The sequence below is a fragment of the Actinoplanes sp. GCM10030250 genome, from assembly GCF_042666575.1.
Classification (GTDB): Bacteria; Actinomycetota; Actinomycetes; order Mycobacteriales; family Micromonosporaceae; genus Actinoplanes.
In genome coordinates, this window is the sequence record NZ_JBHTDO010000004.1 from 108,889 (window position 1) to 224,231 (window position 115,343).

At 70.4% G+C, this 115,343-nt stretch carries 98 protein-coding genes (2 of these 98 only partly in view); 45 read left to right on the top strand and 53 right to left on the bottom strand.

Features of this window, described 5'->3' with window-relative positions; all coding sequences use genetic code 11:
* Both ACFQV6_RS08420 and ACFQV6_RS08425 read right to left on the bottom strand, forming a co-directional pair.
* A protein-coding gene (locus tag ACFQV6_RS08420) for a cation-translocating P-type ATPase (RefSeq protein WP_378026787.1) crosses the window boundary here: on the bottom strand, window positions 1–44 show its 5' end (the start). 2,638 nt of this gene lie to the left of the window's left edge; only the first 44 of its 2,682 coding nucleotides appear in the window; its start codon is at window positions 42–44; its stop codon lies beyond the left edge, outside the window.
* Window positions 45–56: 12 nt separating this feature from the next.
* Window positions 57–542: a DUF6069 family protein gene (locus ACFQV6_RS08425; protein WP_378026788.1), complete on the bottom strand. Its 486-nt coding sequence runs from the start codon at window positions 540–542 to the stop codon at window positions 57–59.
* 157 nt (window positions 543–699) lie between these two features.
* On the opposite strand from ACFQV6_RS08425, the gene ACFQV6_RS08430 reads away from it, so the two are divergent.
* The 6 genes from ACFQV6_RS08430 to ACFQV6_RS08455 all read left to right on the top strand — a co-directional run bounded on the left by ACFQV6_RS08430 (window position 700) and on the right by ACFQV6_RS08455 (window position 7,182).
* A complete protein-coding gene (locus tag ACFQV6_RS08430; protein WP_378026789.1) occupies window positions 700–1,965 on the top strand; it encodes a pyridoxal phosphate-dependent aminotransferase in 1,266 nt (421 codons plus the stop codon).
* Between the two features lie 82 nt (window positions 1,966–2,047).
* Complete coding sequence (locus tag ACFQV6_RS08435) at window positions 2,048–3,361, top strand: ATP-binding protein (RefSeq protein WP_378026790.1); 1,314 nt, start codon at window positions 2,048–2,050, stop codon at window positions 3,359–3,361.
* Between the two features lie 30 nt (window positions 3,362–3,391).
* Entirely contained in the window at window positions 3,392–3,976 is a 585-nt protein-coding gene (locus tag ACFQV6_RS08440) for a hypothetical protein (protein WP_378026791.1), read from the top strand.
* Between the two features lie 554 nt (window positions 3,977–4,530).
* Window positions 4,531–5,697, top strand: coding sequence for a S8 family peptidase (locus ACFQV6_RS08445; RefSeq protein WP_378026792.1), 1,167 nt, complete (start codon window positions 4,531–4,533; stop codon window positions 5,695–5,697).
* Window positions 5,698–5,809: 112 nt separating this feature from the next.
* On the top strand, window positions 5,810–6,247 hold the full coding sequence (locus ACFQV6_RS08450; protein ID WP_378026793.1) for a response regulator transcription factor: 438 nt from the start codon (window positions 5,810–5,812) through the stop codon (window positions 6,245–6,247).
* Window positions 6,247–7,182 carry a 1-phosphofructokinase family hexose kinase gene (locus ACFQV6_RS08455; RefSeq protein WP_378026794.1) on the top strand — a complete coding sequence of 312 codons (936 nt, stop codon included), beginning with the start codon at window positions 6,247–6,249 and terminating at the stop codon, window positions 7,180–7,182. The genes ACFQV6_RS08450 and ACFQV6_RS08455 overlap by 1 nt, the downstream gene beginning before the upstream one ends.
* Here ACFQV6_RS08455 and ACFQV6_RS08460 read toward each other — a convergent pair.
* The 4 genes from ACFQV6_RS08460 to ACFQV6_RS08475 are packed head-to-tail and all read right to left on the bottom strand — an operon-like array spanning window position 7,172 to window position 10,247.
* Window positions 7,172–7,897 carry an ABC transporter ATP-binding protein gene (locus ACFQV6_RS08460; protein ID WP_378026795.1) on the bottom strand — a complete coding sequence of 242 codons (726 nt, stop codon included), beginning with the start codon at window positions 7,895–7,897 and terminating at the stop codon, window positions 7,172–7,174. The two genes, ACFQV6_RS08455 and ACFQV6_RS08460, sit on opposite strands and share 11 nt — an antisense overlap.
* Window positions 7,870–8,691 carry an ABC transporter permease gene (locus ACFQV6_RS08465; protein WP_378026796.1) on the bottom strand — a complete coding sequence of 274 codons (822 nt, stop codon included), beginning with the start codon at window positions 8,689–8,691 and terminating at the stop codon, window positions 7,870–7,872. Before ACFQV6_RS08465 ends, ACFQV6_RS08460 begins: the two co-directional genes overlap by 28 nt.
* Window positions 8,688–9,635, bottom strand: a complete 948-nt coding sequence (locus tag ACFQV6_RS08470) for an aliphatic sulfonate ABC transporter substrate-binding protein (protein WP_378026797.1) — start codon at window positions 9,633–9,635, stop codon at window positions 8,688–8,690. Before ACFQV6_RS08470 ends, ACFQV6_RS08465 begins: the two co-directional genes overlap by 4 nt.
* Before the next feature lie 45 nt (window positions 9,636–9,680).
* Complete coding sequence (locus tag ACFQV6_RS08475; protein WP_378026798.1) at window positions 9,681–10,247, bottom strand: dephospho-CoA kinase; 567 nt, start codon at window positions 10,245–10,247, stop codon at window positions 9,681–9,683.
* Between the two features lie 469 nt (window positions 10,248–10,716).
* Here ACFQV6_RS08475 and ACFQV6_RS08480 point away from each other — a divergent pair, with 469 nt between their 5' ends.
* The 3 genes from ACFQV6_RS08480 to ACFQV6_RS08490 are packed head-to-tail and all read left to right on the top strand — an operon-like array spanning window position 10,717 to window position 16,072.
* Window positions 10,717–13,521, top strand: a complete 2,805-nt coding sequence (locus tag ACFQV6_RS08480; RefSeq protein WP_378026799.1) for a putative bifunctional diguanylate cyclase/phosphodiesterase — start codon at window positions 10,717–10,719, stop codon at window positions 13,519–13,521.
* A gap of 57 nt (window positions 13,522–13,578) precedes the next feature.
* The gene (locus tag ACFQV6_RS08485; RefSeq protein ID WP_378026800.1) at window positions 13,579–14,775 is read left to right on the top strand and encodes a type III PLP-dependent enzyme; all 1,197 of its coding nucleotides are present in this window, start codon (window positions 13,579–13,581) and stop codon (window positions 14,773–14,775) included.
* On the top strand, window positions 14,762–16,072 hold the full coding sequence (locus ACFQV6_RS08490) for a hypothetical protein (RefSeq protein WP_378026801.1): 1,311 nt from the start codon (window positions 14,762–14,764) through the stop codon (window positions 16,070–16,072). The genes ACFQV6_RS08485 and ACFQV6_RS08490 overlap by 14 nt, the downstream gene beginning before the upstream one ends.
* 44 nt (window positions 16,073–16,116) lie before the next feature.
* Here the strand turns inward: ACFQV6_RS08490 and ACFQV6_RS08495 are convergent, their stop codons facing one another.
* Window positions 16,117–17,325: a hypothetical protein gene (locus ACFQV6_RS08495; RefSeq protein ID WP_378026802.1), complete on the bottom strand. Its 1,209-nt coding sequence runs from the start codon at window positions 17,323–17,325 to the stop codon at window positions 16,117–16,119.
* A 224-nt stretch (window positions 17,326–17,549) separates the two neighbouring features.
* Between ACFQV6_RS08495 and ACFQV6_RS08500 the strand changes: the two genes are divergently transcribed.
* Window positions 17,550–18,536, top strand: a complete 987-nt coding sequence (locus ACFQV6_RS08500; protein ID WP_378026803.1) for an SDR family NAD(P)-dependent oxidoreductase — start codon at window positions 17,550–17,552, stop codon at window positions 18,534–18,536.
* 86 nt (window positions 18,537–18,622) lie between these two features.
* Here the strand turns inward: ACFQV6_RS08500 and ACFQV6_RS08505 are convergent, their stop codons facing one another.
* Window positions 18,623–19,165, bottom strand: a complete 543-nt coding sequence (locus tag ACFQV6_RS08505; RefSeq protein WP_378026804.1) for a TetR family transcriptional regulator — start codon at window positions 19,163–19,165, stop codon at window positions 18,623–18,625.
* Window positions 19,166–19,598: 433 nt separating this feature from the next.
* Between ACFQV6_RS08505 and ACFQV6_RS08510 the strand changes: the two genes are divergently transcribed.
* Window positions 19,599–20,651: a hypothetical protein gene (locus ACFQV6_RS08510; protein ID WP_378026805.1), complete on the top strand. Its 1,053-nt coding sequence runs from the start codon at window positions 19,599–19,601 to the stop codon at window positions 20,649–20,651.
* Window positions 20,652–20,727: 76 nt separating this feature from the next.
* On the opposite strand, the gene ACFQV6_RS08515 is transcribed toward ACFQV6_RS08510, so the two are convergent.
* The 6 genes from ACFQV6_RS08515 to ACFQV6_RS08540 all read right to left on the bottom strand — a co-directional run bounded on the left by ACFQV6_RS08515 (window position 20,728) and on the right by ACFQV6_RS08540 (window position 28,425).
* Window positions 20,728–21,024, bottom strand: a complete 297-nt coding sequence (locus ACFQV6_RS08515) for a MoaD/ThiS family protein (protein ID WP_378026806.1) — start codon at window positions 21,022–21,024, stop codon at window positions 20,728–20,730.
* Window positions 21,021–22,136: a WD40/YVTN/BNR-like repeat-containing protein gene (locus ACFQV6_RS08520; protein WP_378026807.1), complete on the bottom strand. Its 1,116-nt coding sequence runs from the start codon at window positions 22,134–22,136 to the stop codon at window positions 21,021–21,023. The genes ACFQV6_RS08515 and ACFQV6_RS08520 overlap by 4 nt, the downstream gene beginning before the upstream one ends.
* A gap of 114 nt (window positions 22,137–22,250) precedes the next feature.
* Entirely contained in the window at window positions 22,251–23,792 is a 1,542-nt protein-coding gene (locus ACFQV6_RS08525) for a methyl-accepting chemotaxis protein (protein WP_378026808.1), read from the bottom strand.
* A gap of 109 nt (window positions 23,793–23,901) precedes the next feature.
* Window positions 23,902–25,134, bottom strand: coding sequence for an SLC13 family permease (locus ACFQV6_RS08530; RefSeq protein WP_378026809.1), 1,233 nt, complete (start codon window positions 25,132–25,134; stop codon window positions 23,902–23,904).
* A 220-nt stretch (window positions 25,135–25,354) separates the two neighbouring features.
* Window positions 25,355–26,647, bottom strand: coding sequence for a hemolysin family protein (locus tag ACFQV6_RS08535; protein WP_378026810.1), 1,293 nt, complete (start codon window positions 26,645–26,647; stop codon window positions 25,355–25,357).
* Between the two features lie 128 nt (window positions 26,648–26,775).
* Window positions 26,776–28,425, bottom strand: coding sequence for an FAD-dependent oxidoreductase (locus ACFQV6_RS08540; RefSeq protein ID WP_378026811.1), 1,650 nt, complete (start codon window positions 28,423–28,425; stop codon window positions 26,776–26,778).
* A gap of 80 nt (window positions 28,426–28,505) precedes the next feature.
* Between ACFQV6_RS08540 and ACFQV6_RS08545 the strand changes: the two genes are divergently transcribed.
* Window positions 28,506–29,057 carry a TetR/AcrR family transcriptional regulator gene (locus ACFQV6_RS08545; RefSeq protein WP_378026812.1) on the top strand — a complete coding sequence of 184 codons (552 nt, stop codon included), beginning with the start codon at window positions 28,506–28,508 and terminating at the stop codon, window positions 29,055–29,057.
* A gap of 36 nt (window positions 29,058–29,093) precedes the next feature.
* Window positions 29,094–30,116 (top strand): DUF2278 family protein, encoded by a 1,023-nt coding sequence (locus tag ACFQV6_RS08550; RefSeq protein ID WP_378026813.1) that lies wholly within the window; start codon window positions 29,094–29,096, stop codon window positions 30,114–30,116.
* 328 nt (window positions 30,117–30,444) lie between these two features.
* Here the strand turns inward: ACFQV6_RS08550 and ACFQV6_RS08555 are convergent, their stop codons facing one another.
* The 5 genes from ACFQV6_RS08555 to ACFQV6_RS08575 form a co-directional block, all read right to left on the bottom strand.
* Complete coding sequence (locus ACFQV6_RS08555; RefSeq protein ID WP_378026814.1) at window positions 30,445–32,967, bottom strand: PAS domain S-box protein; 2,523 nt, start codon at window positions 32,965–32,967, stop codon at window positions 30,445–30,447.
* Between the two features lie 155 nt (window positions 32,968–33,122).
* Window positions 33,123–33,698, bottom strand: a complete 576-nt coding sequence (locus tag ACFQV6_RS08560) for a TetR family transcriptional regulator (protein ID WP_378026815.1) — start codon at window positions 33,696–33,698, stop codon at window positions 33,123–33,125.
* A 127-nt stretch (window positions 33,699–33,825) separates the two neighbouring features.
* A complete protein-coding gene (locus ACFQV6_RS08565; RefSeq protein WP_378026816.1) occupies window positions 33,826–34,860 on the bottom strand; it encodes a VWA domain-containing protein in 1,035 nt (344 codons plus the stop codon).
* A 22-nt stretch (window positions 34,861–34,882) separates the two neighbouring features.
* On the bottom strand, window positions 34,883–35,476 hold the full coding sequence (locus ACFQV6_RS08570; RefSeq protein WP_378026817.1) for a class F sortase: 594 nt from the start codon (window positions 35,474–35,476) through the stop codon (window positions 34,883–34,885).
* A 10-nt stretch (window positions 35,477–35,486) separates the two neighbouring features.
* Complete coding sequence (locus tag ACFQV6_RS08575) at window positions 35,487–36,743, bottom strand: hypothetical protein (RefSeq protein ID WP_378026818.1); 1,257 nt, start codon at window positions 36,741–36,743, stop codon at window positions 35,487–35,489.
* 203 nt (window positions 36,744–36,946) lie between these two features.
* Between ACFQV6_RS08575 and ACFQV6_RS08580 the strand changes: the two genes are divergently transcribed.
* From ACFQV6_RS08580 to ACFQV6_RS08600, 5 genes are all read left to right on the top strand, one after another.
* Entirely contained in the window at window positions 36,947–38,377 is a 1,431-nt protein-coding gene (locus tag ACFQV6_RS08580) for a serine/threonine-protein kinase (protein WP_378026819.1), read from the top strand.
* Between the two features lie 287 nt (window positions 38,378–38,664).
* On the top strand, window positions 38,665–38,952 hold the full coding sequence (locus ACFQV6_RS08585; protein ID WP_378026820.1) for a hypothetical protein: 288 nt from the start codon (window positions 38,665–38,667) through the stop codon (window positions 38,950–38,952).
* Window positions 38,953–39,012: 60 nt separating this feature from the next.
* Window positions 39,013–39,636, top strand: coding sequence for an RNA polymerase sigma factor (locus tag ACFQV6_RS08590; protein WP_378026821.1), 624 nt, complete (start codon window positions 39,013–39,015; stop codon window positions 39,634–39,636).
* A gap of 96 nt (window positions 39,637–39,732) precedes the next feature.
* Entirely contained in the window at window positions 39,733–40,335 is a 603-nt protein-coding gene (locus ACFQV6_RS08595) for a hypothetical protein (protein ID WP_378026822.1), read from the top strand.
* Window positions 40,332–41,042: a hypothetical protein gene (locus tag ACFQV6_RS08600; RefSeq protein WP_378026823.1), complete on the top strand. Its 711-nt coding sequence runs from the start codon at window positions 40,332–40,334 to the stop codon at window positions 41,040–41,042. The genes ACFQV6_RS08595 and ACFQV6_RS08600 overlap by 4 nt, the downstream gene beginning before the upstream one ends.
* On the opposite strand, the gene ACFQV6_RS08605 is transcribed toward ACFQV6_RS08600, so the two are convergent.
* Window positions 41,039–42,976, bottom strand: coding sequence for a PAS domain S-box protein (locus ACFQV6_RS08605; RefSeq protein WP_378026824.1), 1,938 nt, complete (start codon window positions 42,974–42,976; stop codon window positions 41,039–41,041). The two genes, ACFQV6_RS08600 and ACFQV6_RS08605, sit on opposite strands and share 4 nt — an antisense overlap.
* A gap of 135 nt (window positions 42,977–43,111) precedes the next feature.
* Here ACFQV6_RS08605 and ACFQV6_RS08610 point away from each other — a divergent pair, with 135 nt between their 5' ends.
* From ACFQV6_RS08610 to ACFQV6_RS08635, 6 genes are read left to right on the top strand one after another with little or no spacing between them, the layout of a single operon-like run.
* Window positions 43,112–44,107, top strand: coding sequence for a 3-oxoacyl-ACP synthase III family protein (locus ACFQV6_RS08610; RefSeq protein ID WP_378026825.1), 996 nt, complete (start codon window positions 43,112–43,114; stop codon window positions 44,105–44,107).
* Window positions 44,104–44,844, top strand: a complete 741-nt coding sequence (locus ACFQV6_RS08615) for a glycosyltransferase family 2 protein (RefSeq protein ID WP_378026826.1) — start codon at window positions 44,104–44,106, stop codon at window positions 44,842–44,844. The genes ACFQV6_RS08610 and ACFQV6_RS08615 overlap by 4 nt, the downstream gene beginning before the upstream one ends.
* Window positions 44,845–44,846: 2 nt before the next feature.
* Window positions 44,847–46,352: a class I adenylate-forming enzyme family protein gene (locus tag ACFQV6_RS08620; protein WP_378026827.1), complete on the top strand. Its 1,506-nt coding sequence runs from the start codon at window positions 44,847–44,849 to the stop codon at window positions 46,350–46,352.
* Window positions 46,349–47,110 (top strand): glycosyltransferase, encoded by a 762-nt coding sequence (locus ACFQV6_RS08625; protein WP_378026828.1) that lies wholly within the window; start codon window positions 46,349–46,351, stop codon window positions 47,108–47,110. Before ACFQV6_RS08620 ends, ACFQV6_RS08625 begins: the two co-directional genes overlap by 4 nt.
* Window positions 47,107–48,225: a cytochrome P450 gene (locus ACFQV6_RS08630; protein WP_378026829.1), complete on the top strand. Its 1,119-nt coding sequence runs from the start codon at window positions 47,107–47,109 to the stop codon at window positions 48,223–48,225. The genes ACFQV6_RS08625 and ACFQV6_RS08630 overlap by 4 nt, the downstream gene beginning before the upstream one ends.
* Before the next feature lie 12 nt (window positions 48,226–48,237).
* Window positions 48,238–49,212: an NAD-dependent epimerase/dehydratase family protein gene (locus tag ACFQV6_RS08635; protein WP_378026830.1), complete on the top strand. Its 975-nt coding sequence runs from the start codon at window positions 48,238–48,240 to the stop codon at window positions 49,210–49,212.
* A gap of 13 nt (window positions 49,213–49,225) precedes the next feature.
* Here ACFQV6_RS08635 and ACFQV6_RS08640 read toward each other — a convergent pair whose 3' ends face one another.
* A complete protein-coding gene (locus ACFQV6_RS08640; protein ID WP_378026831.1) occupies window positions 49,226–50,398 on the bottom strand; it encodes an amidohydrolase in 1,173 nt (390 codons plus the stop codon).
* Between the two features lie 300 nt (window positions 50,399–50,698).
* Here ACFQV6_RS08640 and ACFQV6_RS08645 point away from each other — a divergent pair, with 300 nt between their 5' ends.
* Window positions 50,699–51,436 (top strand): GtrA family protein, encoded by a 738-nt coding sequence (locus tag ACFQV6_RS08645; RefSeq protein ID WP_378026832.1) that lies wholly within the window; start codon window positions 50,699–50,701, stop codon window positions 51,434–51,436.
* Here the strand turns inward: ACFQV6_RS08645 and ACFQV6_RS08650 are convergent.
* The 3 genes from ACFQV6_RS08650 to ACFQV6_RS08660 form a co-directional block, all read right to left on the bottom strand.
* The gene (locus ACFQV6_RS08650; protein WP_378026833.1) at window positions 51,324–51,878 is read right to left on the bottom strand and encodes a TetR family transcriptional regulator; all 555 of its coding nucleotides are present in this window, start codon (window positions 51,876–51,878) and stop codon (window positions 51,324–51,326) included. The two genes, ACFQV6_RS08645 and ACFQV6_RS08650, sit on opposite strands and share 113 nt — an antisense overlap.
* A gap of 128 nt (window positions 51,879–52,006) precedes the next feature.
* Window positions 52,007–53,752 (bottom strand): cytochrome c oxidase subunit I, encoded by a 1,746-nt coding sequence (gene ctaD / locus ACFQV6_RS08655; protein ID WP_378026834.1) that lies wholly within the window; start codon window positions 53,750–53,752, stop codon window positions 52,007–52,009.
* Window positions 53,753–54,041: 289 nt separating this feature from the next.
* Entirely contained in the window at window positions 54,042–55,595 is a 1,554-nt protein-coding gene (locus tag ACFQV6_RS08660) for a DNA polymerase IV (RefSeq protein ID WP_378026835.1), read from the bottom strand.
* A 447-nt stretch (window positions 55,596–56,042) separates the two neighbouring features.
* Between ACFQV6_RS08660 and ACFQV6_RS08665 the strand changes: the two genes are divergently transcribed.
* The 3 genes from ACFQV6_RS08665 (at window position 56,043) to ACFQV6_RS08675 (ending at window position 59,877) form a co-directional block, all read left to right on the top strand.
* Window positions 56,043–58,178, top strand: coding sequence for a sigma-70 family RNA polymerase sigma factor (locus ACFQV6_RS08665; RefSeq protein WP_378026836.1), 2,136 nt, complete (start codon window positions 56,043–56,045; stop codon window positions 58,176–58,178).
* 147 nt (window positions 58,179–58,325) lie between these two features.
* On the top strand, window positions 58,326–58,592 hold the full coding sequence (locus tag ACFQV6_RS08670) for a GlsB/YeaQ/YmgE family stress response membrane protein (RefSeq protein WP_378026837.1): 267 nt from the start codon (window positions 58,326–58,328) through the stop codon (window positions 58,590–58,592).
* 52 nt (window positions 58,593–58,644) lie between these two features.
* Window positions 58,645–59,877, top strand: coding sequence for an NYN domain-containing protein (locus tag ACFQV6_RS08675; protein ID WP_378026838.1), 1,233 nt, complete (start codon window positions 58,645–58,647; stop codon window positions 59,875–59,877).
* Window positions 59,878–60,147: 270 nt separating this feature from the next.
* Here the strand turns inward: ACFQV6_RS08675 and ACFQV6_RS08680 are convergent, their stop codons facing one another.
* Complete coding sequence (locus tag ACFQV6_RS08680; protein ID WP_378026839.1) at window positions 60,148–63,033, bottom strand: fibronectin type III domain-containing protein; 2,886 nt, start codon at window positions 63,031–63,033, stop codon at window positions 60,148–60,150.
* Window positions 63,034–63,205: 172 nt separating this feature from the next.
* The gene (locus tag ACFQV6_RS08685) at window positions 63,206–63,820 is read right to left on the bottom strand and encodes a TetR/AcrR family transcriptional regulator (RefSeq protein WP_378026840.1); all 615 of its coding nucleotides are present in this window, start codon (window positions 63,818–63,820) and stop codon (window positions 63,206–63,208) included.
* Between the two features lie 100 nt (window positions 63,821–63,920).
* Between ACFQV6_RS08685 and ACFQV6_RS08690 the strand changes: the two genes are divergently transcribed.
* Window positions 63,921–66,137: a glycoside hydrolase family 3 C-terminal domain-containing protein gene (locus ACFQV6_RS08690; RefSeq protein WP_378026841.1), complete on the top strand. Its 2,217-nt coding sequence runs from the start codon at window positions 63,921–63,923 to the stop codon at window positions 66,135–66,137.
* A 3-nt stretch (window positions 66,138–66,140) separates the two neighbouring features.
* Here ACFQV6_RS08690 and ACFQV6_RS08695 read toward each other — a convergent pair whose 3' ends face one another.
* Complete coding sequence (locus tag ACFQV6_RS08695; protein ID WP_378026842.1) at window positions 66,141–66,515, bottom strand: response regulator transcription factor; 375 nt, start codon at window positions 66,513–66,515, stop codon at window positions 66,141–66,143.
* 182 nt (window positions 66,516–66,697) lie between these two features.
* On the opposite strand from ACFQV6_RS08695, the gene ACFQV6_RS08700 reads away from it, so the two are divergent.
* From ACFQV6_RS08700 to ACFQV6_RS08715, 4 genes are all read left to right on the top strand, one after another.
* Window positions 66,698–66,931, top strand: a complete 234-nt coding sequence (locus tag ACFQV6_RS08700; protein WP_378026843.1) for a hypothetical protein — start codon at window positions 66,698–66,700, stop codon at window positions 66,929–66,931.
* Window positions 66,932–67,110: 179 nt separating this feature from the next.
* On the top strand, window positions 67,111–69,054 hold the full coding sequence (locus tag ACFQV6_RS08705) for an anthranilate synthase family protein (protein ID WP_378026844.1): 1,944 nt from the start codon (window positions 67,111–67,113) through the stop codon (window positions 69,052–69,054).
* A gap of 442 nt (window positions 69,055–69,496) precedes the next feature.
* Window positions 69,497–70,471 (top strand): hypothetical protein, encoded by a 975-nt coding sequence (locus ACFQV6_RS08710; RefSeq protein WP_378026845.1) that lies wholly within the window; start codon window positions 69,497–69,499, stop codon window positions 70,469–70,471.
* Window positions 70,472–70,574: 103 nt separating this feature from the next.
* Window positions 70,575–71,153, top strand: coding sequence for a DsbA family protein (locus ACFQV6_RS08715; protein WP_378026846.1), 579 nt, complete (start codon window positions 70,575–70,577; stop codon window positions 71,151–71,153).
* A 258-nt stretch (window positions 71,154–71,411) separates the two neighbouring features.
* On the opposite strand, the gene trpA is transcribed toward ACFQV6_RS08715, so the two are convergent.
* Entirely contained in the window at window positions 71,412–72,209 is a 798-nt protein-coding gene (gene trpA / locus ACFQV6_RS08720) for a tryptophan synthase subunit alpha (RefSeq protein ID WP_378026847.1), read from the bottom strand.
* Complete coding sequence (gene trpB / locus ACFQV6_RS08725) at window positions 72,206–73,387, bottom strand: tryptophan synthase subunit beta (RefSeq protein WP_378026848.1); 1,182 nt, start codon at window positions 73,385–73,387, stop codon at window positions 72,206–72,208. Before trpB ends, trpA begins: the two co-directional genes overlap by 4 nt.
* Before the next feature lie 142 nt (window positions 73,388–73,529).
* Here trpB and ACFQV6_RS08730 point away from each other — a divergent pair, with 142 nt between their 5' ends.
* Entirely contained in the window at window positions 73,530–73,802 is a 273-nt protein-coding gene (locus tag ACFQV6_RS08730; protein WP_378026849.1) for a hypothetical protein, read from the top strand.
* 3 nt (window positions 73,803–73,805) lie between these two features.
* Here ACFQV6_RS08730 and ACFQV6_RS08735 read toward each other — a convergent pair whose 3' ends face one another.
* From ACFQV6_RS08735 to ACFQV6_RS08750, 4 genes are all read right to left on the bottom strand, one after another.
* Window positions 73,806–74,210 (bottom strand): VOC family protein, encoded by a 405-nt coding sequence (locus ACFQV6_RS08735; protein ID WP_378026850.1) that lies wholly within the window; start codon window positions 74,208–74,210, stop codon window positions 73,806–73,808.
* Between the two features lie 28 nt (window positions 74,211–74,238).
* Window positions 74,239–74,805 (bottom strand): hypothetical protein, encoded by a 567-nt coding sequence (locus tag ACFQV6_RS08740; RefSeq protein ID WP_378026851.1) that lies wholly within the window; start codon window positions 74,803–74,805, stop codon window positions 74,239–74,241.
* Complete coding sequence (locus tag ACFQV6_RS08745) at window positions 74,802–75,470, bottom strand: CDP-alcohol phosphatidyltransferase family protein (RefSeq protein WP_378026852.1); 669 nt, start codon at window positions 75,468–75,470, stop codon at window positions 74,802–74,804. The genes ACFQV6_RS08740 and ACFQV6_RS08745 overlap by 4 nt, the downstream gene beginning before the upstream one ends.
* Before the next feature lie 80 nt (window positions 75,471–75,550).
* Complete coding sequence (locus tag ACFQV6_RS08750; RefSeq protein ID WP_378026853.1) at window positions 75,551–78,175, bottom strand: glucosidase; 2,625 nt, start codon at window positions 78,173–78,175, stop codon at window positions 75,551–75,553.
* A gap of 117 nt (window positions 78,176–78,292) precedes the next feature.
* Between ACFQV6_RS08750 and ACFQV6_RS08755 the strand changes: the two genes are divergently transcribed.
* Together ACFQV6_RS08755 and ACFQV6_RS08760 are read left to right on the top strand one after the other, a co-directional pair.
* Window positions 78,293–80,206 (top strand): amylo-alpha-1,6-glucosidase, encoded by a 1,914-nt coding sequence (locus ACFQV6_RS08755; RefSeq protein ID WP_378026854.1) that lies wholly within the window; start codon window positions 78,293–78,295, stop codon window positions 80,204–80,206.
* Window positions 80,207–80,229: 23 nt separating this feature from the next.
* The gene (locus ACFQV6_RS08760) at window positions 80,230–80,724 is read left to right on the top strand and encodes an NUDIX domain-containing protein (protein WP_378026855.1); all 495 of its coding nucleotides are present in this window, start codon (window positions 80,230–80,232) and stop codon (window positions 80,722–80,724) included.
* Between the two features lie 7 nt (window positions 80,725–80,731).
* Here the strand turns inward: ACFQV6_RS08760 and ACFQV6_RS08765 are convergent, their stop codons facing one another.
* Window positions 80,732–81,406, bottom strand: coding sequence for a response regulator (locus ACFQV6_RS08765; protein ID WP_378026856.1), 675 nt, complete (start codon window positions 81,404–81,406; stop codon window positions 80,732–80,734).
* A complete protein-coding gene (locus ACFQV6_RS08770; RefSeq protein WP_378026857.1) occupies window positions 81,403–82,638 on the bottom strand; it encodes a sensor histidine kinase in 1,236 nt (411 codons plus the stop codon). The genes ACFQV6_RS08765 and ACFQV6_RS08770 overlap by 4 nt, the downstream gene beginning before the upstream one ends.
* Before the next feature lie 195 nt (window positions 82,639–82,833).
* Here ACFQV6_RS08770 and ACFQV6_RS08775 point away from each other — a divergent pair, with 195 nt between their 5' ends.
* Window positions 82,834–83,268, top strand: coding sequence for a DUF1707 domain-containing protein (locus ACFQV6_RS08775; protein ID WP_378026858.1), 435 nt, complete (start codon window positions 82,834–82,836; stop codon window positions 83,266–83,268).
* Between the two features lie 101 nt (window positions 83,269–83,369).
* The gene (locus ACFQV6_RS08780; protein ID WP_378026859.1) at window positions 83,370–84,191 is read left to right on the top strand and encodes a metal-dependent hydrolase; all 822 of its coding nucleotides are present in this window, start codon (window positions 83,370–83,372) and stop codon (window positions 84,189–84,191) included.
* Window positions 84,192–84,870: 679 nt separating this feature from the next.
* Here the strand turns inward: ACFQV6_RS08780 and metH are convergent.
* The 12 genes from metH to murD form a co-directional block, all read right to left on the bottom strand.
* Complete coding sequence (gene metH / locus ACFQV6_RS08785; protein WP_378026860.1) at window positions 84,871–88,467, bottom strand: methionine synthase; 3,597 nt, start codon at window positions 88,465–88,467, stop codon at window positions 84,871–84,873.
* A gap of 116 nt (window positions 88,468–88,583) precedes the next feature.
* Window positions 88,584–90,221, bottom strand: a complete 1,638-nt coding sequence (locus tag ACFQV6_RS08790; protein ID WP_378026861.1) for a bifunctional 3'-5' exonuclease/DNA polymerase — start codon at window positions 90,219–90,221, stop codon at window positions 88,584–88,586.
* Between the two features lie 30 nt (window positions 90,222–90,251).
* A complete protein-coding gene (mgrA, locus tag ACFQV6_RS08795; protein WP_378026968.1) occupies window positions 90,252–91,241 on the bottom strand; it encodes an L-glyceraldehyde 3-phosphate reductase in 990 nt (329 codons plus the stop codon).
* A gap of 8 nt (window positions 91,242–91,249) precedes the next feature.
* Window positions 91,250–92,104 (bottom strand): aldo/keto reductase, encoded by an 855-nt coding sequence (locus tag ACFQV6_RS08800; protein ID WP_378026862.1) that lies wholly within the window; start codon window positions 92,102–92,104, stop codon window positions 91,250–91,252.
* Window positions 92,105–92,152: 48 nt separating this feature from the next.
* Window positions 92,153–93,058 carry a carbohydrate ABC transporter permease gene (locus tag ACFQV6_RS08805; protein ID WP_378026863.1) on the bottom strand — a complete coding sequence of 302 codons (906 nt, stop codon included), beginning with the start codon at window positions 93,056–93,058 and terminating at the stop codon, window positions 92,153–92,155.
* Window positions 93,059–93,076: 18 nt separating this feature from the next.
* Window positions 93,077–93,982, bottom strand: a complete 906-nt coding sequence (locus ACFQV6_RS08810; protein ID WP_378026864.1) for a carbohydrate ABC transporter permease — start codon at window positions 93,980–93,982, stop codon at window positions 93,077–93,079.
* Between the two features lie 29 nt (window positions 93,983–94,011).
* Window positions 94,012–95,457 (bottom strand): N-acetylglucosamine/diacetylchitobiose ABC transporter substrate-binding protein, encoded by a 1,446-nt coding sequence (gene ngcE, locus ACFQV6_RS08815; RefSeq protein ID WP_378026865.1) that lies wholly within the window; start codon window positions 95,455–95,457, stop codon window positions 94,012–94,014.
* A gap of 31 nt (window positions 95,458–95,488) precedes the next feature.
* On the bottom strand, window positions 95,489–96,346 hold the full coding sequence (locus ACFQV6_RS08820; RefSeq protein WP_378026866.1) for a carbohydrate ABC transporter permease: 858 nt from the start codon (window positions 96,344–96,346) through the stop codon (window positions 95,489–95,491).
* A complete protein-coding gene (locus tag ACFQV6_RS08825) occupies window positions 96,346–97,323 on the bottom strand; it encodes a carbohydrate ABC transporter permease (protein ID WP_378026867.1) in 978 nt (325 codons plus the stop codon). Before ACFQV6_RS08825 ends, ACFQV6_RS08820 begins: the two co-directional genes overlap by 1 nt.
* Before the next feature lie 61 nt (window positions 97,324–97,384).
* Window positions 97,385–98,698 carry an extracellular solute-binding protein gene (locus ACFQV6_RS08830; RefSeq protein WP_378026868.1) on the bottom strand — a complete coding sequence of 438 codons (1,314 nt, stop codon included), beginning with the start codon at window positions 98,696–98,698 and terminating at the stop codon, window positions 97,385–97,387.
* A 34-nt stretch (window positions 98,699–98,732) separates the two neighbouring features.
* Complete coding sequence (locus ACFQV6_RS08835) at window positions 98,733–99,650, bottom strand: MurR/RpiR family transcriptional regulator (RefSeq protein WP_378026969.1); 918 nt, start codon at window positions 99,648–99,650, stop codon at window positions 98,733–98,735.
* An 887-nt stretch (window positions 99,651–100,537) separates the two neighbouring features.
* Complete coding sequence (murD, locus tag ACFQV6_RS08840) at window positions 100,538–101,890, bottom strand: UDP-N-acetylmuramoyl-L-alanine--D-glutamate ligase (protein WP_378026869.1); 1,353 nt, start codon at window positions 101,888–101,890, stop codon at window positions 100,538–100,540.
* An 86-nt stretch (window positions 101,891–101,976) separates the two neighbouring features.
* Here murD and ACFQV6_RS08845 point away from each other — a divergent pair, with 86 nt between their 5' ends.
* Window positions 101,977–103,335: a hypothetical protein gene (locus ACFQV6_RS08845; RefSeq protein ID WP_378026970.1), complete on the top strand. Its 1,359-nt coding sequence runs from the start codon at window positions 101,977–101,979 to the stop codon at window positions 103,333–103,335.
* Window positions 103,336–103,552: 217 nt separating this feature from the next.
* Window positions 103,553–103,915, top strand: a complete 363-nt coding sequence (locus ACFQV6_RS08850; protein WP_378026870.1) for a signal peptidase I — start codon at window positions 103,553–103,555, stop codon at window positions 103,913–103,915.
* 28 nt (window positions 103,916–103,943) lie between these two features.
* On the opposite strand, the gene ACFQV6_RS08855 is transcribed toward ACFQV6_RS08850, so the two are convergent.
* Complete coding sequence (locus ACFQV6_RS08855) at window positions 103,944–105,701, bottom strand: flavohemoprotein (protein ID WP_378026871.1); 1,758 nt, start codon at window positions 105,699–105,701, stop codon at window positions 103,944–103,946.
* A gap of 96 nt (window positions 105,702–105,797) precedes the next feature.
* Between ACFQV6_RS08855 and ACFQV6_RS08860 the strand changes: the two genes are divergently transcribed.
* Window positions 105,798–106,601: a TrmH family RNA methyltransferase gene (locus ACFQV6_RS08860; RefSeq protein ID WP_378026872.1), complete on the top strand. Its 804-nt coding sequence runs from the start codon at window positions 105,798–105,800 to the stop codon at window positions 106,599–106,601.
* A 43-nt stretch (window positions 106,602–106,644) separates the two neighbouring features.
* Here the strand turns inward: ACFQV6_RS08860 and ACFQV6_RS08865 are convergent, their stop codons facing one another.
* From ACFQV6_RS08865 to ACFQV6_RS08875, 3 genes are all read right to left on the bottom strand, one after another.
* A complete protein-coding gene (locus ACFQV6_RS08865) occupies window positions 106,645–107,316 on the bottom strand; it encodes a hypothetical protein (protein ID WP_378026873.1) in 672 nt (223 codons plus the stop codon).
* Between the two features lie 222 nt (window positions 107,317–107,538).
* Window positions 107,539–108,660 carry an SPFH domain-containing protein gene (locus ACFQV6_RS08870; protein WP_378026874.1) on the bottom strand — a complete coding sequence of 374 codons (1,122 nt, stop codon included), beginning with the start codon at window positions 108,658–108,660 and terminating at the stop codon, window positions 107,539–107,541.
* A 60-nt stretch (window positions 108,661–108,720) separates the two neighbouring features.
* Window positions 108,721–109,170, bottom strand: a complete 450-nt coding sequence (locus ACFQV6_RS08875; RefSeq protein ID WP_378026875.1) for an NfeD family protein — start codon at window positions 109,168–109,170, stop codon at window positions 108,721–108,723.
* 111 nt (window positions 109,171–109,281) lie between these two features.
* Between ACFQV6_RS08875 and ACFQV6_RS08880 the strand changes: the two genes are divergently transcribed.
* The gene (locus ACFQV6_RS08880) at window positions 109,282–110,586 is read left to right on the top strand and encodes a serine hydrolase domain-containing protein (protein WP_378026876.1); all 1,305 of its coding nucleotides are present in this window, start codon (window positions 109,282–109,284) and stop codon (window positions 110,584–110,586) included.
* Between the two features lie 281 nt (window positions 110,587–110,867).
* Here the strand turns inward: ACFQV6_RS08880 and ACFQV6_RS08885 are convergent, their stop codons facing one another.
* Window positions 110,868–111,767, bottom strand: coding sequence for a DMT family transporter (locus tag ACFQV6_RS08885; protein ID WP_378026877.1), 900 nt, complete (start codon window positions 111,765–111,767; stop codon window positions 110,868–110,870).
* 120 nt (window positions 111,768–111,887) lie between these two features.
* On the opposite strand from ACFQV6_RS08885, the gene ACFQV6_RS08890 reads away from it, so the two are divergent.
* The gene (locus ACFQV6_RS08890) at window positions 111,888–113,249 is read left to right on the top strand and encodes a PLP-dependent aminotransferase family protein (RefSeq protein WP_378026971.1); all 1,362 of its coding nucleotides are present in this window, start codon (window positions 111,888–111,890) and stop codon (window positions 113,247–113,249) included.
* Here ACFQV6_RS08890 and ACFQV6_RS08895 read toward each other — a convergent pair.
* Window positions 113,236–114,042, bottom strand: a complete 807-nt coding sequence (locus ACFQV6_RS08895; protein ID WP_378026878.1) for a DUF3097 domain-containing protein — start codon at window positions 114,040–114,042, stop codon at window positions 113,236–113,238. The two genes, ACFQV6_RS08890 and ACFQV6_RS08895, sit on opposite strands and share 14 nt — an antisense overlap.
* A 90-nt stretch (window positions 114,043–114,132) precedes the next feature.
* Between ACFQV6_RS08895 and ACFQV6_RS08900 the strand changes: the two genes are divergently transcribed.
* Window positions 114,133–114,915: a hypothetical protein gene (locus ACFQV6_RS08900; RefSeq protein WP_378026879.1), complete on the top strand. Its 783-nt coding sequence runs from the start codon at window positions 114,133–114,135 to the stop codon at window positions 114,913–114,915.
* 124 nt (window positions 114,916–115,039) lie between these two features.
* Window positions 115,040–115,343: the 5' portion of an NUDIX domain-containing protein gene (locus ACFQV6_RS08905; RefSeq protein WP_378026880.1), read on the top strand. The gene runs 200 nt beyond the window's last position; 304 of the gene's 504 nt are visible here — the first part of the coding sequence; the start codon lies at window positions 115,040–115,042; the stop codon falls past the right edge of the window.

Consider the following 115,343-nt stretch of genomic DNA (forward strand, 5'->3'; position numbering starts at 1 on the left):
GCTTCGAGAGCCTCCGGGACGGAAAGCACGTGAAAGGTGGTCACCCAGGCTCCCTGTTAGTACGGACGGGGAGTGGCTCGCCGCAGCGGCACCACGATTGTCGAGGTTCGGGCCACACCGGCGACCAGCGAGCCGATCGCGATGCCGAGCACGAGGTTGAGCCCGGCCGTGTAGAGCCGGGCGCCCAGGCTGGCATCGGTGACGAACGGTGCGAGCATCGCCACGACCGTGCTCAGCCCGACCACCCAGCCGAAGAAGCGCATCGGCCGCGGCGTGGTCAGGATCAGGACGTGCGCCAGCCCGGTGGCGACCAGGGCGGCTCCGGCCGCGCCGAGGGCGTACCAGCCGGTGGAGGCGTCACCCCACGTGCCCTGGCCCTTCGGCGCGAGCACGTCGATGTCGAACAGGCCGCGGCCGAGCAGGATGCCGGCGATCGCGATCAGGGCCGCGACGGCAGCCGTGGCGGCGCCGCCGGCCCAGAGCTTGCCGGCGTTGACGACCGGTCGCGGTGTGGGGTCCAGAGGTGCGTTCATACCGGTCATGCCGTCCTCCGAGCGTCTCGGACAGATACCGGCCGTAGCCTCCCGGGACGGCGTACCGGCTCACCTCATCCGGAGTGGATGAAAGTGTTCGCTGAACGATTTCAGGTCCCGGTCCGTACTCGGGGGCGGCAACGTCACCGAGGTTCGGGAGGACACCGTGGCACGGACCGGAATCGACACGTCGATCCTGCACAAGGGGTCGCACAGCGCGTCCTACTTCGACCTGGCGCGCGCCGCCGGCGAAGGAGCGGAGATCGTCGACTTCTGCATCCCGTGCAACCCGTACTTCCCCACGCCCGAGATGTTCGACGAGCTCACCCGGGACTTGAAGAGCATCCTCAAGTACTACCCGAGCGACTCGGCCACCATCACGAAGAAGCTGGCCAGCGTGCTCGGCCTGCACCCGCAGACGGTGGCGATGGCGAACGGCTCCACCGAGCTGATCACCTGGATCGACCACCTGATGGTCAAGGAGAGCCTGGCCATCCCGATCCCGACCTTCGGCAGGTGGACCGACCAGCCGCTGGAGACCGGCAAGCGGGTCGACATGTTCCCGCTCCAGGAGCGCGACGGCTTCCGGCTCGACCTCGAGGAGTACGTCGAGTTCATCCGGGAGCGCAAGTCGCGGGTCGCGGTGGTCTGCAACGTGAACAACCCGGACGGCAACTACCTGCCGCGGCGCGACGTCATCCGGTTCATGGATGCCCTCAGCGACCTGGACCTCGTGGTCATCGACGAGTCCTTCATCGACTTCTCGGACGCCGAGCGTTACCCCTCGGTCGGCCCGGACGCGGTGATCCGCCCCAACGCGGTCGTGCTCAAGAGCCTCGGCAAGAACTTCGGCCTGCACGGCATCCGGTTCGGCTACATGCTGGCCAACCCGGCGATCGCCGGCAAGATCGCGAAGATGCTGCCCAAGTGGAACCTGAACTCCCTCGCGGAGAAGGTCGTCCACATGATTCAAGAGCACGAGATGGAGTACGAGGAGAGCCTCCGCCTGCTCAGCCGCGACCGCCGCTCGATGGCCCGCGAACTGAGCCGCATCCCCGGGCTGACCGTCTTCCCCTCACAGGGCAACTTCTTCCTCGTGAAGCTCCCCAACGAGTGGTCCGGTGTGGCGCTGCGCGACTACCTCGTCGCCAACCACGGGATCATGACCCGGGAGTGCGGCAACAAGCTCGGCATGACCAGCCAGTTCATGCGCCTCGTGGTCCGGCCGAACACCGACGTGGACCGGCTCGTCGACGGGATGATGGACTACGCGCAGCGCTTCCACAGCCGCTCGGTCTACGACAACGACCCGCTGGAGCAGGCCGGTCGCCGCTGGGCCGAGTCGTACGACGAGCAGCAGGACAACCTCCCTCCGTACCCCGGCCAGCGTGGTGGTGGCGAGTACACGGCGCGGCGCGCCGCGGTCAGCTGATTCCCTTTCCCCCGGCGGTTCCGCTCGGCTTCTGCTCGGGCGGTTCCGCTCAGCTTCGATGAACGGGCGCCGAAGGACAGGCGTGAGGGAAGAGGAAGCCGAGGAGGCCAGGCTCGCGGCGCTCCGGTCGTACCGGGTGCTCGACCGGCCGCGTACGCCCGTGCTCGACGACCTCACCCGGCTCGCGGCGAACATGTTCGACACACCGATGGCCGCCATCTCGCTGATCGACCGGGACCGGCAGTGGTTCGCCGGCAGCCTCGGGCTCGCCGACGAGCAGACCCCGCTCGACGTGTCCTTCTGCGCACACGTCATCCCGGACCGCAAGCCGCTGATCGTCCCGGACGCCGCTCGGGACTCACGGTTCGCCGGCTATCCGAACGTGCTCGGCGCCCCGCACATCCGGTTCTACGCCGGGGCGCCGATCATCGACGAGCAGGGCTACGCGCTCGGCGCCCTGTGCGTCGTCGACGACCAGCCGCACCGGATCAGCGACCAGCAGGTGGCGAACCTGGTCACCTTCGCCGGGCAGGCGGCCACCCACCTGGCCGCCATCCGCAACCGGCTGCGGATCGCCGACCTCGGCGACGAGCTGGCCAGGACCGCCCAGCGCGAGGACGACCTGGTCGCCAACATCACCCACGAGCTGCGTACGCCGGTCGCCAGCATCCAGGGTTACCTGGAGCTGCTCGGCGACCAGGAGGACCTCGCGGCGTACCACCGGCTGATCGAGCCGATCCACCGCAACGGCCGGCGCCTGATCGAGATGGTCGACCACCTCCTGGCCGGCACCCGGCCGCCCGAGGCGCCGCCACCGGCCGAGATCGGCGTCGTCGACCTGAACACCGTCACCGCCGCCGCGATCACCACGTGCCGCCCGCTGATCGCCCTGCGCTCCGAGTCGATCACCGTGCACACCGGCGAACCGGTGCCGGTCCACGCCGACCTGACCCGGCTGGCCCACGCGATCGAACAGCTGCTCCGCAACGCGCTGCTGTTCACCCCCGCGGACCAGCCGATCACCGTACGGGTCACCGGCACCCACCCCACCGGCACTCACCCCACCGTCGTCCACCCCACCGGCACTCACCCCACCGGCGCCCGCCCCACCGTCGAGATCTCCGACACCGGCCTCGGCATCCCCGCCGACGAGCTGCCGTACGTCTTCGACCGCTTCTTCCGCGGCCGGCACGCCCGCGACCAGGCGGTGCCCGGCGTCGGCCTGGGTCTCACCATCGCCCGCAACATCGTCGACGCCCATTCCGGCACCCTGACCCTGACAAGCACCCCAGCCGCCCCGGACCCGGCGGGCAGCGGGGACGGCACGGCCTCGACCGGCGGCACGGGCTCGACGGGCGGCACCATTGCGCGGATCAGCCTGCCGGGCACCGGCTGAGGACCGGGCGTGCACCGATACGGTGAGAAGATGGACCGCCCCGGCGCGATGCGAGTCGACGATGTCGTCTCCGTGATCGTCGGGCGGCTCAGCGAGCAGCGCCGCGTCGTCCCGGAATACATCGTCCGCGACGCCGTGGAGGCCGCGCTGCGCCGCCGCTTCCCTGGTCTCCCGCTGGTCAACCTCGTGGTGCCCGGTGATGTCGCCGACGAGCTGATCACCGGTTTCTGCGCCGGCGCCACCGAGACCGAGGACGACTCCGCCACCATGCCGGCGATCCTCAGCGGCGACGAGACCGGCCGCCTGATCACCGCCCTGGGCCTGGCCGTCCACGTCGCCGCATTCAACCTCGACCACGACCGCCTGCACGTGGCCCAGGTCCTCAACGGCGCCGCCGCCGCCCTGGTCGCCCTCGGTTCCGCCTCCCGCGCCGCCCACGACGACGGCACCTCAGCGGTCCTGCTCTCCCCCGCCACCCTGCGCACCGTCCGCACCGTCATGATCGGCGCCCTCCAGGGCCTCGAAACCCGCAACTGGCACGCCGAACACCTCGACCAAACCTCCACCACCCACCTCTTCACCGCCGTCCTGACCCTCCTCGGCGCAGTCCCCTAACCCCAGCTGGCCCTCAGCGGGCACAAACCGGGCGCGACACCCCCCTCAGCCCCAGCCGACCCACCCAGCTGGCCCTCAGCGGGCACAAACCGGGCACGACACCCCCCTCAGCCCCAGCCGACCCACCCAGCTGGCCCTCAGCGGGCACAAACCGGGCACGACACCCCCCTCAGCCCCAGCCGACCCACCCGGCTGGCTCTCAGCGGGCACAAACCGGGCGCGACACCCCCCTCAGCCCCAGCTGGCTCTCAGCGGGCACAAATCGGGCACGAGACACCACTCAGAGCCAGCCGAGGCCGGCACTGTGCACCGCGGACAGCGCCGCGAAACCCACGGTGCGGGGGGATGGACAGCCGAAAACTCATCAGCCCTCGCATCGGTCGGTCGCGCTCTACCACCCCCTTCGGCACGACGGACGATTCGCCGAACTTCGATACCTCCCGGGACGCGGTATATCTATTTCGGTATATACGTACGAGGCCGGTTCGCCCCTACTCTTCTCCCTAAGACTGAGCGACGAGTATCGATCAGTTGTAGGCGCAGAGAGGGAGAACATGGCGATTCGACGACACGGCCGCATCCTGGCCGCCGGTCTGTTCGCACTGGCCACCGCGGTGGTCGCGACGGGGACCCCGGCCGCGGCCGCACCCGCGACGGGTGAGATCCGGCTCGCCGGCTCCGCCGACGCGATCCCGGGCAGCTACATCGTGGTCCTCAAGTCCGGAGCGCAGCAGGCGAAACTGAGCAAGACCTACGGCGCGTCGGTCAAGCGCAGCTTCGGCAAGGCGCTGAACGGCTTCGAGGCCACCATGACCGAGACCCAGGCCAAGCGGCTCGCGGCGAACTCCGGCGTCGCGTACGTCGAGGCGAACCAGGAGATCTCGCTGAGCGCCACCCAGAGCAACGCGACCTGGGGCATCGACCGGATCGACCAGCGCAACCGGCCGCTGAGCACGACCTACACCTACCCGGTCACCGCCTCCAACGTCACCGCCTACATCATTGACACCGGCATCCTCTACTCGCACAGCCAGTTCGGCGGCCGGGCCAAGGCGGGCTACGACGCCGTCGGCAGTGGCGCGGTCGACTGCAACGGCCACGGCACGCACGTCGCCGGTACGGTCGGCGGCTCCACCTACGGCGTGGCGAAGGCCGTCAAGCTCGTCGGTGTCCGCGTCCTCAGCTGCACCGGCAGCGGCACCACGGCCGGCGTCATCGCGGGCGTCAACTGGGTGACCCAGAACGCGGTCAAGCCGGCGGTCGCCAACATGAGCCTCGGCGGCGGCGTCAGCACCGCCCTGGACAACGCGGTGTCCAGCTCGATCGCCTCCGGCGTGACCTACGCGCTCGCCGCCGGCAACTCGAACGCCAACGCCTGCAACTCGTCGCCGTCGCGTGTCGCCTCCGCCATCACGGTGGGCTCCACGACGAACACCGACGCCCGGTCCAGCTTCTCCAACTACGGAACCTGCGTGGACATCTTCGCGCCGGGCTCGTCGATCACCTCGGCCTGGTACACCAGCACCTCGGCCACCAACACGATCAGCGGCACCTCGATGGCGTCGCCGCACGTGGCCGGCGCCGCGGCTCTGGTCCTCTCCCGCAACACCGGTTTCACCCCCGCTCAGGTCCGCGACAGCCTGGTCAACAACGCCACCACCGGCGTGGTGACCAGCCCCGGCACCGGATCACCGAACCGCCTGCTCTTCGTGGTTCAGTAATCCGCTTCCTGATGAGGGGGTCCGCGGCGGCGGGCCCCCTCATCGCTGTCCCGGCCACGTTGCCACCGGGATTTAGCTGGCGACGGCGGGGCGACGGCCGATAGCTCGGGGCATGACGGTGGATGCGCCTCTCGTGCTGGTGGTCGACGACGACGAGAGCATCCGTGACCTGGTCAGCGTCAAACTCGAGATAGCCGGCTACCGGACCGTCACCGCACCCGACGGCCGCACCGCACTCTCCCTGGTCCACCGGGTCCGCCCCGACCTGGTGATCCTCGACATCGCGATGCCCGGCCTGGACGGGCTGAGCGTCTGCTACCGGATGCACGACGACCCGGCCACCGCCGGCATCCCGGTGATCATGCTGAGCGGCTGTGCCACCGAGACCGACGTCGACCTGGCCTTCGTCTCCGGTGCCGTGGAGTACTTCGCCAAGCCGGTGAGACCGGCCGACCTGGTCCGCCGGGTGCGGTGGCTGCTGCGGGCCCGCCCGGAGCGGATCAACGCCATCCCGGACATCACGGCCGGGGTTCGCGGTACCGTCCGATGATGACCGCCGACGACCCCGGCACCGTCATGGTCTTCGCACCGGTGCCCCAGCTGACAGTGACCATCGAGCAGGGGCCGGGCGACGCCGAACTGCACGTCCATCCCGGCGGGCAGGGCGTCTGGCAGGCCAGGATGTGCGCCGGGCTGGGCGCCTCGGTCACCCTCTGTGCCGCTGTGGGCGGCGAGATCGGCGAGGTCATCTCACGCTCGCTGCATGATGAGGACATCGAGGTACGCAGAATCCAGCGCTCCGGCGCGAGCGGCTGGTACGTGCACGACCGCCGGGACGGATCCCGGACAGCTGTCGCCGAGCACGCCGGTACCCCGCTCGGCAGGCACGACCTCGACGAGCTCTACAGCAACGCCCTCGCCACCGGAGTACGCGCCGACGTAAGCATCCTCAGCGGCCCGGCGTCGCCGGAGGTGGTGCCCGCCGAGGTGTACCGCCGGCTCGCCGGCGACCTGGGCGCCCTCGGCAGTACCGTGGTCGCCGACCTCTCCGGCGACCACCTGACCGCCGTGCTCGAGGGCGGCGTCGAGTTCCTCAAGGTCAGCCACGAGGAGCTGATCGACGCCGGCCGGGCACCCGGCGACAGCGTCGAGGCGCTGACCGAGGCCGCGCGGGAGCTGCACAAGCAGGGCGCCGGCTCGGTGCTGATCAGCCGGGCGGACCAGCCCGGCGTCGCCCTGCTCGACGAGGACGAACCGCTGCTCGTCGAACTGCCCTCACTGCAGGTCGTCGACCACCGCGGTGCCGGCGACTCGATGACCGCCGGAGTGGCCACCGTGCTCGCCCGCGGCGGCAACCTGCGCGAGGCCGTCCGGACGGGCGCCGCCGCCGGCGCCCTCAACGTCACCCGGCACGGCCTGGGCACCGGCCGCGCCGAGGCGATCCAGCAGCTGACCGGCCGGGTCAGGCTGACACCTATCGGCTGACCAGGGGTACGCCCAGCAGGTCCAGCAGCCTGCGGCGCAACTCACCGAACCCCGGGTCGTCCGGCGCCCGCGGGTGGTTCAGCGGCACGGTGAGGTCCGCCGCGATCCGGCCGCCGTCCAGCACGAGGGCCCGGTCCGCCAGCAGCAACGCCTCCTCGACGTCGTGCGTGACGAGCAGCGCCGCGAAGCCGTGCCGGGCCCGCAACCGCCCGAACAGCTCCTGCATCCGCAGGCGGGTCAGGGCGTCCAGCGCGCCGAACGGCTCGTCCAGCAGCAGCACGTCCGGTTCCCGTGCCAGTGCCCGGGCGAAGGCGACCCGCTGCGCCTGGCCACCGGAGAGTTCGGCCGGCCAGGCCCGCTCCCGGTCGGCGAGGCCCACCTCGGCCAGGGCCGCGCGGCACCGGGCCCGCTCACCCGGTACGCCCAGGCCGACGTTGTCGAGGACCCGTTTCCACGGCAGCAGCCGGTGTTCCTGGAAGACCACCCCGTACCGGCTGGGCACGGTGCGGTCCCCGGTGGCGTCGGAGTCGAGGCCGGCCAGGATGCGCAGCAGCGTGCTCTTGCCCGATCCGCTGCCGCCGAGCAGGGCCACCACCTCACCCTTCGCGATAGTGAGATCAACTCCGTCGAGCACCACGGCAGCGCCGAAGGAACGCCGCACACCCGTTGCCGTGACCACCGATGAACTCATGACGCCCGCAATCCGCGGCGCCATCCGAGCGCCCGCCGTTCGGCCACACGCAGCAACACGTCCGAGAGCAGACCCAGTCCCGCGTACACAAAAAGCCCCAGGACCACGACGTCGGTCTGGCTGAACTCGCGGGCCTCCATCATCAGGAACCCGATGCCGTTCTGGGTGTTGGTCTGCTCGCCGACCACCAGGCTCAGCCACGCCGCACCGATGGCCAGCCGCAGGCCGAGGAAGAGCGACGGCAGGGCGCCGGGGACGACCACGTGCCTGATCCGCGCCCAGGTTCCCAGCCCGCACGTGCGCGCCGCCTCGACCAGCCGTTCGTCGATGTCGCGGATCCCGGCGTAGGTGTTGAAGTAGAGCGGGAAGAAGGCACCGAGCGCGACCAGCGTGATCTTCATCGACTCACCGATGCCGACCCAGATGATCAGCAGCGGTACGAGCGCGAGGTGCGGCAGCATCCGGGCCATCTGCACCGGCGGGTCCACCACGTCGTCGCCCAGCCGCAGCAGCCCGGCGATCGAGCCGAGTACGAGCGCGAGGACGCCGCCGATCAGCAGCCCCACGGCCGCCCGGCTCAGTGAGCTCAGCAGGTGCTCGCCGAGGGTGCCGTCGGAGGCGAGCCGCCATCCGGTCCGCAGGACCGTGCTGGGTGCGGGCAGTTTCTCCGCGGAGATCAGGTCCGCTCGTGCGGCCGCTTCCCAGACGAGCAGGATCGTCAGCGGGCTGATCGCCCGCTGCCAGCGAACACGACGCCGGCGGACGGCCGGTGGGTGCGCGACGGCGACCTCGGTGTCCGGTGCCGCTGTCAGCGTCATCGAGCAGCCGCCCCGGTGAAGCGGCTGTCGATCAGGGACGCCGCGTCGATCTTGCCGGGGATCAGCTCGAGCGTGCTGAAGCCGTCGGCGATGGCCTGCAACTCGACACCGATCTCCGCGGTCAGCGGTGCGACCGGCTGCGCCGCGCGGGCCAGCGCCCGCTTGGTGGTCGCCTCGTCGATCTTCAACTCCGGCGCGAGGACCGCGGCGCGCTCGTCGGGATGCTCCAGCCCCCAGGCCGTGGTCTTCTCGTACGTGGCGAGGAAGGTCTTGATCTGCTCGGTCTTCCGATCGGCCGCGTCCTTGCCGGCCAGGATGTACTCCCGGTTGTTCGCCACACCCGTCGCGTCCGCGAGGATCTGCACGCCGGGCTGCTCGGCCAGAGCGAAATAGGGATCCCAGATGATCCACGCGTCGACCTGGTCGTTGTCGAAGGCCGGGCGTCCCTCGGCGGGCTTGAGGTACTTGACGTTGATGTCGGCGAGCGTCATCTTGTTCGCCTCGAGCAGCTTGACGAGCAGCCAGTGCACGTTCGACCCCTTGTTGAGGGCGATCGTCTTCCCCCGCAGGTCGGCGAAGCTCCGGTAGCCGCGCGCCGCCTTCACCAGCACGGCCTCGCTCTTCGGTGAGGGCGTGCTGGTCGCGGCGATCACGAACGGCGTCTTCGCGGCGGCCGCGAAGATCGGCGGCGCCTCACCGGTCTGACCGATGTCGATCGCGCCGGCCTTGATCGCCTCGGTGAGGGCCGGGCCGCTCTCGAAGAGCGACCACTCCACGCCCGGCGCGTCGTTGCGCGCCTTCACCAGGCTCAGGCCGCCGAACCGCTGGTAGCCGATGCGGAGCGGGCCCTCGGCGGAGGCGGTGCTGTCGTCGTTGCCGCAGCCGGCGAGGATGCCGGTCGCGGCCAGGGTGAGCGCTGCGAGAAATGCCAGTGAGCGACGCATGCCCATTAGTCTATATAATCGATAGGACTTATCGACAGGGTGGAGTTACTCGGCATTCTCGATGACCAGATCGGCCCGCTCACGGACGCGTTCCTCCGCATAGAACGCGTCCTCCTGCCGCGCCCACCTCACCCAGTGCGGCGCATAGATCTCCCCATCCCGGGCCAGGGCACGCCGCTTGCGCACCGCCTGCGGGCTTTCCAACCAGACCACACCGCAGATGTACGACCGGAGCACTCCCCCGCCCGAACCCACCCCTTCGACGACCAGCCAGTCACCGTCCGGCACCCGGTGCTCCTCGGCGTACGCCCCGGCCGCCCAGTCCCAGCGCCGCCACACCGCCGGCCGGCCCTCGGCCAGCGGCGCGAGAATCCGGTCACGCAGCGCGGCCACCCCCTCGGCGAGGCCGTCCCATCCGGCATAGAGATCGTCCATGTGGATCAGCGACGCACCCAGCCGCAGCGCCACCGCCCGCGCGAGGCTCGTCTTGCCGGAGCCGGAGCGCCCCTCGATCGCGAGCACCCGCCGCTTGCCGGGCGGTGCGACACGTCCGGACGCCCAGCCGGCGACCCGGACAGCGGCCTCGTCCGGCCATTCGGCGATCTCACCCACCCGCGCAACCTACCCCCGCCGTCACCCCGTCGCCCCCGCGCCCGATTCGTCCCCGCTCAGCCCCAGCCCCCCAGCCCAGCTGGCGCTCAGCGGGGCCTCGCGCCCAATTCGTCCCCGCTCAGCCCCAGCCCGCCAGCCCAGCTGGCGCTCAGGGGTGCCCCGCGCCCGATTCGTCCCCGCTCACGGCCAGCCGGTCAGCCCGCGAGCCCGGCTGGCGCTCAGCGGGGCCTCGCGCCCGATATATCCCCGCTCACGGCCAGCCGGTCAGCCCGCGAGCCCGGCTGGCGCTCAGAGGGGCCTCGCGCCCGATTCGCCCCCGCTCAGGGCCAGCCGGGTGGGGTTGGCGGTGGAGGGCTGCACCCGGATTGCAACCGGGGGCGGCGGCTTCGGGGCGGTAGAAGTCTCAGGCGCGGGCCGGCGTGCCCGATTGCGGCGGTACGAGCACCGCCGACCTTCGGAGACATCCTCGATGGCAGACAGCACCGAACCGCGGGCAACAACCCCGCCGGTCAAGCGCCCCGGGCAGCATGAGCTGCGCGGCTGGACGCGACTGTGCCTGTTCGTCGGCGCAATCGTGGCCGGTTTCGGCCTTGTCCTGGGCACCGGCGTGGCCGGCCCCGAGGTCTCACAGATCGTCTCCAACTTCGGCCTGTGCCTGGGCGCGATCGCCGCGGCGGTGGCCTGCCTGATCCGGGCACGATCGTTCACCGGGCGGGCGCGCTGGGGCTGGGCGCTGGTCGGGCTGGGCGTGCTCAGCTGGGGTCTGGGGCAGAGCGCCTGGATCTACCTGGAGTCGTTCCAGGGCGAGGAGGCACCGTTCCCGTCGATCGCCGACATCGGCTACGTCGGCATGGTCCTGCTCACCCCGATCGGCCTGCTGGTGCTGCCCAGCCGCGCCCAGAACCTGGCGAACCGGGCACGCAGCGTCCTCGACGGCCTGATGGTCGCCGCCTCGCTCATCCTGATCGCCTGGATCTTCGTGATCGCCCCGCTGCTCGACGCGGGCCAGGACAGCGCGCTCGCGCTCACGGTGAGCCTCACCTACCCGCTCGGCGACGTGGTCATCGTGACCATGGTCCTGTACATGCTGGCCCAGCAGCGCCGGAACGGCCGGACGTTCACCCAGCTCGCCCTGGTCGGCGTCGGCATCACCGCCTTCGCGATCTCCGACATCGGGTACGCCTACCTCAGCCTGATCGGCGGCTACAGCTCCGGCGGTGTCACCGACATCGGCTGGTTCGCCGGCTTCTCCCTGATCCTGCTGGCCGCCCTCAAGCCGATCCCGGCGTACCGCGAGGACGAGGACGGCGAGCAGCACGACGACAACGCCCAGCCGGTCGGCATCCTGCTGCCGTACGTAGCGGTCCTCGCCGCCCTGCTGACGTCGGTGGTCTGGTACTCCCGGACCGGGTACAGCAACGTCCTGTTCGTCTCCTGCATCCGCTCCGCCCTGATCCTGCTGATCATCGTCCGGCAGCTGCTCACCCTCCGGGAGAACCGCGAACTGACCCGCACCCTGGAGGCCCGGGTCGCGGCGCGCACCGCCGAGCTGCTCGCCAGTGAGCAGCGCTTCCACGCGCTGGTCCAGCACAGCTCGGACGTGGTCACCGTGGTCAGCCCGGAGGCCGACGTGCTCTACCAGAGCGAGTCCGCGCAGCGGGTCTTCGGCTATCCGGCCCGCTTCCTGACCGGCCGCCGGCTGACCAAGCTGATCGACCCGGAGTCGGGCCTGCGCATGGCTCAGGCGCTGCGGCAGGTGGCCGGCCGGCCGTACGCGACGACCGTGCTGGAGCTCCCGGTGCGGCACCGCGACGGACGGGTGCGGCAGGCCGAGATGACCATCACCAACCTGCTCTCCGACCCGAACGTGGCCGGCCTGGTGCTGAACACCCGGGACATCTCCGAGCGCAAGGAGCTTCAGGACCAGCTGGTGCACGAGGCGTACCACGACGCGCTCACCCAGCTCGCCAACCGCGCGCTGTTCCGCGAGCGGCTCGCCGGCGCGCTGCAGAAGCGCGAGGACGGCGGCGAGGTCACCGTGCTCTTCCTCGACCTCGACGGGTTCAAGGAGGTCAACGACAGCCTCGGCCACCTGGCCGGTGACCAGCTGCTGGTGCAGGTCGCCGACCGGCTGCGCGCCTCGGTGCGCGACGGTGACCTGGTGGCCCGGTTCGGCGGCGACGAGTTCGCGGTGCTGATCGAGTCGGCGCCGGGCACCGGTGACGACGAGGCGGCCCTCGTCGCCCAGCGGATCATCGAGGTGCTCGAGGAGCCGTTCGCCAGCGAGGCCCGCAGCATCCACGTGCAGGCGAGCATCGGCCTGGCCGCGGCCGGCCTGCTGGCCACCGCCGGCCTGCTCGCGGACGCCGAGGCGGACATCGCCGACCAGCTCATGCGCAACGCCGACCTGGCCATGTACAAGGCGAAGTCGGCGGGCGGCAGCGGCTACGCCAGCTACGACCCGGAGATGCTCTCCGGGCTGGTCGCCCGGCTGGAGCTCGAGGCCGACCTGCGGGTGGCGCTCGAACGCGGTCAGCTGCGCCTGCACTACCAGCCCACCATCGACCTGGCCACCAGCGAGGTGATCGGCTTCGAGGCGCTGGCCCGCTGGCACCATCCGGAGCGCGGCCTGATCCCGCCGGGCGAGTTCATCCCGATCGCCGAGGCCACCGGCCTGATCGTGCCGCTGGGCCGCTGGGTGCTGGGCGAGGCGTGCCGCCAGGCCGTCGAGTGGAGCAACGCCGGCGAGGGCCGCCCGGTCAAGATGGCGGTCAACGTCTCGGTACGCCAGTTCGACCGCACCGATCTCGTCGGGGTGGTCGCCGGAATCCTCGCCGAGACCGGTATGCCGGCCAACCAGCTCTGCCTCGAGATGACCGAGAGCGTGCTGATGACCGACACCGACGACAACCTCGAGCAGCTCGTACGGCTCAAGGCGCTCGGCGTGACGCTGGCGATCGACGACTTCGGCACCGGTTACTCCTCGCTGGCCTACCTGCGGCGGTTCCCGGTCGACACGCTCAAGATCGACCGCTCGTTCGTGGAGCGGCTGGGCGCCCTGACCGACGACACCGCGCTGGCCGACACCATCGTCCAGCTCGGCAAGAGCCTCGGCATGGAGACCGTCGCCGAAGGCATCGAGGAGCTCGGCCAGCTCGACGCGCTGCGCGAGATGGGCTGCCACTTCGCCCAGGGCTACTACTTCTCGCGCCCGGTGCCCGCCGAGGAGGCCGGCCGGCTGTTCCTCGTCGGCTCCAAAGTCACCGCCGCCTGACCCCGCACCGCCAGATCCGCCTTCCCCCCGCCCCCCGCTTTCCCCCAGGAGATCCGCATGTCCCTCGGCACCGTCATGTCCGGAATCCCGGGCCAGTGGCCGACCAGCCTCGCGCCCGCCATGCTCGAGGCGATCGGTATGGCGACGCCGTACCTGGTGACCGACCTGGACGTGGTGGCCGGACGGCACGCCGCTTTCACGGCCGCGATGCCCGGGGTGCAGACCTTCTACGCGATGAAGTGCAACCCGGCGCCGGAGATCCTGCGCACGCTGGCGGACCGCGGCTCGAGCTTCGAGATCGCCTCGCTGGGTGAGCTGCGGATGCTCCAGGCGCTCGGCGTCGACCCGGCCGGCGTGCTCTACAGCAACCCGGTCAAGCCGCCCGCGCACATCGCCGCCGCACACCGGGCCGGCCTGTGGCGGTTCAGCTTCGACTCGCCGAACGAGCTCGCCAAGATCGCCGAGCAGGCTCCGGGCGCCGCGGTCTACGTACGCCTGCGCGTCGACGACAGCACCAGCGTGTTCCCGCTGTCCCGCAAGTTCGGCACCGACGCCGACGACGCGTACGAGCTGATGCTGCTCGCGCGGCAGCTCGGGCTCCGGCCGTACGGCGTCACCTTCCACGTCGGATCGCAGTGCGGCAACGCCGGCGCCTACCGGAACGCGATCGCCGCCGCCGGCGCGCTGATGAGCCGCCTGCGCGCCGACGGCATCACACTCGAGATGATCGACCTGGGCGGCGGCTTCCCGGCCCGGTACGTCGCCGGCGTACCCACCATCTCCGAGATCGGCGACGTCGTCGCGGCGGCCCTGGCCGAGCTGCCGTACCGGCCCGCCCTGGTCGCCGCCGAGCCCGGCCGGCACCTGGTCGCCGAGTCCGGCGTGATCGCCGCGACGATCATCGGGCGCGAGCGGCGCGGCACCGAGAACTGGCTGTTCACCGAGGTCGGCGCCTACCACGGTCTGATGGAGACGCTGCAGACGCCGGGCGGCTGGGACTTCCCGCTGTGGACGTCGCTGCCCGATCACGCCGGCGCACCGCAGCTTCCCTTCACGGTCACCGGGCCGAGCTGCGACAGTTCAGACACCATCGGGTACGGCATCCTGCTGCCCGCCACCCTCACCGTGGGCGACGTCCTCTACCTGGGCAGCGCAGGTGCCTACACGCTCGCGTACGCCTCGGCCTTCAACGGTTTTCAGCCGCCCACGCCGATCTTCGTCGGCACCGGTGTGCCACCACGTGACGACCGCTGACCTCGCCACCGGGCCCGGCCGCCGCAGGGCCGGGCCCGGTGGCATGCGCCGGGCCGGCCGGCTGCGTGAGCTGCTGGTCGCCGGCATCGTCGACTCCTTCGGCATGGCCCTGGGCTGGACCGTTGTCGTCCTGATCGCGATGGCGCGCGGCGGGCTCGCCGAGGCCGCCCTCTACAACGCCGCCATGCTCGTCGGCGCGGTGCTCTCCGCGCCGGTCACCGGCTGGCTGGCCCGCCGCTTCAACGGCCGTACGCTGATCCGCGGCGCCGCCGGGGTGGAGGTGGTGCTGCGCCTCGGTGTCCTCGCCGGCCTGGTGGCCGGCGCACCGTCCTGGGCGATCGCGGTGGCGATCGTGGTGATGCACACGGCGGCCTGGGCCGGCTTCGCGGGCATGCGCGCCGAGGTCAGCGCGGTGGACGCCTCACCTCGGTCGATGACCCGCTACGTCATGTCCATCATGGGCGTGGAGGCGGCCGGCACCGCGCTCGCGGCGCTGCTCCCGACCGGCCCGTCCGGCTACCCGACCGGGTGGCTGCTCGGCACCATCTACGTCGTCTATCTGGGCTCGTTGCTGCCCACCGTGCTCTGCGCCCGGCGGGCCCGGATCTCGCCGACGCCCACCTCGGCCGCCGTACCGGTCGGGCACTTCGGCAGCAACCCGCACGCGTTCGTACCGGCACCCCGGCCGGCCGGCCGCGGCCGGCACGCGCGGACGGCGGCCACACCTGCCTGGCGCCTGCCCACCCCCCGGCTGCTGCTGGCCGGTGGCGCGGTCATGCTGCTCGCCGCCGGCCCGACGCTGCTCGCCGTGCCGGTCATCGACGAGCTGTACGGCGGCGCCTGGGTGGCCGGTTCGGCAGTGGCGTTCTGCCTCGGCACACTGTTCGCCGCGATGGCCGTCGCCGCGATCGGCCGGCTCAACGTGCCCGCCCTGCTGCGCTGGCCACTCTGGGGCCTCGGCATGCTCGCCGGCTGGGTCCTGGCGCCGCTGTCCGCACCGATGGTGCTCCTGGCCCAGTTCGGTGCGGGCCTGGCGCAGACCGCCTTCGAGGGTGACATGGACGCCCGGGTGGCCGCCGAGGCGGAACCCGAGTCGGTCACCCGGGACCTGGCGTACGCGGCCTCGGTCCGGGCCCTGGGCGGCGCGGTCTCCGTACGGATGCTGCCGATGATGATCGCCGCGCCGTCCATCGGCCTGGTGGCGAGCGTCTCCGGCCTCATCCTCGGCATCGTCTCGGTGGTCGTCTGGGCCGGCCTCCTGGTCGCACCCCACCTGTTCCGCCGCCTCGCCCACTGACCGCACGCCCACCGCCGGACCGCCCGGTCCCGGCAGAACAGCTATCAGTCGATGCCGTGGATGCGTAACTCGGCGAGGACCTCCGGGGCCGGCCAAGCGTCCACCCGGTACCGCGCCGGCGCCAGGATCGGCTCCGGTTGCAGGCCCGCCTGCTCCTCGACGTGGCGCCACGGCACCCGGAACTCGATGCCCGTACCGGGGCGGGCGAAGGCCACCGTGTCGGCGCGGGGCAGCAGCGTGCTCGAGCCCTCGACCCAGGTGGCGATCGTTTCGGCGGGTCCGCCGTCCGGTGGCTCGACGGCGATCAGCCGGCCGATGTGCACGTCGACGCCCGCCTTCGCATACTGCTCGGTGAGCCAGTCGGTCTGATTGGAGTACTCGGTGAGCGCGAGCACGGCGTCGGCGCGGCGGGCCAGCAGGTGGTGCGGGTGGCCGGACGGCGGCGCGTAGGGCACGACCGCGCCCGTGGAGCCCGCGACGTAGCCGACCGGCGACAGGTACCGCACGGCGTCCTGGAAGTTCTTCTCGACCAGGGCGTAGAGCGGGTCGGCCCCCTCGTCCGGCAGCGGGGCGAGCAGCAGCGTGTTGTTGTCCGGGGCGAAGGCGAGCACCGGTGAGCCCATCTTCTCGCCGACCTCGGCGAGCCAGCCCGGGGTGAGCAGCAGCGAGGTGAAGTAGCCGTCGCCGTCGTCGATCATCCGGATCACGCTGGCGCCGCGCGGCCACTCCTGCTCCAGCGAGCGGCGGGCGATGTCGGCGAGGTTGGACCGGGCGGCGGTGAAGACCTCGTCGGCGGGGACTCCCCACTCATCGAGGCGATCCGGGATGACGTAGGCCATCGCCTCCGGAGTGTCGATCACGACGAGCTCCCGCAGGAACGGCATCGCGGGCCGGGACAGCGGCGGGCGCAACCCGACCGGACCGGCGACACCGAACGTCACCGGCCGGATGACCGGGCGCAGCTTCGGCCGTACCGTTGCCCAGGTGTCCTCAGGGGGTGGGGCCGCCATCAGGCGGACCAGTTTCGCCAGGCGTTCCCGGCGCTCCGCCTGGGTCGCGTCGGCGGTCTCGCGATAGACGTTGGACAGGTAGAGACGGGCCGGACCGGCCGCACCGATGCGATGGATCGCGATGGCGAAATCGTCCGGCTGGTAGACAGCGTGCTCCACCCCCGGGGTGCTGCGGGCCACCCGGAGGGCGAGCTGGGCGAACCGGCGCTGCGGCGAGCCGAGGAATCTGTCCAGCAATCCCATTGCAGGGACAGTAGCCGACCGGCACCCGGTTCAAGAGAGCCGTCGCCCGGGAGGCGATGCCTCGCGGCGCCCGAGCCTGCCCGAATGCATCGCCCGCTGTCGCTGATCTGCCTCTGGAACCGGCCGGGCCCTGCCGCCGGAACCGGCCGCGGCCGGGCCTGGAGCTGACGGTGCCCGGCAAAGTAAACTAAGTTGACTTCGCCCCTTCCGGAAGGGATCACCACATGCCTCTGACCGCAGCGAACACCGTCGGCGACTGGCTGGACCACCCCGTCGGCGGGCCGGCCCTCCGCGACCTCCTCGGGCAGGGAGGCTTCGACGAGTCGGCCCTCGCACCGGTGCGGCAGCTGCCCCTCCAGCAGATGGTCGCCCTCAGCCAGGGCCGGATCCCGCAGGCCGTCGTCGACGGCCTGGTGCTGCGGGTCAACGACGGTGTCATGCCCGAGGAGGACACCACCGGAACCGAACGGATCGTCGAGGGCCGCTTCCGGGGACAGACCGTGATCGTCACCGGCGCGGCCTCCGGCATCGGCCGCGCCACCGCGTCCCGGATCGCGCGCGAGGGCGGCCGGGTGGTCGCCGTCGACATCAGCGGTGAGAAACTGAAGGAGCTGGCAGCCGAGGTCGACGTCGTCGCGGTCATCGCCGACATCACCGAGGACGAGGACGTGGCCCGCATCGTCGAGGCGGCCGGCGAGCGGATCGACGGCCTGGCCAACGTCGCCGGCGTGGTCGACGACTTCAGCCCGATCCACGAGACCTCCGACGAGATCTGGCGGCACGTCTTCACGGTCAACGTCGACGGCGTCTTCAAGCTCACCCGCGCCGTGGTTCCGGCGATGCTGACGGCCCGGCGCGGCGCGATCGTCAACGTGGCCTCCGAGGCCGCCCTGCGGGGCAACGCTGCCGGGGTCGCCTACACAGCGTCGAAGCACGCCGTCCTGGGCATCACCAAGAACACCGCTTTCATGTACGGCCCACAGGGCATTCGCACCAACGCCGTCGCCCCCGGCGGTGTCGCCACCGGCATGGCCAAACCCGCTTCCTCGTCGGAGTTCGGCCAGACGCGCACCGGCCCGTTCCTGCGGCTGATCCCCCCGGTCGCGCTCGCCGAGCACCTGGCAGCCTCGATCACGTTCCTGCTCAGCGACGACGGCGTCAATCTCAACGGCGTGGTGCTGCCCTCGGACGGCGGCTGGTCGGTGCAGTGAGCAGCTCTTCCGCGGCGCATCCGTGGCGCTTCCGCGGCGCTTCCGCGGCGCTTCCGCGGCGCTTCCGCGGCGCTTCCGCGGCGCTTCTATGGCGTGAGGACTTGCTGGAGTAGCGCGCCGTAACGAACCACCAGCTCGCGGGGATCGGTGGCGACCAGGCGCTCGTCACCGACCACCCACAGCGCGTAGAGCAGGCCACCCACCACCGCCGCCGCGAGCCGCGCCCGCAGGTCCGCGTCCGCACCGGACAGCCGAGCGCGTACCGGCGCCACGAACGTACCCTCGTGGATCTTCTGCAACCGGACCCTGATCTGCTCCTCGTTGCTGCCGCGCACCAGCGCCAGATAGACACCACGGATGTCGTCGTCGGCGAGCAGCCGCTCGACGAAGCGCTCCCCGAGCTGCTCCAGCGGCACATCGAGCAGCGGCTCGTCGTCGAGACTGAGGTCGACGGTCTCCAGGAACAGCAGTTCCTTCGTACCGAAATGGCGAATCACCAGCGCCGGGTTGCTCCTGGCCAGTGCGGCGATGTCCCGCACCGAGGTGCGCGCGAACCCACGCTCCCGGAACAGCCGCGAGGCCGCGGACCGGATCTCCTCCCGCGTCGCCTCACCACTGCGCCTGGCCATACCCTTTCCAGCGTACGCGGGACACCCCCCGCCCCCGCACCAGCCCCGCCCCCGCCGGCACCGCCCCCGCCGGCACCGCCCTCAGCAGCCCCGCCCTTGCCGGCACCGCCCTCAGCAGCCCCGCCCTTGCCGGCACCGCCCTCAGCAGCCCCGCCCTTGCCGGCACCGCCCCCGCCGGCACCGTCCGATCGGCCGCTCGGTCACCGCCGCGGGCGTCGGGCATGGTGGCGGGTTGGCCCCGGAGGGTCACGGTACGGGCGGAAGGCCGCACTCAGGCCGCCCGACGGCCAAGGCATCCCATAGCTGACACGCCTCTAGCCCTTGGGGGCCAAACCCCGGGCCGATCGGGCCCCGATTCCCCCGAACGAGGAAGGTCGTCCGTCGACTCGTGATCGGCTAACCGGGTCAGAACAACCACCCAGAAAGGTATGACATGCGCAAGGCGACACGGGGCCTGACCATTGCCGGTATCGGGCTGCTGGCAGGAGCGGCACTCGCGGGCCCGGCCCAGGCAGCACCGGACAACCCACCGCCGGAAGGACAGAACAGCGTCGTCGGCTACTACGACACCCGCCAGGCCTGCGAGGCGATCAGCGGCCTCGGCTCGAGCCTCGGGGTCTGGGATCCGAACGGCTGCCAGAGCGCACTGCACGGCCTGCGGCGCGTCTTCATCCTCTACGCCGAGTTCGACGGCGCGGCACCGGCCGCCTGGCCGATGTGGCCCGCCGACGGCCAGGGCGGCCCCGGTGGTCCCGACGGCCAGGGTGGCCCTGGGACGCCTGGCGGACCGGGAGCGCCTGGCGGACCGGGAGCGCCTGGCGGACCGGGAGCGCCTGGCGGACCGGCGACCGGACCGACCACTCCGGAGGCCCCGGGCACACCGGCTCCGGCTGACACCACGGCGCCGGCACCCACCAACACCACGGCGCCGGCACCTACCGACACCACCGCTCCGACCACCCCGGCACCAGCCGACACCACCGCACCCGCTCCGGACGACACCGCTGCACCCGCGCCGGACGACACCGCTGCCCCGGCCGAGCCGGCACCCGCCGACACGACCGCTCCGGTGACGGAGACCCCCGCCACCGAGCCCGCGGCCGACACGACTCCGGCCGATGTCGCCCCGGGCGATGTGGCCCCGGCTGACACAACCCCGGCCGATGTGGCACCCGCCGATGAGGCTCCGGCCAGCGAAACTCCGGCCGGCGAGGCCCCCGCTGGCGAAGCCCCGGCCGACGAGGCCACAGCTGCCGACACCACAGCCAGCAACACCACGGCCAGCGACACCACGGCCAGCGACACCACGGCCAGCGACACCACGGCCGCCGACATTGCGGCCAGTGAGGCCGAAGCTGCCGACGCCGCAGCCGCCGACGCCGCAGCAGGTGAGGCCGCAGCCGCCGAGGCCGCGGCCGCCGACGCCGCTGCCACGGGTATGACGGTCACCGACGTCAGCACCGGTCCCGCCGCCATGATCCCCTGACGGGTGTCACCACACCCTGACGGGTGCTGAAAGCGATCCGCGGCGGCCGGGACATCCCCGGCCGCCGCGCACCGGATCAGCCGCCGGCCATCGCACCGACGATGAGGTACGGCTCCTCGCCCTTCACCACCCGGTCGGGCAGCGGGGTGTCCGGCGACTCGTTGGAGAGGTCCTCCTCGCACGCGAAGAACCGCACCAGCGGCCGACGCTTACCGGTCTGCCGGTCCCGCATCGTTCCGACGAGCATCGGGAAGCGCTCCTCGATCGCGTCGATCACGCGCCGCTGGGTCACCTCGCCGCCGACCTCGACCTGGACCTCGCCGCTCACGTGCGCCAGGGTCCTCAGGTGCGGTGGGAGCACCACCCGGATCACGGCAGCACCTGGACTTCCACCGAGAGCACCGGCGGCAGGTCGCGGACGATCGCCGTCCAGCTGTCACCGCTGTCCGCGGACGCGTAGACCTGGCCGCCGCTGGTTCCGAAGTAGATCCCGCACTCGTCGAGGGTGTCCACCGCCATCGCGTCCCGGAGCACGTTCACGTAGCAGTGCTCCTGCGGCAGGCCCACAGTCAGCGGCTCCCACTGTTCGCCGCCGGTCCGGCTGCGGTAGACCCGCAGCTTGCCGTCCATCACGTAGTGCAGCGAGTCGCTGGTGATCGGTACGACGTAGAGCGTCTCCGGCTCGTGCGCGTGCACCGCGATCGGGAACCCGAAGTCGGTCGGCAGGTCACCGCTGATCTCCCGCCAGGTGTCACCCGCGTCGTCCGTACGCATGACGTCCCAGTGCTTCTGCATGAACAGCGTCTCGGGGCGGGACGGGTGCATGGCGAGCCGGTGCACGCAGTGCCCGACCTCGGCGCTCTGCTCCGGGATCCCCTGGGACTGCAGTCCCCGGTTGATCGGCTGCCAGGTGACGCCGCCGTCGTCGGTACGGAACGCCCCGGCCGCCGAGATCGCGACGAAGATGCGGTCCGGGTTCACCGGGTCGAGCAGGATGGTGTGCAGGCACATGCCACCGGCGCCGGGCTGCCATTTCGGGGCAGACGCGTGCGTACGCAAGCCGGTCAGTTCCTCCCACTTCTGGCCGCCGTCGCTCGACCGGTAGAGCGCCGCGTCCTCGACCCCCGCGTAGACGATGTCCGGGTCGGTGCGGGACGGCTCGAGGTGCCAGACCCGCTTGAACTCCCACGGGCGCGGTGTCCCGTCGTACCAGAGGTGGTCGCCGATCTCGCCCTGGTAGGCGAAGTCGTTGCCGACGGGCTCCCAGTTCTTCCCGCCGTCGTCCGAGCGCTGGATCAGCTGGCCGAACCAGCCGCCGGACTGCGACGCGTAGATCCGGTTCGGGTCGGCCGGCGAACCGTTGACGTGGTACATCTCCCAGCCGGCGAAGTGCGGGCCGTCGACGGTCCACTCCTGTCGTCTGCCGTCCGAGGTGAGGATGAAGGCGCCCTTGCGGGTGCCGACGAGCAGTCGAACTCCACTCACTTCCGCTCCCTCCGTTGCAAGTTTCCCGTTACAGGTGATACAGCCGTGTCAACGGCATCATCACCCATCCGGGCCTTCGCGTGGGGGATTAGGACTGATGTTCGACCGGACGGGTCAACCCTGCAACGCCCGGGCCATCTCGGCCTGCTCGGCGAGGACCTCGTTCATGCGGGACTGCACACTGTCCATCTTGCCGATCGTCTCGCTGGTGGTGTGGATGCCCGCGGCCACCGTCTCGGCGCTCGCCTGGATGCCGGCGATCTGGTCGGCGACCTTCTTGGTGGCCTCGGCGGTCTCCCGGGCCAGTTCCTTCACCTCGCCGGCGACCACCGCGAAGCCCTTGCCACTCTCCCCGGCCCGGGCGGCCTCGATGGTGGCGTTGAGGGCGAGCAGGTTCGTCTGCTCGGCGATCGACTCGATGATCTTGATGACGTCGCCGATGGCGGCCGACGCCTGACCCAGCGCGGCCACCTCCGCGGTCATCGCCGAGGCCCGGTCCACCGCCTGCTCCGCGACCGAGGTGGCGTCGCCGCTGGCATTGCGCAGCCGTTCGACGGTGTCCAGCAGGGCGCGGGCGTTGTCCGCCGCGCGCTCGGAGCCTCGCATCACGTCCAGCCGCTGCGAGACCAGCTGCTGCACGTTGCGCAGCGCGGCCGCCCGCGACTCGGAGAGGTCGATGTACTCGGTGGTGAAGAAGTCCATCGTGCCGACGATCCGGTCACCGCTCATGATCGGGAAGCAGACGCCGGAGCGCACCCCGGCCCGCTGTGCGGCGGGTGCGCGGACGCAGTCGGTCAGTTCGGCGAGGTCACGGACGAAGACCAGGTCCCTGGCCCGCCAGGCGCGACCGGAGAGGCCGGTTCCCTCGGCGAACGTGGCGGCCAGCGTGACCCGGCGGAACTCGTCACCCGCCGAGCCCGACTCGACCTGGAACTTCAGCACGTTCTCGTCCGGGTCGACCTCCCAGTACGAGCCGTACGCCCACCCGAACGCGGTGCGCACGCTGTCCAGGGCCATCCGGATCGCGACCTTGCTGTCCGACGCCGCGCCGAGCCGGGTGACCACGTCGGTGACCGCCGACCGGTCGTCGGCCACCTGGCGCAGCTCGGCCGCGGCGACGGCGCTCTCCCGGGAGCGCTCGGCGATCCGGCCGATGGCGGTGAACTTCTCCCGGCGAGGGGCGTCCAGGTAGAGCGGCTGCGCCGAGTAGTACTCGAGCACCGCGTGCACCTCGTTGCCCTTGACCACCGGCAGGACCACCGCACCGACCATGCCGGCCTTGAAAGCCGCCTGGCAGCGCCGGCAGTCACCGCACTCCTCGACCGACTCGACGTAGACCGGCTGACGGGAACGGAAGGCCTTGCCGATCACGCCGGTGTCGATCGGCAGCACACTGCCGCCGGTGACGGCTTTCAGGTGGGTGCTGATCGCACCGGCCTCGTGCACCAGGCGCAGCTGGCCGGCGCCCTCCGGGATCCAAACCGCGCCGTAGCCGAACGAATACGACTCGACGGTGCTGGCCACGGTGATCCGCCACGCGCTGGACTCGTCGACTGCCGACTCGAGCGCCAGCACCAGATCCTCCAGCGCCTCGATCTCGCGGGGCGTGGGACGGGAGGGTTCCGGGCTCGCCGGACGGGAACCGAACAACCGCACGCTGTCACTCCTCAACTCGCCGTATACCAGACACATCGGCCCGCGGGCGACGAGATTAAGCGTCCCGGCAATCAGGGGCGCAAGCGCCGATCGGCGGGCTGGGCGGGGGTCAGGCTCCGGTGAGCCGGAGGGCGGCCCAGAGGGCTGTCACCGCTGCGAGCAGACCCAGGGGTACGGTCAAAGCGCCCAGCCGCACGAAGTCCGAGGTTCGCGGCGCTTCGTCCCGGGCGTGCAGGATCCGCCGCCAGAGCAGGGTGGCGAGCGACCCGGCGTAGGTCAGGTTCGGCCCGATGTTGACGCCGATCAGCACCGCCAGCAGCAGGCCGGGTGACGACGACACCGCCGGGAGCAGCACCAGCGTGGCCGGCAGGTTGTTGAGCAGGTTGGCGAGGACCGCCGCGAGCACCGCCGCACCCAGCAGCCCGAGCAGGTCGGCGTGCCGCGGTACCAGGCCGTCCACCCACTCGCCCAGCCCGTTGGTCCGGACCGCGAGGACCACCACGCTGAGCGCGACCACGAACGCACAGAACGCCGGGTTCGCCTCGGTGAGCAGTTCGATCGGCCGGAGCGTACGGCGGCGCAGCAGCGGGACGGCGAGAGCGACGGCACCGAGGGCCGCGGTCCAGGCGGGTTCGACGCCGAGCGGGTGGAGGAGGGCGAACCCGGCCAGGGTGAGCGCCAGGACGGTCAGGGCGTAGCGGGGTGCCGGGCCGGGTTCGGCGGGGGCCGGCGCGGCGGGTTCGGCCAGGTCGGTGGCGAAGAAGAGCCGGAAGACCAGATATTCGACGGCGATCACGGCGAGCCAGGGTGCGGCCATCAGCGCGGCGAAACCGGCGAAGGTGAGGCCGCTGGCGGCGAACGCGAGCAGGTTCGTCAGGTTGGAGATCGGCAGCAGCAGGGACGCCGAGTTGGCGAGGTGGGTGCAGGCGTAGGCGTACGGACGGGGGCGGACACCGGCGCGCGCGGCGACGGCGAAGACGACCGGGGTGAGCAGGACGACAGTGGCGTCGAGGCTGAGTGCGGCGGTGGTCAGCGCGGCGGCACCGAAGACGGCGCCGAGCAGGCGTCGCGGGCTGCCCCGTCCGGTGCGGGCGACGACGGCACCCGCGTACTCGAAGACACCGTGCCGTTCCGATGCGAACGCCAGCACCAGGATCGCCGCCAGGAAGGCGACCGTGGGCGCGATTGCCCGTACCTCAGAAAGAGCCGCAGCCGGTGTGACCAGCCCCAGCAACACGGCAAGCAACGCCGCGGGCACCGCGGCGGCGGCCTCGGGAAGTCCCCGGGGCCGCGTCACCGCGAAGCTGAGCACGCCGCCCAGCAGACCCAGCGCCGTGATCATCGGCGCTTCCGGCACTGTCGACGCATGGCTCGCACGGCCGGGTCATGTGCCCGGAGGCGACGCCGCCCAACCCGCCCGGTGCCGGAGAACACCCTCCGCCGACTGCCGCAAACGCCCTCGCCGACCGCCGGAGAACAGCTCGTCCCGGCCGGGAACGCAAGCCCGGCCGGGACGAATCAGGTCATGTCAGGCGGAGATCCTCCGCCAGGGTCGGCTCAGGTCAGGCGGGGACGTCCTCGGTCGGGAGTTCGGCCAGTGGCCGCAGTCGCAACTTGGTGATGGCCCGGCCGGTGATCTCCACGACCTCGGCGGTGTGCCCGTCGATCGCCACGGTCTCCCCCGGCGCCGTCGGGATGTGACCCAGCCGGGCGAGGACCAGGCCCGCCACGGTCGTGTAGTCGCCCGCGTCGAGCTCCTCGACGTCGACACCGATGTCCGGCAGGTCGTGGATCGGGAAGGTGCCGGGCAGCAGCATCGCGCCGTCCTCCTCCCGGATCACCGACTGGACGTCGCGGTCGGTCTCGTCGTAGATCTCGCCCACGATCTCCTCGACCAGGTCCTCCATCGTGACGATGCCGTCGATCGCACCGCGCTCGTCCACCACCATCGCGAACTGCTGACGTTGGACGCGCAGCTGGCGCATGGCGTCGGACACCTTCAGCGTCTCCGGCAGGAAGAGCGGCGTGAACATGTGGTCCCGGACCGGGCCGGCGGCGCCGATCAGGTCCCGCAGGTGCACCACGCCGAGCACGTCGTCGAGGCCCATCGGACCGGTGACGGGCGCTCGCGAGTGGCCCTCGGCGACCAGCCGGTCCAAGGCCTCGGGCGCGGGTGTGTCGGCCGGCAGGACCAGCACGTCGCGGCGCGGCACCAGGATCTCCCGCAGGATCCGGTCGGCGATCTCGAACGCACCGCTGATGATGGTCCGCTGCTCGGCAGTGATGTCCTGCTGCTGCGCGACCATGTCGCGGATCTCCTCGGTGCTGACCTCCTCGCGACCCGCGTCGGGGTCACCGCCGGTGATCCGGACCACCAGGTCGGTGGACTTGCCGAGCAGCCAGTTCACCGGGCGCGAAAGGGTCGCCAGCACGTCGAGCGGGCGGGCGACGAGCATCGCCCAGCCCTCGGCGCGCTGCATGGCGATCCGTTTCGGCGCCAGCTCACCGATGACCAGGGTGAAGAACGTCAGGACCATGGTGACCAGCACGATCGAGGCCGGTTCCGCGGCGGTGCCGAGGAAGCCGAGCGGCTTGATGAGCGGCTGGGCGAGAGAGACCGCCGCGGCGGCCGAGGCGAGGAAACCCGCCAGTGTGATGCCGATCTGAATGGTGGCCAGGAACCTGTTCGGGTCCCGGGCCAGCTTGGCGAGTGTCCGGCCGGTGCGGGACTGCCGCTCCAGCCTCTGCAGCTGGCTCTCCCGGAGCGAGATGAGAGCCATCTCGCTTCCGGAGAAAGCCGCGTTGAGCAGCACAAGCACTACGACGAGGACAACTTGCCACCCGTATCCGCCCACGGCGGAAATCAACCCCTTCGCTGTTGGAGATGCGAAGTTCCGAGACTACCCAGGAAACCTGGGAGCCATTCTCAGGGAGGCCCGTGCTCTCATCACGATGTGTCCGGGTCAGTCGCGACGTGCCTGAGTCAGTCGCGAGGTGCCTTCGCCTGTGCGGCGGCGTCCCGGCCGGCGCGGTAGCCGAACACCACGGCGGGCGCGATCGTCGAGCCCGGACCGGGATAGGTGCGGCCCATCACCGAGGCGGTGGTGTTGCCCGCGGCGTAGAGCCCGGCGACCCCCACCACCCGGCCCTCGGCGTCGGTGAGCAGGCCACCCTTGGTGCCGAGGTCACCGGGGACCAGCTGCACGGCGGTGAACGGGCCCTTCTCGAGCGGGCCCAGGTTCGGGTTCGGCTTGACCGTGGGGTCGCCGTAGTAGTTGTCGTAGACCGTACGGCCGCGGCCGAAGTCCTCGTCGACACCGCTGCGGGCGAAGCCGTTGAACCGGTCGACGGTGGCGCGCAGCCGGGCGGGGTCCATCTCGCACGCGGTGGCGAGCTCCTCGACGGTCGCGGCGGAGCGGACGATGCCCGCCTCGCGCAGCTTCTTGGTGCCCTGCAGGAAGGCGTTGAACAGGTACCGCCGGCGGTGCCGCACGTCGAGGACGAGCCACGACGGGATGGCCGGAACGGTCCGGTTCCGCTCCAGGATGGCGTGCCCGAAGTCGATGTAGCTGGCCGACTCGTTGGTGAACCGGTCACCCGCCGAGTCCACCACGATGGAGTACGGCATCGACCGCTCGGAGAGCACGAACTGGTGGTGGTCCCCGCCCGGCAGCGGCACCGAGGCACCCCACCAGGCGTCGTCCATCAGCTCCAGGCGCGCGCCGGCCTCCGCCGCGATCCGGATCGGCTCACCGAGGTCACCCTCGGCCGCCGAGCTGAAGCCCGGTACGCCGTGATGCTCCTTGCGCCAGGCGGTGTTGTGCGCGAACCCGCCACCGCCCAGGATCACGCCTCCGACGGCACGGATGCGGGTCGTCGTACCCCCGGCGGTGGTGACCTCGGCACCGATGACCGCGCCCGTCTCGTCCTTGACCAGGCCCGTCAGTGGTGTGTTGAGCGAAAGCTCGACGCCTTGGCGGAGAAGGATCGTGAGCATGCTCGCGGTGAGCGCCGAGCCCAGACCGAAGAGCCGCTTGCCGCGGACAAGACCGAATATCGTACGGAAAACGAAGCGCGCGCCACGAACGAAGCCGTCCGGAGTGGACCAGGCACGGGAGAGCAGCCAGACGTCGTCGGTCTTCAGCGGAGCGGGCAGGCTGTCCCGGCCGCGGAACGTCGCGTACCAGTCGCCGAGCCTCTTCGTGTCGAACGGTTCGACCTCGATGCCGCGCCCGACCATGCCACCGGGGCGGTCGGGGTAGTAGTCCGGGTAGTCCTTGGAGGCGACCCACCGCACGCCGAGGCGCTCCAGCAGCGCGTACACCTCGGGAATCGTCTCGACGAAGGCCCGGCGCCGCTCCGGTGAGCTGGCCGGCCCCGCCTCGCCGATCGCGGCTTCCAGGTAGGTGAGCGCCTTCTCCACCGAGTCGTCACCGCCGTGCTTGCGGATCAGCGGGTTGGTCGGCATCCACAGACCGCCGCCGCTGAGCGCCGTGGTGCCGCCCCACTTCCCGGTGCTCTCCACGATCAGCACGCTCGCACCGGAATCCGCGGCGGCGATCGCGGCGCTCATGCCGGCCGCTCCACTGCCCACCACCAGCACGTCAACTTCGCGATCCCAAGTCTGGGTCATGACACCTCTCCTAGCCGCTCGGCTATGCGGCAAGGTAGCCGATCGGCTAGGGAGCGACAAGGTCTCGCTAGGATCTGCCGGTGATTGGTAGCGCGAGGGACCGGGTTCTGCGAGCCGCTCTGGATCTCTTCGGCGAACACGGCGTCAGCGGCACGTCGCTGCAGATGATCGCGGACGAGCTCGGTGTCACGAAGGCGGCCGTCTACCACCAGTTCCCCACCAAGGACGAGATCGTCCTCGCCGTGATCGACCCCGCCCTGGCCCGGCTCGAACCGATCGCCGAGGCCGCCGAGCGCCGCCGCACCCCCGCCGCCCGCCGCCGCGTCGTGCTCGCCGGCGTCGTAGACATGGTCGTCGAGTACCGGCGGCTCTCCCGGGTGCTCAGCTTCGACCCGGTGGTGAGCCGCCTCGTCCGGCAACACCCCGCCATGACCACCGTCAACCGTCTGGTCACGCTGCTCACCGGCACCGACCCGGACGGCGCCACCCGCGTCGACGTGGCGATGGTCGCCGGCGGCCTCGTGCTGGCCGGCACCGAGAACGCCCTCACCGACCTCGACGACGAGACGCTGCGCCGCCACCTGCTCACGACCGCCGCGCGAACCTTACGGGTGAGGTTGTCGGACGGCTGACGGACAGCCCGCACAAAGAGGCGTTGACTGCGGAACATGCCGCTGAAGAGATACGGCGTGCTACGCGCCGCCGTCATAGACCGCCGGATCGAGACCACCGACACGCCGCACTACCAGATCCATCTGCGCGCCGCCGGTGTCGATTACCGGGCGGCCGTAAACGTACGGTCACAGCAGTCCCCACCGGACCTGCTGTACCTGGGACTGGACCGGTTCCAGCATCCGGTCACCGACAAACTCCGCGACCTGCCCGACGGCTTCAACGAGCTGGAGAGCCGGTCCGGCGGAACCGCCCTCGACTACATCCGCGGAAACCTGTTCCAGCGCGAGCAGATGCGCCCGGTACCCACCGCCGCACCCGGCCCGGAGAACGACCTCGGCGACTTCCTCGACCACTACGTCCAGCGCGCCCTCGGCGATCCGGGTGCCCGCGCCTACGTGTTCGGCGAGGCCTGGGGCCCCGAACAGAACAAACCCGACAAGATTTTCGGCTTCGCCCCCGGCAACGGCGTCCACGACGTCCACATGAACCAGGGCAACGCGGGCCAGTTCGCCGGCGACAACGGCGTACACCAGGACGGCGCCCTGCTCCTGCACTTCCCCGCCGCCGACGACTGGGTGGCCGTCTTCCTGGCCTTCCAGTCCCAGGTCTTCCACACCGACGACATCACCGGTCACCCACTGTCGACAGTGCCCCACCCCGGCCCCGGCCCTGGCCCTTCTGAGCCCGACCATCTGATCCGGATCGTCGCCGCCCTGGTCAACCCGGTCGGCCCGGCACCGGAACCGGAGACGGTCACGCTGCTCAACGCGTCACCCGCGGAGATCGATCTGACCGGGTGGTCACTGGTGTCGCCGACTACGCAGCCGGTGTCCCGCCAGCCGCTGGAGGGACGCCTCGGTGCGGGCGCGATCGTGCAGGTCCATCTCACGCCGCCGGCCGCTCTGGGGAACCGCGGCGGAACGCTCACGCTGCTGGACGCCGACGGCCTCAAGGTGGACGGCGTCGCCTGGACCGCCGACCAGGGCCGCCGAGAAGGCTGGACCGTCGTCTTCTGATTCATGGCTAACGGGTGCGCCCACCAACGCTCGGCGGCATCTATTCACCGCAGTGACTGGATGATAACGGGACAAAGCGGGAAGCGCGGAAGCGCAACCACCCACTTCAGCCCGGCGCCGGCGCTACGACCGGAAGTGGTCACCTGATCGCTGCGAAAAGGCGGGACTGAACACGACCGTACAAAATGATTGAAATGATTGAAAGCGGTCACCCATGCGAATAGCGCCGCCACCACCGCAAAGCGCCGCCACCACCGAACCGCGCCACCACCGAACCGCGCCACCACCGAACCCGACACCGCCGAGCCCGACACCGCCGAGCCCGCTACTAAATCGGCTCCGCTTCGAGGAGGAAACGGGAACCGCCCGCCGGATCAGGCTCGTAATGGACGTCGCCGTGATTGGCGCGGGCCAGACTACGGACGATGTAGAGCCCCAGCCCAGTCCCCCGCACCGTCCCCGCATCTCGCTCAGCACGGGCGAGACGGTCGAAAAGGCGGGGACGGAACTCCTCAGGAACCCCCGGCCCGCCATCCTGAACGCACACCGTCAAGAAGGAACCGGACGACTCGACGCAAACAGCAGAGGCACCGCCGGCGTATTTCGTGGCGTTGGAGAGCAGATTCACCATGATCTGCTGGAAGTGCCCGGGGTGAAAGAGGATCCGCGCATCGGCACCGCGGACCGGCAGGTGACCGTTTCCGGTCGCCTTCAATGCCTGTCCGATCTCGGTGTGGACGCTGATCTCCTGGCGGACCGCGCTGATGTTGCCGGCGTCGATGGTCACCATGGCGAGCACCTCGCGGACGATGTCGTCGAGTTGCTGGGCCTGACGCCCGATCACGGCTACGGCGCGGCCGTGCGGTGAGTCCTCGGCCAGGTCTTCGGCGAGCAGGTCGCTGTAGCCGAGGATGGCGGAGAGCGGGTTGCTGATCTCGTGGCCGAGCATGCCGATGAGGTCGAGTTTGAGCTGGTTGGCCTCCTCGAGTTCGGCGTTGCGCTCGGCGAGGGCGGCAGCGGCCAGGTCGCGGGCACTTTCGGCGGCGCGGCGGGCGGAGACGTCGGTGGCGACGACGATCAGGTGTTTGGGGCGGCCGTTGGTGTCGCGGACCAGGGAGACGGTGGCTTCGATGCCGACCCAGTGGCCGTCGGCGTGGCGGATGCGGGCGTCGTGGATGTAGGACTCGGCCTCGCCGGCGAAGAGCTGGGCGATCTGCCGCTGGGCGTGGATCCGGTCGTCGACGCTGAGTAGTTCTTGGTCGATGTTGCGCCCGGCCAGTTCGTCGGGGCGGCGGCCGACCATCGCGGCGAAGGCGTTGTTGACCGCGATGAGGGTGCCGTCGAGCGCACGGATGACCTGCCCGGCCGCGGAGTGGGTGAACTGGGCGCGGAAGCGCTGCTCCTTGACCGCGAGGGCCTGCTCGGCGGTGCGGGCAGCGGTCACGTCCGTGTTGACCTCCAGCACCTCGGCCTCAAAGAACCCGGAATTGGAGTCCGGCCGGTGAACGACCTGGCGGCTGAGCACCGTAACGGTACGGCCGGACGCCGTGAGCCGCTGCAACTGCCCTTCCCAGCGCCCCTCCGCCGCCAAGGCACGCTCCTGCGCGAGCACGGAAGCGTCAGCCGGACCGAGCAGCCGATGGGTGACAGTCCCGCGGGCGGCTTCGAGCGACCACCCGTACAGCTCCTGGGCCCCCTTGTTCCACCAGCGGATCCGGCCGTCGAGGCTGCGGATGATCACCGCCGCCGGGATCAGTTCCAGCAGCTTCGCCTGCTGGTGCAGGCGGGCGTTGGCGGCACGCTGCGCGGTCACATCCTCAACCTGGACCATGACGTACGAGGGAGCCACCACAGCAACCCGCACGGATACCCAGATGGTGTGCCCGTCCTTGTGCAGGTACCGCTTCTCCGCACGAACCGACTCAGTCCCACCGGCGAGCATCTCCCGCAGCGTGAGCTCGGTCGCCTCCACGTCCTCCGGGTGCTGCAGGTCCTGGAAGCTCATCCTGGTGAGTTCCGCGGTGGTGTAGCCGGTGATCGCGGACATCGCCGGGTTGACCTGGAGGTAGCGCCCGTACGAGCCGGGGTCGATGCTCGCCACGATCAGGCCGAGCGGCGAGTTCTCGAAGGTGAGCCGGAACCGGGTCTCGCTGGCTTCGAGGGCGGCGAGCGCCCCGGTCCGCTGGGCGAGCAGGGCCGCGTTTCGCGCGTAGTCGTCGGCGTGCATCAGCGCGGAGGTGAGGCTGGTGGCTAGCAGTTCGAGCTGGTGGGCGTCGGCGGCGTCGAACGCGCCGGGCGTGCCGCTGGCCACCTTGAGCACGCCGATGGTCTCGCCGGCCTGATGCAGCGGCGTGATACACATCGATCGGATCCCGGCCGCGCGGCAGGCGTCCCGGTTCACCCGGGGGTCGGTCTCGGTGTCGGTGCAGCGTACGGCGGTCCGCCCGGCGATCGCGATGCCGCTGAGCGAGCCGTGTGCGGAGATTCGCAGGCCGGCGTGCGATGCCAGGGTCCCGGCGACGGCTTCGTAGACGAGGTTCTCGCCGTCCTCGTCGAGCAGTTCGACGACGGCTCCGGTGGCGGCCGGGAATCCGATGATCGCCTGCTCGGCGACCACTGCCAGGGCCGCGTCCCGGTCGTACGCGACAGCGGTGACCGCCCGCTGCGCCTCGATCGTCGACAGCAGCGCACTGGTCTGCCGGGCGGCCCGTTCCGCCGCCGCCCGCTGCTGCGCGGCGTCACGCAGGAACGCGTAGAAATGCCGCTCGCCCGTCACCGCGTGCCGCAGCCGTTCGAGTTCCGCCCGCTCCCGGGCGTCGAGAGCGCAGGTCTCCGTACTGTGCACCGTCACCACCGCTCCCCAAAAGCTTCCGGCAAAGCGAATCGGCAGCCTTCCCCGGTAACTGAGGCGGTACCGAGGAACCGAGCCGGGAACGAGGCGAAACAGAGGCGGGATCGAGGCGAAACAGAGGCGGGATCGAGGCGAAACAGAGGTGGAGCCGGGGTTCAACTCTCGGCGCCGGCGCGGAACACCCCGTCCAGCATCAAGTCGACGGCACGGTCCGCCGCCGCCCGGGCCGCCGCAAGATCGTCGGTGCCCTCGGCGACTCCCTGCACCATCGCGAAGAGCAGGGCCAGGTCCTCGGGCACCAGGTCGGCCCGGACGTAGCCGTGCTCTCTCGCGTACCTCATCGGGCCGGTGACCGCGGCGATCGCACGCCGCCGGTATCGCTCCTGGGTGGCCGGGTCGAGCCGGCGCACGAGGCTGACCAGCCCGCGCATGGCGATCTGGGTGTGCAGGACCTCGCAGAGCAGGCTGCGGAAGTGGGCGGGCTGGCCGGCGTGCACCGCGACGAGCGCCTCCAGGCGGTCCAGCTGGTAGGTGATCACGGCGGCGGTGAGCGCGTGCCGGTCGGCGAAGTGGCGGTAGAGGGTGGCCTGGCCGACCCCGGCGCGGCGGGCGATCTCCGGCATCAGGGCGACGGCCCCGCCGTGGGTGAGCACCTCGCTGGCGGCTTCGAGGATGGCCGCACGGTTGCGCAGGGCGTCACGGCGACGTGCGGTCGGGGTCCCGTACAGCACCTGCCACCCCCTTTGCTACCGACGAGTTACGTTACTTGCCGGTAACGAGAATGTCACCATCGTCGAATTCTCAGAACCGCACCCGATCAGATCGAACGGGGAGCGCCGGGCCCGGAGCCGAGGAGATCTAATCCGGACGCCGGCCAGGCACGGAGGCCCGGCCGACGGCGGGCGGCGACATCGGATGCGCCGATCTCGGCCCGGCCCCGAACCCGTCCCCCTCGACACCATCGGCCGGAGCGATCACCGGAGCCGGAGCCGGTGCGGCCCGCCCCCTGACGATCAACAGCAGCCCCACCAGTAGCCCCAGCCCCAGCACCACCCCGCCACCGATCCAAGGGCCCCACGGCCGCCCCGCATCACCACCCGGAGCCTCCACCACCGTCTCGCCCGTGAACGCCAGCTCCTCCGTCTCCACCCGCACCCCCACTCGGGCGGGCAGTTCCGCGGGCGTCGGGAAGCGCACCAGATAACGCCCGCTCAGCGTCGTCTCCACCTGATCCAGAGCGGGCACCACCACCGGATCCCCGGCCGGCGCGAAGAACCCACCGGTGCCCGCCGCCGCCCCCGACCAATAGCCGGCAGCGGCAGCCGTGCCGACGACCACCAGGATGGTCCCGCTCGCCCGGTATCGCGCCGCGACCTGCTCCGCGCTGGACCCGCCCGCGTCGGCAGCCGTCGTGTAGAGGACGACGACCCGCCGGCCGTCCGCCGCCTCCGGGAACTGATCCGCGGCGAGATCGAGCGCGGCCGCGGTGTCCCGCTCCCCGCCGGCCCGGACCCCGTCGAGCGCGCGGACGACACCCGACGCGCCACGCTGCGGTTCGGTGATCGCCGCGGCGGGCGCCCGGTCGGGGATCACCACGGACCGGGTACCGGAGGGCGCGCCGAGGACGAACCGGGCGGCCGCACTGAGCCAGGCGGGCAGGGTGGCCGCGCCGGCCGACGAGGCGTCCACCACGAGCGTGACAGCCAGCCCGTCCGCGACCACCGGCTCGAGGCGCGCGCTCCGGGCCACCCCGTCGTGGGTGACGGTCACGGCCTCCGTCCCACCCGGCGGTCCGGCCCCGAGATCAACCACGACCGTCGTCTCACCCCCGGCCACCATCGAGGCCACCACCGGAAGCGGAACCGGCGCGGGCAACGCCGAAAACGCCGACAAACCCACCAGGATGCCCGCGGCCCTAGACCGGATCGGCGTACGCGATGACATTGTCGCGATAGCTCCCTCTGCTCCGATCGAAGCCCCCACCGCACGTCACCAGCCGCAACGTCGCGTCGAGGGTCGGCGCGTACACCAGTTCGGTGGGAAACTCGTCCTTGGGCACCCGCGAGATCCGGCCGATCCGAAACGTCACCGTGCTGCCGTCCCCCCGTTCGACGTGCACCAGCGTCCCCACCCGCGCCCCGGCCAGCCCGGCGAACACACCCGGCCCCGACTTCGAGTCGACATGACCGAGAATCACCGCCGGCCCGGGCTGCCCCGGACGCGGACCACCCGAGAACCACCCGGCCACATCGGGATCAGCGGGCACCGCGACCGCACCGTCGGCCTGCACCCCGAGACGATCCAGCCGGCTCTCCACCCGCAGCTCAGGGATCCGCAACCGCACCGGGACAGCAACCGCCGCATAGTCAGCGTCCGATCGGAACCGGTCAGCAACTATCGGCCCGCCCGCTGCCGCCGGCCGATCCGGCTGCGTTCCGGAAACCCGCTCCGCGCCGGCCAGACCGAAAATCACCATCAAGAGCAGCGAGCAGACGTACGCCCACCGCACGCCGCCCATCTCAGCGCTCGCCGCGAGCGAGTCCGCCGTACCCCGTCTGTGCCCCTCCGCGCGGTAAGCGCGACGCCACGCTCGCACCGAAGGCGTCCGCCAGGTCCCGGGCCAGGTCGAACCCGTGCTCGTAGGTCGAGTAAGCGATGTCGTGCGCCGCCGCGTAGTCCTTGGCCGCGTACGCGTCCGCGTGCCGCAGCAGCATGTCGTCGTGCCCGGCGAAGGCCGCGGCCAGTTGCGGCGTGGTCATCCGCGCACCGGTCGCCCCGCTCAGGAACGTGGCGATCTCCCCCTCGTACTCCTTCAGCTTGGACCGCACCCGGTCGCGCCGCTCGTTGTCACCCGCCGCCGTCGCCCCGCCGTACGCCACGAGCTGCTCCACGTGATAGCCCCACAACCGCTGGAAGCGCCGCGCGGTCGTCGTGCCGAACAGGCTGTCCATGGCGGCCGTCAGGTCCCGGGTGTTCGCGTTGATCATGCGGGCGGCCGCGTCGAAGTCGGGGGTGTTCGCGACCGCGGCCCGGGTCACCTCGCCGACCAGCACGACGTGTTCGGCGAGCAGTTTGCCCAGCTGGGAGCGCAGGCGCCAGACCGGTTCGCGCAGCGCCGGGCGATCCCGGGCGGGCAGCAGCGAGTCGGCCAGGGTGAGGCCGAGGTCGTACATGTGGCGGTAGCCCTCGCGGTAGGCGCGGTCGGCGGTCAGGTAGTCCTGCGCGGCGTACGCGTCGGCCTGCTCGGTGAGGTGCTCGACGTGCATGGCCAGGGCGTGGTGCGCGGCGGACGGGCTGAGCCGGCCGTGGGACTGTCCGGCCAGGAACGCGCTGAGCTCACCCTCGTACTCGATCAGCTCCTCGCGGGCGTGCTCCCGGGCGGCGTCGTCGTGGGCGGCCAGCGCGCTCGCGTAGGCCACCAGCTCGACGACGTGTTCCGCCCACATCGGACTGAACTCGTTGACCATGTCCTCGCCGAACAGCTGGGCCATCAGGTCGGTCATCGCGTCGGTGTTCTTGCCGAGGGCGGCGTTGGCGGCCTGGACGAAGTCGTCGTCGCCACGGATCCGGCTGCGCATGAGACCGGCCGCGAGAACCGAGTGCTGACCGAGGAGCGCCTGCAGGCGTACGGCAAGATCTGCCGGATCGGCGGGAGCGGACCACCGCACGGTGACCACAGCCTGGTCCTCGCCTGTCGCCCGCGCCGCCGGAGGCGAGGGCGAGACGGCCAGCAGGAGTGCGCAGAGAACCGGGATCGACCGGCGTGAAGTCCGCATGTCGCCTCTTCGCCGCAGCGTCCGCAAAGGAGATCCAACGCGGCCGACGTTACGCCGATCGTCCGAAGCGTGGGAGACCCGAGCACAACCGGAAAGCCGACAGTTACTGTTTGCTTGCTTGCAGTAATGTCGGTGAGGTTGCTGACGAGGGCTTTCCCTGCCAGGTGCAAGTCGTTCGAGGTGCAGACATTCGAGGTGACGGCATGACGCCTCCGGGAGAGATCATCTCCGGGCGCTACCGCATCATCCGGCCGCTCGCCGCCGGCGGGATGAGCCGGATCTGGCTCGCCGCCGACGACGCGGCGAAAGGCGCCCCCCTGGTCGTTGTCAAACAGTGCACCGTCCCCGAAGGACTCGCCCCCGCCCAGCGCGAGATCGTGCGGCGATGTGCGCTGCCGGAGGCGCGGGCCGCCGCCCGGGTGCGGCATCCCAACGTCATCCGCACCCTCGATGTGCTGCCCGACGACGACGGCCCGTGGATCATCATGGAATACCTGCCGTCCCGGTCGCTCCAGGAGGTCGTGGAGGAGTCCGGCGCCCTCCCACCGGACCGGGTCGCCGCGATCGGCCTGGCCGTCCTGTCCGCGCTGGCGGCGGCGCGCCGGGCCGGGCTGCTGCACCTCGACGTCAAACCCGGCAACGTGCTGATCGCCGACGACGGCCGGGTCGTGCTGACCGATTTCGGTCCCGCGGTCACCCCCGAGGCCGTCGAGACCCTCACCGACGCCGGCGTGGTGCTCGGCTCACCCAAGTACATCGCCCCGGAACGCCTCTTCGACCGGGTCTCCGCCGAGCAGTCCGACCTCTGGTCGCTCGGCGCCACCCTCTACCACGCCGTGGAGGGCCGCCCACCGTTCGTCCGCGAGACCACCTCCGCGATCCTGCGCGCCCTGGCCGACAGCCGCCCCGACCCACCGCGCCGCGCCGGCCCCCTGACGCCGGTACTCACCGGCCTGCTGCTGCGCGATCCCGCCGACCGTCTCACCGCCGGCCAGGTGCGCGCCCACCTGCACCGCATCGCCAGAACCGGCCAGCCGGCACGATCCCGGGCGCGCACAGTGCTGCGCCGCCGGCTCTCCGCCATCGCCGCCGCGTTCACCCTCTTCGCCATGCTCACGGCCCTCAGCGCCAGTGCCGACGGCAACCCCTCTTCGCGTACGCCTGAATCAGTCGCCGTCCCGGTCCCCGCCTCCGCCGCCCTCGCCGCCCTGCCCCCCGGTTTCGCCTGGTGGCAGGACCCGAGCGGCTTCCGGGTCGCGCTGCCCCGCGGCTGGCGGGCGACCACCGGCCCGGGCGACTCCGTCGTCTTCACCGGCGCCCAGGGCGGTCCGGTCCTGACCGTCAGCCGACGACCGGAGCAACCGCCGGACGTGGTCACCGCCCTGCTCGCCGAAGAGCAGAAGGTGCGGCTCCCCGCCTACCGGCGCCTGCGTATCGAAGCGCTTCCCACACCATCGGGCGCCATCTGGGAATACACCTTCCGCGCCGGCGACGTGACCATGCGCGGCCTTCACCGGGTGGCCGGCGGCTATCTGCTGGAGTGGAGCACCGCCCGCACCGCCTGGGCCGACGGCCTGCCCCGGCTCACCGTCATCCTCACCACGTTCAGCCCGATGCGCGGAATGGGATCTTGAATTCATGGTGAAGTAAATTCGCATTGATACTGTACGTCAATAAACCGCAACGCTGCGCCAATACATGCGCCGGGTGATTTCACCATCACCAATCGTCACTTGGTCTGGTCAGGCGGCATGTGCCGGTTCGTTACCAGCAAGTATTTATGCCGAATCGATAAATTACGCGGAGTATTTGCAGCGGGGCGTCTGCTGAGCGAGTACTTTAATCGACCACAGCTGGGTCCCTCTTCTGATCGTCCACTGCCTGGAGCGCTGGAGAGGCGACCCCCTCACATAGGAGCACCATGCCCAAAAACGAATCAGGAGACGTCACGGCACGGCTGGACGAGCACCAGCGAACCGAACGCCTCCTCCGCTATTACCAGCGCGCCTCGATCTTTCTCGTTGTCACCGGAATGATCAAAGGTTTGATCGGAATCGCCATGCAACCCGCCGAAGAGATCATTTGGTGGGCGAATCTTGGCCAGCTTCTGCTCTGCGCGCTGGCAGCCCTGTGGATTGCCGCGCCTTACCGGCGGCGCATTCGCAAGGCGTTGACGCGGATTTTCGAAATCCTCCCGGAAAAGCCCTGACAGCTCACTTCACGAGCCGGCGACCGAGCACTCCGTCGAACGAACGAAGAGGTGACTTTCGTGCAGCAGAAGACGCCGCCGTCGACCCAGCCGACCTTCGAGTCCTTCTATCAGGAAAGTTTCGCCGGGGTGGTCGGCCTCCTGCTCCGCCTCGGGGCTGACCCGCACGAGGCGGAGGACGCGACCCAGACCGCCATGATCGCTCTGATGTCGCGCTGGGACAGCGTCCATGACCCGGCACCATGGGTCCGCGTCGTCGCCAAGAACACCTGGCTGCGGTCGGTCAGCCGGGCGCGCGGCACGATCCCCGCGGGATCCGCGGCAGACGTCGCCGAGACTGTCCCCTCGGACGCCGCAGAGAACCCCGAGACGCGGCACTCGTCCAGCCTGGAGCAGCGGGCGGCGCTGGGACTGCTGCGCACGTTGCCGCTGGCCCAGCGGGAGGTCCTGGCACTGACATTCGACGGTCTCCAACCCTCGGAGATAGCGGCGGTGACCGGCAAACCGGCGAAGATCGTGCGCTCCAACCTGACCCACGCCCGGCGCCGGCTACGCCATCGGATCACCGATTCACCCGCACCGGTAGCTGGATCCGCCGCTCCGATCGAACTCTTTGCCTGGAGCGCGGAGCGGCGGATCCCCTCAAGGTGCGAGCAGCACCCCGTCAATGGCCGCGAGGCGTGAGACCTCGTACCGGCACACCTACAAGAGTCGTCGCGCCCCGCAATCGCACAACCTTTGTGATGCAGGTCACATTCACTCGCGCCTTCGGAGGTTTCCTTGTCGTCAACTGAGCGGCGGCGCCTGATACCACCCGTCCGCCCCACCCCACCGAAGCTCGGTACCGATGCGGATGAACTGGCCCGGTGGGCGCGCAAGCACGACGCGCGCAATTCGCTGGAGCAGTGCCCCGAGCTGGACGCCCTGGTCAACGACAGCGCTCCCACCCGGGACCTGCTTCGTGCCCTCGGTGCCGACCCACCCGAGGCGGAGGAGGCGATGGACAACTGGATGGCCAACCTGACGCTCAGCTGGAGCGCAATGGACGAGCCGGCACGGATCGCCGAAGCGCTGGCGTTGGTGTTCCTCCTCCGGCTGCGCTGGCAGAGGGACAGCATCCGAGCCACGTACCGGGGACGGCACTCGGCTCAGGCGCCACAGCCCGCGGAGCCGACCACCGAGATCTGGTTCGAGCAATACCTCGCGTTCCTCGGATCCGAGGAACGCGATCTCGTCACGATGGTGCTGGCTCCCTGGTCACCGGCGGAGATAGCGGAGGCACTCCGGACGCCGGCCAGCGGGCTCGCGATCGAGCTGTACCGGAGCGGGACCCGGGTGACCGACCTGAGCGAGTTGTTCATCAGTGAGGAGGGCCTACCGTGAGCGCGGATCAGACCGACGACACCCGCGCGGAAATCCGGGCCCTCGTCCGCGACCTGCTCGCCCGGCGCAAACTGGAGCCGACCGCGTTCACCGCCGACGATCGGCTGGCCCTCACCGAGAAGCTCAATCGTGTCAAGGCTCGGCTGCGCGACACCGGGCTCTGGGGTTTGATGCCTGACCAACTCCGGCAGCTCGCCCAGCAGGAAGCCCAGTGGGAGGCCACCGCCTACCGGACCGCCTCCGAAATCATGGCCAAGGCACGCTCCGCCGCCACCGACGTCGAACTCTCCGCCCGATGCGAAGCCGCGCAGATCACCGTGGCTGCCGAGACCAGAGCTGCACGGCTCCTTGCCGAAGCCGAGCGGACAGCGCAACCGCCCGGCCGTAACCGGGGGAGATTCCCGGGTTGCCCCGGGCAGAGGACGGCACGACTGAGCCGGGAGAACCTGGACTCCAAACGCACTACCCTGTGGCCGCACCTGGTCGAACACCTGGCAACCCGGGTCGAGTACAACGAAGCCGTGCACCTGGCCGGCAAGACTTTCGAGATCGCCGAAACCCGCGCGGGAACCTTCGACTCGTCCGGCCAGACCTTCTTGGACTGGATCTTCCAGATCGCCGACGACGTCTGCCTGGACCACGCGACGGCCACCGAGGCCCATCGGGTGGTCCGGCCCGAGCCACAGTTCCACAACGTGCGGGCCTAGGCGCGGACCGCGGCGACCTCGGCGATCTTGTGGAGGAGGTCGTGGGCGGTGAACGGCTTCTCGATGAAGGCGATGTCGCCGTCCAGCACGTGCGTGGTGCCGAGCAGCCCGTTGCTGTACCCGGACATGTAGAGCACCGGCAGCTCCGGCCGGCTCTCGTGGATCAGGTCGGCCAGCCGGCGCCCGGACATCTCCGGCATGATCACGTCGGTGAGCAGCGCGTCGCAGCCGTGCTGGCGGAACAGGGCGAGGGCCTCCTCGCCGCCGGTCGCGGTCAGCACGTGGTACCCGCCGCGGGCGAGGATCCGGGTGACCACCCGGGCCAGCGCCGGCTCGTCCTCGACGACCAGGATCGTGCGCCCGTCGCCGGGCGGGGGTGGTGCCTGCCGGAGCGGTGCCGCGGGGTGCCGGCCGGGCAGGGCGACCATCGGCAGGTAGATCCGGAACGTCGTACCGACACCGGGCTCGGAGTAGACGTTGAGGCTGCCGCCGGCCTCGGTGACGATGCCGTACACGGTGGACAGGCCCAGGCCGGTGCCCCGGCCCCGCGGCTTCGTGGTGTAGAACGGCTCGAAGATGTGCGACGCCACCTCGGCCGACATGCCCTCACCGGTGTCGCTGACCAGCAGCCGGGCGTACCGGCCGGCGGGCAGCGGCGGCTGCATGTCCACCTCGTCGCCGTCCAGGGCCGCCGCGTTCGCCTCCAGCACCAGGGTGCCGCCGTCCGGCATCGCGTCCCGGGCGTTGATCGCCAGGTTCAGGAGCACCTGCTGGATCTGGCCGGGGTCGGCGTGCACGACGACCGGCCGCGCCGACGGTACGGCCATCAGGTTGATGTGCTCGCCGATGGTGCGGCCCAGCATGGCGTGCACCTCCGCGATCGCCGCGTTGAGGTCGACGTCCTGCGGCTGGATGGTGTCGCCGCGGGTGAAGGTGAGCAGCTGCCGGGTCAGGTTGATGGCCCGGTCGGCGGCGACGCGTACGTGCTTCAGGTCGGTCTCGACGTCCTCGTTACCGGCTGCCGCCTCGACCGCGAAGTCGGTGTAGTTCACGATGATCGCCAGGATGTTGTTGAAGTCGTGCGCCACTCCACCGGCCAGCTTGCCGAGGCTCTCCATCCGCTGTGCCTGGTTGGTGCGCTCCTCGATCGCTCGCTGCCGCTCGGCCGCCTCCTTGGCCGCGGTGATGTCCCGCGCCACCGCCGAGATACCGGTGACCCGGCCGTCCCGGTCCCGGATGGCGGCGACGGTCAGCGCCGTCTCTACCGGGGTGCCGTCCTTGCGGAACCGCCGCGACTCGTAGTGGACGCCTCGCTCGCCACGGCGGATCCGGCCGATCACGTCCCGTTGCTCGGCGGCGCCGTCCGGGTCGGCGAGCAGCGACGCCGGTCTGCCGATCATCTCGGCGGCGGTCCAGCCGAACAGCCGTTCCGCGCCACCGTTCCAGGCGGTGACCAGGCCGTCCATCGTGAGGCCGACGATCGCGTCGTCGGTGTGCTCGGCGACAGCCTCGAGGGTGGCGCGGGCCTCCAGCTCCCGGGCGTCCGCCTCCTGCTTGTGCGCGTGCGCCTCGGCCAGCCGGCGTTCCGCCAGCGGGTCGGTGTAGATGGCGCCGGCGTTGACCAGGACGCCGTACCGGCGGCGCAGTGTCCAGTAGTAGAGGCCGGTCAGGAAGCACACCACGTTCAGCACGGCGAGCACCCAGACCCAAATCATCGGCACCGAGTGCTCGGCCTGGTCCAGGTTGCGCACTGCGAGGAAGGTGTGCAGGCCGTGCGTGGCCGCCGAGGTCAGGAAGATCAGGGCGGTGGCGACCGCCAGCTTGTTGCTGCGCAGCTGCCCGGCACGGGCGACCGGCACCGCGACGGCCACCGCGATCGCCGCATAGGTGACCATGGTGCCCAGGTTGCCGACCAGGAAGAGCTGTTCCGGCATGGTCGTCTGTTCGGACAGCGCCGCCGGTATCTGAGGCTAACGATCCTCCTCCGACGATCGGCGGGTATCGGGGGCTCGCGCCCGCGGAGGACAATGGGCGACCTTGATCATCGACATGAGGGAGACGGCTCAACCGTGCTGGTCGGGATCACCGGAGTTGGCGCCCATCTGCCGGAACGCGAGGTGACCACGGCCGAGCTGCAGGACAGCGTCTCGCGCTCCGGCGCCGTACGCCTGCCGCGCGGCCTGTTCACCCGGCTCACCGGCATCCAGCGCCGGCGGATCGCCGGACCGGGCGAGTACGCGTCGACGCTCGGCCTGCACGCCGCCCGTGCCGCCCTGGCCGACGCCGAGCTGGACCCGCTCGACGTGGACCTGCTCCTGTTCGCCTCGGCCAGCCGGGACATGGTCGAGCCGGCCACCGCGCACATCCTCCAGGACTCCCTCGGCAGCCGGGCCCACGCGCTCGACGTCACCAACGCCTGCAACAGCTTCGTCAACGGCATCGACCTGGCCCGCTCGATGATCCTGGCCGGGCGGGCGCGCCGGGCCCTGGTGGTCACCGGCGAGACACCGTCGCGGGTGATGCGCCCCGGTGTCGCCGACCTGGCCGAGGCGCGCCGCTCGTTCGCCGGTTACACGTTCGGCGACGCGGGTGCCGCTGTCGTCGTGGAGCCGGTGGAACGCGGCGGCATCCTCGACATCGACACCGAGACCCACTCCGAGCACTGGACGGTCGGCGGGATCGCGGGCGGCGGCTCCCGGCATCCGCGCGGCGACGAGCACACCTACTTCGCCGGGGACGGTCACCGGCTGCGCGGCGTCTTCGAGAAGGTCGGCGCCAGCATCCTGGACCGGGTACGCGCCCGCACCGGCCTCGACCACGGCGACTACGCCAAAATTCTGGTGCACCAGGTGACGCTGCCGTACCTGGACCGGTTCGTCGAGGTGACCGGCGTACCGCGGGAGAAGCTGGAGGTGACGGTGACCGGGCTCGGCAACATGGCGAGCGCCACCCTCGGCGTGCAGCTCGCCCGGATCCGCCCTGGCCTCGAAGCCGGCGACCGGGTGCTGTTCCTCGGTCTCGGCGGCGGGGTCAGCATCATGACGATGGTCTGGGAGTGCTCGTGAGCGGCCGCCTCTGGGTGGTGGTCCCGGCCTTCAACGAGGCCGCCCGGATCCCGGCCACCCTGCGGGCGCTGGCCGCGCAGACCGACACCGCGTTCACCCTGCTCGTGGTCGACAACGGGTCGGCCGACACCACCGTGGAGGCGGTGCGCGCGTTCGCGGACCGCGCCCCGTTCCCGGTGCACGTGCTGACCGAGCCGGAGAAGGGCGTGGGCTGCGCGGTGGACACCGGCTTCCGGCACGCCATCGCCGCCGGTGCCGAGCTCATCGCCCGGACCGACGCGGACTGCCTGCCCCGGCCCGGCTGGGTCGCCGCGGCGCGGGCCGCCCTCGACGGCGGTGCCGGGATGGTGTGCGGGCGGATCACCGCGCGCCGTGACGAGCACGGACCGGCCGGGCGCGCGTTCTTCGCCGGGCTGGTCGGGCTGGCCGCGCTCTTCGGCCGGTTGCGCCCGGCCCATCGCGGCGGCGGCTATCTGGCGCCCTACCGGATGCACGCCGGCAACAACATGGCGATCACCGCGGAGCTGTATCAGGCGTGCGGCGGGATGCCGCGACGGCCGTCGCCGACCGACCGGCTCTTTCTCAATCGGGTACGGCGGACCACCACCTCGGTCGTGCACAGCCGCACCATGGTGGTGGAGAATTCCACCCGGAGAATCAGGGCGTACGGCGTGGTGCGCACTGCCAAGTGGTACCTGGACCGGGGCAGCGGTGTCCTCGACCCGGACCCGAGGTGACCGTGCTCGTCGATCTCCGGCCGGGTGACGACTCGCCCGCTCTGCTCCGTGGCCGCTCCACCGTCACCCGTGGTGACCTGGCCGAGCTGCGCGACCGGTATGCGGCCGCTCTGCACGCGCGCGGGCTCCGGGCCGGTGACACGCTCGGACTGGCCGTGCGGCCGGGGCCACGTGCGCTGGCGGTGGTGCTCTCGGCGTACCGGATCGGTGTTCGGGTTGCGGTCCTGGACCCCTCCGCCGGACCGGACGTCCTCACCGCGCGCCTCGCCCTGGCCCGTCCGCATCTGATCGTCGCGGACGCGGCCGCTCAGGCGGTCGCCGGCTGGGCGGCGCCGCTCGCCCGCCGCGCCGGCCTCGCCCTGCCCGACCTCGCGGCACTCGCACCGACCGTGACCGTGGGCCGCCGCCTGCCCGGCAACGCACCCGCCCTGCCGATGGGCGCCCCGCCCGCACCGGAGTACGACGGCGACGGTGACGCGGTGATCATCTTCACCTCGGGGACCACCAGCAGCCCGCGCGCGGTGGTGCACACCCGGTCCGGCCTCGCCACCGGGTTACGGGCGGTGTCCGACCTGGTCAGGCCCTGTGCCGGGATGCCCGTTCTGGGTGGGACCTTCTTCGTGATGCTCCCGTCGCTGGCTGCCGGGGCGCCCGTCGCGCTCCCCGCGCGCCGCGTCCGCGCTCTCGGCCGGCAGATCACGGCGTTGCGTCCGCAGGCTGTTTATCTCACCCCGCCGCAGTTGCGGGCGGCGCTCGACGGCGGTGTGCCGTTCACCGGGCGTGTCTACAGTGGCTCGGCGCCGGTCTCCGCGAACCTGCTCAACCGGGTCCGTGCGGCCGGCGCGGATGAGGCCTGGGGTGTCTACGCGCTGACCGAGGTGTTCCCGGCGGCCGCTGTCGAGGCTGCCGACAAGTCTGCTTTTGATCGCGACGGAGACCTGGTCGGCGAGCTCCTGCCCGGCGTCCGCGCCCGCATCGGCTCGCTTTCCCCGCCCGGCGACCACCCGCCGGGCGTCCCTTCTCATCTCGGCGACCAATCGCCGGGCGAAAGTGGCCAGCTGTTGCTCGCCGGCCCCGGGGTCTGCGATCGATACCTCGGCGCCGAACCGCATGAATGGGTCGCTACCGGTGATATCGCCCGCCTGGACGGTCGCCGAGTCGTCCTGGGCGGACGCTGCAAGGACATGATCCTGCGCCGCGCCGAGAACATCTATCCCGGCCTCTACGAGCCCGGCCTCCACGTACCCGGCGTCTCCCTCGCCGTCCTGGTCGGCGTCCCGGCGGGCGACGGCGACGAGGAGGTGGTCGCGATCGTGCAGACCGCGCCCGGCGCGAATCGGGCCGACGTGCAAGCCGCGCTGCGCGAGCCGCTCCGGCGGATGGGCGCGGCCCGGCCGGACCGCGTGCTCTTCGCGCCGGTCCCGCTCGCCGGCCGGTCCCGCAAACCCGATCGGGCCGCTGCCGCGTCGTTCGCCGCCGGCTTTCAACCTTCTACGGTACGACCGTGAGCACTCGCTTCGCCGTCATCGTCCCCGCCTACGACGAGGCGGACACGATCCCCGGCACCCTCGCCGCGCTCGCCGCACAGACCGACACCGCCTTCCGGCTCATCGTCGTCGACAACGGCTCCACGGACGACACCGCCGGCGTGGTCCGCCGTTTCGCCGCCACCGCCCCGTTCCCGGTCGAGGTGGTGACCGAATCCGAGCGTGGCGCCGGTACCGCCGCCGACACCGGGTTCCGTCACGCCATCGCCACCGGAGCGGTGTTCCTCGCGCGCACCGACGCCGACTGCCGGCCGGTATCGGATTGGGTCGCGACAGCACGGTCGTACCTCATCGGCGGAGCCGCCCTGGTCTGCGGCCGCAGCATCCCCCGCCGCGACGAACAACCCACCTGGCCGGAACGCCATCTCTTCCCCGCCGCCGTCCGCCTGGCCGCCCTCTACGGCCGTTACCGGCGCACCCACCGCGCGCCCGGCTTCCGCACCCCGTACGTCCTGATCCACGGCCACAACCTCGCCCTGACCGCCGACCTCTACCTGACCTGCGGCGGCACCGCCCGCGAACCCCTCGAAGCCGGCTCCGAGGACGTCACCCTGCTCAACCGCGCCCGCCGCCACACCGACCGCATAGTCCGCGCCGAGGACCTGATCGTGGAGGCCAGCCTGCGCCGCCTCCGGGCGTGGGGCGCCCGCCGCACCCTGCTCTGGTACTGGGACCGCCGCTGGCGACCCGCCTCCACCACCGAGGTCCACGTCCGGTGAGCGCCGCCCGCAATCGGGATCGGCGGGTGTACCTGCACAGCCACCCGCTCCTGTTCGCCCTGCTGGCGGCCACCCGGCACCGTCCGGTGACAAGGCTCGGCGGCACCGTGCTCGCCCACTCCCGCACCGCCTTCGTGGACGGCCTGACCCGCGTCGCCCTCGACCGCACCGCCGACGGCACCACCGGCGGCGCCGCCGGACGGCTCACCGGCGGCGGTCTCCTCTTCGACCAGGAGGGCGACGCCCACCGCGGCACCCGCCGCACCCTGGCCGACTCCCTCAGCGCCGACGGCGTGGCCCGCCTGCGCCCGATCTGGATGTCCGTCCTCGACCGGAGACTGGCCTCGCTGGCGTCCCCCGGCGGCCGGATCGACCTGGTCGACGTCACCGCCGAACTGGCCGGAACAACCGCAGCCGCACTGCTCAATGTCCCCGTTGACGGCCGCACCCTGGCCGATGCCGCCCGCGCCGCCGCGGCAGCCGCCGCCCGCGAGCATCTACCCGGCCTCCCCCGCCCCTGGGCCCGCCGCGCCGCCCGCGCCGCGGCCGATCGTCTCAACGCCCTGCTGACACCTGTTCTGCCGGGCGCCGCGCCCAGTCCGCGGCCTGACGGGTTGGCGGCCATGCTCGCCGTCGCGGCGATCAACACGACGGTGGCAGCGCTGCCCCGGGCTGCCGCCTGGTGCGCGGATGCCGAACTCTGGGATCACGCGGAGTCCCACCGCGACGCACTCACCGCCGAACTCCTCCGGGTCACCGCACCCACGCCCCTCCTGCCACGCGTCGCCGCGGAGCCCGGAAAGATCGACGGCTGCCCGGTACGCGGAGGTGACCGGCTGATCCTGATAGCCCGGCACGCCGCCGAAGCCCACCACCGAGACCCGTCCCCGGAGAATCCGGCACCGCCCCACATCGCCCAACTGGTCTTCGGCGCCGGACCACACGCCTGCCCCGGCGCCCGCCTCGCCCGCGAACAGATCGCCGACGCCCTGACCGCCCTGGCCCCACACCGCCCCGTGGTGATCAAAGCCCGCGCCGACCGGCACAGCGCCCTCCCCGGCTGGTCCTCCCTGATCATCCAAGCGGGCGAAATGCCGCCCGGTGAATCCTCGTGATCGGCCCGCGCGGTGAATGCTGATCATCGGCTCGCCGGGCTGCGGATCACCGTCACGGGAGCGAGCGGCTTCTGCGGTGGCGTAGTCGCCCGAGCCGCCGCGGCCGCCGGCGCCACAGTGACCTGCCTGGGCCGCCGCCCCGGCCCCGTCGGCGATTTCCGGCACTGGGACGCCACCCGCACCCTCCCCGACCTGAACCAAACCGACGTCATCGTGCACCTGGCCGCAGCCGTCGGCGACCCCCCGCCCGGCCGCACCGCCGAAGCCGCCTTCCACGCCGTCAACGTCACCGGCACCACCCGCCTGCTCGAGGCCGCCGCCGGCCGCCCGCTCGTCTGGGTGAGCAGCGCCAGCGTCTACGCCCCACCGTCCGCCAAGCCGTCCACCAAGCCGTCCGCCAAGCCGTCCGCCCTGCCGTCCGCCCTGCCGTCCGCCCTGCCGTCCGCCCTGCCGTCACCGATCAGGGAGGACCATCCGCTCGGCGGGATGACCGCTTACGGTCGCACCAAGGCCGCCGGCGAACAGCTCGCCCTGAACGCGGGTGCGGTGGTTCTACGGCCCCGCGCCGTCTACGGCCCCGGTGACCCACACCTGCTGCCCCGCCTGCGCAGAGCAATCCTCGGCCGCCGGATACTACTCCCCGGCCCCGACATCCCACTCAGCCTGACCGCGGTCGAAAACCTCGCCGACGCCTGTCTGGCCTCATACACGTGGCCATCGGGCGCCTACAACATCGCCGACGCACCCACCTACCGCCGGGACGAGATCGTCACCGCCGCGTGCGGCCTTCCCGTAAAGCACCTACCGATCCCCCTCACCCGCGCAGCCGCCGCCCTGTCCACCGCCGCCGCCCGCCTCACCCACCGCGAACCCGCCCTCTCCCAGTACGCGCTGGAGCAACTCACCACCGCCGTAGTCCTCGACATCTCCCGAGCCCGGTCCCAGGGCTGGACCCCCCGCCGTACCTTCTCCGACTTCCTCCCCTGACCGCCCGGGACTGTCAGCGGCGGGCCTGGTGGAGGGCGATGTAGGCGGACCGGCGGGAGGAATCGCCGGCCAGGTCGAAGGCGGTGCGGGCCAGCAGCTGGGCGGCGTGGACCACCGCCTCATCGGCAGCAGGCGTGACCGCGTAGGCCGCGAACTCGTGGGTGTGCGGCATGGCGTCCACACCGTGAAGGGCGATCATCGGGTGGATCGACGGCAGGGTCTGGCTGATGTTGCCCATGTCCGTTGAGGCGCTGTTGGAGCCCGGGGGCAGGTGGGCGGCTGTGCGGCCGAAGGCGGGCAGGTGTCTTGCGTACGTTTCGATCAGCCATTGATCGTTGCGCAGGTCCAGGTAGTCGGGCTCGGTGCGGCGGAACTCCACGGTGGCGCCGGTGGCCAGGGCGCCCGCCTCGAAGCAGGCGCGGACCCGGCGGTACAGCACGGGTAGCTGTCCGGCGTTCGTGGTGCGTACCTCGTACTCGAGGACGCTGCGCTCGGGAATGATGTTGGTCCTGTCGCCGCCGGAGCGGACGATGCCGGCGATCCGGAAAGGCGGGGGTGTCTGCTGGCGGAGCAGGCCGATCGCGACCTGGGCGACCACCGCCGCGTCGGCTGCGTTGACGCCGTCCCAGGGTGCGCCGGCGGCATGGGCGGGGCGGCCGCCGTAGCTGACCTCGAAGCGGCTGCAGGCCTGGGTGCTGTCGAGCGGCCCGGCCAGGTCGCTGGGCCCGGGGTGGGCCATCATCGCCACGGTGACGTCGTCGAAGGCGCCCCGTTCGAGCATCAGCTGTTTTCCGCCGCCGCTCTCCTCGGCGGGGGTGCCGAGCAGCTTGACCCGGAATTCGTACCGGTCGGCGGCCTCCTTCAGCGCGATGGCGGCGCCGGCCGCTGACGCGCAGATGATGTTGTGGCCGCAGCCGTGACCGATACCGGGCAGCGCGTCGTACTCGGCGCAGAGCCCGATGGTCAGGTCGCCCTCACCGTATTCGGCGGTGAGGGCGGTCGGCAGGTCGCAGACCGCCTCGCGGACCTTGAAGCCGGCGTCGGCCATCACCCCGGCGAGCTTGGCGGCGGAGGCGTGCTCGGCGAAGGCGACCTCGGGCTCGGCGTGCAGGCTGTGGCTGAGGGCGATCAGCCGGTCCCGCCATTCGCCGACCGCCGTGTCGATGTCTCCGTATCCGTCGCTCATGAGGCCCTTTCCGCAAGAAACGGTCCCGACGGGAGGTCAGGAAGAACAGTTCGGCGTACGGCGAACCTGCCCCGCCGAAGATCAGCGACAACAGTTCGGCGTACGGGAGAAACGGTTCCCTCTCAACCGCCACCCGGAACTGTCTGATCACGGACAGGTTGCAGTCTTCGGCGATCTGAGTGTTTTCCCTGGTGAAGGGCCTCAGCGTAAGACACGTCACGGTGTCAACATCGTTGACAGCGGCAGTCAACGATGTTGACACTACGACTGTCGTCACCCGCTGGCCGAAAGCGTTCAGTCATGCCGCGTCTTGCCACAGTGCCACGCCAGTTGACCTGGTTCATGCTGGTCGGCGCGGTCAGCACGGTTGTACAGACGCTCGTCTACGTGGGCGTCCGTGAGGTCGTCCCGGCCACCTGGGCGAGCTGGATCGCGCTGCTCGCGGTGACGCCGCTCAACACGGAGTTGCACCGGCGGGTCACGTTCGGGGTGAAGACCACCAGGATCGGACGGCTGCACGGTGAGGCCGGCCTGACGTCGGTCGCGGTGTACGTCGCCAACCTCGGCGTCGCGCCCTGGCTCGCGGGTTTCGCCGGACCGCACCCGTCCGCTCTGGTGGAGGCGCTGATCCTGGCCCTGACCGGCAGCCTGATCGGCGGTGCCAGATATGTGCTGTTGCGGGGCTGGGTCTTCGCCCTGCACCGCCACGAGCCCGCGAACGGCTCCGGGCCGGGACAGTCGGCACAGGGACAGTCGGCGCAGGGACAGTCGGCGCAGGGACAGTCGGCACAGGGACAGTCGGCACAGGGACAGTCGGCGCAAGGACAGTCGGCGCAGACTGGCCAGCAGGCTCCGACGGGACGGCGAGCGCTCGTGGAACGGGCGAGGAAGAGGCGGCAGGCGAGGGTGGCCGCCCTTCAGGACCTCAGGACCCGGCGCTGTCTAGCAACCGCTGGATCGAGTCTCCGTAGAGCTCGACGATCGCCCGCCGGTCGGCGCTCCGCAGCACCGGATCAGCGACCAGCCAGTACGCGTTGATCAGCCCGGCGAACTGGGCCGCGACGAGCCGCGCGCGCAGCTCCGGATGGGCTCCGCCGATGCGATCCGCCAGCGGGCCCACGAACACGTCGTGCATCGACGCCCGCAGCCGTTCTCTGATCTCCGGCCGGTCCGAGGCGCTGAGCATCGCCCGGTACACCCCGGCGACCGGGGACTCGGTCGCCTCCAGCACGTAGCGAACAAGTTCCCGGCCGAGCGACTCGACCGGCCCGGCCAGGACGCGAGGCAGCTCGGCGGAGGCCGGCACGGTTTCGAGGAACAGCGCCTCCTTGGATCCGAAATGCCGGATGACCAGGGCGGGATCACACCCGGCCGCCGCGGCGATGGCGCGCACCGTGGTCGCGCCGTAGCCGTCGCGCACGAACAGTTCGGTCGCCGCACAACGGATCGCGTCCCGGGGTGGGAGGTTCGTGGGCGGCACCGGCCCATCCTAGAGTCGTGTGCCGACCGGCCCCGAACACCAGGCCGATCGGCACAGCACAGGGCGCGTCAGGCTAATGATCCGGCCCGTCCTCCGGAGCCGATCGGCACAGCACAGGGCGGGTCAGGTTAGTGATCCGACCTGTCCTCCGCGTAGGTCGCTCCGCCGGTGGATTCCTCGGTGAGCGGCCGCGCTCCGCCCTCCGGCGGCCCGGCCTCGGTCTGCCCGGCCGCGAGCTCGGGGAACTTCGCGTCGAAGGCGGCCCGTTCCGAGCGGATCCGCGGCATGTGGTCGAAGTTGCGCAGCGGCGGCGGGCTGGACGTGGCCCACTCGAGCGAGTTCCCGTGGCCCCACGGATCGTCCGCGGTCACCACTTGACCCGCCCGGTACGACTTCCACACGTTGTAGAGGAACGGCAGGGTGGCGATGCCGAGGATGAAGGCGCCGATCGTCGAGACGATGTTGAGCGTGGTGAAGCCGTCACCCGGCAGGTAGTCCGCGTAGCGGCGGGGCATGCCCTCGTTGCCCAGCCAGTGCTGCACCAGGAACGTGGTGTGGAAACCGATGAAGGTCAGCCAGAAGTGCAGCTTGGCGAGCCGCTCGTCGAGCATCCGGCCGAACATCTTCGGGAACCAGAAATAGATGCCGGAGAAGACGGCGAACACGATCGTGCCGAAGAGCACGTAGTGGAAGTGCGCCACCACGAAGTAGCTGTCGTGCACGTGGAAGTCGACGGGCGGCGACGCGAGCAGCACGCCGGTCAGGCCGCCGAGCAGGAAGGTGACCATGAACCCGACGGCCCAGAGCATCGGCGACTCGAACGACAGCTGACCTCGCCACATGGTGCCGATCCAGACGAAGAACTTCATGCCGGTCGGGATGGCGATCATGTAGCTGAGCAGGCTGAAGAACGGCAGCAGGACCTGGCCGGTGGCGAACATGTGGTGCGCCCACACGCTCATCGAGAGCATCGTGATCAGGACGGTCGCCGCGACCAGGGTCTTGTAACCGAAGACCGGCTTGCGGCTGAACACCGGCACGACCTCGGTGATGATCCCGAAGAACGGCAGCGCGATGATGTAGACCTCGGGATGGCCGAAGAACCAGAAGAGATGCTGCCAGAGCATCGGCCCGCCGGTCGTCACGTTGAAGACCTGCGCGCCGAGGATCCGGTCGGCGGCGAGGGCGAAGAGCGCGGCCGCCAGGAACGGGAAGACCAGGATCACCAGCACGCTGGTGAGCAGAATGTTCCACGTCATGATCGACATGCGGAACATGGTCATGCCCGGCGCGCGCAGGCAGATGATCGTGGTGATCATGTTGACCGCGCCGAGGATGGTGCCGACACCGGAGAGGGCCAGCCCGACCACCCACATGTTCCCGCCGACGCCCGGCGAGTGCGCTGCTGTGCTCAGTGGCGTGTACGCGGTCCACCCGAAGTCGGCCGCCCCGCCCGGCACCAGGAACCCGCCGAACGCGATCACGCCGCCGAACAGGTAGAGCCAGTACGCGAACGCGTTCAACCGCGGGAACGCCACATCCGGCGCACCGATCTGGATCGGCACCACGAAGTTCGCGAACGCGAAGACGATCGGCGTCGCGAAGAACAGCAGCATGATCGTGCCGTGCATGGTGAACAACTGGTTGTACTGCTCGGGCGAAAGGATCTGCATGCCCGGCCGGCCCAGTTCGGCACGCATGAGCAGCGCCATCAGCCCGCCCAGCACGAACCACACGAGGGCCGTCGCCCCGTACATGATGCCGATCTGTTTCGCGTCCGTGGTACGGATGGTCTTGGCCAGCCAGGAGCCACGCACCTGCCGCTGAACCGGATAGGGCCGGGTCTGCACGGGGCGCGGGACAACAGTGGTCATCGGACCTCCTTCACGGAACGGGCGGCGGGCATACCCCTTCTGAACTGTTCGTACCGCTCCCGTCCCACGTTGCCAACCCGCCCACATCGAAAGATGCGGATCAAGCCCCCGGACGTGCACCATCCGCACCAGCGGACACAGTGAGCAATTTTCCACCCGGCATCGGGCCCGAAGCCGCCGGGCCGTTGTCCGGCGTCGCCGGCCGAGGCCCTCGCCACGTTGAAAAAGGCTCAGTGGTCAGCCCCGCGGCACAGCCCTCTCCCCTGCGGCGGCCGATCGGCAAGGCGGGTCACGGCGGAACCGTCCAGTCCGGCGGGTCGGCAGGGTGCAGGGACGGGTCCGTGGTCGCGAATGTGCGTACGGGACCTGGTGGGGTGCGTGGCCCCTCGAACCGGACCGTGACGCGCCCCAGCCCGCTGCCCCACACCCAGCCGGCGCCGTGCTCGTCGTGCCGCACGTCCTGTCCTGGCCGCCAGACCGGCCCCACCAGCGCAACCGCCGCCGCGGGCCCCACGGCCTCCAAGCCGGCGCCCGACGCGGCCCCCGGACCCGCGGCATCCTGGCCGGCGCCCGACGCGGCCCCCAAACCCGCGGCATCCTGGCCGGCGCCCGACGCGGACTGTGGTGTCTCCGAAGGCACGCCTCCGGCAGCGAACTCAGTAAAGGCCGGCGTCACCAGGCCTGACCCCTGGAGCATGCCCGCCTCCGGCGGCGGCTCGCTCTCCGTGCGCAGGCCCGACCGATATTCCTCCACGAAGTCAGCCAGGGAGCCCGTGGAGAAGAGATCGTCCTGGGCGAAGTCCGCCAGCGTCGACACGCCGACACCGAGCAGCCGGATCCCGGCGGAGGTGTCGATCTCGGCGAGCAGGCGGCGGGCCAACTGGGCGACCAGGCGGGCGTCGTCGGTCGGCTGGTCGCGGGTGATGGCTCGGGTGACCGTGGTGAAGTCGTGGTGGCGGACCTTGATGTTGACCGTCCGGCCGGTGATGCCGCCGGAGCGCAGGCGGCCCGCGACCCGGGCCGAGAGCAGGTCGAGCTCGCGGTTGAGCTCGGCCGGATTGGTGAGGTCGACGTCGAACGTCTCCTCCGCCGAGACCGATTTCGCCTCCCGCTCGCCCACCACCGGGCGGTCGTCGTCGGCGCGGGCCAGACGGTAGAGCCCGCCGCCGTGTGCTGTGCCGAACCAGTCGATCAGGTCCTCCAGCGGGACCGCGGCCAGCTGACCGACGGTGCGGACGCCCGCCCGGTGCAGGCGCTGCTCGGTGGCCGGGCCGACGCCGCCGAGCGTGCCCACCGGCAGCGGATGCAGGACGGCCAGCTCCTCGCCCGCCGGGACCACCGTCAGGCCGTCCGGTTTGTTCAGCTCCGAGCCGATCTTGGCGAGAAGCTTGGAGGAGGCGACGCCCACCGAACCGGTGACGCCACCGGTGGCAGCGGCGATCTCGCCTTTCAGCCGCATGGCGAGCTCGGTGACACCGCGCGGGCTGAGGTCGTGGCCGGCCACCGCAAGGTCCAGATAAGCCTCGTCGATGCTGACCTGCTCGACGAGCGGTGTGACCCCGGACAGCAGCGCCATCACCACCGCGCTCGTGCGCTGATAGGCCGGGAATCGCGGTGACAGATAGGCCGTCCCGGGCGGAAGGCGCCGTCTGGCCTGGGCCATCGGCATCGCCGAGCGCACGCCGAACACCCGTGCCTCGTAGGAGGCGGTGGACACGACTCCACGCCCGGCCACCCCGCCGACGACGACCGGTCTGCCGCGCAGCGAGACCTTGTCGCGCTGCTCCACCGCAGCGAACATCGCATCCAGATCGACGTGCAGGATGCTCGGCTCGGCCCTCACCAACAAAGCCTAAGACGGGGGTACGACATAAACCGGCCGCCACAACCCGTCTCCCTCCCAGCACGGCGCAAGCGCCAGCACGGCGCAAGCGCCAGCACGGCGCAACCGTCAGCACGGCGCAACCGTCAGCACGGCGCAACCGTCAGCACGGCGCAACCGTCAACATGCGCAACCGCCAACACGCGCAACCGTCGACTCGAACAGCAGTCGCCACCCGGACGAGGGTGGCTTTTCGTAGTTGCGGACGGCACCCGCCGACAACACAAAACCCCGAAGTTTCCGCATGGGAGCGTGACCAGTTGTTCTTTACAGCCCCCGAGGGCTGTGCCACGATACGGCTCGGTCATCGATTCATGGAGCGTTGTCGCAGGTAGCAGGCTCCACCCTGGCACGATCTTCGATATTCGCCGGTCAGCGAGGGCCAACTGCAGAGAAAAGAGCGGGACGGTGACGGAGAGTCAGGCTGCGGTCGTCCATGACCTCACGGATCTCGTCCGTGCCGCGCAGGACGGCAGCGTCGGCGCTATGGATCAACTGATCACCGGCCACCTCTCGCTGATCTACAACATCATCGGCCGGGCCCTGAGCGGGCATCCCGACGTGGACGACCTGGTGCAGGACACCATGCTCCAGGCCATCCGCGGGCTCGGCTCCCTTCGCGAGCCTGACCGATTCCGTTCATGGCTGATCGCGATCGCGTACCGCCGGGTGCAGATGCACCTGCGCTCCCGGAAGATGACCCTCTCGCGCCGCCACCCGGACCCTGTCGACATCGTGGACCCGGTCAGTGACTTCGCCGAGCGCACCACCGCCGAACTCGTCGTCGCCGAGCAGCGCCGGGAACTGGCCGAGGCCGGCCGCTGGCTGGAGGACACCGACCGCCGGCTGCTGGCGCTCTGGTGGCAGGAGGCGTCCGGCGACCTGACCCGCACCGAACTGGCCGCCGTCCTCGGCGTCAAGCCGAACCACGCCGCGGTCAAGGTCCAGCGGATGAAGGCGCAGCTCGACCTCAGCCGCGGCGTGGTGCGGGCCCTGCGGGCGAAGCCGATCTGCCCGGAGCTGTCGGAGCAGATCCGGTTCTGGGACGGCAGCACCGACTCGATCTGGCGCAAGCGCCTGGCACGGCACGTCCGCGACTGCCCGAAGTGCCGCATCCACCAGAACGGGCTGGTCGCGCCGGAGCGACTGCTGCTCGGCATCGTGGCGCTGCCGGTGCCGGCCGCGCTGCTGGCCGGGATCCAGGCGACCGTGCACGGCGGGGCGGCGGTGGCGCCGGCCGCCGCCGGCACCTCTCTGGTCGCCCACGTCACCACGCTGGTGCAGCACAAGAGCCTGGCCGCGGCCACGGTGGCGACGGTCGCGGTCAGTGGCGGTTTCGCGTACGCCGTACTGCACACGCCCCTGGACACTGACCAACCGTCCGCCCTCGCACCACCCCCGGCGACCGCCCCCGCCACACCACCCCCCTCGGTACGCCCGTCGGCCGCACCCAGCGCGAAAGCCTCCGCCGCCACCAGCAGGTCCGCCCCGGTCGCACCGGCCGCCGGCGGACTCGGCGTCAGCAGTGCCGACATCTACGTGGCACCGAACGGCTCAGACGACGGCGACGGCAGTTCGGTCCGCCCGTACGCGACAGTGGAGAAAGCGCTCGCCGTGGTGAGGCCGGGACAGACGATCGCGCTGCGCGGCGGCACCTACCGGCCGACAAGTCCGATAACGATTACCACGAGCGGGACCGCGTCGCAGCGGGTGGTGCTCAGCGGCTACGGCGCCGAGCGGGCCGTCATCGACGCCTCGGCGATCCCCGCGGACAAGTGGGCGATCACCCAGGAGTCGTCGTACTGGACCGTCCGGGACCTGGCGATAACCGGGGCGCGCAATGCCGCGTACACCTGCCTGGCCTGTAAGAACACCATCTTCCAGCGGATCTCGGTGCGCGGCAGCGCGGGCTCCGGTCTGATGCTGCGCAACAGTGGGACCGCCGGGAACCAGGTGCTGGACAGCGACTTCTCCGCGAACCAGGGCTCCGGGCTGGCCGTGCAGTTCGGCGACGGCGACGGGAACGTGCTGCGCGGCAACCGTGCCTTCGGCAACGGTGGCGACGGGGTGAACCTCGGCGAGTTCGGCAGCCCGGTGTCGGTGCAGTACACCTGGTCGTACGGGAACGGGGCGAACGGTTTCGCGATCGGCGGCGGCACCCCGCCCGCTGTCGCCGCCCACCGGCTCCGGCACAACGCCGCCTGGGGCAACGACGGCCACGGATTCGTCGACGAGGGCAACAGCGCCGCACTCGAACTCGGCAACAACACCGCGTTCCGGAACACCGGCCTCGGGTTCGCGCTTCCCACCGCCGTCGCGGTGCTCCGCAACAACGTGGCGCTCGGCAACACCCAGGGCGAGGTGGGACTGGCCGCGGCCGCGAAGGCCGACAACAACAGCTGGCAGGAGAGCGGCTGGTCACCGGGGAGTTTCCGGTCGGTCGACGCCGCCGAGGCCGAGGGTGCTCGGCAGTCCGACGGCGGGTTGCCCGGTACCGCGTACCTCTCCACCGGCAACGGCCAGGGCGCCTCGATGGCCGGGTGATCACACTGACCACATCGGTCGATTCCCCCGGTGGCACGGCGGGGTCATGCTGAGGGTGTGCCCGTGATCCCCGGCTCACCAGGTTTGGCGCCGGTCGATGCCCGGGAACACCGTGGGCGCATCCACCCCTTGCCCCAAGGAGCTGCAATGGAAGTGACCGGCTTCTTCACCGCCATCATCATCGGCCTGATCATCGGCGCCCTGGGACGGCTCGTCCTTCCCGGCAAGCAGAGGATCTCGATCTGGCTCACCCTGGGAATCGGCGTCCTCGCCGCGATCCTGGGCACGTTCCTCGCCGCCGCCATCGGTGTCGACGACACGCGCGGCATCGACTGGATCGAACTGGCCATCCAGGTCGCCCTCGCCGCCGGTGGCGTCGCCCTGGTCGCCGGCTACAGCAGCCGCCGTCACTGACCGTCGTACGGGCCCGGCCACCCGGCCGGGTCCGGCACGGTAGGTTTCGGTCATGGCTCGCGTACGTGCCGCTCTGTACCTGGACTTCGACAACGTGTTCAGCGGCCTCATCAAACAGGACCCCGACGTGGCGATCCAGTTCGCCAAGGATCCGGCCTCCTGGCTGTCCCGCCTGACCACCACGTTGACTGTCGACGGCCCGCGCCGCTGGTTGATCGTCCGCTGCTACATGAACCCGGGCGGCTGGGTTCCGCACCCGGACCCCACAGCCGGCCAGCCCCGCCTGTACTACTCACAGTTCCGGCCGTTCTTCGTCAACGCCGGCTTCGAGGTGATCGACTGCCCTCGGCTGACCCACACCAAGAACGCGGCGGACATCCGGATGGTCGTCGACGCTGTCGACGCGGTCGCTGATCCGGTGGTCTACGAGGAGTTCGTGATCGCCTCCGGCGACTCGGACATGACCCCGCTGCTGGTGCGCCTGCGCCGGGCGGACCGGCGCACCACGATCGTGTCGCCGTCCGACGCCGCGGAAGCCTTCATCGCTGTCGCCGACCGGCTGATCACCAGCCAGGAGCTGCTCGAACTGGTGCAGGGTGAGCCGGTGGAGAGCGATGACGAGCCCGCGGTCGTCGTCGACGAGGCAGAGACACCAGTTTCGTACGATCAATTCCGCGACCTGGTCCGATGGCGTTTCGACGCCGCGACCGGCCCGCTCAACCTCGCCTCGCTCGCCCACGACCTGCGCCGCCAGCTCGGCCCCAGCGTGGACCTGACCAACTGGTTCGGCTTCGGCGGGTTCGTCCGCGCCCTGGAGAGCCTCGGCCTGTCGCACGCCAAGTTCTCCAACCACTTCATCTGGGACGACAGCCGGCACGACCCGCCCGAGGCGTCCGGCGCTCCCGGCCCCGCACCGGAACCGGTGGGCCGGCTCAACGCCCTGCTCAGCCTGCCCCGCCTGACGCAGGAGATGTGGCCGCTGGTGTACGAGTCACTCGCCGCCTACGCGTCCACCCACCACTTCAACCTGACCGAGGCGACCCGCTGGGCCCGCGACCGGCTCGCGGCGGAGGGTGTCGACGTCAGCCGGGCGGCGATCGCGTTCGTCACCCGCGGTACGGCCTTCGGCGGTGCCCCGCTCTACCGGCAGCCACCGCCGGCCGCCGAGGAGATCGCGACCGCCTTCGCCGACAACGTGCTCAACCGCGCCGAGGCCGCTTCGATCGCCCTCACCGACGAGGAGTCCACCCAGGTCCGCACCTGGCTCGGCGCCCTCCCCGACTAACCCTCCCTCAGCTGGCCCTCAGCGGGGCCCGCCAAGCGTTTCGCCACCCCCCACACAGCCAGCTGGCACTCAGCGGGGCCCGCCGAGCGTTTCGACCCCGCTCACAACCAGCTGGCACTCAGCGGGGCCCGCCAAGCGTTTCGACCCCGCTCACAACCAGCTGGCACTCAGCGGGCCCGCCGAGCGTTTCGACCCCGCTCAGAGCCAGCTGGCTCCCAGGGCTGCTTCACGTTTGTGGAGGCAGCACTGGAAGCCAGCCGGAAGCGGGACTCAGCCGGTTACGACGACGACCACCCGCGGGTTCTCCGTACGGGACTGGACGGTGCCGCCGACAACAGCCGGCCGCTGGGCGCCATAACCGACCACCGTCGCGGTCACCTTCGCCCCACTTGCCTTGAGCTCGTCACAGACCGCCTTCGCCCGATTCTGCGACAGCGTCTTCACAGCAGCTGCCTTCCCGGAGTAGTCGGCGTACCCCTCGCAGGTGATGCGCTGCGCCGGCCCGAGGTTGGCAACCAGCTTGCGGATCGCGGTACGGCCCTGCGCGGACAGCTTGGCGCCGGACCCCTCGAACGTGCTCATCCCCACCAGCGTGGTCGCCTGGTTCCGGGCCAGCACCCGGGCGCCACCCAGCGCCGTGTTCGGGTGAGCGTCGAATCCCTTGAACGACGAGTAGTACGCCTTGGTCCGCCGCTCCTTGCCAGTGGTGCGCTTCGGATCTGCCGGAACAGCTACCCAGCCGGACCGGTCGATCTTCGGCAGGGCCGCCGGCGCCACGGTGGGACGGAAGGTGGCGTCGGCGTACTGACCGAACGCGTCACTGATCCGGTACGTGATGCCGGTTGTCCGCCCGGCGAAGCCCGCCGCCGGGGTGAACGTGATGGTGAACGTCAACCCCGACCGGAACAGCTCGTAGGTGCCCTGACCGGACACCGGCACCTTCGTCGTGACCGCGTCCGACGCGGCCGTCACCTGCCCGGACGCCATCAGGCTGACGTTCTGCCCCGGCTGAAGCTGACCCGTCACCGCCTGCTTCCCGCTGCCACCGGTGTTGCCACCGCCGCTCCCGGTACCCGGATTGACGCTGGGCGGGATCGGCGAAGCGGGCTTGGAGACGGTGGGCGTGTAGACGGCGGTGCCGCTGAGCCCGTTGACGTCCGTGACCCGGAACGTGACCCCCTGCGGGGTCCCGCTGTAACCGAGCGCCGGGGTGAACGAGATGGTGCTACCCGCCAGGCGGTAGACGCCCACCCCGGGGTAGCCGACGACATCGGCGGGGCCGCCGGCCGCGTTGAGAAGCGTGACAGTTTCGCCGGAGGCCAGCGGTACCACGGCTCGCTGAATGGCCGGAGCCGTACCGCTGCTGCTCAGCGCCTCCGGCTCGGGCGGGATGCCCTGCGGGGTCGCCGTGACCGAGGCCGAGGCCGTGCCGGCACCGGCGCTGTTCACCGCACGCACCATGATCGTGTAGGCGGTGCCGTTCGGCAGATCGGTGATCGCGCCGGACGGGGTGTTGCTGGTGATGTCCGCGGTCAGCTGCAGCCACGTGGTGCCGTTGACGGTGTACTCGTATCTGCTGATCGGTGCGCCGCCGGTGACCGACGGAGCCCGGAACGACAGTTCCAGCCGCCGGTCACCGGCCTTCGCGACCAGTCCGGTCGGCTCGGACGGCGGCACGATCGTGGGTGTGGTGGCCGGCGCCGACGGGGTGGCCGTGGCGGTGCTGGAGGCCGTGCCTCCGCCGGAGGCGTTGACGGCACGCACCGCAAGCGTCTGCGACACACCGGCGGGCAAACCGGTGATCCGGCCGGCCACCGGGGCCGTCCCCGATGTGGGCAGGTTGAGCCAGGTCGTCTGGCCGTCGATGGAGTACTGGTACCCGGTGATCGGGCTGCCGCCGGGATCGGCGGGCACGGTGAAGAGCACGTCGATGCCACCGATGGTTCCGGTGGCGACCAGCCCGGTCGGCGCGCCCGGACCCAGGGCAGGTGGCGCCAGGGTGATCCGCCAGATGTAGTTCCAGGTTGGTTCGGCCACGTACAGGTAGTCGCCGTCACCGGTACGCGGCGTGGCGATGGCGTAGATGTGGGAGAAAGTGGTCGCGCTGAGGGGCTCGCCGTTCGCCGGGCGATTCCCGCCCGTGTTCTCGGTCAGGACGCTCAGGACTCCGGCACTGTCGATCCGGTAGATCTTCGAGGAGTAGGTCGCGACGAAAAGGGTGCCGCCGGCATCCATCGCCAGCTTCTGCGGCATGCTGAGCGGCGTTGCGGTGGCCGGCCCGGGCACCACGGGATCGCCGGGCTGCCCGGCCCCGCTACCCGCGAACACCGTCATCATGCCGTTGGTGTCGACCTTGAAAATCTGACCGAACGAGACATCCGCGAGGTACATGTTGCCGTCGGTGTCAGCGACCATTCCGTCGACGCCGCCGATCTCGGTGGTGGCGGCCGTGACCGGTGGGTCACCAGCCGGGCGTGAAGACTGGGCGTAGACGCCGGTACCCGCGAAACGCGTCAGAATGCCGTCCGAGCCGATCTTGAAGACCTCGGGGCTCTGGCCGGAACTGATGTAGAGGTTGCCCGCTCCGTCAACGGCGAGGCTGCCCGGGCTGATCGGAGTGCTCGCAGCGGGATTGCCCACCACGACCGGTAGGTTCGGGTTGTAGCTCCCGGTGCCCGCGACCGTCGTCAGTTCCTGGGTGGAGTGGTCGACCTTGAAAACCATTCTGTTGCCGTTGTCGGCGATGTAGAGGTCCCCGTTGGGGGCCGTGGCCAGTGCGGTCACATAGGAGAGCTTGGCGTCCAGGGCCTGCGGCCCCGCCTCGTATATACCGGAGTCGTCGTACCGGCCGGCATAGCGCCGGAGAATCCCGTCGTCGTCGTCGACCTCGAAGACCATGCCGGCACCGGCCGACAGGTAAACCTTGCCGTCCGGACCTGTCGCCACGGCTTGCGGGTAATAGGTGGGCGAGTCTTCCGCGGGGACGCCCACAACGGGGAGCCCCGACATCTGGTCGCTGGAGATCAGGCCGCCCGTGCCGTCGCCGGCGAACCGATAGACGGTGTCGACTCCCGGTGGGGGCGTAGCGGAAGCCGGCGAGGCCACGGCCAAGACCGCCCCCGGCACCAGGACAATCGACGCGATCACGGCGCCCATGCGCGCCGCCCTTCTCCTTCGTGCCCGACTGCTTGCGGCACTACTCCTGCTCATGCTGGCCCGCTCCTCGACGTTGAGGCTTGAATCCCGGGAGCACCGGGAGGGCATTTCGCTATTGCGCGGAATGCGTCACTTCGCCTATCGGCCGAACGGTGGAACGTATGAGCCCCAGTCAGACGATTTCCGGGCCGAAGAGGCGCGCCGCGGCCGCCTCCCACGCGGCGACCAGGTCGATCTCCCCCGGCTCCCGGAGCCACTGGATCTGCAACCCGTCCATCAGGGCCACCACCTGCCCCGCCAGCGCCCCCGGGTCCGGCACCCGCCCGGCGGCCAGCGCGGCCAGCGTCGACAGGGTGCGGCGCTGGCGGTCGCGGAAGTAGCGGTGGGCCGGGTGGTCCGGTGCCAGCGACTCCGCCTCCAGCACCGCGAAGAGCCGCACGATCTCGGGCTGGCCGGCGTTGCGGCGGACCAGGGCGGAGCAGACCTGCGGGAGGGTGATCACGCCGGGGCCCTCGGCCCAGATCAGTTCCTCGGCGACGCCCAGCTCGGCAGCGAGCGACCGGGCGTCCTGTTCGTCGCGGTGTTCCAGGACCGCCACGAGCAGGCTGTCCTTGGATCCGACGTGGTGCAGCAGGCCGGGCACGGTGACACCGCAGACGTCCGCCACGTCCTGCATCGACAGGCCCCAGAAGCCGCGCTCGGCGATCAGCCGTGTGGTGGCCTCGAGGATCTGGCGACGCCGTTCGGCGGCGGGTAGCCGCGAACGGCGGGGTGCGGCGGCTTTCACAGGGTCTTTCCTACCAGCAACTATTGCCTGCCAGGCTGAGGCGTAGCTATGTTACGAGGCAGTTACTACTTAGCAGGTACTAGGTAAGGGAAGTCGGCTCATGTCGTCCGAACTCAGCACCGCTGACCAAGCCGCGATCACCAGCGGCGCTGACTTCTGGCACACCACACCGGTGGAGGCGGCCGGCATCCCGGGCGTCACCGTGACCGACGGCCCGCACGGCGTCCGCATGCAGGCGGCCGAGGGCGACCTGCTGGCCGGCGTCCCGGCGACCTGCTTCCCGCCCGCCGTGGCGAGCGCCTCGACCTGGGACCCCGATCTGCTGCGCCGGATGGGCGAGGCCCTCGGCGACGAGTGCCGCGCCCAGGACGTGGCGGTGCTGCTCGGGCCGGGCGTCAACCTCAAGCGCAGCCCGCTCGGCGGCCGCAACTTCGAATACTTCTCCGAGGACCCGATCCTCACCGGCGTGCTCGCCACCGAGTGGGTGCGCGGCCTGCAGAGCCGGGGTGTCGGCGCGTCGCTCAAGCACTTCGCGGTGAACAGCCAGGAGACCGACCGGATGCGGGTCAGCGCCGACCTCGACGAGCGCACCCTGCGTGAGGTCTACCTGCGCGCCTTCCAGCGGGTGGTGACCCGGGCACAGCCGTGGACCGTGATGTGCGCCTACAACAAGATCAACGGGGTGTACGCGAGCGAGCACCACTGGCTGCTCACCGAGGTGCTGCGCGGCGAGTGGGGCTTCGAGGGCCTGGTCGTCTCCGACTGGGGCGCCGTGGTGGACCGGGTGAAGTCGATCGCCGCGGGCCTCGACCTGACGATGCCGGGGCCGGACGCCGAGGGCGATCAGGCTCTGGTGACCGCCGTCGAGGCTGGGCAGCTCGACCCGCGGCTGCTGCGGCAGAGTGCGGAGCGCGTACGGAAAATGGTGGTGAAGGCCGGCGAGCGACCGGCCGGCGACTATGACGCCGCAGCGCACCACGCGCTCGCCCGGGAAATCGCCGGACGGGCGATCGTGCTGCTCAAGAACGACGGCGACCTGCTGCCGCTGACCGATGGCGGGCAGAGCGTGGCGGTGCTCGGTGAGTTCGCCCGGACCCCGCGCTACCAGGGCGGCGGCAGCTCCCAGATCACCCCGACCAGGCTGGACGACGCGCTCACCGAGATCCAGGCGTCGACGAGCGCGACCGTCCGGTTCGCGGCCGGCTACAGCGTCGAGGGCGATGCTCCCGACGAGGCCCTGCTCACCGAGGCGGTCGAGGCCGCACGGGAAAGCGACGTGGCGATCGTCTTCGTCGGCAGCGTGCACGAGACCGAGGGCGCCGACCGCGACTCGCTCGACCTGCCGGCTGCCCAGCTCGCGCTCATCGAACGGGTCTCCGCGGCCAACGGCCGTACCGTCGTGGTGCTCTCCAACGGCGCCGTCATCGCGACGAAGCCCTGGGACGAGACCGTGCCGGCGCTCCTGGAGAGCTGGCTGCTCGGCCAGGCCGGCGGCAGTGCCGTCGCGGATGTGCTCTTCGGCCGGGTCAACCCGTCCGGGCGGCTCGCCGAGACGATCCCGGTGAAGCTCGCCGATCACCCGTCCTACCTGGACTTCCCGGGGGAGCACGGGCACGTCCGGTACGGCGAGGGCCTGCACATCGGCTACCGCGGCTTCGACGCCCGTGAGCAGCAGGTCGCGTACCCGTTCGGCTTCGGCCTGTCCTACACCACCTTCGGCTACGGCGAGGCCCAGGCCTCGGCCGGTGAGGAGGGCATCCTGATCCGTGTGCCGGTGACCAACACCGGCGGTCGGGACGGGCGCGAGGTCGTCCAGGCGTACGTCAGCCTGCCCGGCTCCCGGGTCTCGCGGGCACCGCGCGAGCTGAAGGCGTTCACCAGCGCCGAGATCGCCGCCGGTGAGACGGCTGAGGTGGTGCTCACCGTCGAGCGTGAGGACCTGGCTTACTGGGACACCCGGCTGAACCGGTGGATCGTCGAGGGCGGCTCGTACACCGTCGAGATCGGCGCGTCGTCACGCGACATCCGGGCCACCGTGAGCGTGGACGTCGCCGGCGACCCGGACCGGGTACCGCTGACTGCCGAGTCCAGCGTCGGCGAGTGGTTCGCCGACCCGCGCGGCGCCGAACTGCTCGCCGAGGCGTTCACCGCGGCGATGGCCGAGGGCGGCGGTAGCGGGGAGATGGGCGCCATGGTCGCCGACCCGGGCATCCTGATGATGCTGGGCAGCCTGCCGCTGAGCCGGATGGCGAAGTTTCCTGGAAGTCCGCTGCGGCCCGAGGCCCTGGACAAGCTGGTCACCGACGCCAACAACTGACGTTCAGGCACGCGCGCGCGTCAGCAGCGCCTGAATCCGGGACACCAGCTCCCGCGGGCTGAACGGCTTCGTCACGTAGTCGTCAGCGCCCGCGCTGAACCCACCCTCGACATCCTGCTCCTGCACCCGGGCGGTGAGCATGATGATCAACATGTCGGCGGTGGCCGGGTCGCCGCGCAGCGCCCGGCACACGTCGATCCCGGAGAGCCCCGGCATCGAGACGTCCAGCACGGCGAGGTCCGGGAGGCTCGTGCGCGCGGTCTCGACGGCTGCCTGCCCGTCACCGACGGTGATGACCTCGAGCCCCGCCTGTTCCAGCTTGAACGCCACCAGGTCGCGGATGTCGGCGTCGTCGTCGGCCACCAGGACCGTCGTCACGGCACTCCCCCCGAAGAAGTCACTACTTATCCGGACGATATCCCGTTGAACGCTGACAGGTGGGTAGCTCTCCGGAATGCGGTTGCAACCCATCGGCAACCGTGCGGCCCCCTCGATGCAGCCCGGAGCCGGTGTGCTGGACGCAGACAACCACGGCGCTACCGAACAGCTGGGAGGAACCGATGACCGTACTTATCGACGACGTCCGCTGTGAAGCGCTGTTCGTCTCCGACCTGCAACGCTCGCACGAGCCGACGCCCCAGAACATCCGGGACGCGGTGCACACGACCGTCAACCGGCTCGGCGAGGCGGGATGTGCCGAGTTGGTGGCACAGGAGTTCGGCGAACACCCGGACTGCGCGATCGGCAGGATGCGGTGGGCACGCACGGCGATCAGGCTGGCCTTCGCTGCCTGACATTTTCCGTACGGGAGGAGTCGCTCATTCGTACCCGGATTCCTCTGGCGCCCGCGTCACAACGGCCCGTAAGCTCACCGTCATGCGCGCGAGAATGACCATGTGGTGGCCCGCCTGACAGGCGGATCCATCCCCCGCGCGTAACCACCGCGGCCGCCTCACCGAGGCGGCCGTTTTGCATGGCCGGACTCGGTCGGCACCGCCGAGTCCCGGAAGAGGAAGCCATGCCTTTCGCCCTGCTCCATCGCGATGGTGCCGACCACGTCGAAGTGCTCACCGGCGAGATCATCACGGTGGACAAGCTCGCCGACATCCCGATCGGCCCCACGCTCGCACTGATCCCTTACCGCCAGATCGCCGAACGCGGCTTCGACTGCGTCGACGACGGCACGCCCTTGGAATGCCTGCTGATCCGATCGTCGGCCAAGGAACCGCTGTCGGCGTTCCCGCCCGCGCCGCTGACCCTGCGTGACGGCGGCTTCGACATCTCCGACGATGAGTACGGCGAACTCGTCGAAGAGGTGCTCCGCGACGAGATCGGCCGGGGCGAGGGTGCCAACTTCGTCATCCACCGCACCTACCTGGCCACCGTCGAGGGCGACCCGGTCGATGCCGCACGCGCCGCCTTCGGCCGGCTGCTCGCCTCCGAACAGGGCACATACTGGACGTTCCTCGTGCACACCGGCACCCGCACGCTGGTCGGCGCGACACCCGAGCGGCACGTCAGCGTCACCGACGGCATCACCATGATGAACCCGATCAGCGGCACGTTCCGTAACGGATCCGGCTCGCTCCTCGACTTCCTGCGCGACCCCAAGGAGATCGAGGAGCTCTACATGGTCCTCGACGAGGAACTCAAGATGATGGCCAAGGTCGCCGAGCACGGCGGGCAGGTCGCCGGCCCCTACCTCAAGGAGATGGCACACCTCACCCACACCGAATATCTGCTGGCCGGACGCGGATCGCTCGATGTGCGCGAGGTGCTGCGCGAAACCATGTTCGCGCCCACCGTCACCGGAAGCCCGATCGAGAACGCGTGCCGGGTCATCGCCCGCCACGAACGCCGCGGCCGTCGCTACTACGCCGGCGTACTCGCCCTTCTCGACCACGATTCCACCGGCCGGCAGACCCTCGACGCGCCGATCCTCATCCGCACCGCCGAAATCACGCCCGACGGCATTCTCCGAGTACCTGTCGGTGCCACGCTGGTCCGTCATTCGACGCCGGCGGGCGAGGTCGCCGAAACACACACCAAAGCGGCGGGCGTGCTGGCCGCGCTGGGCTTTTCGGCGGCGGCCCCTTCTTCGGTACGGGCGGACGCGCGCTCCCCCGAAGTTCAGCAGTTGCTCGCGTCCCGCAACGACGAACTGGCCCGATTCTGGCTGGACTCACGGGCGCCGGGCGCCCTGGAGATGCCCTCCCTGAAAGGCCGCACAGTGGTCGTCGTCGATGCGGAAGACACGTTCACGGCGATGCTGACCCACCAACTGAAGGCCCTCGGGCTGGTCGTCTCGGTGGTGCCGTGGACCGCTTCGGTGCCGACGGCGGATCTTGTCGTGGTAGGGCCGGGACCTGGGGATCCGGCATCGCCGGCGCCGAAGATGGCGGTGCTGCGGGAATTGGTGTCATCGTTGCTGGCGGCGGGGCGGCCGGTTTTCGGGGTTTGCCTGGGGCAGCAGATTCTGGCTTCGGTGCTGGGGTTGGCGCTCGAGCGGAGGTCGGTGCCCTATCAGGGGGTGGCTCGGGACGTGGATCTGTTCGGGGCGGTGCGGCGGGTGGGGTTCTATTCGAGCTTCTCGGCAGTTTGCCCTCCGTCGGGCTTCGGTTCCTCGCCCGGTTCCTCGCCCGGTTCTTCGCCCGGTTCTTCGCCCGGTTCTTCGCCCGGTTCTTCGCCCGGTTCTTCGCCTGCGTCCGGTTCGTCGGTCGTGTTCGGCTCGCCGTTCGGGCCGGTGGCGGTGGCCCGGGATGCCGCGGACGGGACGGTGCACGCGTTGCGCGGAGGCCGGTTTGCGGGCGTGCAGTTCCATCCGGAGTCGGTGCTGAGCCGGGACGGGGTGGACGTACTCCGGGACCTTCTTCCGGAGTTGCTGTCAGACGTGATTAGTCCGGCAATTAGCGGGTAGCAAAAAGTAGTCGGTGGTCCAAGGCGATCGAGAGCCTCACCTTGGGCCACCGGCCCTTTCTCCCGCACCGCTTTCTCCCGCCGCGCCCTCCCCCCGCCGCGCTTCTCCCGCGGCGCCCTCTCCCCCGCGCGTTTCCTCCCGCCGCACCCTCTCCCCCGCGCGTTTCCTCCCGCCGCACCCTCTCCCCGCCGCGTCGCCCGCCGCCCCGCTTCTGCGCCTCTCGCGTATGCGCTCCTGGCGCGGGTTGGCGCGCACCGCGTGCGTTAATCACTGCTCGCAGGGTGCTCGCAGCGTCGATAGATGCGCACATTGGGGTTCCGTGCGCTTTCACCCACGCCAGGGGCTCTACCAGCGCACACGCAACTCCAACGTGTGCGCTGGTGTTCGCTGTCGTTGTCCACAGGGCCCACCACGGGCCCGGAAAAGCGGCAATGCTGGATCGATGCCGACCACCCCACCCGCCCGGGACGCAGCCCTCACCAGCCTGAGCCAACGCCAGGAGGGGGTGCTCGCCTGGAGCCAGGCCCGCCGCCACCTCAGCCAGAGCGCGATCGTCCACCGCATCGCCTCACAACGGTGGCGACGGGTGCACCGCGGCATCTACCTGACGCACACCGGCCCGATCACCCGGCAGCAACGCCTGTGGATCGCCGCCCTCGGAGTCGGCAACGGCCGAGCCGCCCTGCTCGGCGGCCCGACAGCCCTTCGAGTCCTGGGGCTGAGGATCCCGAGATCCCGCGACGGCGACAACGAGCCGATCCACGTGATCCGCCCAGCCCGCTACACCGACCGTGATCCACCCCATGACGTGGTCGTCCACCGCACCCGCTATCTGCACCGTGACGAAGCCTGCCTGACAGCCTCACCCCCGTGCACCGTCGCCGTCCGCTCCATGATCGACGCAGCTCAGTGGGCGATGACCGACACGACCGCCATCGCCACGATCGCCGCCTCCTTCCAGCAGCGGCTGGTCACCCCCGAGCAGGCCCGGCTCTTCCTCACCACCAACCGAAGGCTCCGCCGGCGCCCACTCATCGAGGCCGCGGTGACCGACGCCGGCGGCGGTTCGGAGTCCGTCTACGAGATCGAGTTCCTCCGCCTGTGCAAGCAGTCCGGTCTCCCATCCCCCACCCGCCAGGCCGTGCGCCGCGACCGCTCCGGCCGCACCAGATACCGCGACGTCTTCTTCGACCAGTGGCGCGTCCAGGTCGAGATCGACGGCTCCCAGCACATGGAGGTCACCGACTGGTTCGCCGACATGAGAACAGGCAATGAGGTCGCCATAAGCGGCGTGCGACTCCTCCGCTTTCCCGGCTGGGTGGTGCGCCACCGCCCTCACGAGGTCATCACCGACCTCAAGGCCGCCCTCCGCGCCGCCGGCTGGGAGGCCACCCACCCCTCCTCCCACGCCGCCTGACCACGGACATCCAGCGCCGGCCCTCGCGGAGTGTGAGCGGGGATTGCCGGTTTCGGGGGCTGGGGTGCGGTCGTGTTGTCTCGGAAGCTCCTAAGATCGACGTATGGAGGTCATCTATTACTTTGATCCGGGATGCCCGTTCACCTGGCGCACCTCCCGATGGCTGCTCGCGGTCGCCCCGGAACGGGGGCTCACCGTGCGGTGGAGCCCGTTCAGCCTGGCGATTCTGAACGGCGACGGCGTGCCGGAGCAGTACCGTGCCATGGTCGCCGCGTCGAGCCGGGCGCTGCGGCTGGTCGCGGCTCTGAAGGCGGACGGTCGTCAGAACCAGCTGGCGGTTTACTACACCGAGCTCGGGAACCGTACGCATGAGGCCGGCGCCGGGATGAGCGACGAGATCGTCGACGCGGCTGCCGACGCTGCCGGTGTGGAGAAGGCGGCGGTGATCCTCGACGACCCGTCGTGGGACGAGTCGGTGCGGGAGTCGCACGAGGCCGCGATGGCGCTCGCCGGGCCGGGCATCGGCTCGCCGGTGCTGCAGGTCGAGGGCGTCACGCGGGGGCTGCACGGGCCGATCATCAGCGAGGTGCCGGCGATCGAGGAGTCACTGGCGATCTGGGATGCGACGGCCACCCTGATCCGCCTCGACTCATTCTTCGAGCTGAAGCGTGGCCGCGGCTGAGCACGACCTGAAGCGCGGCGGCTGAGCGTCACTGCAGCACAGCGGCTGAGCGTCACTGCAGCACAGCCGCAGCTGAGAGACGTGCGGCGGCGGGCTCAGCCGCCCGCCGCCGCACCTCAGAACCCGCAGGAACCGCGCGGCGGAACCCGCCGCGGGTTCCGTGACGAAACCCGGACGGAACTCGCGGCGGAACCCGCGGTGGAGCCCGGCGAGAGGGTCCGCGGCGGAGCCCGGCGACAGGGACCGCGAGCGGACGAGTCAGGTGTCGATGGCGGTGCGCATGGTGGACAGCAGGGTGCCGATCTCGGTCGGGGTCGCGCCGTCCAACACTCGGCGCATGAGGGCCGAGCCCACCACGACGCCGTCGGCGTGTTCGCAGGCGGTGGCTGCTTGGGCTGGGCCGGAGATGCCGAAACCCAGCAGTACCGGCAAGTCTGTCTCGGATTTCAACGCCAGGACCAGGTCGCGGCCGGACGAGCGTAAGGATGTCTGTTCGCCGGTTGGGGCCATGACGCTCACTGCGTACACGAAGGCCTGGCTCTGTCTTGCGATCTGTGCCCTTCGCTGTGGTGGGGTGGACGGTGACGCCAGCAGGATCATGTCGATCTCGTGGCGGGCGGCTGCTTCGCGGACCGGGCCGGCCTCGTCGATGGGCAGGTCGGGTGCGATCAGGCCGGTCAGACCCGCCTCGCGCAGGGCCTCGCAGAACGTGTCCGGTCCGCGGTGTACGACCAGGTTGGTGTACGCGAAGGCGATCAGCGGCACGCCCAGCTCGAGCCGGGACACCTCGTCGAGGATTCCCGTGACGGTCGCTCCTCGGCACAACGCCTGGTAGGACGCCTGCTGGACGACCGGGCCGTCCATTGTCGGGTCGGAGAACGGCAGTCCCAGCTCGATCGCGTCGGCGCCCGCGTCGACCGAGGCACGCAGCAGGTCGGTCCATCCCGGTGTGACGCCGGCGGTCACATACGGCACGAGCATCTTCGAAGCCCCGACCGCGGAAGGAACACCGGCCGCAGAAAAAACGTCGGCGGTAACGGGAGAAAGGCTGGTCATGACAGCTCCATCAGGGTCGCCATGTCCTTGTCGCCACGGCCGGAAAGCGTCAGCACCACCGTCGCCCCCTGAGGGATCGTCCCGTCGGCGGCCGCGCGCAGCACCCACGCCACCGCATGCGCCGATTCGAGCGCGCACAGGATTCCCTCCGCCCGCGCCAGCCGGTGCGTCGCCGCCACCACCTCGTCGTCGGACGCGGTCACGTACGTCGCCCGGCCGATGTCGGCCAGGTACGCGTGTTCCGGACCCACCCCCGGATAGTCCAGGCCGGCCGAGATCGAGTGGGCCTCCTCGATCTGCCCGTGCTCGTCCTGGAGCACCTTCGACACGAAGCCGTGCAGCACCCCGTTGCGGCCCGCGCTGATCGCCGCACCCCCGGCGGCCTCCACGCCGATCAGGCGTGCGGGGGTGTCCAGGAATCCGGCGAACGTGCCGGCCGCGTTGGAGCCGCCACCGACGCAGGCCACCACGAAGTCGGGGGTGGCCGACGACATCACACCGGCGTACTGCGCCCGCGCCTCGTCGCCGATGACCCGCTGGAACTGGCGGACCATCCACGGGTACGGGTGTGGGCCCAGCGCCGACCCGAGGCAGTAGTAGGAGTCCTCGACCGCTGTCACCCAGTGCCGGAACGCCTCGCTGCACGCGTCCTTGAGCGTGCGGCTGCCGGCGGTCACCGGTATCACCTCGGCGCCGAGCATCTTCATGCGGAAGACGTTGAGTTCCTGTCGTTGCATGTCGCGTTCGCCCATGAACACCGTGACGTCCATGCCGAGCAGTGCTCCGGCGGTGGCGGTGGCGACGCCGTGCTGGCCGGCTCCGGTCTCGGCGATCAGGCGGCGTTTGCCCATTCGCCGGGCCAGGAGGGCCTGGCCGGTCACGTTATTGATCTTGTGGGAGCCGGTGTGGGTGAGGTCTTCGCGCTTGAGCAGCAGGGTGATGCCCAGTTCGGCGGAGAGGCGTGCGGCGGGGGTCAGCGGGGTGGGGCGGCCCACGTACACCGAGAGGATGTGGTGCAACTCGGCGTGGAAGGCGGGGTCGGCCCAGGCTTCGGCGAACGCCCGCTCGACCTCGTCGCAGGCGGGGACGAGGGACTCGGGGACGAAGCGTCCGCCGTACTCGCCGAATCGGCCGAGCCCGGACGGAGGGCGAGCGTCGGCACGTACCAACTGATCCACGGTAACCCCCTGGAGTTCTAGAACAGTGAACCATGTATAGCATACTGTTCTAGAACAGTGGCACGGCGGAGTGACGAGGGTTTACCGGCTGCGCCGAGACGGGTATCCCGGCCGCGTCAGAGATCTCATTCGGGAGGGCACCTTGGCCGAGCCGCACGTCACCCTCGACCCGCAGTCGCTCAACCCTGTGGAGCAGAAGCTGCGCGGTCCCCTCGAGGAACAGCTCAGTTCCGCGCTCCAGGCCGCGACCGTCAAGGTCCAGCAGGGGTACGACGGAGAGAGCGTCGAGCAGGTGACCGACATGCTCCTGGAGCAGGCGAAGGCGGGACTGCACCCGGACATCGCCGCGGGATTCAACCCCGACCACAGCCAGCTGCGCCACGTCGCTGAGGAGATCGTGGCGCGGGCGAACTGAGAATCAGGTCAGCGGAGTGTTGTGCCACCGCCTGGTGGAGAGCACCAGGCGGTATCCGTCCGGGTCGGCGATCGTGACGCCCCACTGATCCCAGTACGGCCCTTGCGAGACCCGCCGCCCGCCGGCCTCGACCAGCCGGTTGAGCAGCTCCTCCGGCACCGGCCCGTCCAGGTAGAGCACCAGCAGGTCCTGCTCGGACGGAGCCGGCGAGGGCCCGGCGACGAGTTCCAGGTGCCATGCCGCGCCGGCCCGGCCGACCATCAGCAGATCGTGCTCGCCGGGCCCGCCGGCCGTCGCTCTATACAGCACGTCCAGGCCCAGGGCGCCGGCGTAGAAACGCTCGGCCGCCGCCAGGTCCCGGCTCGGCCGCGCCAGCCGTACGTGTGTCGACGCCTCGATGCCTGCCATCGGTTCACCCCCGTGATCCGAAATCATCTCAGGTCACCAGGAAACCGGCGGCGGCGGGCGTCAGCGCCACCGCGACCAGCCGGGTGCACCGGCCGGCCAGGCAGACCGCCAGGAAAACGTACGACTTCATCGTCGTGGCGGCCGCCGCGAACGTCATGAGCAGCAGCGGCGGTATGCCGACCACAGCGCTCAGCAGGATCACCGGCGCGGCGAGCCAGGGCCGGTCGAGCGGCATCATGCGCCGGGCGTACGCCGAAAGCCGTTTTGCCAAGCGCGACCACCAACGGCCTGGATCGCCCCTCTCCTCGGCCGCCGCCTGCTCCTTGCGGCGCCGGTCGATCCAGGTCCGCAGGGCCGGTACGCGGACCGCTCCCCTGGTGGCCAGGAAGATCCCCATCTTGCCGGTGGTCTGCCCGGCGCCCGCGACGGCGCCCATCAGGAACGCGTTGTGGTTCGTGGCGGCCATCAGCCCGATCAGGTAGGGCTCGACCGGCAGGCCGGGGTAGAACGACGACACGAACCCGACCGCGAAGGTCAGCAGCAGGACCGAGATCACGTCCGCGCCGACGGACCCGGCCGGCAGCGCGGAGATCACGTCAGGGCCGGCGGGGCCGGTGGGCGGAGGTAGCCGGGGATGCGGGAGACCGCAACCAGCGAGACGCCCTTGACGACCATCGCCGCCAGGCCGATCACGACTCCGACCCAGATCGGTACGGGCAGGAGCACCGCCACAGCGAGCGCCGTGGTGTTCAGCACCTTCGCCGGCGGCCACCAGTTCCACCGGTAGATCCCGGGGTGCACCACGTAGAAGTAGTTCGGGCTGACGATCGGCCAGCGCAGGAATACCAGGCTGAGCTGGCAGTCGAGCACGAGGAAGTGCAGCAGGAACACGGTGATCGGGATCGCCGCGTCGGGTCGGAGCGTCATGAGGGCCGCGCCGCACAGGGCGAAACAGGCGCGGTCCGAGATGATGTCGAAGACCGCCCCGAACCGGGTCTCCTGGTCGAGCAGGCGGGCGGCGAGACCGTCGAGCACGTCGCCGATCCAGTAGACGAGGTACGCGATGACGGCGAACCGCATGTCGGCCTGGGTGATCGCAGCGACCGCGAAAGAGACCGACACGATGGTACGCAGGGCCGTGATCGCGTTCGGAAGGTTGAAGCGGGCACCGTCCGACCCGGACTCCAGCAGGCCCGGATCCCAGTGCCGGGACTCGGCCGACGGCTGGGACCGCTGGACCGGTGGACCAGTTGGAGGCATACGGTTCCCATCTCGCGCGGATCGCTGTGACGACATTCAACGCGAATGTGTCAAGTTTCCGCAGCCCCGGCGCGCCAAGACTACCGGCCGTGCAGGTCGAAGATTAAGTCGATCACCAGGGCTGTCCAGCCGGTCTGGTGCCACGCGCCCAGCCCGGCACCGTTGTCGCCGTGGAAGTACTCCGGGAACGCCACCAGGTCCTTCCAGTCCGGGTGGGTCTGGAAGAGCTCGGTCGCGCCGTAGATCGGGCGCCGCCCGTCGGCGTCCGGCAGGAACAACCCGATCAGCCGCCGGGACAGGTCGTCGGCGATCTCGGTGAGCCCGGCCTTGCGCTGCGAACCGGTCGGGTACTCGGCCTTCAGGTCCTCGCCGTAGAACTCGGCGAACTCGCGCAGCGCCTGGACCAGCAGGAAGTTCACCGGCATCCAGACCGGGCCGCGCCAGTTGGAGTTGCCGCCGAACAGGCCGCTGGTGCTCTCCGCGGGCTCGTACCCCACGGTGAAGTCGGAGCCGGCCAGCGAAACCGTGAACGGCTTCTCCAAGTGGGCGCGAGAGAGAGTGCGTAGCCCGTACGGTGAAAGGAACTCCTCGGGATCGAGCAGACGCGCGAGAATGCGCAGCAGCTGATCCTGGCCCACCATCGAGAGAAGGCGCTGCTGGCGCCGATCGGCGCCGCCCAGGCGCCGCGCACTGATCACGTCACCGAACTCACCCTGGTGATGCAGCATCCACCGGACCCGCGAGTTGATCTCCGGGAGCCGGTTGAGGGTCTCCGAGGTGAGCCGGGTGGTGGCCGCCAGCGGGAGCAGGCCGACGATCGAGCGCGCCTTCAGCGGAACCCGGTTGCCGTCCGGCAGGCGCAGCACGTCGTAGAAGAAGCTGTCCTCGTCGTCCCACAGGCCCTGCCGGTACGCGGCCTCGGCGATGTACGTGAAGTGCTCGAAGAACTTGGTGGCCATGTCCTCGTAGGCCCGGTCGTGCAGGGCCAGCAGGATCGCCATGTCGAGCAGGTTCAGCGCGTACATGGCCATCCAGCCCGTGCCGTCGGACTGCTCGAGCACACCGGCGACCGGCAGCGCGGCGGACCTGTCGAACGGGCCGACGTTGTCCAGGCCGAGGAACCCGCCCTCGAAGACGTTGTTGCCGCCGACGTCCTTACGGTTGACCCACCAGGTGAAGTTCAGCAGCAGCTTGTGCATGATCCGGGAGAGGAAGTCGTAGTCCCGGGAGCCGTCGATCTCGAAGACGCGCAGCGCGGCCCAGGCGTGCACCGGCGGGTTGACGTCGCCGAACGCCCACTCGTAGGCCGGTATCTGCCCGTTGGGGTGCATGTACCACTCGCGGAGCAGCAGGAGCAGCTGCGACTTGGCGAAGCCGGGGTCGACGCGGGCGATGCTGACACAGTGGAAGGCCAGGTCCCAGGCGGCGTACCAGGGGTACTCCCACGGGTCCGGCATGCTGATCACGTCGAAGCTGTTCATGTGCCACCAGCCGTTGTTACGGCCGTAGCGCCGGCCCGGCGGTGGCGGTGAGTTGCCCGGGTCGCCGACGAGCCACCGCTTCACGTCGAAGTGGTAGAACTGCTTGCCCCACATCAGCCCGGCGACAGCCTGCCGGGCGACGGACGCCTCCTCGGCGGAGGCGGCGGCCGGGATCACCTCGGCGAAGAACTCGTCGGCCTCGGCGCGCCGGTCACGCATCACCGCGGACCAGCCGTCACCGAGATCCGGTTCCGCGAGTGGCTGGTCACTCTGGGTGAGCCGCAGGCGCAGGGTACGTTCCTCGCCCGGCCCGAGCGTCAGCCGATAGTGCAGCGCGCCCTTGGTGCCGACGGCGCCCGGGTTCACCGTCGGCATGTCGTGAATGACGTGGTCGTTGATGCCGTCCTTGGGAAACGAGCTCCGCCCCGGCAGTCCCCACAGCCGCTGCGAGTTCGTCTCGTTGTCGCACATCAGCGCGGGTGCGGCGTCCGGCCCGTCGAGGGTGATGTGGCCGAGCGAGCGGTGCACACCGTGCAACCGGCCCGGCCAGCCCTTCATGGCCGGCGCCACCCGGTTCGGCAGCCCCCACGACCAGGTGTTGCGGAACCAGAGGGTGGGCAGCACGTGCAGGGTGGCCGGCTCGGGGCCACGGTTCGACACGGTGATCGCGATGCAGGTGTCGGCCGGTGACGCCTTCGCGTAGTCGACGGTCACGGCCCAGAACCGGTCCTCGTCGAAGATGCCGGTGTCGACCAGCTCGTACTCGCCCTCGTTGCGGGAACGGCGGCCGTTCACGGCGACCAGCTGGTCGTACGGGAACTCGTCCTGCGGGTAGTGATAGCGCCAGCGCATCCACGAGTGGGTCGGTGTGGAGTCCTGGTACCACCAGTACTCCTTGGCGTCCTCGCCGTGGTTGCCGCCGTCGCCGCCGAGGCCGAACATCCGCTCCTTGAGGATCGGGTCCTTACCGTTCCACAGGGCGAGCGCGAAGCAGAACGTCTGCCGGTCGTCGCAGAGGCCGGCCATGCCGTCCTCGTTCCATCGGTACGCCCGGGACCGCGCATGATCGTGCGGGAAGTAGTCCCACGCCGTGCCGTGTTCGCTGTAGTCCTCACGAACGGTGCCCCACGCCCGTTCCGCCAGGTAGGGGCCCCACGCGCGCCACGGCTGCTCACCGGAATCGGCCTGGGCCAGGCGTACGCGCTCCGACACGTCCGTTCTCACCCCCACAACCCGATATCCCCCACAACCCGAATTTCGGCCCGGAGTCGATCACACTGAGACTGTCACGCAGATGTGTCAAGTGTGTAAGTCACCGCCGGTTTTGGAGGCTCCGCCACCGTGGCGACCGTTCGTCCGATCGCGTTCGGGCCGCAACTCAGCGCCCGCCTCACCGAGGGCGCCACCCGCGAATGGCTCGTACCCGACGGGGCCGGCGGCTATGCGATGGGAACCGTCAGCGGCCTGCGAACACGGCGTTACCACGGACTTCTGGTGGTCGCCGGGCGCACTCCGGTCGCCCGCAACCTGGCGCTGGCCTCGCTCGACGCCGTGGTCACCCTGCCCTCCGGTACGACGGTGCGGCTCGGCGTGCATCAATGGGCCGACGGCGCGATCTCGCCGGACGGGCACCGGTTCCTGGCCGGTTTCACCCTTCTCGACGGCGTGCCACGCTGGCGCTGGCGGATCGGCGACGTGGTGATCGAGCGCGAGGTGGCCGCGGTCGCCGGGCGGCCCGCTGTCGGCGTGGTGCACCGGCTGGTCGCCGGCGGGCCGGTCACGCTCACCTGCGAGGCGCTCTGCACCTGGCGGGACGCGCACGGCGAGAGGACGGCCGGCGGTCCGCCACCCGCGGTGACGGTCACCGCGGACGGGTGCGTGGTCGAGCAGGCGTACCGGCTGAGCGGTCCCGGCTTCGCCATGACCGGCGAGTGGTACCGCGGCGTGCGTTACCGCGCGGAGGCGGAGCGCGGCCTGCCACCGACCGAGGACCTCTGGTACGCGGGACGCTTCCGAACCGAACTGTCCCGCCCCGGGCAGGTGCACGAGGTGTCCGCCTGGGCCGGCGACCTCGAGGACGTCCCTCCCCGACCGGCCACTGTGGTCACCGCCGCCCGCGCCCGCAACCGCGATGTGGTCGCCGCGGCAGCACCGGCCGACGACACCCGGGCCGCCCTGGCGCTCGCCGCCGACGCGTTCGTGGTCCGCACCGCGACCGGCCCCGACGTGGTCGCCGGCTACCCGTGGTTCGGCGCCTGGTCCCGCGACACGATGATCTCGTACGAGGGCCTGTTCCTCGCCACCGGCCGCGCCGAACTCGGCCGCGACCTGCTCCGGGCCTACGCCGGCACCCTGTCCCGGGGCATGCTGGCGAACACCGCCGACACCGGCAGCGTCGAGTACAACACCGCCGACGGCACGCTCTGGTTCCTGCACGCCGTCGGCCGGCACGTGACCGAGGCCGGCGACGACGACCTGGCCGCCGAGCTGCTCCCGGCCCTGCGTGACGTGGTCAACCACCACCTGGCCGGCACCCGGTACGGCATCGGCACCGACCCGGCCGACGGGCTGCTCCGGCAGGGCTCCGCCGGAGAGGCGCTGACCTGGATGGACGCCCGGGTCGGCGGGGTGCCGGTGACCGCCCGCGCGGGCAAGCCGGTCGAGGTGAACGCGCTCTGGGTGAACGGGCTCGCCACGGTGCTGGAGCTGGCCGCGCGGACCGGAACCACGCCGGGGGCGGCGGAACAGGCGTACCCCTCGGCGCGGGAGGGCTTCAGCCGCCGCTTCCCGACACCGTCCGGGCTGCTGTACGACGTGGTCGACGGCCCGAACGGCGACGACGCGACGCTCCGGCCCAACCAGCTGCTCGCCTGGTCACTGCCGCACGCGCCGTTGCGGCCGGACCGCGAGGCGCTCCAGCGGATCGGCGCGGAGCTGATCACCCCGCTCGGGCCGCGCAGCCTGGCGCCCGGCGAACCGGGGTATCGCGGCAGGCACCGGGGCGGGCCGGCGGAGCGGGACAGCGCGTACCACACCGGAACCGTCTGGCCGTGGCTCACCGGCCCGTACGCCGGCGCCTGGCAGCGTCTCGGGGTGGACGCCGGCGACGTGCTCACCGACATCGAGGCGCATCTGGCCGAGCACGGCCTCGGCTCGATCTCGGAGACGGCCGACGGTGACGCGCCGCACCAGGCGACCGGCTGTCCCTTCCAGGCCTGGTCGGTGGCGGAGAACCTGCGTGTGCGCACGATGTGACCAGCCCGGTTAGGGTCGGGGCCGTGCCCGCCTCCGAATACGTGACCGCCCTGCGCGCCAAGGTCGGCCCCGGCCTGATCATGTTCCCCACGGTGACCGCCGTGGTCTTCAACGACATCGGCGAGATCCTGCTGCACCAGCGCAGCGACAACGGCCGGTGGACGCTGATCGCCGGGATGATGGACCCGGGTGAGCAGCCGGCCGACGCGGTGGTCCGTGAGGTCGAGGAGGAGACGGCCGTTCAGGTCCGGATCGAACGGCTGGCGGGGCTCGCCCTGCACGAGGTGACCTATGAGAACGGCGACCACTGCCACATGGTCAACTCGTGGTTCCGCTGCCGCGCGATCGGTGGTGAGGCCCGGGTGAACGACACCGAGTCGCTCGCTGTCGAGTGGTTCGCGCTGGACGCGCTGCCCGAGCTGAACCCGTTCGCCCGGCACCGGATCCGCACGTCCCTGGCCGAAGAGGCACCGCCCTGGTTCGCCGCCCCGGGCGAAGGCATCATCCCCGGCATGTGAGCCGCCGTCAGGCGAGCCAGCCGGGGCGGATCAGTCCCGCCTCGTACGCCAGCACCACCAACTGCGCCCGGTCCCGCGCGCCCAGCTTGATCATCGTCCGGCTGACGTGGGTCTTCGCCGTAGCCGGGCTGATCACCAGCCGGGCGGCGATCTCGTCGTTGGACAGGCCCTCGGCGACCAGCACCATCACCTCCCGCTCCCGGTCGGTGAGCTGCTCCAATTCGCGTGCCGGCACCGGTTCCCGCCCGCGACCGGTACCGCCGGCGAACTCGCCGATCACCCGCCGCGTCACGCTCGGCGAGAGCAGCGCCTCGCCGGCCGCCACCACCCGTACCGCCCGCAGCAGCTCGACCGGCTCGGTGTCCTTGACCAGGAACCCGGAGGCGCCGGTGCGCAGTGCCTCGAACACGTACTCGTCGAGCTCGAACGTCGTCAGGATGACCACCCTGGTCCCGGCCAGCGCGGCGTCGGCGGCGATCCGGCGGGTGGCCTCCAGGCCGTCCACCCCCGGCATCCGGATGTCCATCAGGACGACGTCCGGCCGTGCCGCCCGCACCAGCTCGACCGCCTGGAGGCCGTCGGCGGCCTCACCGACCACCTCGATGTCCGGCTCCGCGCCGAGCAGCGCCCGGAACCCGGCCCGCACCAGCGCCTGGTCGTCCGCCAGCAGCACCCTGATCATCCGTCCCCCTCCGATTTCCCCGGTGCCGGCAGCAGCACCGACACGAGGAAGCCGCCGCCGGGCAGGCGCCCCGCCTCGAAGCGGCCGCCCAGCGCCTCGGCCCGCGCCCGCATCCCGGTGATCCCACTGCCCGGCTCACTGTCCTGCTCCCCCGGCGGCACCCCGCCGTTGCGGAGCGACAGGTGCAGGGCCGTCGGCAGGTAGCCGACAGTGACCTCCGCCTTCGGATCCGGCCCGGACGCATGCCGCCGCACGTTCGTCAGCCCCTCCTGCACGATCCGGTAGGCGGCCCGGTCCACCTCGGCCGGCAGCTCCCGCGGTTCCCCGTTCACCACGGTCCGCACCGGAATCCCCGCTCCCGCCGTCAGCTCGTCCAGCCGGTTCAGCCCGAGCGCCGGCTGCCTCGGTGCCGCCTCCCCCTCGGTACGCAGGGCACCCAGCACCGACCGCACCTCCCGCAGCGCCTCCGCACTGGCGCTCTTGATCGCGGTGAGCGCCTCCCGCGCCTGCTCCGGCCGGTTGTCCATCAGGTGCAGCCCGACACCCGCCTGCACGTTGATCAGCGACAGGTGGTGGCCGAGCACGTCGTGCAGCTCCCGGGCGATCCGCAGCCGCTCCTCGGACGCCTGCCGCCGCTCCTGCTCCTTCTTCGCGCGGGCCTGCTCGGCGCGCGCCTTGTGGATCTCGGCGAGGTGCTCGGAGTGCACCTTGGAGACGGCGCCCAGGACCACCGCACCGCCCAGCCCGATCGCGGCGAGCGCCGCCTGGCCCCAGGTCGGGCGGGTACCCGGGGGCAGCCCGAGCGGATCGGCGAGCACCACGACAACAAGCAGGTAGCAGGCGTAGCCCACCGCGGCAGCGATCGCCGCCGCCCGCAGTCGTCCCTGGCGGGACACGGTGAACAGCGCGATGGCGGGTGCTGCCGCGTATGGGAAGTGCGGTGCCGCCTGCGTCGCGAAGATCAGTGACGGCACGGCCGCGACGGCGAACACGACGAGCGGCGAACGGCGGCGCCAGAACAGGGCGAGCGGCCCGATCATCAGCATCGCGTAGACGGCGCAGTTCATCGGGCCGTACACCCGGCCGTCCTCGGCCATGTTGTGGGTGCCGACCATGTGGAAGAGGGTCGCCACGATCACCGCGCCGGGCGGCCATTCCGGGCGGCGCCCGCGGTCGTGCCGCCCGTCCCGGGCAGCGGCGAACCGCATCCCCAGTTCGGCGGGCTTCGTCATGAGCCGAAACTACGGCACCGGCCGGGTCCCGGCATCGCCGTGCGGACCACATCCGGGTACCTCCGGCGGCTCAGCCGGCGGCCCCCGCTACGCCCCGGGGAGTACGCGGGCCCTCCCCAGGGATGCTCCACCGGGCCGACGCGCCGCACGGCCGGACAGCCCACTCTGGTGACAGACATCGAGCGAGGAGTGGACATGAACCCGAACGAAGCCCCCGCGACCCGGCTGCGGACCTCCGACACGGAGCGCGAGCAGGTCGCCGAGATCCTGCGAGCCGCCATGGCCGAGGGCCGCCTGGACCTGACCGAGGGTGAGGAGCGGCTCGCCTCGTCGTACGCGGCGAAGTATCGCGACGAGCTCAGACCGCTCACCGCCGATCTCCCCGACGGCGGCCGGCACGCCCTCGCCCACACCCCGCAGGCGCGCGCCGCGACACGCCGGTCCCTGCAGCGGCACGCGAGTTTCATCCTGGTCCTCGCCGGTGTCCTCACCGGCGTGTGGCTGCTCTCCGGCGCCCAGTTCTTCTGGCCGGTCATCCCGCTGACCTTCCTGGTCATCGGCCTGATCAAACACGCCCGCTACGGCCGCTACCGTCTCGAGTACACGGTCGGCCGCCACGGTCACCTCTGATCCTCAAGGACGACAGCGCTCCGACATGGACGCGACGGTCGTTGATCTTCCCCGTCGGCTCTGCCAGAGTGGCCGAGTTTGTTCGGGGAGGGACAAGGCACATGATGGGTCCGTCGCACGCTCTCTCGGGGGCTGCCGCCTGGCTCGCCGGCAGTTGGGCGCTCGATCATTTCGCGAACGTGAGCCAGTCACCGCTGGAGGTGGCCGTCGGCACGGCGATCTGCGCTGGTGGCGCGCTTCTGCCCGACCTGGACATGTCCGGCAAGGTGACACGCAACCAGGGTGGCGCCACCGTCGCGCGCACCTTCGGCGTTTTCTCACTCTTCGTAGCCGAAGTCGTCGAGAAGTTCTCGCTCGGCGTCTACACCGCCACCAAGCTGAAGCGTGATCCGCGCCGCGACAACGGTCACCGCACCTTCACGCACACCCTGCCGTTCTGCGCCCTGATCGCCTGGGCGACCACCGCCCTCTGCGCCCGATTCGGCGAGTGGGCGGTGGTCGGCATCGTCTTCTTCATGGCCGGCCTGGCACTGCGCGGCCTCTTCGACGAGTGGGCGGAACGCGCCGGCTGGGTGATCGTCACCCTCGCCTCCGGCGTCATAGCCTGGTTCACCGGCGCCAACCTGCCGAGCGACCGCGGTTACCCCCTGTTAGGACTAGCCGTCGGCGTCGGCTGCTTCGTCCACATCCTCGGCGACATGATCACCAAGAACGGCGTACCGATCCTGTGGCCGATTCCGATCAAGCGCCGCATGTGGATGATGATCGGCATCCCGAACAGCATGGCAGTCCGCGTAGGCGGCAAGGTCGAGGTGGTCGTCCTCCGCACCGCCTTCACCGTGATCTCCCTGCTCTCCATCGCCGGCCTCTTCGTCCCCGGAGTCCTGGAACGCTTCAACCTAGACGTCTGGGCGAGCAAATAAGACCTCCCGGACCAAATCCAGGCCCCCATGCCGGGCCCAATCAAAGATCAACTTCTTTTTGTACGGTCCAATCACAGCTCTCCTACTACAACGCCGGCGGGCTGCCCACTCCCGCCTTTGCCGCGCCCGCCGGGCTGAGCTCAGTCGGACAACCCAGCTGGCACCCAGCGGGGCATTTCCGGCCGCAAAACCCCCCTCACGCCCAGCCGAACAACCCAGCTGGCACCCAGCGGGGTGTTTTCGGCCGCAAGGCACCGCTCACGCCCAGCCGAGCAACCCAGCTGGCACCCAGCGGGGCACTTCCCGCCGCAAGACCCCCCTCACGCCCAGCCGGACAACCCAGCTGGCACCCAGCGGGGTGTTTTCGGCCGCAAGGCACCGCTCAGCGCCAGCCGGGGTGACCGAACGGTGATCCAGCTGGCTCCCGGTGCTGCCTCACGGCCGTTGAGGCAGCACTCACGCCCAGCCCGAGCCGCGGCAGTCCGAGCCGCGGCAGTCCGCGCTCGAGCCTCCGCGGCAGTCCGCGCTGCGGCAGTCCGCGCTCGAGCCTCCGCGGCAGTCCGCGCTCCGGCAGTCCGCGCTCGAGCCTCCGCGGCAGTCCGCGCTGCGGCAGTCCGCGCTCGAGCCTCCGTGGGCGTCCGCGCCGAAAGGTGTTCGGATCGGGCGGGAGTCGAGGGGGTCAGTCGATGTTGTAGGCCAGGTTGGGGCGGAGCCAGCGCTCGACCTCGGGCATCGGCATGCCGCGGCGGGCCGCATAGTCCTCGATCTGGTCGCGGCCGAGGCGTCCCACGGTGAAGTACTTCGACTCGGGGTGCGCGAAGATCAACCCGCTCACCGCGGCCGCCGGCATCATTGCGAACGACTCGGTCAGGTGCACGCCGATCGACGACGTGCCGAGCAGCTCGAACAGTTCGCGCTTCTCGCTGTGGTCCGGGCAGGCCGGGTAGCCCAGGGCCGGGCGGATCCCCCGGAACCGCTCCGCGTGCAGGTCTTCCAGGGCCGGCTGCGAGCCCGGCTCGAACCACTCGCGGCGGGCTTTCAGGTGCAGGTACTCGGCGAACGCCTCGGCGAGCCGGTCGGCGAGGGCCTTGACCATGATGGCCCGGTAGTCGTCCTGTTCGGCCTCGTAGCGGTGGGCCAGCTCGTCGGCGCCGTGGATCGCGACGGCGAACCCGCCGAGGTGGTCGCCGGACGGGGCGATGTAGTCGGCGAGGCAGCGGTTGGCGCGGCCGGCCGGCTTCTGGGTCTGCTGGCGCAGCATCGGGAAGGAGAAGCCGTTATCCAGCAGGATGTCGTCGCCGTCGGAGTGCGCCGGCCAGAACCCGTAGACGCCACGGGCCTGGAACGAGCCCCGGGCGATGATCTGGTCGAGCAGCGTGTTGGCGTCGTCGAACAGCTCACGGGCGACCGGCTGGTCGAGGATCGCCGGGTACTTGCCCTTGAGCTCCCAGGCCAGGAACAGGAACTGCCAGTCGATCATGCGGCGCAATTCGGCGATGGTGGGCGCGATCTCCCGTACCCCCGTGAAAGCCGGCACCGGCAGCTCGCCGAACGCGACCGCCTCCCGGTTGGCCCTCGCCTGGGCGAGGGTGAGCAACGGCTGCGAGTGCCGCTTCTCGTGCTGCTCGCGCAGCCGCTCCTGCTCGGCCCGGTTGCTCTCGTCGAGTTTCTGCGCACGGCCCGGGTCCAGCAGGTCGGAGACGACACCGACCACCCGGGACGCGTCGAGCACGTGCAGGGTCGGCGAGTCGTAGGCCGGCGCGATCCGGACCGCGGTGTGCTGTTTCGACGTGGTGGCCCCGCCGATCAGCAGCGGCAGCTTGAGCCCGCGCCGCTGCATCTCGGCGCCGACCGCGACCATCTCGTCCAGCGACGGAGTGATCAGCCCGGAGAGGCCGATCACGTCGGCGCCCTCGGTGACCGCGGTGTCCAGGATCTTCGCCGTCGGCACCATCACGCCGAGGTCGATCACCTCGTAGTTGTTGCAGCCCAGCACCACACCGACGATGTTCTTGCCGATGTCGTGGACGTCGCCCTTGACCGTGGCGAGCACGACCTTGCCCTGGCCGCGTGAGCCCGCCTCCTTCTCGTCCTCCATGTAGGGCAACAGGTAGGCGACGGACCGCTTCATCACCCGGGCGCTCTTGACCACCTGGGGCAGGAACATCTTGCCGGAGCCGAACAGGTCGCCGACGACGCTCATACCGTCCATGAGCGGGCCCTCGATGACGTCGAGGGGCCGGGGCAGCGTCTGCCGGGCCTCCTCGGTGTCGGCCTCGATGAAGTCGACGATGCCGTGCACCAGAGCGTGGCTGAGGCGTTTCTCGACCGGTGCGTCCCGCCAGGAGAGGTCCACCTCGCGCTTGGCGCCGGACCCGGTGACCGTGGAGGCGAACGTGACGAGGCGGTCGGTGGCGTCCGGGCGCCTGTCGAAGATCACGTCCTCGACGAGTTCCAGCAGCTCGGCGGGGATGTCCTGGTAGACGGCGAGCTGCCCGGCGTTGACGATGCCCATGTCCAGGCCGGCCTTGACCGCGGCGAACAGGAACGCCGAGTGCATGGCCTCGCGGACCACGTCGTTGCCGCGGAAGGCGAACGACAGGTTCGAGATGCCGCCGCTGGTCCGGGCGCCGGGGCAGCGCTGCTTGATCAGCGGGAGGGCCTCGATGAACGCCTTCGCATACCCGTTGTGCTCGCTGATGCCGGTCGCGACGGCCAGCACGTTGGGGTCGAAGATGATGTCGGTCGGGTCGAAGCCGTCGCCGACCAGCAGGTCGTAGGCCCGGCCGCAGATCTCCACCTTGCGGTCGCGGGTGTCGGCCTGGCCCTGCTCGTCGAAGGCCATCACCACCGCGCCGGCGCCGAACTCGCGGATCTTGCGGGCCTGCTGGAGGAACAGCTCGGGGCCCTCCTTCAGGCTGATCGAGTTGACCACGCCCTTGCCCTGGACGCACTTGAGGCCGGCTTCGAGGACCGACCACTTCGAGCTGTCGATCATGATCGGGATCCGGGCCACCTCGGGCTCGGTCGCGATCAGGTTGAGGAAGGTGGTCATCGCCCGCTCGCTGTCGAGCAGGTCGGCGTCCATGTTCACGTCGAGCAGGTTGGCGCCACCGCGGACCTGCTCGAGGGCGACGTCGACGGCGGCCTGGTGGTCGTCGGCCTCGATGAGGCGGCGGAACTTGGCCGAGCCGGTGACGTTGGTCCGCTCGCCGATCATGACGAACCCGGTGTCCGGGCCGATCTCGAACGGCTCCAGGCCGCTGAACCGGGTGGTCGGCTGCGACGGCACGACGACGCGCGGTGCCGCGCCGGCCACCGCGGAGGCGACCGCCGCGATGTGCGCCGGCGTGGTGCCGCAGCAGCCGCCGATCAGGTTGACCAGACCGTCGGCGGCGAAACCGCCCAGCAACTGCCCGGTCTCCTCGGGTGTCTGGTCGTAACCGCCGAAGGCGTTGGGCAGGCCGGCGTTCGGGTGGGAGGCGACGAAGACATCCGCGAGGCGGGCCAGCTCGGCCACGTGCGGGCGCATCTCGGCCGCGCCCAGCGAGCAGTTCACGCCGACGACCAGGGGCTTCGCTCGTTCGATCGACCGCCAGAACGCCTCGACGGTCTGACCGGAGAGGGTCCGCCCGGAGATGTCGAGGAACAGCGAGATCCAGAGGGGCAGCTCGGGCGCCACCTCGCGAGCCGCCGCGATCGCCGCCTTCGCGTTCAGCGAGTCGAAGATCGTCTCGATCAGCAGCAGGTCGGCGCCGCCCTCGGCGAGAGCCGAGATCTGTTCCTCGTACGACGACTTGACCTGGTCGAAGGTGACCGCCCGGAAGGCCGGGTCGTCGACCTTGGGAGAGATGGAGAGCGTGACGTTCATCGGGCCGACCGAGCCGGCCACGAACCGGGGTTTCCCGTCGCGGGCCGTGGCCTCGTCGACAGCCTGCCGGGCGAGCCGTACGCCCTGCACGTTCATGTCGCGAACCAGGTGCTCCAGAGCGTAGTCACCCTGGGCGATGCTGGTGGCGGTGAACGTGTTGGTGGTGGTGATGTCGGCGCCCGCCGCCAGATATTGCCGGTGCACGTCGAGGATGACGTCCGGCCGGGTCAGGATCAGCAGGTCGGGGTCGCCGGTGACGTCCTTCGGATGATCCGCCGGGATCAGGTCACCGCGGTAGTCAGCCGGGGTGAGGCTCGCGCCCTGGAGCATCGTGCCCCAGGCGCCGTCCAGCACCAGGATCCGCTCAGCGAGCAGCTCGCGCAGCTTGTCGACGGTCTGAGCCAACAGAAACACCTCCGAGAATGTCGGAGGCGCCCTTGTTTCGGGATGTTCACCGGTCGAGCGTGACGGGTGGCCCGCTGCAGCGCCTCTCGGCCGGAGCATTAACGATACCCACCCTTTCACTTGGCGTCGTTGTAGGCACCAACCACTGAGACATCCACCGGAAAACGGACCGGGGTGGTCCCGAAGAGCAGGCGCCCGGCCGTCACCGCGCTCTCCTGAACTGCCGCGACGACGCTTTCCGCCTGCTCAGCGGGGCAGTGCACGACAACCTCGTCATGCACGAAGAGCACCAGCTCGGCCGCTGTGCCCTCCAGCGCGGTGCGCAATGTGGCGAGCAGCACCAGCGCCCACTCGGCGGCCGTGGCCTGAATCACGAAGTTTCGGGTGAATCGGCCCCTCGCTCGACCGGGTGGTGGTGCCACCTCATCAGGGGGGTCGAGGCCCGCATCGGAGGAGACGAAAGCCGGCGGGCAGGTCCGCCCGAGCCAGGACCGCACCAGACCGCCGGCCTCCCCGGTCCGCGCGGCGGCCTCCACGAACTCGAAAGCCGTCGGGTACTGCCGGCGCAGCACCGCCAGGGCCGGGATGGCGTCGCCGCCGGTCTGCCCATACATCGCGCCGATCAGGGCGACCTTCGCCTTGGCCCGGTCGCCGCCGAACGAGTCGGTGGCCAGGGCCGCGTAGAGATCGCCCTCGGCGGCGGCGCGCGCCAGCCGCTCGTCACCGGAGACGGCGGCCATGACCCGGGGCTCGAGCTGGCCGGCGTCGGCGACCACGAACCGCCAGCCGGGGTCGGCGACGACCGCCCGGCGGACCACCTTGGGAACCTGGAGCGCACCGCCGCCCCGGGAGGCCCAGCGGCCGGAGACGACACCACCCGGCACATATTCCGAGCGGAAGCGGCCGTCGCGCACCCACGCGTCGCACCAGGACCAGCCGTGCGCCGTCCAGATGCGGTAGAGCTCCTTGAACTCCAGCAGCGGGGCGACCGCCGGGTGGTCGACGCCGCGCAGCACCCACGCCCGCGTATTCGGCACGTCGACGCCGGCTCGGGCGAAGGCGCGCACCACCTCGGCGGGTGAGTCGGGATGCAGCCCGCGCACGCCGAACGCGGCGTTGATCTCGGCGGTCAGCTCGGCGAGGCGGCGGGGCGGGCCGACCGGCTGCGGCGGGCCGAGCAGCTCGCGGAGAAGCTGGTCGTGGAGATCGGCACGCCACGGCAGCCCGGTGTGGCCCATCTCGGCGGCGATCAGCGCCCCGGCCGACTCGGCGGCGACGAGCAGCCGGAACCGGCCGGGATGACGTGTCTCCGTGATGCGGCGCTGCTGATCCTCGTACACCTCGAGGAGGTCTTGAATTTCCAGGGTCGGCGCGGTGACCGTCTCGAAAAGAGCGCCCTGCGCGAAGCCCGGCGGCTCGGCGTCGGGACGCAACGCGTCGGGCGGCACCGGAAGGCCGTGCGCCCGGGCCCGCGCCGCCGCCGGACCGCGCGGCTCGCCCCAGCGCCCGGCGTGCCCGAGCAGCAGCGCCTCGGTGAGCTCGAGGTCGTGGCAGCGGGCCACCCGCACGCCGGCGCGCAGCATCGCCGGATAGAGGTCGGAGGTGGCCGCCCAGATCCAGCGCGGATGGTCGGCTGCCTCCCGCTCGGCGACCGCCCGCGCGAGATCACCGACATGCCGCGGCGGCGAACCGGCGGACAACTCCGCCAGCCGGCCACCGCGGCCGTCCGGATCGGGAGAGACAGCTACCAGCACGCCGCCATTCTCACCCGGGGGTATGACACTTCACTGCCGGCTGGACCGCGCCCAGAGGTTGATGCCGGAGTCGGTCGCATACTTGTCGATCCCGGCCAGCTCGTCGTCGCTGAACGCGGTGTTCTCCAGTGCCGCGACGTTCGTCTCGAGCTGGGCGACGCTGCTCGCACCGATGACCGTGGAGGTCATCCGCGGGTCCCGCAGCACCCAGGCGATGGCCAGCTGGGCCAGGCTCTGCCCGCGGCGCTCGGCGATGGTGTTCAGCGCCCGGATCTTGTCGAGGTTCTCGTCGCTGAGCAGGTCGGTGCTGAGCGACTTGTCCTCGCTGGCCCGGGAGCCCTCCGGCACGCCGTCGAGATAGCGGTCGGTGAGCATGCCCTGCGCGAGCGGGGAGAACGCGATGCAACCCGCCCCCGCGTCCTCGAGGGTGTCCAGCAGGCCGTCCTCGATCCAGCGGTTCAGCATCGAGTAGGACGGCTGGTGTATCAGCAGCGGTGTGCCGAGCCCGCGCAGGATCGCGGCGGCCTCGGCGGTCTTCGCCGGTGAATAGCTGGAGACGCCGGCGTAGAGCGCCTTGCCGGCCCGCACCGCGGCGTCGAGCGCGCCCATCGTCTCCTCGAGCGGCGTCTCCGGGTCGAAGCGGTGCGAGTAGAAGATGTCGACGTAGTCCAGGCCCATCCGCTTCAGGGACTGGTCCAGGGAGGCGGTCAGGTACTTGCGGGAACCCCAGTCGCCGTACGGGCCGGGCCACATGTCGTAGCCCGCCTTGGTGGAGATGACCAGCTCGTCGCGGTGATCCCGGAAGTCGGTGGCGAGGATCCGGCCGAAGTTCTGCTCGGCGGAGCCGTACGGCGGGCCGTAGTTGTTGGCCAGGTCGAAGTGCGTGATGCCCAGGTCGAAGGCCCGGCGCAGGATGGCGCGCTGGGTCTCCAGGGGCTTGTCGTCACCGAAGTTGTGCCATAGGCCGAGCGAGACGGCGGGCAGTTTCAGGCCGCTGCGGCCGGTGCGGCGGTACTCCATCTCCGGCATCAGGAGATCTCCGCGAGGTCGTCGGCGGTCAGGACGAGATCGGCGGCGGCCGCGGAGTCGGTGATCGACTCGGGGCGGCTGGCGCCGGGGATCGGTACGGTGATCGGCGACTTGGCGAGGTGCCAGGCCAGGCAGACCCGTTGCGGGCTCACGCCGTACCTCTCGGCCACCGCGGCGAAGGCCGCGGCGTGACCGCCCAGCTCGGCCGCCCGGCTGATCCCGCCCAACGGTGACCAGGGCAGGAAGGCGATGCCCAGCTCGGTGCAGAGCTCCAGCTCCGGCTCGGAGGAGCGGAACGCCGGCGAGAACTGGTTCTGCACGGACACCAGGCGCCCGCCGAGGATCTCCCGCGCCTCGCGGATCTGCGCGGGGTTGGCGTTGGAGATGCCGGCCATCCGGATCTTGCCGGCGTCGAGCAGGTCGCGGATCGCGCCGATCGAGTCCGCGTAGGGCACCTTCGGGTCCGGCCGGTGGTGCTGGTAGAGGCCGATGCTGTCGACGCCGAGGCGCTTGAGCGAGTCCTCGCAGGCCTGCTTCAGATACTCCGGTGAGCTGTTCAACGTCCAGCTGCCGTCACCCGGCCGCAGGTGCCCGCCCTTGGTCGCGACCAGGACGCCGGACGTGTCCCCGCCGTAACTCGCCAGGGCACGGGCGATCAGCGACTCGTTGTGCCCGACCTCGTCCGCGTGCAGGTGGTAGGCGTCAGCGGTGTCGATCAGGGTGATGCCGGCGTCGAGGGCGGCGTGGATCGTACGGATCGAGCGTTCCTCGTCCGGTCGTCCCTCGATCGACATCGGCATGCCGCCGAGTCCGATCGCGCTGACTTCTACGTCACCAATGTGTCGGGTCTTCATGACCTCAGGTGTACCCGGTGGACGCCGGGTACAACAGGCGAATCCGGCCTACTTGACGGCGCCCGCGGTCAGGCCCGCCTGGATCTGCCGCTGGAACACCGCGTAGACCACGATCATCGGGAGGATCGCCAGGGTCAGCGCGGCGAACAGCTGTCCCCACTCGGCCTGGTAACCGGCCGAGACGCTGATGTTCGCGATGCCCTGGGTGAGCACCCACTTCGACTCCGAGCCGGCGCCCTGCATGATCACGACCGGGAGCAGGTACTGGTTCCACTGGCCCACGATGTTGAAGATCGTGATGCTGATCAGGCCGGACTTCGCCATCGGCATCATGATCTGGAAGAACCGGCGGAGGTGCCCGGCACCGTCGACGGTCGCCGCCTCCTCGATCTCGTGCGGCAGCGTGCGGAAGAACGCGACGAGGAAGAAGACGGTGAACGAGAGCGAGTAGGCGATGTAGATCAGGATCAGCCCGAAGTACGAGTTCAGCAGGTTCAGCGACTGCGCGATGCCGAACAGCGGTGCCAGCGCCATGAAGGTCGGGAAGGCCAGCCCGGAGACGAACAGGTAGTAGATGAACCGGTTGCCGACGAACTTGTAGCGGGCCAGAACGTAGGCGGCCATCGAGCCGAGCAGCATCGTGCCGGCCGTGCTGATCGCCACCACGAAGACGCTGTTCAGGAAGTACTGGCCGATGTTCGCCTCGCTCCAGGCTCCCGTGTAGGAGTCGAGCGAGTAGTTCTCGGGCAGCGCGAAGGGCGTACCGAGGAAGATCTCCTCGTTGCTCTTGAACGAGGCCAGCAGCACCCAGATCAGCGGGCCGACGGTGGCCAGCGCCCACAGGACGAGGGCCAGGTGCGCCACGCCGCCCAGGGGGTTGACGCTTTTGCGAGCCTTGGCCGGGGCCGCGGCCACCGTACCGGTGCTGGGCTTGGTGCTCGTGATGTTCGTCATCGTCTCGTCTTTCGGTGATCAGGCGTCGGCCGAGTCGCGGTTGCCGACCCGCAGGGTCAGCCACGCGAAGCTCAGGGCGAGGAAGAACAGGACGACGCCGAGCGCCGAGGCGTAACCGGCCTGGGAGTACTTGAAGGCGTTGAGATAGATCTGCAGGCTCAGCACCTGCGTCGAGTTGTTCGGGCCGCCCTGGTTCACCGTCATGATGTTGACCAGCGCGAAGGCGTCGAAGGCGGCGATGCCGAGATAGATCCAGGCGACCTGGATGTTGCCCCACAGCAGCGGCAGCGTGATCCGGAAGAACAGCGAGATCCGGGTCGCGCCGTCGAGCGCGGCGGCCTCGTAGGTCTCCTGCGGGATCGAGCCCATGCCGGCCGAGAAAAGCACCACGTAGAAGCCGACCGCCTGCCAGATGAGCACCACCAGGATGCAGGTGAGCGCCCAGCGTTCACTGGCGAGGAAGAGCCACGGCTCCCAGGAGTCGGGCAGCAGGCCGTTGATCATGCCGCTCTTGTCCGGGCCGAAGACCCGGCCGAAGATCACGCCGACGATGGCCAGCGCCAGCAGCTGCGGGAAGAAGAAGATCACCCGATAGACCGGTGAGCCCCAGACACCGCGGGTGATGCCGCCCCGGGTGCCGCCGCCGACGTTCAGCAGGAACGCGAAGAACAGCGCGAGGGCGATCGTCGCGATCGGCAGCAGGAGCAGCAGGTAGCCGTTGTGCCGCAGCGCGGTCCAGAAGACCGAGTCGTTGAAGAGCTTCTCGAAGTTGGCGAAGCCGACGTCCTTAAACGTGCCGTAGCCCGTCCAGTCGGTCAGAGACAGCCGGAACATCTGCAGGTAGGCGCCGACCACGAAGATGGCGTAAAGCGCCACCGGCACGGCAAGGAAACCGATGATGAAGGGATACTTGCCGTGCCGCATGGCGCTTTACCGTCCTACTAGGTCGTGACTCAGGCGCGGGTGAACTTGGCGATCGCCGAGTCCTTGGCGGTGTCCTGAGAAGCCTTCTCCATCGTGTCGCAGAACTTCTGCGCGTCGCCACCGTTGAACATCAGGGTGTTGGCGGCCTCGCGCGACGCCTCGTCGAGCTTCTTGTACCAGGTGTCGAACAGGTAGCCCATGAAGACGTCCTTGCCGGCCTTCGACAGCATGTCGTTGCCGCTGGTCAGACCGGGCGAGATGGTCAGGCCGTCGGCCGCACCCGCCACCACGGTGAGCGACTTGGTCAGCTTGGTGAACTCGAGAGCCGCCTCTTTCGAGAGCATGACCCGCAGGTACTCCTTGCCGCCCTGCGGGTTCTTGCCCTTGGAGGAGGCGAAGTAGATCTCGCCGGCCGCCGCGTTGATCGCCGTCGCCGGGAGCTGGTCCGAGGCGGTGACGCTCGGGTACGGCATGACCGCGTACTCGAAGTTCGGCGTGATGCTGGCCGCCTGCTCGTTCTCCAGCCAGGAGCCGCACGGGTAGAACGCGACCTTGTCCTGGTTCTGCTGGAGCTGGACCTCGGTGTGCTTGAGGCCCAGGAAGCTCTTGTTGATGTACTTGGTGCCGATCTGGCCCCAGGCCTCGGCCGCCTGCTTGATGGCGGGGGCCTGCCACGCGCCCGGCTTGAGGTTGTCCAGGTCCTTGAGGACCTGCTCGGTGCCGATCTTGGCCGCGCTGGTCAGGATGGCCCGGACCATGTAGTACGACGCGTTGGCACCCGCGTAGCCGAACGGCGTGATGCCGGCCGCCTTGATCTTGTCGCACAGGGCCACGAAGTCGGCCCAGGTGGTCGGGACCGTCCAGCTGTTCTTGTCGAACAGCTTCTTGTTGTAGTACAGGCCGAAGACGGTGAACGCGTAGTTCACCGCGAACGGCTTGCGGCCGCCGTCGGTGTCGTACGTGCCCTGCTCGATCGCGCCCGGCACCAGGGTGTCGGCAACGGTCTTGCCCGCGATGTCGAAGGACGGCGCCGCGAACAGGTCGGTCAGGTCGGCGGCCTGGCCGGCCTTGACGATGGCACCGAAGTCCATCAGGTCCGAGCCCGAGTTGTTGATCATGTCGGGCGAGTCGCCGGAGTTCAGCCGCGGCTTGATCGTGGTGGCGATCTGCTGGGTCGCGGAGTAGGTGACCTTCGACTCCGGCCACTTCTTCGTGTAGAGCGGGGTGTCGACGTCGGTGGCGTACTTGGTGCCGAGGCCACCGTCGAAGATGACGATCTCGAGCGGCGCCTTCGGGTCGATGCCGAGCGGGTTCTCCGCGGACTTGGTGCCGGTGGCCTGCTCCTTGGTCTCCTCTTCACCGCCGCCCACGCAGGCACTCAGCATGCCTACGGCGGGGGTGGCGGCGAGGCCGACCGCGGCGGCACGCCGCAGGAGGGTACGACGGTCGAGCTCAGAACGCGTTATGTCAGACATCGATGTCCTTTCTGGTGTTCCGGGAGAATACTCAGCCCTTGACGGCGCCGGCAGTCAGCCCCGTGGCGATGTTGCGTTGAATCAGCAGGAAGAAGACCACCACCGGGATCGAGGTGATGATCGCACCGGCCATGAGGGGGCCCCAGGCGGTACCGCGTTCGGTCTGGTTGTAGAGCAGCCAGGCCATCAGGTTCTGTTTCTGCGGGTTGTTCAGCGTGTTGATGATGATGAACTCGTTCCACGCCTGGATGAACCCGTAGACCGAGGTGGCGACCAGTCCGGGGCCGGTGAGCGGCAGGATGATCCGCCAGAACACCTGCGGCCGCGTACAGCCGTCGATCATGGCGGCCTCGTCCAGCTCCCGGGGGATCCCGGAGATGAAGCCACGCAGTGTCCATACCGTGTATGGAAGCAGTAACACCAGGTAAACCAGGGCCACACCGACAAGCGAGTTGGTGAGATTCGCACCCTGGAGCATCAGGAAGAGCGGGATGAGCAGTGCCAGGAACGGCACCAGCTGCACGCACAGGATGACCAGGATGATCGCCTTGCGACCGTAGAACTGGAACCTGGCGATCGCAAGGGCGGCGAGGAAACCGACGACGAGCGCCGCGGCGACCGCCATCGCCGTGATGATCAGGCCGTTCACCATGGCCGGCAGGAACAGCTCCTCGCCCAGCGCGGACCTGAAGTTGTCCAGCGTCGGGTTCTCCGGCAGGAAGGTCGGCGTGAAGCTGCGGACCTCGCTGTCCGGCTTGAACGCCGTGTTCATCACCCAGTACACCGGGAAGATCATGAACAATCCGAAGACGATCCCGGTGGAGTTCGCGAAGAACGTACCGATACGGCTGCGTCCGACAGTGACGACGCCTTCGTCGTGGCGGGCCATCAGTCCACCTCTCCGATCTTGAACATCTGGCGGATGTAGAAGACCATCACGCCGAGCATCAGCAACACGGTGATCACCGAGATCGCCGAGCCGTAGCTGTACCGGGACTGCCCGAACGCCTGCGTGTAGGAGTACGTCGCCAGGGTCTGGTACACCGGCTCCGGGTGGCCGTCACGCAGCGCCCAGTTCTGGGTGAAGAGGCCGAAGTTCCAGATCGCCGACAGCGTCGTGACGATGGTGAGCAGCGGCTTCAGGATCGGCAGGGTGATGTTGCGCAGCGCCTGCCAGGCGGAGGCACCGTCGACCGTCGCGGCCTCGAGCAGCTCCTTCGGGACCTGGGTGAGGCCGGCGCTGAGGGAGATCGCCAGGAACGGGATGCCGGCCCAGACCACCAGCGTGGTGATCACCGCCCAGCCCTCCCACGGGTTGACGAACCAGCTGTGGTTCGCGAAGTCCACCCCGGGAATCTTGTCGATCAGGTAGTTCAGGACGCCGAAGTCGGAGTCGGTCAGCCAGCGGAACGCCTGCGCGGCGACCAGCTGGGGCAGCGCCCAGACGAACATCATCGCGATCATCATGAACAGGCGGACCTTGCTGTGCACCCGGCGCATCAGCAGCGCGATGCCCAGGCCGAGCAGGACCGAGAGGGTCACCGAAACGACAGTGAAGGCAGCGGTACGCCCGACGACGCCCCAGAAGACACTGTCGGTGAGCGCCTTCGTGTACTGCTCGAAGCCGACCCACGGAGGCGTCGCGTCGGTGATCAGTTCGCGCAGCCGCATGTTCTGGAACGAGAGCTCGATCATGCGGAACAGCGGGTAGGCCAGCATCGCCGCCAGGATCAGCAGCGTGGGCAGCGAGAGCAGCCACGGGACGCGCGCTTCGTTGCGGCTGCGGCGGCGCCTCCGGAGCACGGTCCGCGCGGGCGGGGTCTGCTGAGGCGGCGCCGGGGTCGTCGGGGAGTCGACGGCGTACATCAGTGATCCTCTTCCACCAGTGAGGTGTGCCGCCCGCCCAGGAGCGGGCGGCACCTGGTCATCAGGCCTCGTTGAGGGTGGCGTTGATCTGCTCGTCGGCCCACTTGGCGCCGTCGGCCACCGACTTCTTACCGGTCAGGACGTCGGTCAGCATGGTCTGGAGAACGCTGGCCTTCTCCACGTCGGCCCACTTCTCGGCGTTCGGCGGGAACCAGCTGGCCTTGGCGGAGAGCGCGGCCGGCGCGATCGCCGGGTTGTCCGTGGCGGCCTTGTCCAGCAGCGCGGTCGAGTTCGGCAGCGCGCTGGCCTTGATCAGTCCGTCCATCGACTTGGCGTCGGTGAAGTACTTGATCCACTGAGCGGAGAGCTCCTTGTTGGCGCTCTTCTGGGTCACACCGAGGTTCGAGCCACCGAGGAAGGAGGGGATCTCCGGCATCGGCGCGGCGGCGAGCTTGCCCTTGACCTTGGTCGGGACCAGCGGCGAGTTGGGGTCGTTCGGGTCCTTGCGGACCTCCTCGGCCACACCCTGCTCCCAGGCGTTGCCGTAGAACATGCCGCCCGAGCCCTGCGCGAAGATGCCGGCCTGCTCGTTCTCGTTCTTGGTGACGTCAGCCTTCGAGTACTTCTTGACCGCGTCGACCCACTTCTGCAGACCCTCCTGCGACTGCGGCGAGGAGAGCTGGCCGACCCACTTGTCGCCGTCCTTCTTGGCGATCTCGCCACCGGAGGACTTGACCCAGGACATCGCGGCGTACCAGTACTGGCCCGGCATGTAGAGGGCGCTGAACTTGCTGTCCTTCGCGTTGCCGGTCTGCAGCTTGTCGGCGGCCGTGAGGAAGTCCGCGTAGGTCTTCGGCGCCTCGGCGATGCCGGCCTTCTCGAAGAGGTCCTTGCGGTAGATCAGCACCCGCGCACCGGCGTAGTACGGCACGCAGTAGGTCTTGCCGTCCAGCTCGCAGGCGCCCGAGAGGCCCGACAGCCAGGTGTCGGAGTTCTCGAAGTCACCCTTGTTCAGCTCGGCGAAGCCGCCGTTGAAGACGTACTTGGAGAACTCGGTGTTGCCCAGCTCGACAACGTCCGGGACGTCCGAGCCGGCCAGCGTCGCGTCCAGCTTGGTGAGGTGGTTGGCCCACTGCTGGTACTCGACGTTGACCTGCGCGCCGGTGGCGGCGGTGAACCGCGTGGTGGCGTCCTCGACGACACCCTTCCAGGCGGTCTCGGCGTCGACCATGAGCCAGACCTTGATGGTCTTGCCCTTGCCGTCGACCGCGCCGGTCGCCGACGTGGCGCCTTCGTCGCTGTCGGTGCCGCCACACGCGGCGGCGCCGAACAGCGTTGCAGCGAGCGCTGCGGCTACCGCGATCTTGCGCTTCACTTTTCCTCCCCAGGAATTTTCATATTTTGAGAGATCAGGAGTCTTTGACTGCCTTGTGCCCGTGCACGGCCTGAGCGGTGCGCTGGAACGCGGCATGTGAACGTTCGTGGGTGCGTTGCGCTACGGCGACGTAGAGCAGATCCAGGACGACCAGCTGCGGGTGTCGCGCGCTGAGGGCGTCCGGGCGGAAGGTCGTCGCCTGCGTGGCGGTGAGCAGGACGATGTCGGCGAGCTCGGCCAGCGGCGAACGCGGGAAGCTGGTCAGCGCGATGGTGGTGGCGCCCCGGCTGCTCGCCTCGGCGAGCAGCTCGATCGTCTCGCCGGTCTCGCCACTGTGCGAGATACCGAGTGCGACGTCGCCGGACCTCGACAGCGCGGCGCTGGCCAGACCGTTGTGCACGTCGGTCCAGGCCCACACCGGGATGCCGATGCGGTGCAGACTGAACTGCATCTCCTCGCCAACCAGCGCACTTCCGCTGGCGCCGAAGATGTTGACCCGCGTCGCGGCGGCGATCGCCACCGCGGCCCGCGCCACCTCGCCCAGATCGAGCAGCGAGGCGGTGTCGTGCATGGCCCGCGTGTCGGCCGCCATGATCTGACCGAGGACCCGCTCGAGCGGATCGTTCGGCTGGATCTCGCGACCGATGTCCACGGTCCAGCCGGCCGAGCGCGCCCGGCCGGTCTCCGCCGCGATGCCGAGGCGGAGGTCTGCGTATCCGTCGAACCCGACCGCCCGGCAGAACCGGGTGACCGTCGCCGGCGAGGTTCCGCTGCGCTCGGCCAGTTCGACGATGGTGGCTCGGGAGGCCGCGGCCGGGTCGGTGAGCACCTGCTCGGCGACCCGCTGCAGCGCACCGGTGAACTCCGGCAGCAGGGTGCGAACGCGCAACAGCACGCCGTCCGCCGGGCCGTGATCGTTCCCGTTGGCACTCTGCCTGTGGGCAGCCTGCATGCTTCCCCTCTGAGCCGGCGCGCTTCCCCACTGGGCCTGCGTGCTCTCCCTGTGGGCGGCCTGGTCGCGAACCAGCGAGTGGGCGACCGCGGTGATCGCGGTGCCGTCCATCTCCGGCTCAGCCATCGGACACCCTTTCAGGAAGGACTGTTTACTGTCGCGGTAAAAGTTCTTACTAACCGCCCCTTCGTGTCAAGTACGTGGGCGAAGTTTTCAAACCGTTACCTGACCTGCGGCAATGAACAGATGTTTCCGGCGGGGCGGATGACGCTCATCAATCCGGAAACATCCCTTACGACGTGGCCGCCATCACATGTCCCCCTTGCGCCCGTTTTGCCCTCCCCTTTTCGTCAGGTTTCCGCTGACCGTTCGTCAGGTCCTCGCTGACCATTCGGCTGACGCGCCCTAGTCCGTTAGGTCACTCCCCACGACGCGCCGCAACCTCGTCGTTACTCACGAAACAAGATCAAAAAAATTTCCGGTACGACCGGCGGGCGCCCCAAAACCCGCTACACCTGCCCGCCCCCGCGGCCCGCACCCAGCCGCCTGCAACTCACTCACCAACCCCGCCGCCGGCTCATGAGCCCACCCACGGGCCCCACTCCCACCGCCACGCGAGCTCGCGCCGAGCACCACCCGGCTCCCGCCAAGCGCCACCCCAGCTCCCGCCAAGCGCCACCCAGCTCCCGCCGAGCGCCACCCCAGCTCCCGCCGAGCGCCTCCACCTCAGCTGGCCCTCAGGGGTGTCCCGCCGCCCGAAAACCCCCGCTCATCCCCAGCCCGCCCCACCAGCTGGCTCCCAGCGTTGCCTCGGCCCGGTCCGGACAGCGCTCAGAGCCAGCTGGGTTCTCCCGGCTGGCTGTGAGTGCTGTTTTACGGGCGGGTGCCTACTTGGCGGTGTCCTGGATCGCCTGGACAAAGGCCTCAGAACGGTGCTCGAAGTTGCGGAACCGCCCATAACTGGGTGCGGCCGGCGACAGCAGCACGACCCCACCGGCCGGCGTCACCTCACGCGCCAGCCGCACGGCGTCGAAAAGGTCCTCCGAAGGCAGCGCCCGCACCCCCGGCACCCCCTCCAGAACGGACAGGATGCGCGGCCCGCTATCCGGCATCCCGATCACAGTAAGTTGCCGCGACTCCAGAAAATCTCGTAACGGTGCGTAATCCAGCCCGCGATCGTTCCCGCCCACGAGCACGGTGAGTGGCCGCCCCTCGTAGGCCTCGATCGCGTGCATCGCCGAATACGGACTGGTCGAGAGCGTGTCGTCGACGAACGTCAGCCCCGACCCGTCCTCGATCTCCGTGAGCCGGTGCGGCAGCCCCCGGAACGACCGTACGGCCTCCTCCAGCACCTCCCGCGAGCCCACGACGTCGATGCCCATCCCGTCCAGCACCGCGAGAGCCACGCACAGGTTTCGCTCGTTGTGCTTGCCCTTCAGCCCGAGCACGTCCCGCGGGAACAGCTCGTCGTCGCTGCAGAACACCGTCCCGTCCTCGATCCGGAACCGCGAGTCCTCCGCGGCCGCCGGCACGGGCGGGTAGCCGCTGGCGTCCGTCACACCGCGAACCTCGTCACGCAGCCGCTGATCCGCGCCGTTCACCACGATCAATTCCGGACGGTGCTGGAGCAGGTTGAGCTTGTCCCGGTAGTACTCCCGCTCCCCGCCGTGCGCGTCCAGGTGCTCCGGGAAGAGCGACGTCACGACCGCCACGCGGGGCGAATCCGTCAAATCGGCGCACTGATAGCTCGACAGCTCCAGCACGTAGAGCTCCGCCGGCGCGATGTCGAGCAGCGGAATGCCGATGTTCCCGCCGTACGCGTTCGGCCTGCCCACGGCCGCCAGCAGATGACTGATCAGGCTGGACGTGGTGCTCTTGCCCTTACTGCCGGTCACGCCCACCGTCCGGGCGGCGTTGTCCGCCATCCACAGCGCGCTGCCGCCGGTCACCGTGATGCCGCGAGAGCGCAATTCTTGGAGGTACGGGTGAGTCTGCGGTACACCTGGGGACCTGACCACGATCTCCGCGCTGGCCAGTGCGGCGAACGCGTGTTCCCCTCCGGCGAGCGGGGCCAGCCTCGCGAGGTCGTCCGTCCACTCCACGGAGAGATAATTGGCACTGTCGTCCACAGCGATCAGCCGGGACGGTTCGTGCTTCGCGATCGCGGTCACCGCGGCCCGGCCCTCACGTCCGGTTCCCCAGATCGCCACCGAGCGGCCACGCAGATCTGCCAGGCGCACGTCGTCTCCCTCAGCCGTTGCAGCAGGACCGAACTAATATTGCCCGTCGGCCAATTGACAGGAGTTTCCGGGTGCAGTTCGACGTCATGCGCTTCCCCTCGTACGCGTTCGACCCCACGACGGGCGTGGCGACGTTCGACTACGTGCTCGACGGCACCGAGCCGCTGCACTTCACCGAGACGATCACGTTTCCGGTGCCGCCCGGGCGGGAGGTGCCGGAGACCTTCCTGAAGGTCCTCGACCTGCTGCACGTCGTCGCCGGGGTCAGCTACTACAAGGTGGGCGCCCCGCCTCGCATCGTCGCACCCAAGCCCGTTCCGGCAGAGGTGGCGGCGTTCTTCACCGCCGTCTACACCGAGGGTCTCGGCGAGTACGCGTACCGAAACCAGCTCCCGCACGTCCTGCAGCTCGCCGTCGAGACACCCGGCGTGGCCCCCGCCGCCGCACCCGCCGCACTGGCCGTCGAGACACCCGGCGCCCCCGCCACGCCCGGCGCCCCCGCCGCCGCGCCCGCTGAGACTCGGGGCCGGCCGCTCTCCGCGGTCGGTGGCGGCAAGGACTCGATCGTCACCCTGGAGATCCTCCGCGCGGCGGGGCTCGACCCGGTGCCGTTCTCGGTCAACCCGAACCCGGTGATCGAGAACGTGAACGCCGCCTCCGGCCTGCCCGCCCTCGCCGCCCGCCGCAAACTCGACCCGCGGCTCTTCGAGCTGAACAAGGCCGGCGCGCTGAACGGCCACATCCCGGTCACCGCGATCAACTCGCTGATCGCGATCGCCACCGCCGTCTGGCACGGCCTCGGCCCGGTCGTGATGTCGAACGAGCGCTCAGCCTCCGACCCAAACCTGATCTGGAACGGTCACGAGATCAACCACCAGTGGTCAAAGGGCGTCACCGCCGAGGGCCTGCTCCGCACCGCCGTCACCGCGTACACCGGCGTGGTCGACCCGTACTTCTCACTGCTGCGTACCCTCTCCGAACTGCACATCGCCCAGCTCTTCGCCAGTCACACAGCGTACGATGACGTAGTTACCAGTTGTAACAAAGCGTTCAAGCTTCACGACCCCACAGCACGCTGGTGCGGTGACTGTCCGAAGTGCCGATTCGTCTTCCTCGCCATGGCCCCGCACATGCCCCGCGAACGGCTGGCCCACATCTTCGGCTCCGACCTGTTCGCCGACCCCGCCCAGGTCCCCGGCTTCCTCGAACTGCTCGGCATCGACGCCCACAAGCCCTTCGAGTGTGTCGGCGAGGCGGAGGAGTGCCTGGTCGCCCTCTCCCTGCTGACCGGCGACGCCCCGGTCCTGGTGGCCCTCCGAGCCGCGGTTCCCGACTCCGCCTGGGCCGACGCCTCCCACTCGAACGTCTTCACCCCCGGCGGCCCCCACCACATCCCCCCCGCCTTCCACACCCTCCTGACCGCCGCCGTCTCCCCGAACCTCTAGCCCCCGCAGCAGCCCCTGGCCCCGCGCCAACGCGAACTACCGGGCTGGCGCCAACGCGAGCCGCCGGGGTAGCAGGCGCACACGTTCGAGTTGCGTGTGTGCTGGTGAGGCCCGTGACATGGGTGGGCGCGCACGGAAGGTCAACGTGTCCGCCCACCCCGGCTCCCAACCGCCGCCAGTTACCGCGCAACTCGCCCGGCGCCGGTAGCGTTCTGGCGTGGCAGATGGGATCTATACCGGAAATGCCGACCCGGACGCGCTTGCCGATCACGGGTGGCTGCTGGGGCACTTCAAGCCGGAGGGCGACCTGCGGCACAGCACGGATGTCGAGATCAAGTGGGGCCGGCACCCGCGCGGGGATCGACGGGCGAAATGGGTGCACGGTGAGCACCGGAGCGCCCTGCTCATCCTGATCAGCGGGTGTTTTCACATGGAGTTCCCGGAGCGGACCGTCGTGCTCGACAAGCAGGGCGACTACGTGGTGTGGGGGCGCGGTGTCGACCACTCGTGGTACGCGGCCGACGAATCCGTCGTCCTCACCGTCCGCTGGCCCTCGATCCCCGGCTACGCGGTCCGCTGACCCAGCTCACCGGCCCGCGCGTACCGGATCACTCCGGGACGTCGTGGTGGATGCGCGTGGCATCGACTCCCAGTTGCAGCAGCGCCGCGCTCGTTGCGGCGAGCATGAGCGGTGGCCCGGCGAGATAGACCTCATGGCGTGACCACTCGCCATAGGCGGCGACCGCGTCGGTGACCAGGCCGTAGGCGTACGGGCCGGGGTTGCCGTCGGCGATCACCGGCACGACGGTGGCTCGTGGGGCCGCGCGGGCGATCTCGGACAGTTCCTCGATGTCGTAGAGCTCGGGCAAGTCGCGGACGCCCCAGAAGAGGACGGCGGGGCGCGGGTCGGCGGCGGTGGCGAGTTCGGTGAGCATCGCCTTCATCGGGGCGACGCCGGTGTCGCCGGCGATCATGAGGATGCCGCGGCCGGGTTGGGCGGGGAGGGACATCGTGCCCTCGGCGCGGGCGATTCTGAGCTGGTCGCCGGGGAGGGTGTCGTAGACGAGGGTGCCGCTGACGCCGGTCTCCGACTTGGCGCGGACGTGCAGTTCGACAATCTCGTCGTCGTCGAGGGTGGTGGCGAGGGAGTAGGGGCGCCAGACGCCGGGCACCGCGGGCACCTCGATCCGGGCGAACTGGCCCGGGCGGAAGGGCATCGGGAGGTACGGCCGGAGCCGGATCACCGCCAGGTCGGGCCGGCGCAGCTCGTGGGTGACCACTTCGGCGGCCCACGGTGCGGGCTGGTACGACGCGAGCGTCCCGCCGTGCACGATCCACTCGTAGGTGTGCTGCCACGTCCAGCGCCACGCCTGGTCGAAGTCCTGCCGCCACCCGCCCGGCGCCATACCGGCTCGCATCGCCTCGGCCAGCGCCGCACCGACCAGTTGCAGCTGCTTCCACTGCACGCCGCACGCAGCGAGCGCCGCACCCAGCTGCCCGCAGCCGGCGACCAGGGCCGGCGGGTCACCGATGGTGTGTACGAGCCAGGTGATCGCCCGCGCCAGCTGGTTCCGCTGGGTCTCCGGTGTGCCGGGAAGGGCGGCCAGCAGATCCGGCTGTGCCCGGAGCAGCGCGTGCCACAGCCGCTCGGCCACCTCCTCGGTGCCGCCGGCGAAGGTCAGGCTGGTGCTCAGCAGCCGCTGCGTGTCACGCAGGGCGGCGTCGTCGGCCGGGTCCATGCCGTCGGAGGGTGACTGGGGGCGCACCGGCTTGGCGGCGGGCGGGCGCGGGATGTAGGGGATCGGCTGGATCGTGGGGAACTCGGTGCCGGCGCCGCCGATGGGCCGTAACCCCTCGATCGGCGGGATGTTCGGCACCGGAACGGCCGGGCCCGCCGGGTTCACCCCGGGTGCCGGTCTGCCCGGAGTGTCGTCCCGTCGTGGTTTCCGCGCCTCCAGGCCGGCCCGGCCCAGGGTGGCGCCCGGATCTCCGCGCCAGAGAAGGTCGGCGGTGCCCCGCTCGGACGGTGCCGGCCCCGGCGGTGGCACCGGCGGGGCGGGTCGAGCCCGGTAACCGGCCCGGCGTTCGCTGTAGGGCAGTTTGGGGCCGGCCTTCTGCTCCGGCTTGCCGCTGTCGTCGTGCAATTCCGTCTCCGACCCGGATTCCGGTTTGCGGCCGCTCAGCTCGGACAGGGCCGCAGCCGTGTCGGCGGCACCCGCCGCGCCCGCCGCAGCCGCGTCCGGCGCGTTCTGGCGCAGCCGGATGGCGCGCAGCAGGGCGAGCAGATGCGGGTCTGACGCGGGCCCCGAACCAGACGACCCTGAACCAGACGACCCTGAACCAGGCGACCCCGAACCAGGCGACACTGACACCCCTCGTAAAAGTGGAGTACAACCGTACTCAGAACGCTACCGTCGCCGCGGCGGCCACGCTCGGAGAAGGCGACCGGCAGAATGCCGGGTGTGTCAGCAGCGATCATCACCAGCTCCGACGATCCCCGGATCGGCGACTACCGTGCCCTCACCGACGTGGAACTGCGTACCCGATGGGAACCGCCGAACGGGCTGTTCATCGCCGAGGGTGAGCTCGTCATCCAGCGAGCCCTGCGCGCGGGCTATCGGATGCGCTCCGCTCTCGTCGACGAGAAGCGCGCCGGCCAGCTCACCGGGCTGCCGGACGATGCGCCCCTCTACGCGGCGACCCAGCCGGTCCTGGAGTCGATCACCGGGTTCCACGTACATCGGGGCATCCTGGCGTCGTTCCACCGGCGCACGCTGCCGACCCTGGAGGAGCTGCTCGGTACGGCCCGCAACCTGGCGGTCCTGGAGGGGCTGAACACCCACACCAACCTGGGTGCCCTGTTCCGCAGCGCCGCGGCCCTCGGTATCGATGCGATAGTGCTGTCACCCACCTGCGCGGACCCGCTCTACCGCCGTGCGGTGCGCGTCAGCATGGGTGAGGTCTTCGCCATCCCGTACGCCAAGACCGACACCTGGCCGGACCCTCTCACCGCCATTCGCGAGGCGGGTTTCACCCTGCTCGCCATGACGCCCGCGCCGGACGCGGTCGCCCTGCAGAGGCTCACCGCCGAGCAGCGGAAACGGCCCGCCCTGATGCTCGGGGCGGAGGGGCCGGGGCTCACGCCGGGCGCGCTGGCGGCGAGTGACGTCCGGGTGGCCATCCCGATGCACAACAGCGTCGATTCGCTCAACGTCGCCACCGCGGCAGCCATCACCTTCTACGAACTGACCCGCGATCTCGCCTAGCGAGCCGCCAGGGGTCCTGCACAGCGAGCCGGCGGACGGGCTACTACCGCGGCAGCAGCCGCCCGCCGGTCCAGGCGAGCCCCATCCCCGCCGCGAGCATCAGCATCGCCCCGACCGTCGGGATGGGCTGGGACGCGTACGTGCCGAACCCCATCGCGACCGCCGCGAGCATCAGCAGCACCCCGTCGGCGGGGTTGACGAGCTTCGAGCGGAAGACGGCCCAGCCGAGCAGCAGGAGCCCGGTGCCCGCGACGGCCGCGGCGGTGTTGAGCAGGCCCGGGATGTTCCCCGCGACCAGCGGGGCGTTCTCCACCACCGCGTCCTCCGGCAGCGCGGCCAGCGGCAGCAGCATGGTGGCGCCGGCCAGCGTGACGAGCAGGCCGGCCAGGGCGCACCGGCGGGTACGGGAACCGGCGAGCAGCCCGGCCAGGGCGATCAGCGAGATGGTGGCGAGCCAGCCGGCGAGCAGGCCGACGGCGAGCGGGCCCGGCGGGCTCTCCACGCCCAGGGTGAGCCAGCCGTACAGCACGGCGGCGAGCGGGAGTGCCCACAGGGCGAGGCGGGCGTACCTGCGGACCGACCAGATCCAGACGGCATCGCGTACCGGCAGAAGATGGGCGTCTGTTTCGACCGCGGCCGGGTTCGGGGCTCCGACCCACGCGGGGGCTACCCGCAGTGGACGGCCGCTCGCCGTCTGATGGTGGCTGATGCTCATGGCTCCGCCTCGCTCACAGGGGCAACAAGCCGAGCGGCCGGGGGGCAACCGGTCGGAAATCCTGTGGGAAGCATGCCAAAAAATTGTGACTCATCCCGCAGAACGGGGAAAAGTCGGCTCAGATCCTAGAACCGGCCCCACGGCGGGGCCGGTTCAATGCGGAAAGTCAGCCCTTTCCGGCCTCGTCAGTGCCGCGGTACGGCACTGCCGAGACCGGCAGAGTCAGCCCTTCTCGACCTCTTTGGTCTCGTGGTAATCAGCACTGCCGAGCGCGGAAGCCGGCGGGATCCGGTCCGGTGCGGGCAACGCGGCCGTCACGTCGTCGGCTCCGCCGGACACCGCAGCCTCGGCCGCCCGTACCTCAGCATTGATCTTGTTGGCCTCCGCCGCCGCGGCCTCGGCGGCGGCGGCCGCCTCGCGCTCGACCGCGCCCGAGTCGATGTTCTGCGAGGGCACGTCGCCGACCATGTTCGCCAGGCCGCCGAGGGCACCGCCCAGGCCTTCGAGGGCCTTGGTCAGCTCGGTCGGCACGATCCACACCTTGTTCGCCGTGCCGTTGGCGATCTGCGGGAGCGCTTGCAGGTATTGATAGGCCAGGACCTTCTGCGACGGGTTGGCCTGATGAATCGCGTCGAAGACGGTCCGGATCGCCTTGGCCTGGCCCTCGGCCTGCAGGATGCGTGCCTGCCGGTCACCGTCGGCACGCAGCACCTGCGACTGCTTCTCGCCCTCGGCGGTCAGGATCGCGGCCTGCTTGTGGCCCTCGGCGTTCAGGATCGTGGCGCGGCGCTCCCGCTCGGCGCGCATCTGCTTCTCCATCGAGTCGCGGATGCTGGGCGGGGGCTCGATCGCCTTGAGCTCGACCCGGGTGACCTTGATGCCCCACCGGCCGGTGGTCTCGTCCAGCACGCTGGAGAGGTGCTTGTTGATCTGGTCACGGCTGGTCAGCGCCCGCTCCAGGTCGAGCGAACCGATCACGTTACGCAGTGTGGTGACCGTGAGCTGCTCTATGGCCTGGAGGAAGTTCGAGATCTCGTAGGTGGCCCGCACCGGGTCGACGACCTTGAAATACAGCACCGTGTCGATCGAGACGACCAGGTTGTCCGAGGTGATCACGGGCTGCGGCGGGAAGGAGACCACCTGCTCCCGCATGTCGACCTTGGTCCGGACGGCATCGACGAACGGGACCAGCAGGTTGAGCCCCGGCGAGAGGGTGCGCTTGTACTTACCGAGGCGCTCGACGACGTCCATCCGCTGCTGCGGGACGATCCGGACGGACTTCACCAGGGTGGTGACCGCGAAGACGGCGATGACTATGACGAGAACAGCGATGATGACTTCCATGACGCCTCTCTGAGGTTTCTCGACGGGAGCTGCTGAACGCCGGTCTCTCGGCCGGAGGCGCTAGACGTCCGGGATATCGTCGTGCCACACCAGGACCGTGGCGCCGCGAAGCTTGACGACACGCACATGATCACCGGGGAGGAACGTCTCCTTGCCGTCGAACGAGCGAGCCTGCCACAACTCGCCGTCTATCTTGATCATGCCGTGGTCGGCGCCGACCTCGTCCACCACCGTGCCGCGCGACCCCTCGATCGCCTCGACACCGAAGGGTGTCTCCCCCGCTTCCAGGGCCGACCTGGCATGCCGCGTCACGATCGGCCGGACCGCGGCCACCGAGACGCCGGAGACCAGCGCGAAGACGACGACCTGGACCAGGACCGGTGCGCCGAGGGCCGCCGCGAGTCCAGCGGCCGCGGCGCCGGCGGCGAAGAAGATGATGAGAATCGTCGCGGTGAAGGCCTCGCCGATGGCGAGGGCGATGGCGAGAACGATCCAGAGTACGGCTTCCACATCCACGATCGTGGCACGTCCGCGCACGTTCAGCGACGTATGACGACGGCGTACCCGAATCGACATCGAACAGTTAAACCCACCAGTTCGCTACAGGAGAGGGACCCCACCGTGTCGCTGCTTCCGGAGACCGCCCGCCGGATCGATGAGATCGTCGCCCGGGCACAGTCCACCGGCCGGGTGCCGTCGCTCGCGTGCGCGATCGTCCGGGACCGGGCGGTGCTGCACTTCGCCGGCGCCGGGGAGCAGCCCCGGCCGGACCAGAAAACCCAGTACCGGCTCGGCTCGATCACCAAGACGATCACCGCGACGCTGGTCATGCAGCTGCGCGACGAGGGCTTCTTCGCCCTCGACGACCTGCTCTACCGGCATCTGCCGGGCACACCGATCGGCGGCGTGACGCTGCGCCAGCTCCTCGGGCACGTCTCCGGCCTGCAGCGGGAGCCGGACGGCCCGTGGTGGGAGCGCAACGCCGGCGGCGACGTGGACCAGCTGCTCGCCGGGCTCACCTACGAGAAGCTGGCCGGCCCTCCCTACCGCCGTTTCCGCTACTCCAACCTGGCATACGGCCTGCTCGGCGCGGTCGTCACCAAGGTCACCGGGCAGAGCTGGGCGGAACTGGTCGGCAAGCGGGTCCTCGACCCGCTCGGCATGAAGCGCACCACCTACGCCCCGGTCGAGCCGTTCGCCCGCGGTTACGTGGTCCACGCCCTGGGCGGCACCGTGCACGAGGAGCCCCGCCCGGACACCGGCGCGATGGCACCCGCGGGCCAGCTCTGGTCCACCGTCACCGACATGGCGAAGTGGGCGGGCTTCCTCGCCGACCCCGCCCCCACGGTCCTGGCCCGCGAGACCGTCGACGAGATGTGCGCACCCGTCGTCATCGACGACCTGGAGTCGTGGACCGGCGGCCACGGGCTCGGCCCCCAGCTCTTCCGGGTCGGCGAACGCGTCTACGTCGGCCACGGCGGCTCGATGCCCGGCTACGTGGCCCACTTCGCCGTCCACCGCCGCAGCCGCCTCGGCGTGATCGTCTTCGCCAACGCCTACGGCCTCACCGGCACCACCATCAAGGAGATCAGCCTCCAGGCACTGACCGCCGCGCTGGACGGCGAGCCCGAGACGGTCCCGGCCTGGCGTCCACCGGCTTTGCCCCAGGGCGAGGCCGCCGAGGTCTGCGGCCGCTGGTGGTGGATGGGCCGCGAATACGAGATCACCGCCGACGGCGACGCCCTGCTCATGACCGGCCCGCACCACCACACCCGCTTCACCCGCGAGGCCCCCGACCGCTGGCGAGGCGTCGACGGCGACAACGAGGGCGAGGTGCTGACGTTGCGCCGCGGCCCGGACGGCGCCGTCGATCACCTCGACATCGCGACTTTCATCTACCGCCGCACCCCTTCCCACCTGGCCTGACACCCACCAACTTCAAGATCAAAAGCCAAACCCTTCTCTCGTACGCCGGACGCAGAGCTCTCCACTGTCCACGCGACCAGTTGCCACCCGGGCCTCTGCCGCGCCCGCCGGGCTGAGCTGCCCACTCAAGCTCGAACCACCCGAACTCGAACCACCCGAACTCGAACCACCCGAACTCGAACCACCCGAACTCGAACCACCCGAACTCGAACCACCCGAGCTCGAACCACCCGAGCTCGAACCACCCGAGCTCGAGCCAGTCAGGCTCAAACCGGCGGGTTTCAGGCGACCGACGCCGCAGCGACCCGTGCGGAAGGCGCGGGCGCACGGCGGCCGGAGAGCCCGATCGCCAGACCGGCCGCAACCGTGGCTATACCGGCCCAGACGAGCGGCCGCGGAGACGGACCACCGAGCGCCATCCCCATCAGAGCGGCAGCGATCGGCGCCACCCCGGTCAGCAACCCCGCTCGCCCGGCACCGATTCGCGTCACGCACGTGTACCAGAGCAGGAACGCGACAGCCGTGAGCAGAACAGCCAGGTAAGCACCGGCGACCAGGTCATCGGCGTGCAACCGGGTGACAGCGCCCGGCCCCTCACCAACCAGCCCCGCCACCCCGAAAAGCACGGTGGCCAGCGCCGTGGTGTGCACCGACACGCCCAGCGGCCCATGCCTGCCGAGCACCGGAATCGCGAGCAGGGTGAAGGCCGCCTCACAGGCGAACGTCACGGCGGCCCAGAACAGGCCGATCCCGTCGGTGCGGCCGAGCCCCTGCACCAGAGCCGCACCGGCGGTGACCACGACCGCGGCTGCCAGCACGCGTGGTGCCGGGCCACGGCCCTCGAACAACGGGCCTCCGACGGCGAGCAGGATGGGGACACAGGCCACCGCCACACCGAGCACCGCGGGTTCGGCGTGTGCGGCTCCGCGTACCAGGGCGACGTTGAAGAACAGCAGGCCGGTGACGGTGACGCCGAGCAGCCACAGCCACTCGGTGCCGCGTGGAAGGCGTACCGGGGTCCGCCGCAGGCGGGCGTATCCGAGCAGCAGGAGGCACGCCACGGCGTACCGGAGACTCTGGACGGTCAGATAGGGCGCGTCGGTGAGCCGGCCGGAGACGGCGGCGCTGCCTCCGACGAAGGCCATGCCGAGGGCGCCGGCTGCGATGGGTAATGCTTTCACCCCCTGATGCTCGCCCCGATGTATGGTCCGGTTCGAGGACCAATTCAGGCTTGGTGAGGAGGACCAATTTCCGGATCGGACTTCCTCCAGCTCCGCGCCGAGACGGCGCCGGCCAAGGGACTGACCGAGTGGCTCGCCGACGGGCTGCGCGGTGCGATCGTGAGCGGGCGGCTGGCACCAGGTGACCGGCTCCCGGCCACCCGGCTCCTCGCCGGTGAGCTCGGCGTCTCCCGTGGCGTGGTGGTGCAGGCCTACCAGCGGCTGGCCGACGAGGGCCTGACCGGGTCGCGCACCGGTTCCGGCACCGTGGTGACCGGGCACGGTACGCCGCTGGGCCACCGCCCGGCCGGCGACCGCAGGCGGACCCTCGCCGAGTTGCGGCTGCCGCTCTCCGCACCGGACGGCATCGACCTGGACCTGGCACCCGGCGTTCCGGACCTGTCGGCGTTCCCGCGGAACGCCTGGCTGCGAGCCGAACGCGCGGTGCTGGACCGGGTCACCGCCGCCGACCTCGGGTACGGCGATCCGGGCGGCACACCGCGGTTGCGATCCGAACTGGTGGGGTGGCTCGGCCGTACCCGTGGAGTGCGGGCCGACGCGGACGACGTGATCGTCTGCGGCGGCGTCGCGCAAGGTCTCGCCCTGCTCGCGCATGTTTTCCGCGCTCACGGCTCGAGCGCTGTGGCGGTCGAGGACCCGGGGTCGCGCGGCGCCTGGGATCAGATGGCCTACTGGGGGCAGCGGCCGGTCGGTGTGCCCGTCGACGACGAGGGCATGCGGGTCGACAGCCTGATCGAAACCGGTCTGGACGCCGCGGTGCTCACCCCGGCCCACCAGTTCCCCACGGGAGTCGTGCTGAGCCCGGAACGCCGCCGCGCGCTGCTGGCCTGGGCGGCCGGCGACCGGCTGGTGATCGAGGACGACTACGACGCGGAACACCGGTACGACCGGGCGCCCGTCGCCGCCCTCCAGGGCTCGGCGCCGGACCGTGTCGCGTACCTCGGCAGCGTCTCCAAGTCGCTCGCGCCGGGGATGCGGGTCGGCTGGCTGATCGCGCCGCGCCGGATGCAGGCCGAGCTGCTCGCCGCGAAACACGCCAGCGACCTGGGCAATCCGGCGCTGCCCCAGCTGGTGCTGGCCGAGCTCATCGGCTCCGGCGACTACGAGCGGCACCTGCGGGCGGTGCGGGCGCGGCAGCGACGGCGGCGGGACGCGCTGCTCGCCGGACTCCGCGCCCACCTTCCGCAGGCGAGGGTCGTCGGTGTGGCGGCGGGGCTGCATCTGCTGGTACTGCTGCCCGGGGAAGACAGCGACGTCGAGCTGGCCGAGAGGGTGGGGGCTCTAGGCGTACAGGTGCATCCACTCAGCTGGCACCGGCAACGGCCCGGACCGAACGGCCTGGTCCTGGGTTATGCCGCGCACGCGCCGGACCGCCTCGCCGAGGCCGCCGAACGCATCGGCCGCGCGCTCAATCCTCGATGACCGTGACGAAATCGATCAGCCGCTCCATCGAGTTGATCAACGGCGTCTCGACGTCCTTGTAGCTGTTCACCGAGCTCAGGATCCGCCGCCACATGTCAGCGGGCTCACGGATGCCGACCGCCGCGCAGACGCCCTCCTTCCACGGACGACCGGGCGGGATCACCGGCCAGGCCCGCAGTCCCACCCGTTCGGGTTTCACCGCCTGCCAGACGTCCACGTACGGATGACCCGTGATCAGCACGTCAGAATCGGTCACGGCGGCAACGATCCGGCTCTCCTTGGAACCCGGCACCAAATGATCGACGAGGACACCGAGGCGCCGCCGCGGACCCGGCCGGAACTCCGCGACCGCGGCGGCCAGATCGTCGATGCCGTCGAGCGGCTCCACCACGACGCCCTCGATCCGCAGGTCGTCGCCCCAGATCCGCTCGACCAGGGCGGCGTCGTGAATGCCCTCCACCCAGATCCGGCTCGCCTTGGCGACCTGCGCCCTCACGTTGTCGACGGCGACCGAGCCGGAGGCGGTCAGCCGGCGCTGCGCGGGTGCCGCCCGGGGAGCCGGCCGCCGCAGGGTCACGGTCTGCCCGTCGAGCAGGAACGCCGCCGGTTCCAGCGGAAAGTTGCGGCGCTTGCCGTGCCGGTCCTCCAGCACCACGGCGCCCAGCTCGAAGCCGACGACCGCGCCGCAGAACCCCGAATCGGCCTCCTCGACCACCAGATCCGGCTCGGCGTCCACCTCCGGAATCACCTTGCGGCGACGCCAGTTCCCCGCGAGCACATCCTCCCCATACATGTCTCGCACCGTAACCCGCGATCACTGACACACCCCCGGTGACGCTCCGAGCCGAGACAAGCTTCCGCACCGGCACGTACCCTTGCTCGCATGTCACCCGCAGCTGAGGCGGCCACCCTGACCGCCCGCCGGTCCACCCGGTTCGTGACCTGGGTGCGCGCCTGGCGCGCCGGGCTCGTCCCCTTCGACGAGCTGGCCGACGAGATCGCCGCCGACGAGGAACACCTCGTCGCGGACGCACCCGGCACCTGGACCGACGTCCCGCTCGGCCAGGGCCTGCCGGTCTTCGCGAAGCTGCACCCCGACGAGATCCGGCTGGTGCTGCCCGCACCGGGCGACCCGCGCGGCCTCCCCGGCCCCGGCGACCTGACCGGCGCCGCCCTGCTGGCCGGCGAGGCGGTGATGACCCCGTCCTTCGGCGTCGTCCCCGAGGTGCGCCGGCACACCTCCGGCTCCGGGGTGGAGTTCGAGACCGTGCTGTGGCGGGTCCATCCCGCCCCCGAGCACCGCCCGGTCTTCCAGATGGGCGCCGCCGAAGCGGAAGCCGAGCTGACCGCCGCCCTGGCCGAGGCGACCACGCAGCTCACCAAACTGGACGTGGCCCAGTGGAAACCCGAACTGGCCGGCGCCCTCCAGGCCCTGCGCCGCCCGGATAGTACTGCCACCCTGCCGCCCGGCTTCGACCCGCGCTCACGGCGACTTTTCGCCCGAGCCAGCGTGCTCGACCAGGTGCTCGCGCTGGCCGGGACCAGCGCTCCGGGCGGCGCGGTGAACGGCTACGAGGCTCAGGCGCGCGACACGGCGTTGCGCCCACTTACGGCGGCCTGCCGCCAGGCTCTGGTCGCCGCCTGCAACTCCCCCTTGCAGCCGTGATCTCCCAGCCCTCAGCCCACCCCCGAACCACCTCGTCCGTGTCGGCCTCGTCTCACGCGGCCTCGTCCCACACAGCCTGGTCTCCGGCCGCCTCTTCTCAGGCAGCCGTGTTGGGTGGGCTCTGATGCAGGACCGGCATGCGCATTGCACCTACTGCGGTGCACGCTTCACCCCAGGCCAGCCATGGCCCCGGTTATGCGCCGCCTGTGGCGAAGCCAGCTACCTCAACCCCAGCCCGGTCGCCGTCGCGGTCCAGCCGGTCGGCCACGGCCTGCTGGCAGTCCGCCGCGGCATCCCACCAGCGCGCGGCCGGCTGGCCTTGCCGGGCGGCTTCATCGACGTCGGCGAAACATGGCAGGCCGCAGCGGTCCGCGAACTCTTCGAGGAAACCGGCGTGGTCGCAGACCAAGCAGCGGTACGCCACTACG

What these genes read in the sequence shown, in the direction of transcription:
- ACFQV6_RS08605 (WP_378026824.1), bottom strand. Translation starts at nt 42,976, where the DNA reads ATGCCGGAACAGCTCTTCCTGGTCGGCAACCTGGGCACCATGGTCACC.
- ACFQV6_RS08530 (WP_378026809.1), bottom strand. Translation starts at nt 25,134, where the DNA reads ATGATCACGGCGCTGGGTCTGCTGGGCGGCGTGCTCAGCTTCGCGGTG.
- ACFQV6_RS08645 (WP_378026832.1), top strand. Translation starts at nt 50,699, where the DNA reads ATGCCGCGTCTTGCCACAGTGCCACGCCAGTTGACCTGGTTCATGCTG.
- ACFQV6_RS08800 (WP_378026862.1), bottom strand. Translation starts at nt 92,104, where the DNA reads ATGAAGACCCGACACATTGGTGACGTAGAAGTCAGCGCGATCGGACTC.
- ACFQV6_RS08465 (WP_378026796.1), bottom strand. Translation starts at nt 8,691, where the DNA reads ATGACGCTGACAGCGGCACCGGACACCGAGGTCGCCGTCGCGCACCCA.
- ACFQV6_RS08765 (WP_378026856.1), bottom strand. Translation starts at nt 81,406, where the DNA reads ATGATCAGGGTGCTGCTGGCGGACGACCAGGCGCTGGTGCGGGCCGGG.
- ACFQV6_RS08715 (WP_378026846.1), top strand. Translation starts at nt 70,575, where the DNA reads ATGGAGGTCATCTATTACTTTGATCCGGGATGCCCGTTCACCTGGCGC.
- ACFQV6_RS08455 (WP_378026794.1), top strand. Translation starts at nt 6,247, where the DNA reads ATGACCGCCGACGACCCCGGCACCGTCATGGTCTTCGCACCGGTGCCC.
- ACFQV6_RS08845 (WP_378026970.1), top strand. Translation starts at nt 101,977, where the DNA reads ATGCGCTTCCCCTCGTACGCGTTCGACCCCACGACGGGCGTGGCGACG.
- ACFQV6_RS08675 (WP_378026838.1), top strand. Translation starts at nt 58,645, where the DNA reads ATGGCTCGCGTACGTGCCGCTCTGTACCTGGACTTCGACAACGTGTTC.
- ACFQV6_RS08745 (WP_378026852.1), bottom strand. Translation starts at nt 75,470, where the DNA reads ATGCCTCCAACTGGTCCACCGGTCCAGCGGTCCCAGCCGTCGGCCGAG.
- ACFQV6_RS08440 (WP_378026791.1), top strand. Translation starts at nt 3,392, where the DNA reads ATGGACCGCCCCGGCGCGATGCGAGTCGACGATGTCGTCTCCGTGATC.
- ACFQV6_RS08735 (WP_378026850.1), bottom strand. Translation starts at nt 74,210, where the DNA reads ATGGCAGGCATCGAGGCGTCGACACACGTACGGCTGGCGCGGCCGAGC.
- ACFQV6_RS08820 (WP_378026866.1), bottom strand. Translation starts at nt 96,346, where the DNA reads ATGGCCCGCCACGACGAAGGCGTCGTCACTGTCGGACGCAGCCGTATC.
- ctaD (WP_378026834.1), bottom strand. Translation starts at nt 53,752, where the DNA reads ATGACCACTGTTGTCCCGCGCCCCGTGCAGACCCGGCCCTATCCGGTT.
- ACFQV6_RS08775 (WP_378026858.1), top strand. Translation starts at nt 82,834, where the DNA reads ATGAACCCGAACGAAGCCCCCGCGACCCGGCTGCGGACCTCCGACACG.
- ACFQV6_RS08485 (WP_378026800.1), top strand. Translation starts at nt 13,579, where the DNA reads ATGTCCCTCGGCACCGTCATGTCCGGAATCCCGGGCCAGTGGCCGACC.
- ACFQV6_RS08895 (WP_378026878.1), bottom strand. Translation starts at nt 114,042, where the DNA reads ATGTATGGGGAGGATGTGCTCGCGGGGAACTGGCGTCGCCGCAAGGTG.
- ACFQV6_RS08450 (WP_378026793.1), top strand. Translation starts at nt 5,810, where the DNA reads ATGACGGTGGATGCGCCTCTCGTGCTGGTGGTCGACGACGACGAGAGC.
- ACFQV6_RS08460 (WP_378026795.1), bottom strand. Translation starts at nt 7,897, where the DNA reads ATGGCGCCGCGGATTGCGGGCGTCATGAGTTCATCGGTGGTCACGGCA.
- ACFQV6_RS08495 (WP_378026802.1), bottom strand. Translation starts at nt 17,325, where the DNA reads ATGGGATTGCTGGACAGATTCCTCGGCTCGCCGCAGCGCCGGTTCGCC.
- ACFQV6_RS08585 (WP_378026820.1), top strand. Translation starts at nt 38,665, where the DNA reads ATGCCCAAAAACGAATCAGGAGACGTCACGGCACGGCTGGACGAGCAC.
- ACFQV6_RS08445 (WP_378026792.1), top strand. Translation starts at nt 4,531, where the DNA reads ATGGCGATTCGACGACACGGCCGCATCCTGGCCGCCGGTCTGTTCGCA.
- ACFQV6_RS08550 (WP_378026813.1), top strand. Translation starts at nt 29,094, where the DNA reads ATGCCGCTGAAGAGATACGGCGTGCTACGCGCCGCCGTCATAGACCGC.
- ACFQV6_RS08700 (WP_378026843.1), top strand. Translation starts at nt 66,698, where the DNA reads ATGACCGTACTTATCGACGACGTCCGCTGTGAAGCGCTGTTCGTCTCC.
- ACFQV6_RS08805 (WP_378026863.1), bottom strand. Translation starts at nt 93,058, where the DNA reads ATGACGAACATCACGAGCACCAAGCCCAGCACCGGTACGGTGGCCGCG.
- ACFQV6_RS08470 (WP_378026797.1), bottom strand. Translation starts at nt 9,635, where the DNA reads ATGCGTCGCTCACTGGCATTTCTCGCAGCGCTCACCCTGGCCGCGACC.
- ACFQV6_RS08770 (WP_378026857.1), bottom strand. Translation starts at nt 82,638, where the DNA reads ATGACGAAGCCCGCCGAACTGGGGATGCGGTTCGCCGCTGCCCGGGAC.
- ACFQV6_RS08690 (WP_378026841.1), top strand. Translation starts at nt 63,921, where the DNA reads ATGTCGTCCGAACTCAGCACCGCTGACCAAGCCGCGATCACCAGCGGC.
- mgrA (WP_378026968.1), bottom strand. Translation starts at nt 91,241, where the DNA reads ATGGAGTACCGCCGCACCGGCCGCAGCGGCCTGAAACTGCCCGCCGTC.
- ACFQV6_RS08510 (WP_378026805.1), top strand. Translation starts at nt 19,599, where the DNA reads ATGCGCAAGGCGACACGGGGCCTGACCATTGCCGGTATCGGGCTGCTG.
- ACFQV6_RS08680 (WP_378026839.1), bottom strand. Translation starts at nt 63,033, where the DNA reads ATGGGCGCCGTGATCGCGTCGATTGTCCTGGTGCCGGGGGCGGTCTTG.
- ACFQV6_RS08810 (WP_378026864.1), bottom strand. Translation starts at nt 93,982, where the DNA reads ATGCGGCACGGCAAGTATCCCTTCATCATCGGTTTCCTTGCCGTGCCG.
- ACFQV6_RS08780 (WP_378026859.1), top strand. Translation starts at nt 83,370, where the DNA reads ATGATGGGTCCGTCGCACGCTCTCTCGGGGGCTGCCGCCTGGCTCGCC.
- ACFQV6_RS08870 (WP_378026874.1), bottom strand. Translation starts at nt 108,660, where the DNA reads ATGGAAGTCATCATCGCTGTTCTCGTCATAGTCATCGCCGTCTTCGCG.
- ACFQV6_RS08425 (WP_378026788.1), bottom strand. Translation starts at nt 542, where the DNA reads ATGACCGGTATGAACGCACCTCTGGACCCCACACCGCGACCGGTCGTC.
- ACFQV6_RS08825 (WP_378026867.1), bottom strand. Translation starts at nt 97,323, where the DNA reads ATGTACGCCGTCGACTCCCCGACGACCCCGGCGCCGCCTCAGCAGACC.
- ACFQV6_RS08640 (WP_378026831.1), bottom strand. Translation starts at nt 50,398, where the DNA reads ATGAGCGACGGATACGGAGACATCGACACGGCGGTCGGCGAATGGCGG.
- ACFQV6_RS08580 (WP_378026819.1), top strand. Translation starts at nt 36,947, where the DNA reads ATGACGCCTCCGGGAGAGATCATCTCCGGGCGCTACCGCATCATCCGG.
- ACFQV6_RS08710 (WP_378026845.1), top strand. Translation starts at nt 69,497, where the DNA reads ATGCCGACCACCCCACCCGCCCGGGACGCAGCCCTCACCAGCCTGAGC.
- ngcE (WP_378026865.1), bottom strand. Translation starts at nt 95,457, where the DNA reads ATGTCTGACATAACGCGTTCTGAGCTCGACCGTCGTACCCTCCTGCGG.
- ACFQV6_RS08900 (WP_378026879.1), top strand. Translation starts at nt 114,133, where the DNA reads ATGTCACCCGCAGCTGAGGCGGCCACCCTGACCGCCCGCCGGTCCACC.
- ACFQV6_RS08705 (WP_378026844.1), top strand. Translation starts at nt 67,111, where the DNA reads ATGGCCGGACTCGGTCGGCACCGCCGAGTCCCGGAAGAGGAAGCCATG.
- ACFQV6_RS08670 (WP_378026837.1), top strand. Translation starts at nt 58,326, where the DNA reads ATGGAAGTGACCGGCTTCTTCACCGCCATCATCATCGGCCTGATCATC.
- ACFQV6_RS08575 (WP_378026818.1), bottom strand. Translation starts at nt 36,743, where the DNA reads ATGCGGACTTCACGCCGGTCGATCCCGGTTCTCTGCGCACTCCTGCTG.
- trpA (WP_378026847.1), bottom strand. Translation starts at nt 72,209, where the DNA reads ATGACCAGCCTTTCTCCCGTTACCGCCGACGTTTTTTCTGCGGCCGGT.
- ACFQV6_RS08480 (WP_378026799.1), top strand. Translation starts at nt 10,717, where the DNA reads ATGGCAGACAGCACCGAACCGCGGGCAACAACCCCGCCGGTCAAGCGC.
- ACFQV6_RS08505 (WP_378026804.1), bottom strand. Translation starts at nt 19,165, where the DNA reads ATGGCCAGGCGCAGTGGTGAGGCGACGCGGGAGGAGATCCGGTCCGCG.
- ACFQV6_RS08865 (WP_378026873.1), bottom strand. Translation starts at nt 107,316, where the DNA reads ATGAGCATCAGCCACCATCAGACGGCGAGCGGCCGTCCACTGCGGGTA.
- ACFQV6_RS08835 (WP_378026969.1), bottom strand. Translation starts at nt 99,650, where the DNA reads ATGCAGGCTGCCCACAGGCAGAGTGCCAACGGGAACGATCACGGCCCG.
- ACFQV6_RS08540 (WP_378026811.1), bottom strand. Translation starts at nt 28,425, where the DNA reads ATGACCCAGACTTGGGATCGCGAAGTTGACGTGCTGGTGGTGGGCAGT.
- ACFQV6_RS08500 (WP_378026803.1), top strand. Translation starts at nt 17,550, where the DNA reads ATGCCTCTGACCGCAGCGAACACCGTCGGCGACTGGCTGGACCACCCC.